At 28.8% G+C, this 101895-nt stretch carries 102 protein-coding genes, 1 other RNA gene, 1 pseudogene and 1 other annotated feature (1 of these 105 cut by a window edge); of the genes and pseudogenes, 7 read left to right on the top strand and 97 right to left on the bottom strand.

The genetic code is table 11. The features are described 5' to 3' along the window. The 41 genes and pseudogenes from ABDZ60_RS18010 to ABDZ60_RS17810 all read right to left on the bottom strand — a co-directional run. Positions 1 to 1440: pseudogene (locus ABDZ60_RS18010) on the bottom strand (hypothetical protein); the annotation flags it as partial. 184 nt (positions 1441 to 1624) lie between these two features. Continuing rightward, the gene (locus ABDZ60_RS18005) at positions 1625 to 1999 is read right to left on the bottom strand and encodes a hypothetical protein (protein WP_343780076.1); all 375 of its coding nucleotides are present in this window, start codon (positions 1997 to 1999) and stop codon (positions 1625 to 1627) included. Between the two features lie 14 nt (positions 2000 to 2013). Beyond that, a complete protein-coding gene (locus ABDZ60_RS18000) occupies positions 2014 to 2358 on the bottom strand; it encodes a DUF6711 family protein (RefSeq protein ID WP_425544870.1) in 345 nt (114 codons plus the stop codon). Between the two features lie 13 nt (positions 2359 to 2371). Further along, complete coding sequence (locus ABDZ60_RS17995) at positions 2372 to 4711, bottom strand: phage tail protein (protein WP_343780072.1); 2340 nt, start codon at positions 4709 to 4711, stop codon at positions 2372 to 2374. Continuing rightward, positions 4701 to 4958: a hypothetical protein gene (locus ABDZ60_RS17990; protein ID WP_343780070.1), complete on the bottom strand. Its 258-nt coding sequence runs from the start codon at positions 4956 to 4958 to the stop codon at positions 4701 to 4703. Before ABDZ60_RS17990 ends, ABDZ60_RS17995 begins: the two co-directional genes overlap by 11 nt. A 68-nt stretch (positions 4959 to 5026) precedes the next feature. After that, positions 5027 to 5320, bottom strand: a complete 294-nt coding sequence (locus tag ABDZ60_RS17985; protein ID WP_343780068.1) for a hypothetical protein — start codon at positions 5318 to 5320, stop codon at positions 5027 to 5029. 10 nt (positions 5321 to 5330) lie between these two features. Then, positions 5331 to 5756, bottom strand: coding sequence for a phage tail tube protein (locus ABDZ60_RS17980; protein ID WP_343780066.1), 426 nt, complete (start codon positions 5754 to 5756; stop codon positions 5331 to 5333). A gap of 3 nt (positions 5757 to 5759) precedes the next feature. Further along, positions 5760 to 6128 carry a hypothetical protein gene (locus ABDZ60_RS17975; protein ID WP_343780064.1) on the bottom strand — a complete coding sequence of 123 codons (369 nt, stop codon included), beginning with the start codon at positions 6126 to 6128 and terminating at the stop codon, positions 5760 to 5762. After that, positions 6125 to 6568, bottom strand: coding sequence for an HK97-gp10 family putative phage morphogenesis protein (locus ABDZ60_RS17970; protein WP_343780063.1), 444 nt, complete (start codon positions 6566 to 6568; stop codon positions 6125 to 6127). Before ABDZ60_RS17970 ends, ABDZ60_RS17975 begins: the two co-directional genes overlap by 4 nt. Further along, positions 6558 to 6902 (bottom strand): phage head closure protein, encoded by a 345-nt coding sequence (locus tag ABDZ60_RS17965; RefSeq protein WP_343780061.1) that lies wholly within the window; start codon positions 6900 to 6902, stop codon positions 6558 to 6560. The genes ABDZ60_RS17970 and ABDZ60_RS17965 overlap by 11 nt, the downstream gene beginning before the upstream one ends. A gap of 8 nt (positions 6903 to 6910) precedes the next feature. Then, entirely contained in the window at positions 6911 to 7195 is a 285-nt protein-coding gene (locus ABDZ60_RS17960) for a head-tail connector protein (protein ID WP_343780059.1), read from the bottom strand. After that, positions 7185 to 7349, bottom strand: a complete 165-nt coding sequence (locus ABDZ60_RS17955; protein ID WP_343780057.1) for a hypothetical protein — start codon at positions 7347 to 7349, stop codon at positions 7185 to 7187. The genes ABDZ60_RS17960 and ABDZ60_RS17955 overlap by 11 nt, the downstream gene beginning before the upstream one ends. A 10-nt stretch (positions 7350 to 7359) precedes the next feature. Then, the gene (locus ABDZ60_RS17950) at positions 7360 to 8532 is read right to left on the bottom strand and encodes a phage major capsid protein (RefSeq protein ID WP_343780055.1); all 1173 of its coding nucleotides are present in this window, start codon (positions 8530 to 8532) and stop codon (positions 7360 to 7362) included. Between the two features lie 47 nt (positions 8533 to 8579). Further along, complete coding sequence (locus tag ABDZ60_RS17945) at positions 8580 to 9182, bottom strand: HK97 family phage prohead protease (protein ID WP_343780054.1); 603 nt, start codon at positions 9180 to 9182, stop codon at positions 8580 to 8582. Then, positions 9160 to 10407: a phage portal protein gene (locus tag ABDZ60_RS17940; RefSeq protein ID WP_343780052.1), complete on the bottom strand. Its 1248-nt coding sequence runs from the start codon at positions 10405 to 10407 to the stop codon at positions 9160 to 9162. The genes ABDZ60_RS17945 and ABDZ60_RS17940 overlap by 23 nt, the downstream gene beginning before the upstream one ends. A gap of 39 nt (positions 10408 to 10446) precedes the next feature. Continuing rightward, positions 10447 to 12138: a terminase TerL endonuclease subunit gene (locus tag ABDZ60_RS17935; protein ID WP_343780050.1), complete on the bottom strand. Its 1692-nt coding sequence runs from the start codon at positions 12136 to 12138 to the stop codon at positions 10447 to 10449. Next, positions 12128 to 12706 carry a hypothetical protein gene (locus ABDZ60_RS17930; protein ID WP_343780048.1) on the bottom strand — a complete coding sequence of 193 codons (579 nt, stop codon included), beginning with the start codon at positions 12704 to 12706 and terminating at the stop codon, positions 12128 to 12130. The genes ABDZ60_RS17935 and ABDZ60_RS17930 overlap by 11 nt, the downstream gene beginning before the upstream one ends. Positions 12707 to 12830: 124 nt before the next feature. Next, positions 12831 to 13202 (bottom strand): HNH endonuclease, encoded by a 372-nt coding sequence (locus tag ABDZ60_RS17925; RefSeq protein WP_343780046.1) that lies wholly within the window; start codon positions 13200 to 13202, stop codon positions 12831 to 12833. Then, a complete protein-coding gene (locus tag ABDZ60_RS17920; RefSeq protein WP_343780044.1) occupies positions 13196 to 13390 on the bottom strand; it encodes a hypothetical protein in 195 nt (64 codons plus the stop codon). The genes ABDZ60_RS17925 and ABDZ60_RS17920 overlap by 7 nt, the downstream gene beginning before the upstream one ends. Positions 13391 to 13440: 50 nt before the next feature. Further along, entirely contained in the window at positions 13441 to 13950 is a 510-nt protein-coding gene (locus ABDZ60_RS17915) for a TM2 domain-containing protein (RefSeq protein WP_343780042.1), read from the bottom strand. A 106-nt stretch (positions 13951 to 14056) separates the two neighbouring features. After that, entirely contained in the window at positions 14057 to 14302 is a 246-nt protein-coding gene (locus ABDZ60_RS17910; protein ID WP_343780040.1) for a hypothetical protein, read from the bottom strand. A 143-nt stretch (positions 14303 to 14445) separates the two neighbouring features. Further along, positions 14446 to 14661 carry a hypothetical protein gene (locus ABDZ60_RS17905; protein WP_343780038.1) on the bottom strand — a complete coding sequence of 72 codons (216 nt, stop codon included), beginning with the start codon at positions 14659 to 14661 and terminating at the stop codon, positions 14446 to 14448. Positions 14662 to 14807: 146 nt separating this feature from the next. Continuing rightward, on the bottom strand, positions 14808 to 15242 hold the full coding sequence (locus ABDZ60_RS17900; RefSeq protein ID WP_343780036.1) for an RNA polymerase subunit sigma-24: 435 nt from the start codon (positions 15240 to 15242) through the stop codon (positions 14808 to 14810). A gap of 10 nt (positions 15243 to 15252) precedes the next feature. Further along, entirely contained in the window at positions 15253 to 15600 is a 348-nt protein-coding gene (locus tag ABDZ60_RS17895; RefSeq protein WP_343780034.1) for a hypothetical protein, read from the bottom strand. 67 nt (positions 15601 to 15667) lie between these two features. Further along, the gene (locus ABDZ60_RS17890; protein WP_343780032.1) at positions 15668 to 17029 is read right to left on the bottom strand and encodes an SNF2-related protein; all 1362 of its coding nucleotides are present in this window, start codon (positions 17027 to 17029) and stop codon (positions 15668 to 15670) included. 12 nt (positions 17030 to 17041) lie between these two features. Beyond that, positions 17042 to 17329, bottom strand: coding sequence for a PDDEXK family nuclease (locus ABDZ60_RS17885; protein WP_343780029.1), 288 nt, complete (start codon positions 17327 to 17329; stop codon positions 17042 to 17044). Between the two features lie 265 nt (positions 17330 to 17594). Next, the gene (locus ABDZ60_RS17880; RefSeq protein ID WP_343780027.1) at positions 17595 to 20021 is read right to left on the bottom strand and encodes a virulence-associated E family protein; all 2427 of its coding nucleotides are present in this window, start codon (positions 20019 to 20021) and stop codon (positions 17595 to 17597) included. A gap of 16 nt (positions 20022 to 20037) precedes the next feature. After that, entirely contained in the window at positions 20038 to 20196 is a 159-nt protein-coding gene (locus tag ABDZ60_RS17875) for a hypothetical protein (protein ID WP_343780024.1), read from the bottom strand. A gap of 396 nt (positions 20197 to 20592) precedes the next feature. Continuing rightward, entirely contained in the window at positions 20593 to 20808 is a 216-nt protein-coding gene (locus ABDZ60_RS17870) for a hypothetical protein (protein WP_343780022.1), read from the bottom strand. Positions 20809 to 20879: 71 nt separating this feature from the next. Continuing rightward, positions 20880 to 22841 (bottom strand): DNA polymerase, encoded by a 1962-nt coding sequence (locus ABDZ60_RS17865; RefSeq protein WP_343780020.1) that lies wholly within the window; start codon positions 22839 to 22841, stop codon positions 20880 to 20882. A 9-nt stretch (positions 22842 to 22850) separates the two neighbouring features. Next, positions 22851 to 23408: a DUF2815 family protein gene (locus ABDZ60_RS17860; RefSeq protein ID WP_343780018.1), complete on the bottom strand. Its 558-nt coding sequence runs from the start codon at positions 23406 to 23408 to the stop codon at positions 22851 to 22853. Positions 23409 to 23540: 132 nt separating this feature from the next. Next, complete coding sequence (locus ABDZ60_RS17855; RefSeq protein ID WP_343780228.1) at positions 23541 to 24689, bottom strand: DUF2800 domain-containing protein; 1149 nt, start codon at positions 24687 to 24689, stop codon at positions 23541 to 23543. Next, entirely contained in the window at positions 24686 to 25117 is a 432-nt protein-coding gene (locus tag ABDZ60_RS17850; RefSeq protein ID WP_343780016.1) for a hypothetical protein, read from the bottom strand. The genes ABDZ60_RS17855 and ABDZ60_RS17850 overlap by 4 nt, the downstream gene beginning before the upstream one ends. Continuing rightward, positions 25114 to 25266 (bottom strand): hypothetical protein, encoded by a 153-nt coding sequence (locus ABDZ60_RS17845; RefSeq protein ID WP_343780014.1) that lies wholly within the window; start codon positions 25264 to 25266, stop codon positions 25114 to 25116. The genes ABDZ60_RS17850 and ABDZ60_RS17845 overlap by 4 nt, the downstream gene beginning before the upstream one ends. Continuing rightward, positions 25263 to 25511: a hypothetical protein gene (locus ABDZ60_RS17840; RefSeq protein ID WP_343780012.1), complete on the bottom strand. Its 249-nt coding sequence runs from the start codon at positions 25509 to 25511 to the stop codon at positions 25263 to 25265. Before ABDZ60_RS17840 ends, ABDZ60_RS17845 begins: the two co-directional genes overlap by 4 nt. Continuing rightward, the gene (locus ABDZ60_RS17835) at positions 25511 to 26038 is read right to left on the bottom strand and encodes a hypothetical protein (RefSeq protein WP_343780010.1); all 528 of its coding nucleotides are present in this window, start codon (positions 26036 to 26038) and stop codon (positions 25511 to 25513) included. Before ABDZ60_RS17835 ends, ABDZ60_RS17840 begins: the two co-directional genes overlap by 1 nt. Positions 26039 to 26286: 248 nt before the next feature. Beyond that, positions 26287 to 26496: a hypothetical protein gene (locus ABDZ60_RS17830; RefSeq protein WP_343780008.1), complete on the bottom strand. Its 210-nt coding sequence runs from the start codon at positions 26494 to 26496 to the stop codon at positions 26287 to 26289. Positions 26497 to 26529: 33 nt separating this feature from the next. Then, positions 26530 to 26808, bottom strand: a complete 279-nt coding sequence (locus tag ABDZ60_RS17825) for a hypothetical protein (RefSeq protein WP_343780006.1) — start codon at positions 26806 to 26808, stop codon at positions 26530 to 26532. A gap of 1 nt (position 26809) precedes the next feature. Next, positions 26810 to 26986 carry a hypothetical protein gene (locus ABDZ60_RS17820; RefSeq protein ID WP_343780003.1) on the bottom strand — a complete coding sequence of 59 codons (177 nt, stop codon included), beginning with the start codon at positions 26984 to 26986 and terminating at the stop codon, positions 26810 to 26812. Between the two features lie 46 nt (positions 26987 to 27032). Beyond that, complete coding sequence (locus tag ABDZ60_RS17815) at positions 27033 to 27239, bottom strand: helix-turn-helix domain-containing protein (RefSeq protein WP_425544869.1); 207 nt, start codon at positions 27237 to 27239, stop codon at positions 27033 to 27035. 1 nt (position 27240) lies between these two features. Continuing rightward, entirely contained in the window at positions 27241 to 27471 is a 231-nt protein-coding gene (locus tag ABDZ60_RS17810) for a helix-turn-helix domain-containing protein (protein WP_287598527.1), read from the bottom strand. Positions 27472 to 27712: 241 nt separating this feature from the next. On the opposite strand from ABDZ60_RS17810, the gene ABDZ60_RS17805 reads away from it, so the two are divergent. The 3 genes from ABDZ60_RS17805 (at position 27713) to ABDZ60_RS17795 (ending at position 29827) form a co-directional block, all read left to right on the top strand. Further along, the gene (locus tag ABDZ60_RS17805; RefSeq protein ID WP_287598524.1) at positions 27713 to 28138 is read left to right on the top strand and encodes a helix-turn-helix domain-containing protein; all 426 of its coding nucleotides are present in this window, start codon (positions 27713 to 27715) and stop codon (positions 28136 to 28138) included. Positions 28139 to 28151: 13 nt separating this feature from the next. Further along, complete coding sequence (locus tag ABDZ60_RS17800) at positions 28152 to 28601, top strand: ImmA/IrrE family metallo-endopeptidase (protein ID WP_343779998.1); 450 nt, start codon at positions 28152 to 28154, stop codon at positions 28599 to 28601. 62 nt (positions 28602 to 28663) lie between these two features. Continuing rightward, on the top strand, positions 28664 to 29827 hold the full coding sequence (locus ABDZ60_RS17795) for a tyrosine-type recombinase/integrase (RefSeq protein WP_287598515.1): 1164 nt from the start codon (positions 28664 to 28666) through the stop codon (positions 29825 to 29827). 66 nt (positions 29828 to 29893) lie between these two features. Here the strand turns inward: ABDZ60_RS17795 and rnpB are convergent. The 7 genes from rnpB to ABDZ60_RS17760 all read right to left on the bottom strand — a co-directional run bounded on the left by rnpB (position 29894) and on the right by ABDZ60_RS17760 (position 36409). After that, positions 29894 to 30306: RNase P RNA component class A (gene rnpB / locus ABDZ60_RS17790), an RNA gene on the bottom strand. Between the two features lie 54 nt (positions 30307 to 30360). Continuing rightward, a complete protein-coding gene (locus ABDZ60_RS17785) occupies positions 30361 to 30609 on the bottom strand; it encodes a hypothetical protein (RefSeq protein WP_016207148.1) in 249 nt (82 codons plus the stop codon). A 155-nt stretch (positions 30610 to 30764) separates the two neighbouring features. Beyond that, a complete protein-coding gene (locus ABDZ60_RS17780; protein ID WP_343779993.1) occupies positions 30765 to 31556 on the bottom strand; it encodes a Nif3-like dinuclear metal center hexameric protein in 792 nt (263 codons plus the stop codon). An 11-nt stretch (positions 31557 to 31567) separates the two neighbouring features. After that, positions 31568 to 32260 carry a tRNA (adenine(22)-N(1))-methyltransferase gene (locus tag ABDZ60_RS17775; protein ID WP_343779991.1) on the bottom strand — a complete coding sequence of 231 codons (693 nt, stop codon included), beginning with the start codon at positions 32258 to 32260 and terminating at the stop codon, positions 31568 to 31570. 42 nt (positions 32261 to 32302) lie between these two features. After that, positions 32303 to 33415 (bottom strand): RNA polymerase sigma factor RpoD, encoded by a 1113-nt coding sequence (gene rpoD, locus ABDZ60_RS17770; RefSeq protein ID WP_047000369.1) that lies wholly within the window; start codon positions 33413 to 33415, stop codon positions 32303 to 32305. A 30-nt stretch (positions 33416 to 33445) separates the two neighbouring features. Then, complete coding sequence (gene dnaG / locus ABDZ60_RS17765) at positions 33446 to 35224, bottom strand: DNA primase (protein WP_047000368.1); 1779 nt, start codon at positions 35222 to 35224, stop codon at positions 33446 to 33448. A gap of 156 nt (positions 35225 to 35380) precedes the next feature. Then, positions 35381 to 36409, bottom strand: coding sequence for a deoxyguanosinetriphosphate triphosphohydrolase (locus tag ABDZ60_RS17760; RefSeq protein WP_016207153.1), 1029 nt, complete (start codon positions 36407 to 36409; stop codon positions 35381 to 35383). A 145-nt stretch (positions 36410 to 36554) separates the two neighbouring features. Between ABDZ60_RS17760 and ABDZ60_RS17755 the strand changes: the two genes are divergently transcribed. Beyond that, the gene (locus ABDZ60_RS17755; RefSeq protein WP_016207154.1) at positions 36555 to 37616 is read left to right on the top strand and encodes a CotS family spore coat protein; all 1062 of its coding nucleotides are present in this window, start codon (positions 36555 to 36557) and stop codon (positions 37614 to 37616) included. A 31-nt stretch (positions 37617 to 37647) separates the two neighbouring features. On the opposite strand, the gene ppdK is transcribed toward ABDZ60_RS17755, so the two are convergent. The 24 genes from ppdK to ABDZ60_RS17635 form a co-directional block, all read right to left on the bottom strand. Next, positions 37648 to 40278, bottom strand: a complete 2631-nt coding sequence (gene ppdK, locus ABDZ60_RS17750) for a pyruvate, phosphate dikinase (RefSeq protein ID WP_343779985.1) — start codon at positions 40276 to 40278, stop codon at positions 37648 to 37650. Positions 40279 to 40372: 94 nt separating this feature from the next. Then, on the bottom strand, positions 40373 to 41011 hold the full coding sequence (gene ccpN / locus ABDZ60_RS17745) for a transcriptional regulator CcpN (RefSeq protein ID WP_047000364.1): 639 nt from the start codon (positions 41009 to 41011) through the stop codon (positions 40373 to 40375). A 185-nt stretch (positions 41012 to 41196) separates the two neighbouring features. Continuing rightward, positions 41197 to 41841 carry a DUF4342 domain-containing protein gene (locus ABDZ60_RS17740; RefSeq protein WP_016207157.1) on the bottom strand — a complete coding sequence of 215 codons (645 nt, stop codon included), beginning with the start codon at positions 41839 to 41841 and terminating at the stop codon, positions 41197 to 41199. 6 nt (positions 41842 to 41847) lie between these two features. Then, entirely contained in the window at positions 41848 to 42597 is a 750-nt protein-coding gene (recO, locus tag ABDZ60_RS17735) for a DNA repair protein RecO (RefSeq protein ID WP_343779982.1), read from the bottom strand. Positions 42598 to 42606: 9 nt separating this feature from the next. After that, a complete protein-coding gene (era, locus tag ABDZ60_RS17730) occupies positions 42607 to 43497 on the bottom strand; it encodes a GTPase Era (RefSeq protein WP_016207159.1) in 891 nt (296 codons plus the stop codon). 106 nt (positions 43498 to 43603) lie between these two features. Beyond that, positions 43604 to 44305, bottom strand: a complete 702-nt coding sequence (locus ABDZ60_RS17725) for a diacylglycerol kinase (RefSeq protein ID WP_016207160.1) — start codon at positions 44303 to 44305, stop codon at positions 43604 to 43606. 23 nt (positions 44306 to 44328) lie between these two features. Next, entirely contained in the window at positions 44329 to 44829 is a 501-nt protein-coding gene (ybeY, locus tag ABDZ60_RS17720; protein WP_343779977.1) for an rRNA maturation RNase YbeY, read from the bottom strand. A gap of 80 nt (positions 44830 to 44909) precedes the next feature. Then, positions 44910 to 46976, bottom strand: a complete 2067-nt coding sequence (locus ABDZ60_RS17715) for an HD family phosphohydrolase (RefSeq protein WP_343779974.1) — start codon at positions 46974 to 46976, stop codon at positions 44910 to 44912. Between the two features lie 24 nt (positions 46977 to 47000). Next, positions 47001 to 48140: a sporulation protein YqfD gene (gene yqfD / locus ABDZ60_RS17710; RefSeq protein WP_343779972.1), complete on the bottom strand. Its 1140-nt coding sequence runs from the start codon at positions 48138 to 48140 to the stop codon at positions 47001 to 47003. A gap of 1 nt (position 48141) precedes the next feature. Then, a complete protein-coding gene (gene yqfC, locus ABDZ60_RS17705; RefSeq protein WP_343779970.1) occupies positions 48142 to 48420 on the bottom strand; it encodes a sporulation protein YqfC in 279 nt (92 codons plus the stop codon). Between the two features lie 629 nt (positions 48421 to 49049). Then, positions 49050 to 49226: a 30S ribosomal protein S21 gene (gene rpsU, locus ABDZ60_RS17700; protein WP_003441547.1), complete on the bottom strand. Its 177-nt coding sequence runs from the start codon at positions 49224 to 49226 to the stop codon at positions 49050 to 49052. 117 nt (positions 49227 to 49343) lie between these two features. Next, positions 49344 to 49685, bottom strand: a complete 342-nt coding sequence (locus ABDZ60_RS17695) for a histidine triad nucleotide-binding protein (protein ID WP_047000362.1) — start codon at positions 49683 to 49685, stop codon at positions 49344 to 49346. A gap of 185 nt (positions 49686 to 49870) precedes the next feature. Continuing rightward, on the bottom strand, positions 49871 to 51175 hold the full coding sequence (gene mtaB, locus ABDZ60_RS17690; protein WP_343779966.1) for a tRNA (N(6)-L-threonylcarbamoyladenosine(37)-C(2))-methylthiotransferase MtaB: 1305 nt from the start codon (positions 51173 to 51175) through the stop codon (positions 49871 to 49873). 2 nt (positions 51176 to 51177) lie between these two features. Beyond that, positions 51178 to 51930 carry an RsmE family RNA methyltransferase gene (locus tag ABDZ60_RS17685; RefSeq protein ID WP_343779964.1) on the bottom strand — a complete coding sequence of 251 codons (753 nt, stop codon included), beginning with the start codon at positions 51928 to 51930 and terminating at the stop codon, positions 51178 to 51180. Positions 51931 to 51949: 19 nt separating this feature from the next. Continuing rightward, the gene (prmA, locus tag ABDZ60_RS17680) at positions 51950 to 52891 is read right to left on the bottom strand and encodes a 50S ribosomal protein L11 methyltransferase (protein ID WP_016207168.1); all 942 of its coding nucleotides are present in this window, start codon (positions 52889 to 52891) and stop codon (positions 51950 to 51952) included. Between the two features lie 277 nt (positions 52892 to 53168). Further along, positions 53169 to 59711, bottom strand: coding sequence for a glycoside hydrolase family 2 TIM barrel-domain containing protein (locus ABDZ60_RS17675; protein WP_343779960.1), 6543 nt, complete (start codon positions 59709 to 59711; stop codon positions 53169 to 53171). A 310-nt stretch (positions 59712 to 60021) separates the two neighbouring features. Next, on the bottom strand, positions 60022 to 60519 hold the full coding sequence (tpx, locus tag ABDZ60_RS17670; protein WP_047000353.1) for a thiol peroxidase: 498 nt from the start codon (positions 60517 to 60519) through the stop codon (positions 60022 to 60024). 282 nt (positions 60520 to 60801) lie between these two features. Beyond that, the gene (locus ABDZ60_RS17665; protein WP_343779957.1) at positions 60802 to 62352 is read right to left on the bottom strand and encodes a nitrite/sulfite reductase; all 1551 of its coding nucleotides are present in this window, start codon (positions 62350 to 62352) and stop codon (positions 60802 to 60804) included. A 642-nt stretch (positions 62353 to 62994) separates the two neighbouring features. Continuing rightward, positions 62995 to 64119, bottom strand: coding sequence for a molecular chaperone DnaJ (gene dnaJ / locus ABDZ60_RS17660; protein ID WP_343779955.1), 1125 nt, complete (start codon positions 64117 to 64119; stop codon positions 62995 to 62997). Between the two features lie 110 nt (positions 64120 to 64229). Further along, on the bottom strand, positions 64230 to 66086 hold the full coding sequence (dnaK, locus tag ABDZ60_RS17655; protein ID WP_016207173.1) for a molecular chaperone DnaK: 1857 nt from the start codon (positions 66084 to 66086) through the stop codon (positions 64230 to 64232). A 56-nt stretch (positions 66087 to 66142) separates the two neighbouring features. Continuing rightward, positions 66143 to 66757 carry a nucleotide exchange factor GrpE gene (gene grpE, locus ABDZ60_RS17650; RefSeq protein WP_016207174.1) on the bottom strand — a complete coding sequence of 205 codons (615 nt, stop codon included), beginning with the start codon at positions 66755 to 66757 and terminating at the stop codon, positions 66143 to 66145. A gap of 18 nt (positions 66758 to 66775) precedes the next feature. Continuing rightward, positions 66776 to 67807: a heat-inducible transcriptional repressor HrcA gene (gene hrcA / locus ABDZ60_RS17645; RefSeq protein WP_016207175.1), complete on the bottom strand. Its 1032-nt coding sequence runs from the start codon at positions 67805 to 67807 to the stop codon at positions 66776 to 66778. A gap of 189 nt (positions 67808 to 67996) precedes the next feature. Next, positions 67997 to 69121 (bottom strand): radical SAM family heme chaperone HemW, encoded by a 1125-nt coding sequence (hemW, locus tag ABDZ60_RS17640; RefSeq protein WP_047000348.1) that lies wholly within the window; start codon positions 69119 to 69121, stop codon positions 67997 to 67999. A 224-nt stretch (positions 69122 to 69345) separates the two neighbouring features. Next, entirely contained in the window at positions 69346 to 69615 is a 270-nt protein-coding gene (locus ABDZ60_RS17635; protein ID WP_016207177.1) for a hypothetical protein, read from the bottom strand. A 153-nt stretch (positions 69616 to 69768) separates the two neighbouring features. On the opposite strand from ABDZ60_RS17635, the gene ABDZ60_RS17630 reads away from it, so the two are divergent. Beyond that, positions 69769 to 70680, top strand: a complete 912-nt coding sequence (locus ABDZ60_RS17630; RefSeq protein ID WP_047000347.1) for a patatin-like phospholipase family protein — start codon at positions 69769 to 69771, stop codon at positions 70678 to 70680. 123 nt (positions 70681 to 70803) lie between these two features. Here the strand turns inward: ABDZ60_RS17630 and lepA are convergent, their stop codons facing one another. The 4 genes from lepA to gpr form a co-directional block, all read right to left on the bottom strand. Beyond that, positions 70804 to 72612, bottom strand: coding sequence for a translation elongation factor 4 (lepA, locus tag ABDZ60_RS17625; protein WP_047000346.1), 1809 nt, complete (start codon positions 72610 to 72612; stop codon positions 70804 to 70806). A gap of 179 nt (positions 72613 to 72791) precedes the next feature. After that, entirely contained in the window at positions 72792 to 73322 is a 531-nt protein-coding gene (locus ABDZ60_RS17620) for a hypothetical protein (protein WP_343779948.1), read from the bottom strand. A gap of 63 nt (positions 73323 to 73385) precedes the next feature. Continuing rightward, the gene (locus tag ABDZ60_RS17615) at positions 73386 to 74501 is read right to left on the bottom strand and encodes a stage II sporulation protein P (RefSeq protein WP_343779946.1); all 1116 of its coding nucleotides are present in this window, start codon (positions 74499 to 74501) and stop codon (positions 73386 to 73388) included. A 77-nt stretch (positions 74502 to 74578) separates the two neighbouring features. Beyond that, positions 74579 to 75553 carry a GPR endopeptidase gene (gene gpr, locus ABDZ60_RS17610; RefSeq protein WP_016207182.1) on the bottom strand — a complete coding sequence of 325 codons (975 nt, stop codon included), beginning with the start codon at positions 75551 to 75553 and terminating at the stop codon, positions 74579 to 74581. 175 nt (positions 75554 to 75728) lie between these two features. Here gpr and rpsT point away from each other — a divergent pair, with 175 nt between their 5' ends. Continuing rightward, positions 75729 to 75992, top strand: coding sequence for a 30S ribosomal protein S20 (gene rpsT / locus ABDZ60_RS17605; protein ID WP_343779944.1), 264 nt, complete (start codon positions 75729 to 75731; stop codon positions 75990 to 75992). A 31-nt stretch (positions 75993 to 76023) separates the two neighbouring features. On the opposite strand, the gene holA is transcribed toward rpsT, so the two are convergent. From holA to helD, 12 genes are all read right to left on the bottom strand, one after another. Further along, entirely contained in the window at positions 76024 to 77055 is a 1032-nt protein-coding gene (gene holA, locus ABDZ60_RS17600; RefSeq protein ID WP_343779942.1) for a DNA polymerase III subunit delta, read from the bottom strand. A gap of 16 nt (positions 77056 to 77071) precedes the next feature. Further along, complete coding sequence (locus ABDZ60_RS17595; RefSeq protein WP_343779939.1) at positions 77072 to 78760, bottom strand: ComEC/Rec2 family competence protein; 1689 nt, start codon at positions 78758 to 78760, stop codon at positions 77072 to 77074. Positions 78761 to 78784: 24 nt separating this feature from the next. After that, positions 78785 to 81280, bottom strand: coding sequence for a P-type ATPase actuator domain-containing protein (locus ABDZ60_RS17590; protein WP_343779936.1), 2496 nt, complete (start codon positions 81278 to 81280; stop codon positions 78785 to 78787). Between the two features lie 170 nt (positions 81281 to 81450). Then, the gene (gene spoVAE, locus ABDZ60_RS17585; RefSeq protein ID WP_016207673.1) at positions 81451 to 81807 is read right to left on the bottom strand and encodes a stage V sporulation protein AE; all 357 of its coding nucleotides are present in this window, start codon (positions 81805 to 81807) and stop codon (positions 81451 to 81453) included. A gap of 16 nt (positions 81808 to 81823) precedes the next feature. Then, complete coding sequence (gene spoVAD, locus ABDZ60_RS17580; protein ID WP_016207674.1) at positions 81824 to 82858, bottom strand: stage V sporulation protein AD; 1035 nt, start codon at positions 82856 to 82858, stop codon at positions 81824 to 81826. Between the two features lie 15 nt (positions 82859 to 82873). Then, complete coding sequence (gene spoVAC, locus ABDZ60_RS17575; RefSeq protein ID WP_016207675.1) at positions 82874 to 83344, bottom strand: stage V sporulation protein AC; 471 nt, start codon at positions 83342 to 83344, stop codon at positions 82874 to 82876. 231 nt (positions 83345 to 83575) lie between these two features. After that, on the bottom strand, positions 83576 to 84331 hold the full coding sequence (sigF, locus tag ABDZ60_RS17570) for an RNA polymerase sporulation sigma factor SigF (protein ID WP_016207676.1): 756 nt from the start codon (positions 84329 to 84331) through the stop codon (positions 83576 to 83578). A gap of 9 nt (positions 84332 to 84340) precedes the next feature. Continuing rightward, positions 84341 to 84772 carry an anti-sigma F factor gene (gene spoIIAB, locus ABDZ60_RS17565; RefSeq protein WP_016207677.1) on the bottom strand — a complete coding sequence of 144 codons (432 nt, stop codon included), beginning with the start codon at positions 84770 to 84772 and terminating at the stop codon, positions 84341 to 84343. 14 nt (positions 84773 to 84786) lie between these two features. Next, entirely contained in the window at positions 84787 to 85122 is a 336-nt protein-coding gene (gene spoIIAA, locus ABDZ60_RS17560; RefSeq protein WP_016207678.1) for an anti-sigma F factor antagonist, read from the bottom strand. Positions 85123 to 85714: 592 nt separating this feature from the next. After that, the gene (locus ABDZ60_RS17555) at positions 85715 to 88024 is read right to left on the bottom strand and encodes an AAA family ATPase (RefSeq protein WP_040436783.1); all 2310 of its coding nucleotides are present in this window, start codon (positions 88022 to 88024) and stop codon (positions 85715 to 85717) included. A 236-nt stretch (positions 88025 to 88260) separates the two neighbouring features. Continuing rightward, the gene (locus tag ABDZ60_RS17550) at positions 88261 to 89433 is read right to left on the bottom strand and encodes an FprA family A-type flavoprotein (protein ID WP_343779931.1); all 1173 of its coding nucleotides are present in this window, start codon (positions 89431 to 89433) and stop codon (positions 88261 to 88263) included. Between the two features lie 140 nt (positions 89434 to 89573). Next, positions 89574 to 91856 carry an RNA polymerase recycling motor HelD gene (gene helD / locus ABDZ60_RS17545; protein ID WP_343779928.1) on the bottom strand — a complete coding sequence of 761 codons (2283 nt, stop codon included), beginning with the start codon at positions 91854 to 91856 and terminating at the stop codon, positions 89574 to 89576. 255 nt (positions 91857 to 92111) lie between these two features. Between helD and ABDZ60_RS17540 the strand changes: the two genes are divergently transcribed. Beyond that, positions 92112 to 92753, top strand: coding sequence for a GntR family transcriptional regulator (locus tag ABDZ60_RS17540; protein WP_047000340.1), 642 nt, complete (start codon positions 92112 to 92114; stop codon positions 92751 to 92753). A gap of 24 nt (positions 92754 to 92777) precedes the next feature. Here the strand turns inward: ABDZ60_RS17540 and ABDZ60_RS17535 are convergent, their stop codons facing one another. The 9 genes from ABDZ60_RS17535 to ABDZ60_RS17495 form a co-directional block, all read right to left on the bottom strand. Further along, positions 92778 to 94013 (bottom strand): hypothetical protein, encoded by a 1236-nt coding sequence (locus tag ABDZ60_RS17535; protein WP_343779925.1) that lies wholly within the window; start codon positions 94011 to 94013, stop codon positions 92778 to 92780. A 21-nt stretch (positions 94014 to 94034) separates the two neighbouring features. After that, positions 94035 to 94790: a flavodoxin family protein gene (locus tag ABDZ60_RS17530; protein ID WP_343779923.1), complete on the bottom strand. Its 756-nt coding sequence runs from the start codon at positions 94788 to 94790 to the stop codon at positions 94035 to 94037. 100 nt (positions 94791 to 94890) lie between these two features. Further along, on the bottom strand, positions 94891 to 95736 hold the full coding sequence (locus tag ABDZ60_RS17525; RefSeq protein ID WP_343779921.1) for a protein phosphatase 2C domain-containing protein: 846 nt from the start codon (positions 95734 to 95736) through the stop codon (positions 94891 to 94893). Positions 95737 to 95939: 203 nt separating this feature from the next. Beyond that, on the bottom strand, positions 95940 to 97295 hold the full coding sequence (locus ABDZ60_RS17520; protein WP_343779918.1) for a PFL family protein: 1356 nt from the start codon (positions 97293 to 97295) through the stop codon (positions 95940 to 95942). 13 nt (positions 97296 to 97308) lie between these two features. After that, positions 97309 to 97578: an ACT domain-containing protein gene (locus ABDZ60_RS17515; RefSeq protein ID WP_016207686.1), complete on the bottom strand. Its 270-nt coding sequence runs from the start codon at positions 97576 to 97578 to the stop codon at positions 97309 to 97311. A 393-nt stretch (positions 97579 to 97971) separates the two neighbouring features. Continuing rightward, on the bottom strand, positions 97972 to 98640 hold the full coding sequence (locus tag ABDZ60_RS17510; RefSeq protein WP_016207687.1) for a Crp/Fnr family transcriptional regulator: 669 nt from the start codon (positions 98638 to 98640) through the stop codon (positions 97972 to 97974). Between the two features lie 72 nt (positions 98641 to 98712). Then, positions 98713 to 99165: a hypothetical protein gene (locus ABDZ60_RS17505; RefSeq protein WP_016207688.1), complete on the bottom strand. Its 453-nt coding sequence runs from the start codon at positions 99163 to 99165 to the stop codon at positions 98713 to 98715. A gap of 187 nt (positions 99166 to 99352) precedes the next feature. Continuing rightward, on the bottom strand, positions 99353 to 101011 hold the full coding sequence (gene metG / locus ABDZ60_RS17500) for a methionine--tRNA ligase (RefSeq protein WP_047000337.1): 1659 nt from the start codon (positions 101009 to 101011) through the stop codon (positions 99353 to 99355). 66 nt (positions 101012 to 101077) lie between these two features. Continuing rightward, positions 101078 to 101340: a binding site (T-box leader), on the bottom strand. A gap of 199 nt (positions 101341 to 101539) precedes the next feature. Then, positions 101540 to 101895: the 3' portion of an ATPase gene (locus ABDZ60_RS17495; protein WP_343779911.1), read on the bottom strand. It continues 208 nt past the right edge of the window; the window shows 356 of its 564 coding nt (coding positions 209–564); the start codon falls outside the window, past its right edge; its stop codon occupies positions 101540 to 101542.

The raw sequence follows: 101895 nt of genomic DNA, 5'->3' as shown, positions 1-101895 counted from the left end.
AGCTTTAATTAAGCTTGTATTAGTATCTTTATTTAATCCAGTAATAAGAGAACTATAATTTATTTGCTTTTCACCTATTGCATCTGCTGCAACCATATTTGATTTTATTAAATCATCAGCAATAGCTTCTTCTTTAATTCCATATCCATCTATTAAAGTAGTAGTTCCATCTGCTGCTCTTAGTATAAAATTAAAATCTCCTGCAGTATCCTGTCCTAACTGTAACCTTATTCTATTAGTTTTATCTTTGAATTGCATTGTTGGTCCTACAATAGAAAGTCCGCCATCTGCCGAAGCTAAATTAATAGTATTAGTGTTAATTGTTCCTGCCTTAAGTTTATTTAAGCTAACATTCTCTATCATTGCATCTTTAATAACTGCATTGTCTATTACTACATTACTAGATGTAAGATTTAAATATTGTCCATTCTCGCCGCTAACAAATTTTACTAATAAAGATTGTAAATCTAATGTTCCTCCACTTGCAGTATCAAATTTAATATTATTAGCCGTTAAATCTCCTATATAAGCTACATCTATTAAGGCTTTGTTTATTAAAGCAAGTTCCATTACAACTCTTTCTACTTTCTTTGCTGTACTTCCAGAACTAGAGAACTCATTTTTGTTTTTATTTTCTCCTTTAGCAGATATTTCAGAAGTTAGTCCACCTGTATAAGTGAACTTTTGAGATAATATAGGATGTTTTCTTACTACTCCTTTTTTATCTGTTATAGTAACTATATCACCTACATCTAAAGATAAATCACCTTGCCATTTCATGCTATAGCCTAAGTATTCAAAGCCATTTAACTTATTATAAATATCAGTAAGAATAGTAGCATTAATCCAAGGATTTTCAAATTGAAGTTCCATAGAATCAGTTCCTAAACTCCCTTTACTTAAAACTTCTTCTCCAGCTTGACAAGATACTTTACCTATTTTATATTTAGTTTCTTCTCTCTTGTAATCAATATAATTAGCTGTTCCTATGCTGTAGGAATTATCTTTAGGAGTTACTATAGTAAATTTGCCATCACGAGTTATAACTGCATTTCCACCACATAAACTTGCTACATATCCTAAAATTTCTCTACAAGTAAAACCCTCCAACTTTTTAACATTATAAGCTGGAAGGCTTCCTACAAATTGTACTCCTGTTTTACTTGATAATTCATTAACTACTTGCTGTAATGTAGGTGTATCTCCTAAAGTACTAAAATAAGGAGTTTCAAATTTTATCATGTTGTCAAAGGCTGTTATTTTGATTGTATAGTCAGTTTTTTCTATATCATCTATATTGTATATACCAATAGGAATATATTCTATTATAGAACCTATTTTTAACCCTATTTCTACTTTTATAGTGCTAGTACCATAAACCATATCACCTTTATTTATCAAGGTTAAATCAAGTGATTGGCTAGTTGTAGCACCTATCATAAATCCATCGGAAGGTTGGATGTTCCCATCTATAATAATATCTACAATATCCTCATTTTTATAGACTTTATCTAATATTGTAACCTTACACTCAAATGCCCTTGAAGCTTCTTTTATTGCTGTTTTATATGCTGTACTTGTTGTATAAATTTTATATCCCTCCTTTCTTATATTTTAGAAGGATCTACTTGAACATATAATCAATAACTATTAACTCACCTGGAGTAATCTTTATATCTTCATTTACAGAATCTAAATCAATAACATGAATATCTATATCTGTTTCTATTTCTAATATTTCTTTTATATCTTTATTAAAGTTATCAACATCTAATATATTTATATTTCCATCCTCTTTTACTTTTAACTTTCCTTCTTCATCTTTTTCTCCATACTTTTCTATTAGTCTTTGTCTTTCTTTATTGTAAACCTCTAATTCTCTATCTATTTTAGTTATATTCTTAGAAAAAGCATAACTAAGCTTAATTGGCAACTCCATATTAATTAACTTACTTAATACATTAATACTATTTGCTAATTTCTCATTACTTAATTTCATTAATTAATCGCTCCTTACTTTTCTATAAAATTCATTTTAAGGCCTTGCCATTTTACTTGCCCATCTTTATATTGATATGCCGGGGAGATTCTGTCCCCTACATACATTGTTTTAGTTATCATTCCTGATTGAGGATCTGGAAAAGTAACTGTAAAAAAAACTCCTGATACTGCATTTAGTATCGGAGCTATCTCTGCTTGGGTTAATGGTCCCCATTCTAGATTTAATTTTCTTTTTACTGCTATTCTATCTCTTATAAGTTCACCAGCTGCATTACGATTAGTTTCTCCATCTAAATCAGTTACTGTTGCTTCATAAGACTTAGGAGTAGCAATATCTACTCCATTAATCTTTATCAATATTACCACTCCTTTACATTGGAAATAATGTTATATTTCCTTGTCTTTGCATTTTTCTAAGTTGCTTTAATGCTACTTTTCCTATTACGCTTCCATCTATTTGTACGATTAAATCTCCGCTAATATTATCCCCACTACCTTGTGGCATTCTAGTTACTACTTTTTCTGCTAAATCTGTTATCCATCCAGTATTATTTTCCAATGGCATAACAGCTTCTTTTCCAGCTTCACCAACCATTGCAATAGTTGGACTCTCTATAATCCCTCCTTTTGCTAACTTTGGTATTTGAGGAACTGTAGATATATTAACTCCAGGTACTTTATTTATAGTTCTTATCATAGAATTGATACCGGATATAGCACTATTTATCATATCTATTATTACGTTTAATGGCCATCTAATAATTCCTATCAAGCCATCAAATATTCCTCCAAATATATTAACTACTCCTTGCCATGCTCTAGACCAATTTCCTGAAAATACTCCAGATATAAAATCTATTAATCCGCTAAATGTTCTTAATAAAGCTTTTATAATATCTGATATTACAGATATTGCGGTTCCTAATGAATTTACAATTAAATTGAATGTGCTTATAAAAATAGGTGATAATATATCAACCAAAAATCTTACTATTGGACTTATGAATTTATTCCATAACTCAAGTGCAAAATTAATAGCTTTCATTACAAACTCCCCCAATTCTTCAACTAATCCTTTTAGATGTTTCTCCCATAACCATGTAAGCATTTCTAAAGCATTAGTTATAATTGGTTTTATTACACCTTCCCAAACATTAATTATTATCTTTTGTATGCTTAACATAAAACCTTTTAGATTATCTATTAATGTTTGTCCATATTGTTGCCATAGGCTAGTTAATATAGTTCCTATATCCGTTATAACTGTATTAATAAATTCCTTCAAGCCATTCCATACCTCTATAACCGAATCTCTGAAACTTTCGTTAGTTTGCCATAAATATACTATGTTACCTACTAAAAGTCCTATTAATGCCGAAATGGCTACTATAGGCAAGCTTATTCCACCTATTGCATATCCCAAAGCATAAAATGCAAGCTGTATTCCTTCTATAATTTTGCTCCAATTAGATATTAATAAAAAGCTTCCAAATGCTGATGCAATTCCTGCAATTGAAGATATTATTATTTCTTTATTGCCTACTATAAAATCTTTCATACTTTTAAATGTAGATTTTATTTTATCTGCTAATTTTTGAATCTTCTCACTAACCTCTATAACGCTAGAAAGGAACCCTTCATTTCCCATATCTAACCCATTTAAAGAATTATCTATGCCCCCAGTACCTCCACCAGAGCCGCCACTTGTATCAGTTCCTTGATTTAATGCATTTATTTCATCAATTCCAGCTAACGATTTAAGAGCTTTTTTAGCCTTATCTGCACTTCCTGTTGTATCATCTAAACTATCTCCTAATCCGCCAACTGCAGAAGCTTGATTATTTATAGATTGTGTTTGTTGTGATACTGCCTTTGGTTTTCCAAATAATGCTGTTGTGAATTGTGCTATTACAGATATAGCTTTACTTAATGCATTAATAAAGATTGTTAGTGGTGGTAGTATAGCATTGTATATTGGTAAAAATGCTTGCCCTAACGTAAGCTGGACATTCTTTAAACTTGCTATAAATTGATTATGCCTAGTTTGAGTTGTATCTGCTAATGTAGTTCCATACCTCGCATAAGTTTGCTCTAATATAGCTGCCAATCTTATTTGCTGTTGAGTTTGAAAATTTAATTGTTGCCAAGTCTTTCCGTCTGCTAGCTTTTTAAAGGCTTCTGTACTTTCCAACATAGAAACTTGAGTATAAACCCCTAAATCTTCAATAGCTTCTGTAGAACCAAGCATACCTGATCTAATTCTTTCTGCTGTATCTTCAAACGTTCTTCCTGTTTTACTGGCTATAATGCCTGTAACTTTCATTAATTCTTGTGTTTCATCTGCTAGATTTTTAGTATTTGTTTCAAAACTAGATATAAGATTACTATAAGTAGAACCATATTTGTATGCTTCTTGAATACTTATACCATAGCCTTGTGATTGCGTTTTTACCCAATCTCCAAATGTCTTAGCATAATTCTGCATAGTTCTATTAATATTATCTATAGAACTTTCTACGCTCATAGCAGATTGTGTACTTTCTTTTATCAAAGCTCCTATACCGATAGCCCCTAGAGTAAATTTTATTTTGCTCATTATCCCATTTACATTTTTTTGAAAGTTACTAATGTCTTTTTGAGTTTTATTTAGTGCATTTTTTACCCCGCTAAAATTTGCTCCACCTCTAATTAAGAGATTTTTAACTGCCAACTACCTCACCTCCCATCAAATTATTTAATAATTTAACTTGATTCAACATTTCTTTATCTGCCATTTCCTTTTTCTTTTTGTTTAATACCTTATCTAATTTAGGTTTATTCTTTCCTAAGAATTGAACCGTCCATGCTGCATTAATATAAGCTAGGGTAATTTTTTCTTTTGCTTCTTCTTCTCTTTTTTGCGAATAGCTATTTATCATTAAAGAAAATTCAAAAGGTGTTAATTCCCAAAAATCCAACGGAGATATACCACAAAGGGTAGCAAGTTTTAAACTTTCTATTATAGAAAATTCTCCCTCACTACCCTCTAATTGTTTTTTGCTTCTCCACCACTAAAAGATTCTCCAAAAGCCTTAGCCATTGCTTCTAAAACTTCTTGTAAATTTCCCTTCTCATCTATTAAATCCATAACTCTTGATGGTGTTAAATTAGAATCTTCATGAACTAACCCGCCACAAACAATAGTTGCTGTTTGCTCCATAGTTAATTCCTCTAAATTTATTTTTCCTATTGGTTTTTTTAATTTCTTTTCAATATAATCTATAGCTTTCATTCCATATCTAAAATTTCTTGTTTTATCTAATTCTATTGGTGTATACATATAAATCCTCCTATTGTCCTGTTATTAATGTTAATTTTGGTTTTCCTGATACCTTTATAGTAGCTTCAAAACTAATTAAGTCCTCTAAACTTGCACTAGTAGAAAAGCCTGTTACTACTCCTTTAAATTCCCATTTTGCTTTTGCTGATTCAGGGAATTCTATCGCAAATTCTTCTACTTCTCCGGACTCAAAGGCATCATACATTTTCTTTTGCCCATTAGCTTCTTCTATATCTAAATAACCACTTAAACTCACCTCTCCTGCATCCTTAAATCCACCAACAAACTCTCTATATCCGCCATCACTATCTAAAGTAGTGGTATCTAACGTATCAGCACTTAGTTCTATTCCTCCTATTTCTGTTAATCCTCCTACTGATACAGCAGAAGCAGTTTCACCAATTTTTAATACTGTTCCTAATGCTCTATTTGCCATTTGCTATTCCTCCTTAAAATAAATTGTTACAGGGATTATTCCTCTATAAACATTTAATTGATTTTCATATATTATATCTGTTTCTTCTAAAGAAATTTCTTGTATTAAAAAAGCACCTAACTTCACATATATTAAGCACTTTAGCATTTGTGTTAATGTTTCTTTTTTACTGTTCGCTTCACTAAATGTTTTTGTAAATACATTTAAGACTATATTAGCTGTATATAATCCATCATATCCATCTAATGTTTTATTTTCTATTTCTCTATAGAAATAGACTAGATAAGGAGTTTGTTCTCCTTCCGGAGCATTTGTAGGATATACCTTATTATTAAAAATTTTATCTAACTCTTTTATTAATTCAGCTATCACCGTCCCAGCTCCTTATCTATTTTTCTTTGCATTTCTTCTATAATTGTTTTTTCTATCTTTTTAGATTTCTTTTCTAAAGCCTTCTTTAAAAAATGATATCCTGGTATATATCTACCATTTTTAGCAAAGAATCCATACTCCATACTTGCTGGATAATATCCTGTTACTTTCCCTTCCTTATTTTTCTTTTGAAACACATCATTTTTAGCTCTATCGAAAACTATTTGATATACTTTTTTCCCTTTAATCCTAGACTTTTCACCAACCATTTTTATACCACTTTTAAGTTCTCCTGTTTCTATTGGTGAATTACTTTTAGCATCTTTAAAAGCAATATTCATTCCTTTTTTAACCGAAGATGTTACGTGTTTTTGTGGTACTTCTCCAAGTTTTTTAAGTGATCTATTTAATTCTTTCATTCCTTCAATTTTAACTTTCATAGTATCTCTCCTTACACATTATTTGTAATAAGATATTTCTTTCCTGAAAGTTTATTGGCGGTGCTGTTATTTCGAAAAATCTATTTCCAAACTTTATTCTCATCGCTGATGTTATACCTTCAATATATCTAATATTAATTTTATGAGTTACCTCGCTATTAACAGTTTCGGCTGCAAAAAAATCTTTACCACTTAAAGGATATATAGCTGCTCTTATCCCTAAGAAATCTACCCAGGTATCTATTAATTCTCCGTATTCATTTCTAACTTTATCTAGTTGTTGAATTATTATATGGTGCTTAAATTCTCCAGAATTAATTCTATATCTACTCATAAAATCACCTACAATAAATTAATACAATGCATGTCTAAAATAGAATTAACAACTTTATTAGCTTTATCATTATCTACTGTATAAACTCTATTGTCATACATTTCATTACAAAGGATCATTAAAGCTATAGTTAAATCTTCTTTATCATCAAGTTGTTCTAAAGTTAATCCAGTATAACTTTTAATATATGATTTACAGGCAGCTAAAATATTACTAAAAAGTTTATCATCTAAATTATGACTAACTACTGCATACTCTTTTAAATCTCCAATAGTAACTTCACTAATCTTCATTAGCTACACCCTCTTTTTTCTTGTCAATTGTAACTTTTTCTATATAACCAGCTTTAAGAAGGTCTTGGAGTATAGCTTTATCGCCACACTCCTTAATTTCACCAGATATCATAGAGAAAGTTCCCGCAAAACTCACTTTCGCTTTTACTTTCATATCTATCCTCCTAAGCTGATTTTTGAACTAATGCTGCTATTTTCTTTTTATCAGTTATTTTCCCATCATATTCACCATAACCAACAACTCCAATCATATACTTAGTAGCATACTTTTCAATTAATACTTGTACTTCTACTGACTTAGTTGCCTTAATTGTATATCCTGATAAATCCGCAAATACAATAGATTTGTTACCTGCCGCTATTTCAGGCATTGAATCAGATTCTATAACCTTATTACCTAGAATCATATATTCATCTTCTTTAAAATATGGTTGTCCATTTCCATCTTTTAATTTACAAATGGCTGTATATGTTGTAGGATTCATTATCCATACTCCTTTAGATCTGAACCTTTGCTTTAGTGAGTGCTTTAAGCTTACAAGTTCATCATAAGTTATCGCTGTAGCAGCTGCAGTTTCTACTGTTTTTGTAGTAGATGTTATCCCGGTAATCTTGCTGGAAGTACCTATAACAAATTCTTTTTCTAATTTTTCCGCTAAAGCTTCTGCTATTTTCCTAACAACAAAAGATACTATATCAAAATCTGTATTTGTAATAAGTTTCTTTGACACTAAAGATAATGCACCTATAACATATCCTGATAAGTCAACTGATGTAAATTTGCCTATATTATCTGTTAGATCTTCCCCTTCATCCACATAATCAGCGTTAATATAGTTAGTTGCATCTTCTCCATAAACAGGAACGCTTACTTTACCATTTGTAGTTATAACATCTGATAATTGCAAGAAAGGAACCATGTCTCTTACTTCTTCAATGATTCTTTTTGCTATAGAAGTAGGTATAATTACACCATTATTCCCTTGGGTTAATTGTATTTCTCCTGCTCTTAATTCTTCTTGCTTATCTCTTAAGAAATTTTCAAATGTTCTTTCTTCTAATTCTTCTTGAGATGCTTCCTCTTCCTTATTTTTATTTATTTTTTTAGGCTGCATCCTTTGTTCTTCTTCTATAGCTGCTAAAGTTGTATCTATTTTCTTAATTTCCTTTTTTATTTCCTCAAACCTTGTTTCTTCTTGATCTGTTAATGTTCTTGTTTCAGTCTTAGCTCCTTGAATAATTTGATTCATTTCAAGAATTAAATCTGTTCTTTTTTCCTCTAATCCCTTCTCATTAGTAGGTAATGTTCTATATTCTGCAATTCTCTTTTTTATCATAATTTTTATTCCTCCTTAAATTTAAATAAAATAAAAAAGCCCTATATCTAAGACTTTTTAAGATTTTCTATTTCATTTTCATATTTACTATAATCAATATCTGTTCTTTCCTCTTTTTCCTTAGATTCATCTACTGTTATAGCTTTAAATTCAGTTAATCTATTTTCATTTAAGATTTCTTTATCATCTCTCATTTCAATAGATGTTGCTATATAAGCTGGTGCTCTAGTATTATCTACTATAGTAACTTCAAATAAATCTAGTTGCTCTACAACTCTTTTTTCATATCCATTTTCTTGTTGTTCCCAATGGTCTTTTTCAGCATAAAATCCAAAACTCCAACCTCTAAGTTCTTTGTTTTTAGCCTTTTCTATAACTTCCGGATCTGTTACAGTACATATTGCTCTTAGCCCTATATTATCTTCAAATAACTCAAGGTTTCCCTCAGAAGTTGAACCTAACTTTCTGTTTTTATTATGATTTAATAATAAATCTACATTATCTCTTCTTTCTAAACTTCTTTGAAATGCTCCTGGTTGTATTTTTTCTACGAACTTTCCTCTTACGGAAGGAATCGGCTTACTTTCTCTATCTACTGCATTTACATAACCATCTAAAAGTACACTATCATTCCTTATTTCTATTCTCATCTATCTCACCTCCCTTCATATCTGATGTTTTATTAGTATTTGGTGTATAAACTGTTCCTTTTTTAACATTATAAAGCACATCATTTAATCCTAATAATATGGTGTCTACAAATAATGGGTTTGGTTCTAAATCTTCTTTGTATCTAACTTCATTAACTCCCATTATTTTATTTTTTATTGCTATTTCATATGCTTTAAATCTTTTTTCAATATCTCCTTTTAGTAACTCATTAGTATCTACTCCAAAATAAAAAGACTCCTTCTCTTTTTCTAGAAGTAAGTCTCTATTTATACTTGCTATTAAATCATTTAGTATCGGCAATATAGCCATTTTAAACATTTTATCGAAATCACCTTCATTAGCCTTACCATCACCACTTATAATACTAGGAGGTATATTTAATATTTTGCATATTTCATCACCATTAGTAACTTTATTTTGATTCATTTGCATCTCCATAGGAGTTGCTTGTGCATCCTTAAAAGTTAAACCTTTATTTAAAACTACACAGTTTTCAGAATTACCGGAATACATATTTTTCCATTGTTCTTTTAATACACCTATAGCTTCTTTGTCTAACTTTCCCTCTGATTCAATAAACCCCTTTTTATTACCTCCAGTTTTACTTAATATATTTTCATATTTAAGGGAGTTATAAGCAACACTTAACAATATTGGATTTTCTTCTATAATTCCATAACCATCTGAACCATTATCAGTATGCCTTAATAACTTTATAAAATTATATGGCTTATAAAAATTACCCTGTACTATAACATCATAATTTTTAAAGATAGGATCTATCGAAGCATTAATAAATACCTCATCTTCTTTTACATAATGTAAACTTAGAATTTTCCCTCTATCTTTGTTAATATAGATATACCCATTACCCATTAGTAAGTAATCAATAATCAAAGCTTTTTTCATTTGATATGCCGTTAACATATCTCCTGTTTCTTCATTTAATAATTTTAATCTACCATCTACTTTTACTTCTTCTACCTTACCATTTTCCTCTTTATATAACTTTATAGGAATACTGGCAACTAAAGATGATATTAATTCTACACATCCAGCTAAAGTTGGTATATTCAAAGCTTGTACCCTTGTTATGTTATCAGTTATTAATCCTGCTGCTAAAAGTAAATCTCTCAATCCAATATCATCTGATTCTGAACTTACTCTTTCTTCCTTTTTTCTTTTCCAAAACCTTAAATCCATCTATTCACCTCCTCTCAAAGAATTTATTTATACACTCCGCTATATAACTTGGATAGTACAATCTACTGTATTTAATTGCTCTTGTTGTAACAAGTAAATAGCATTTATTAAAGCTACTACCATATCAACTTTACCTTCTGACTTCTTTTTATTTACATACTTATTTTTGTTAGTATCTTCTGTAACTCTAGCATTTTGAAAGTTTATTTCTAAAAGTCTGTTTTCTTCATACTTAAACTTTTTACTTAAAATAGTTTCTTTTAATAATTTTGTTGGAGGGTGTAATACACTACTATGTTGTTTTATTTCAACCATTTCATACCCTGCAGCTTCTAATTTTTGAGCTGAACTTAAAGCATTCCACCTATCATATCCTATTTGTAAAATCTCCACTCCATAATTTTCTTCTATATCAAGTATAAATTTTTCTACAAATCCATAGTCTATAACTTCATCACCACAAGCAAAACAAACTTTATCTCTTATTAATTGCCTATAGTTTACATTCTCCTTTTTACTCTTAAGTTCCACTTTATCAGCAGGAATAAATCCCCAAACCATAGCATATAAAACTCCTTTATATTCAGTTATCATGGCAACTGCAGTATTATCTCCACTTTGTGATAAGTCAAAGGCTAAATATACTTTTTTACCCTTCCAAAATTCTAAATTATTCTCTATCTTACATTCTCTAACCTTAGTTATATCTACAAATCCTTCTACTCCTAAGCCTTTATATTTAATATTATTATGCTTACATAAATAGTTTTCTCTTTTATTTTCATAAAGAATAGCCATTGTCCTCATGTCTTTAATAGCTTCAAATACATAATCGTTACTTACTGCTACTGGATTACTTTGATATATAACTAAATCTTCTGTTTGCCATTTATCTTCTGTTAAAAATTCATCATTAGGCTCATATAGTAAAGAAAATCTTCTTTTATTATCCATAAGGCCATCTAATACTTTCTTAGATATATCAATTTCATCTATCATAGCATTATTATCATTAGGATATTGAGTGCTTATTATAATCCCTAACTTGTTAAATAAAGTTATTTGTGAAGATCTCATAGCTTCAATAGGATAGCTATCCATAGCTCCAGCTTCATCAGCTAGAAAAGCATTTGCTAACTTACCATCCATTTTATCTTCACTATAAGCTAGTGGAATATATTCACTATCAGTAAGCAAACATCTTATTTCACTTCTTAAAACTTTAAAAACATCATCTTCAGCTAACAATGGACTAACTTTTATTATTTTTCTTATTGCTATTTTCAACTCACTAGACAATTTCAAATCTGGCGCAACTGAAAAAAACCTTGAAAAAGGTTTATCAGTTAGCAATAAAAGTATAAAAATAACTGCACTATTGAAAGTCTTAAAGTTCTTACGACTTATCTCCAATAATGCAGTTATATAATATCTTATGTCTTTATCATCATTATTTTTTAACTTAGTGCATAGAGTTGCTACTATTAATAACCAGGCATAGTCCTCTAACCCTTCATCCATAGGACACATTAAATCGGGATGGACCATTAATTTTAATATCTTAACTATCTTATTTAATTCTTTTTCATCTACATATGCTTCTTCATCTAATCCATCTGCTTTATTTAACCAATCCTTAGCCTGTAATTTAACATACCTTGGTACTTTTTTATTAGGCTCTATTACACACCATTGAGCGTATTTATAGGCTTTAGATTCTTTAATCTCCATTTCCACTCAACACCTTTAATATAGTTTCCTTAGCACTATCATTTTCAGGCTTTTTAGGAATAACTCTAAGAGCAGAAGCAATAGTCATTATATTTTCTTTTTCTATATCCAAAAGCATTTTTCTTTTTTGTTGAACTTGTCTATCTATTTCTATCATGGACTTAGTTAAATCTGAAATAGAACTAGCAAACTTTCTTGTTTCTTTTGCAAGTTCTTCATCTTCTAAATATTCTTTAGAATTTTCAAACTGTTCTTTTAGATCCTCTATAAGATCATACATACTTTCCCTTTTATCTTCTAAATCAATGCATTCAGCATATAAGATGCAGTACCTATTTATAACAGCTTCATATATTGCATCGTTCTTTTCTATTGAAGAAAGAAGCTCATTAATACGCTTAAACTCTTTATGTGCTACTTTATTTTTCTTAACTTCTCTTCTTTCTCTTAAAACTGTCCCTGTAGAAAGGGCCTTTTCTCCTTGCTCTCTCATTTTTAATTCTTTTTTAGTCCTATGTGATTTCCCTTCACTTTTTAAAACTGAAAATGGTTTTGTTGGTGTAGGCATACTATCAACTCCTTTCTATTTTAATTTTGAAAAGCTGATGTGGGAATAAATTACTTACAGATATGGACACGTGGTGTCACTAAACACCTCTCTGAAAGTCATACCCCTAGGGGGGATATATATTTTATTCTTTTATTATGCTTTTTAATAGCTCCCTAGGTATTTCTCCTCTCTCTGCTAGCTCATGATGATACTTACATAAGCATATCAAATTATCCTCTTCTAGTCTTAACTCATAAGCTTCTCTTAGTGATGTAATATGATGTACTTCTATATCTGTATAGTTATATTGCTTTATAGTATTATATAACTTCCTCATACATATCTGGCACAATCCTTTATCTCTATCCTTTATATGATCTCTTTTCCTTTGCCACGCCTTAGTATTCCTAAACTTATCTTCTTCTGTTTTCTTATAACTCTTTCGTATAGGCTTATTAGGACATATGTATTTACTATCATGTATTCTTCCACAATACTTACAACTCTTTAACATGCTTCCTTTACAACCTTATATATAATCACACATAGTATTACTACTATTCCTAACCCTATGTTAATCCATATAGGTGATAATACCCATATCCAACTCCAAGTTATAATTCCTAATAGTTTCAATGTTATAAATACTATAGTTAGTAAACCGATAAATCCTATTCCTCCACCGCTCTTTTCCTTTGACATATTATACCTCCTAATTTTAAACATAATAAAAGCACCTACATTCGTAAGTGCTATCTTCCTGGTTTAAATTGCTTTCCACATTTCAAGCATGTAACTATTATTTTGTTTTTACCTATCATCCCTGTAGCTACTCCACCTATCGGATTTATAAGTGCTGCTCCTACAAGTCCTTTGCCTAAGCTCCAACCTTTCTTATTAGCTGTTAGGCTTGTGCTTCCACATCTAGGACAACATGCTTCTTTACTGTTTTTTCTTTCCTCTCTAGCTTGTACGTATTCATTATAAGTTATTTTTCTTTCTTTTTGTTTTATTAGTTGTTTCTCTTGATTTATTATTTCCTTCTCTTTTATAGCTTCTTCTCTTTCTTTTAAACTTGCTTCATTTGTTAAAAAAGCTAATCCAAATAAAACTATACAATCATATATCCACCCAAAACAAAAAAGTCCAGCAGTAAAAAAATACAATATTCCTTTTCCTATTTTCTTTTCATAAAATTTATGAGCTCCAAAAAAACCAATAAATAAACAAAGAAAGAACTCTACTTTATAATTATTTTTCATTTCATACCTCCATATTTTGTTATTAATATAATTATATAACAAAATATTTATTAGGAGAAGTTTTATTATATGTTAAAAAGAGCCCTATTTCTAAGGCTCTTTAATTTTATAAGTGTGCAATTTGTTTAGCTAACACCTCTGCATTTAATGATAATATGTTTCCACACTCTAAACATGTAAATTCTAATGAAGGACATATAGTTCCTTCACATTGATTATTCCTTCTATCAATAGGAACCTTTATTGTTATATTATGATTTGCTACAAATCGACTAGATTGACATACTGGACACTTTAATGTTTTAAGTGCTTTATTTATAATTTTCTTTAATCCTACTGGATCACTTAACATAATCTCCCACCCCCACTTCCAATTTTATACTTATTTACAAAATATGTAAAGCACTTAACCATTTTAGTTAAGTGCTTTACTATAAAAGGGTATTGAGAATTTATAAATAAAAAAGAACCCTATTTCTAGAGTTCTAACTTTTATTATTTAATAGATTTTATAATTTTATCTTTTATTGTTATTTCCCCCTCTTCTTCTAGTGTTTTTAAGTCACTATCAAAGCAGGCGTTACTTGCTGAAATTATGCCTGGTGGATCTGGTGTTATATAGATCCTTTTTAACTCATTATAACTTATTGTTTTATGCTCCTTTATAATCCTAAGTAAGCTACAATTCATAGCTTTTGTTACTCTAAACATAATTCTCACCCCCTTTAATTTACAATTCTACATATAATTATAAATCCCTTCAAAAAGGCACCTAGCTAGTATTTATTTTGCTAAGTGCCATAATTATAGGAGGTCATCCACAATGAAAAATCCTGTCGATATTTTCCATAATACTATTATATATCTTTTAAAGTGCTAATGGGTGCTAGACTTTTTACAAAGTTATCATGTTTCATTCTTATTGTGCTTGTAGCAAAATTCATCTTATCACCTATCTCTTTCCAGGTTAGTCCATCCATATATCTATATATAAATATTTGCCTTATTTCAGAATCTTCTATGTTATAAATAAATTCTATTAAACTATCCTTTTCTTCCACTAATTCATTCATCTTACTTACTATTCTTTTATTAAGTCTTGCTACTTTCTTTCTATATGATTCTAAATCATAACCCTCAATATGCATCTTATGCTGTGTGTATGGAAATTCAGTATCTGATCCATTTACTGAATCCATAACAAACTCTGGTTCTATCTTTTCTAATTGTCTTTTTAATAGTTCTAATTCTGATAATAATCTTCTATATCTCTTTAGTTTCTCCTTATCCATACTACCACTCCTATTCTTTTATATCTATCTCAATTCCAGTTTCAATAATCCATTGTCTTTCTGATAATTTATTTTTATGTTCTATATTTATATCTTTTAATAGATTGGATTCATCAAAATCTAAGGCTTGTCTGTGACATCTCCATAGAATTAAGATACACATCTGCACTAAATCAAATGTTTCTCTCATTATCTCTTTTAAGTTGCTTAATGTTTTATCCTTATTGTAGTTTAATAAAGCTGTCACAACTTCTCTAAATTCTTCTTCAAGTTTTATCAGAATAGCTGCAGTCCCTATAGTTCTATTATCTATATTTAATTTTTTATTTTCTTTTAACACATGCATTAATAATTTCAATCCATATCAGCTCCTTTAAAAAATAATAATATTAAAGCTATAGCTACGAAGTAAATTATGATATATTTCATACTTCCTCCAATCTTGCTTTTACTGCTTCTAAAAGCATATCTTGATTTATTTCCTTATTGGCCAATGCATTCATAACATCTTCATCAACTGTTCCTTTAGCTACTAGATGATGTATTACTACAGTTTCAGTTTGTCCTTGTCTATGAAGCCTTGCATTAGCTTGTTGATATAATTCTAAACTCCAAGTAAGTCCAAACCATACAATAATATTTCCTCCATACTGAAGGTTTAATCCATGTCCTGCACTTGCCGGATGTAATAAAGCTACCTGTATTTTTCCATCATTCCAATTCTTAATATCTTCTGAAGTATTTAAAGTTTGATAAGTTGTTTTTTTCTTAGTTAACATTTCTGATATTCTGTTATAGTCATGTTTGAAATTATAAAAAACTAATACTGATTTTCCATTTGATGTATCAATAATTTCTTCAAGCTTTTCTATCTTTTCATCATGGATCTTAACAACTTCTTTTGTCTCACTATATATTGCACCATTGGCCATTTGTAATAATTTATTTGTTAGTACTGCTGCATTAGCTGCTGTTATATCTTCTTCTCCTAATTCAATGACTAAATCTTTTTCTAACTTCTTATAAATTTCCATAGATTTTTTAGATAGATTTATTTCAACTTTATTATCTATCCTTTCAGGAAGATCTAAATAATCATCTGCCTTCATGGAAATACAAATATCAGATATTTTATTTTGAATAGCTGCTTCTGATCCTTCTTTAAGCTCCCAGTTATAAACTACATAACCATTTCTTCTTCCTGGGTTGAAATATCTATCTTTGAATCCTGTTATAGTTTTCCCTAATCTTAATCCCCCATCTAATAAATAAACTTGTGGCCAAAGATCTATTAAACTATTTGGTGCTGGTGTTCCTGTAAGTCCTACTATTCTTTTAAAATATGGCCTTACTTTCTTTAATGCTCTAAATCTTTTTGCCTTACTTGACTTAAAAGAACTAAGTTCATCTATAATAACCATATCCCATATCCAACTATCAAAACATTCAGTAACTAACCAATCTACATTCTCCCTATTGGTTACATAAATATCTGCATCTTTATTTAAAGCTTCTTCTCTTTGTTTCTTAGTCCCTAGAATTTTAGATATTCTTAAATGTTTTAGATGGTCCCATTTATCAACTTCTGTACTCCATGTATCTTCTGCTACTCTAAGTGGTGCTATAACTAAAACTTTATTTACTTCACCTAGGAATATTAAATTATCTATTGCTGTTAATGTACTAACTGTTTTACCCATCCCCATATCAAGGAATAGACCTGAAGCCTTATGATCTATAATGTGATTTATAGAATATTGTTGATAATTCCAAGGTTTGAACTGCATTACACCACCCCCTTAATAATCCATATCTTCTATATAATAAATTAAATCTTTTATATCCTTATAACTATCTATTTTCCAGATTTTAAATCCTAACATATCGAATTCTTTTTTTCTAAATAACTGTATTGGGCTTAAATTTTTACCTGGTGCTTTAAGTTCTACAAAAATAATCTTACCTCCTGGTAATAAAACAATCCTATCAGGCACTCCCGACATTCCAGGACTTACAAACTTTAAAGCTTTACCGCCTATCAACTCAATTTCTTTTTTAAGTCGTCTTTCAATTTTTTGTTCTTCCAATTTATCACCTTCTTTTAGGTGTTACCGTGTTACCAAAATTTCTATATATATATAAATGTGTATATTAGGCGTATATGTATATATACGTATATGCCTAATTATATAAATAATACTTATAAATAATATTTTGGTAACATTGGTAACATTAATTCTATATAGATTGATTTATAAGGCTTTAGGGTGTTACCATATGGCGTTACCAATATTAAGTTTATGGTAACATTGGTAACATTGATAAATTTCATTAATATTTATTTTGGTAACACTAGTTTTTTCTAATATACGCCCTTTGTACCCCATAAACTTTTCCGAATCTTAATTTACTATTGTATTTTGACCATCCTTTAATTCCTGTTAAAATATCATTTATTTCTCTTGATTGCATAGGTGTTAATTGCTTAGGATCCCCATTAAATAATTCAACCCATATCTCCATAACGCAAGTTTTATCTCTTCTCAAAGTTCCTTCTTTTGATTCTCCAAATTCAGTTCCTTGTATGAAATTCCTTTTTTCAGGAATACTTAGTTCATACCAATCTTCAGGTAATAATCTATTTAAATATTCTTCTATAAGTCCAGCTTTAGCACTTTCCTCACTATGTTCTTCTTGTTGTTTTTTAGCTTCTTTTTCTTCTTCTCCAGTTAGATATAACTTTTCTCCTGCTCTCCATAGTTCAACTGCTTCAGCCCAAACTTGATCTATTTCATATTGATTTAAATCATCAAATACACTTTTACTATTATTTTGTACACCTACATCTATTGGCCAAAATCTTCTGTTACCAGTCTTATCTCTTAAAAATTCCCTATCATTAGTAGTTCCTATAAACACACATTGTCTTGGAAATCGACTTGTCCTTCTGCCATAAGCAACTCTATAAATATCTTCTGTCTTACTTAAGAAATGTTTTGTTGCTTCAATATCAGCTTTTTTTGTGGCCATCATTTCACCCATTTCTAGGATCCATACACCCTGTAATTGTTCATAAGCTTCTTTACCACTAACTGTAGTTAATGAATCACTATACCACTGTTGACCAAGCTTTTTAATTATTGTACTTTTCCCCATACCTTGTGGGCCTGCAAGTACTGGCATATTATCAAATTTAATACCAGGTATAAAAACTCTTGCTACTGCTGCAACTATTATTTTTCTTGCTACTGTTCTTACATAACTGTTATCTTCCGCCCCTAGGTAGTCTATGAATAAAGTATTTACTCTTTCTTTCTTATCCCATATAAGGCTTTCTAAATAATCTTTTATAGGATGAAAAGAATGCTTTTCAAAACTTAAAGCTAAGGCATCAGCACATTTTGCAGTAGAACTTATTCCATAATACTTTTCAATAAATTCCCTAAGTCCGCTATCATCAGTATCATTCCAATCACCCATATTGCCTTTTTTCCTCCAAGGAAGTTGGCCAATAACTACAGCTCTATTAGAAAATTCATTGTAAGCTATCTTCCCTTTAAGTAATGGTTCATTTTCTATTATTAAACTAAAGTTACTTATAGTACTTCTTAACTTTCCTTGTTCTGTATATTCTAACTTATTAAGCCATTGTGTATTTATTTCATCTTCTTCAACTTGGTCAAAATCTTCTTGAGCGGCTAACATTTTCTCCTTGCCTAGAGTTTCCATTACTTTTTTATTACTTGATGCAAACTCACTCATTTTAGTGAAGCTAGGTAATCTATTAACTGGAGTTCCTTCTTTAGCTTCTTCATCTAATTCACAAAACTTATGGATTCTAACTAAATCGAAGGCATTACATAAAGTATTTGAAGCTGGATCCGTACCATGGTGACTATAACTAAATTTATCATCATATATAACTACACCACCAGTTGTACTTCCTTCTGAATAAGTGTATCTAGTATTATCTGCACCAGGTACATATACATCAGATAAAAACTCTCCTATAGCTTCAGTAATAGTATAAGTCCTACAAAAAGCACCTATAATTCCTTTTTTAGTTAATGGATCTTCTTGCTTACTTAATGCCTTATTTAACTTTGCCCTAGCTCTTGAACTTTCTGGCCAATAACTAACATCTTGCCATCCAAATGGATATCTTTCTAAGACTTCATCGGGATTAAGCCAAGATAAATCTTGATATTTAAATACATAATCTCCATCACATGAAGTTGATGGCCAATACATTAATCTTTCTGGATCATATGTTGTATCATCAAATTGATCTATACCTAAATCATCTGCAACCATTCTAGCTATAGCTTGATATTCATCTGGAAGTACTGGCCTTGATAATGGTATTACCAGTCTTAATCTTTGATTATCAGCTGTATGCGTATGAGTTGAATACATAACAACTGAAAAGTCATATAGTAGCTCTATACTGGCCCATATATCACCTTCAACATAATCTAAGTCTAAAGTTAATAATGTTCTATTAGCTACATTAGCTTTTAATCTTCTACCATTTTTTAAAGTACCGCCTACAAATCCACCAACATCTTTTATCCTATCCCTATCAGCTTTAGCTATCTTCTTATATTCTGCTGCTGTTTCAGGTGTCCTCGTAGTATGACTTAACTTTTTAACTAACTCTGACCATTCCATGGTCTTATTCTTCCAATGTGTTTCCTTCTTGCTTTTTCCTGTTGCTAAGGCTATGGAACCATCATATTTAATTTTTAATTCTATATCCTTTTTAGTATTAACATCCATAGCTCACACTCCTTGTTTAACCTTTAAATTTTATATATTCTTTCTTCCAAGCTTTATAAATTTCTTCTGCTACTTTACTATCTAAACTGAACTTCTTTATTAACTTCTTGATGATATCTTGTTTAGTCTTACAAGCATTTTCTTCAAGAAATTCATATATTTTCTCAATATTCATGTATTGAAATTCATCTCCTTTAATCACATTTTATTTTTATTTAGAATATAAATAGACTAATAGCAATTAGATATGGAGCGAACCTTAATGAGTAAAATGCGAAAATTTATACTAGATGTTCTATACTCTATAATAATAATTTTAATTATGGTTTATTTAATTAGGGCTACTTAGAATTCCACTTACTGATAAGGTAGTGAGAACTATCTTATCAGGACTTCTAAATAGTAATAATAATTACAATAATAAATTAAAATTAATTAAATGGAGAGATCTCATTAAAGGTTCGCTATGCTTATAGAAGAGCTGCAAGTACTTGTAGCTCTTTCCTTAATTTTAATAATTAATTAAAATCATTAGATTTCGTAATAGTATTCCTTATGTTTGAATTGCGAATTAGTAAATAAATTCATCTTCCTCTAAAAACTTAATTAATCCATAAGGATCATTGCCAACCTCTATACTATCAATTAAATAATTTATAACCATGTCATTATCTCCTAACCCTTGATTATCCAACCAATCTCTAACTTTTTCATTTTCATTATCTGCTATTGCTCGATGTTTTCCACTTTTAATAATGCTGTCTTTAATATATTTTGGTACTTTCATAAAATTCCTCCCATCTACTTCGTAATAGTTACAAATAACAAACTAATATTTTCAAAAATTAATTAAAAAATCTAATCTTTCATATAGTAATTACATTCATAGCCATCTGCCTTTAATGGAAGTCCAGGAGCCCATAAAATATCTTGTCCAAATATATTATTAACTTCTTCCACACTACCAAAGCCAATAGGTACATCCATAATAATTTCATCATGTACATGCATTACAGTTTTATATCCGGCTTTATCAACATTAAATAAAGCCTCAGCCAAACAATCCCTTGCAGTAGCTTGTACTATATTCTCCACTAACTTTGGCCCATAAGTTTCTTGTCTAGTCCATTGCTTAGAAGTTTGTTCCATGCCCTCATAACTTATAATGTCACTTCCATAACTTCCTTCTTCAATCTTAGGTCTTACATAACTTAATCTTCTACCTGAAGGTAATTCTATAAATAAAACTCCTGGATCATAAATAAACTTAAGTCCATATTGCATTGTTACTGTAGTTCTTTCATTGATAGCTTTCTTAGCTGCTTTATCACAATCCCACCAAAACTTAGTTATATTAGGATTGGCATTTCTCCAACTTCTAACTAATCCAGGTAATTCTTCTTCTGGAATACTTCCCGACTTATCCATAGACTTTATAGCCCCTACACTGCCCCCATATCCTAGGGCCAATTCTGCTATTTTACCTTTTTGTCTTAAGTCACTACCTTTTTTAATACTTTCTATAGGTACATGGAACATTTGAGCTGCTGAAGCTTCATATATCTTTCCATGAGTTTTAAAAACTTCTAATCTCCATTTCTCTGATGCATACCAAGCGATAACTCTTGCTTCTATGGCCGAGAAGTCAGCAACTATAAATCTATTACCTTCACTTGGGATAAATGCTGTTCTTATTAGTTGGCTTAAAGTATCTGGTACACTATCAAATAAAAACTCTATTTCATCAAAATTACCTTCTCTAACTAGTTGTCTTGCATAGTCTAAATCAGGTAAATGGTTTTGAGGTAGGTTTTGTACTTGTACTAATCTTCCAGCCCATCTACCAGTACGATTAGCTCCATAAAACTGTAGTAGCCCTCTTACTCTTCCATCATCACATCTAGCGTTTTCCATAGCTTGATATTTCTTTATAGAAGTCTTGGACATAAGTTGCCTTAGTTCTAAAATTCTTTTTATATTATCATCTTCAGCTGCTTCTAATAATTTAGGAATACTATCTTTAGTTAAGCTTGTAACTTCATATCCTACTTTCTCACTAAGCCACTTTTTTAATTGAGTAGGTGAATTAGGATTACTTAGTTCTGTAAGCTTTATTGCTTCTTTAGTTAATCTATCTTTAAACTGTTCATCACATTTTATTGCTTGTTCTGCTAGTGTTAAATCTAAGTTTATTCCTCTATCATTAATTTCCTGATCCAAATTCCATAATAAATTTTCTTTATCAATAGTTTTATATTTATTAAGTTTTTTTCTTATTGACCTTTCAACCTCAACGTCTTGTTTACAATATTCTTTAAATAGTTCCCACTTTTCAGGATCATGTTCCGGAAGGTTTCTTGTTCTTCCCCCATTTGTCTTTGTGGGTTTACAAGGCTTACAGAAGTACTGTATTAATGCTTTACCTTCTTTCATCTTTTGCTTATCTTCTTCAAAATTTAATGCTTTACCAACCATATCAAGACTACTTGGTAAACCCATTCTCAAAGCTTGTATCATAGTACAATCCCATTGAACTGGATTCATACAATTCTTATAACTATTAAAGTTATTCTTAATAGAGTTTCTTTCAAAGTTTGCATTAAATGCAGTTTTTAAAATTAATGGATTTACTAAGTCTGTTCTTATATAGTGTGGTAAAGTTTCACCATTCTTAAAATCTATTATTTGAACTGGTTCATCATCATATGCATACGCGAATAACATTATTTCAAAAGATGGGTGCTCACAATATCTATAAGCACCCACATTTTTAATGTCTAACTCGCAATATGTCTCAACATCTATTGCAAGTGTTCTCATAACCTACTCCTAATCTAAGAAGCTATCTTCAGCTGATTCTATTGCTTCAAAATCATCTTCTGCTCTAGTGAATCCTCCAAGTGGTTCCCCATCTTCTAATTTTTGAACATTACCTAATCCTGCTGCTATTCCTTTATTACCATTTGCATTGTAAGCATAGAAGTTAAGAGTTAATCTACCATAGCAACCTGAATAAACTTCTGTTGCATCTAATACTGGTTGTACATTTATATCAACTACTCCTGGTTTATTTTTAGAATTAGCATTTAGAAAGTAGCAGCCTGCATAAGCTTCATCACCTTCTCTTTCTACATCACCATCTCTTAAAGGTGTTTTAATATTAGCTGGTATTTTACCATTCCATTTACCTTTTCCCTGTTCCTTAGCTTCTGCTACTGCTTCCTTGATAGCTTGTAAAGTTTCCTTATCACTCTTAGGTATAATTACTGATACTGAATATTTAGGCTCATTTCCTTCTATTGCATGAGGTTCAAATAAGTGTGCATAACTTAATCTCACCTTTCCTGTAGTTACCTTTGTTCCTGTTCTTTTTGCTTTTACTTTCATCCTTTTTTCCTCACTTTCATATACTTTATTAAAATCAAATATTGGATCATTTAAATCAATATAATAATTAGCTTTGTATTCTTTAAAAGCTAATTACTCGCAATAATCATCTGCTAAACTCATAATCTACACCTACTCTAAAAAATCTGATTTAGCTGGATTATATGGTTCCCTTTTATCTGCTACAGGTACTAGCGTAGGTTTTCCAACTGGTTTAATAATGTAATCTCCTAGTAGTCTTTGAACTTCCTTCTTTCCTATAGCACTCTCCATATTAGTTATTCCTGTAAGCTTTTTAGTATAAATTATATTCTCTAAGAATCCTTGTCCTATTAACACTTTTGCTACATCATCTTCACTAGACCATTTTCTATTACTTCTACCTTCAACAACTTTATAACCTTCAAACTCTTCACCTTTTAAAGCTTCTTCAAGAGCATATTCTTTTACATCACTCGCCCAGCTAACAAGTTCATCAACTTTACTTAAGACATAAGCTATATCGTTATTATCCATTGTAGTAGGCTTTTCAAATTCATACTTAGCTAGTTCGAGATTCTTTTCTGCTCTTGCTCTACAAACTGCTTTAGCTCTACAGAATTTGCAGTGATCTCCTGCACAAAACTCACCTTCACCTTTTATAGCAAGTTCTGCTTTTGGTTTTACGTATTCCTCTGCCCACTTAAGCAGGTCCTCAACAGTTACTTCAAATGTTGATATGTTATCTAGCCTTGGTTGAATTATAGTCATTCTTACTTTTTCAATATCATATAAGAAACTAAACTCTGATATAGCTCCTAATGCATACAACATCATTTGCTTATTGTTATTCGCACTAACAGGTACTCCCTTGCCATACTTTAAATCGCATACTTCCATAGTTCCATCTGCTATAATTACAAAGTCACCTGTTCCAAATCCTTCAGGAACCCACTCACTAAAATCTAACCTTTGTTCTATTTTAAATAATGCATCTGGTGTAGTTGCTTTAGCTTCACTAACTCTTTCTAAACAGGTTTCAACATACATATCCACATAATCTGGCATGTCAGCTGTGTATAACTTATTTTCTTGTATTTTCTTAACTTTGGAGTTAAAACTTCTCGTTGATAGTCCTTCTAATTCTTTTCTTAGTTTTAATTCTCCAAGCTCATGGGCCAATGTTCCTTCTGCTGCATAATCAGAAGTTTTATTTTCAAATTGTTGCTCTAACCTAGCAGATGGAGTGCAAGCCATCCACCTACTAGCTCCTGAAGCACTAAGCATTGCATGTGCCATTATAATAAACCCTCCGCATCTTTTAATATTGCTGCATAATCTTCTTCTTTAACTTCACTAATCTTACTAGCACCATATTTAGTTGTAAGCTCCTTAGCTTCTTTTGCCTTTCCAGCTTTAATTATCTTAGAAAATATTGCCCTTACTTCTTCTTTAGTAACCTTAACGTCTTCTGTTTCTTCTGCTTCCTTAACATCAGTAACCTCGTCAGCTTGTCCTAATTGTTCAGTTTCAACTACTGGAATATTATCTTTTGTTTCACCCTTTTTAGGTTGTACCTTTACTTGTTCTTTCTTTTCTGGAGCAACTTTCTTTTCTTCACTCTTAGAACCTACCTTAGCCCCTTCAAATTGAATAGCTGCCTTAGTACCAAAAGTACCTATGAAGCTTAATAATTCTTCTGTTGAGTTAAATTCTGCTGTTATTTTCATTTTTTCTTCCTCCTAAATTCATTTACTTTTATAGTGTTTTCTATTGCATGTGCAGATGCACTTTTAAGCTTTTCTTTTTCTAATCTTTGCTTGTTATATAAGTCATTTATAACCTTATGCATAAACTCTTTTTTACTTAATGGCTTCATTCTAGTTCACCTAAAAAGAGTTTAGTTTCAAATTCTTCTACATCTACTTTTTGAACTATCCACTTTGTAGCTTGTTCAACTCTACTTTTCGTAGATGAATATCTTTGAAATATTGCTATTGAATATGAGTTGTTAGCTTGTACTACTAAAACATCATCTTTCTTTAGATCTTCTATATCTGTTTTATATGAATACTCTTGGTCAAAACTTCCCCTAGTAAATTTAACTAATGCTACTTTGTCCATTAGTGATTTTCTCCGCATACGAATAATTTAGATTTATCTATATCAGCAACTAATGCGTTCATTTCATCTTCCTTAATACTAGATAAGTCAAATCCTAAACCTTCTAAGTATCCAGCTATTTTTTTAGCATTACTCATATTTTTAGATACTATATAAACCTTTTTATAATTGACTTTAACTTCTTCTATTTCTTTATTTCTTTGGTCTTTTAATTTTTGAACTTCCCCTTGAAAGGAACATCCTTCTTCAACTCTACCTTTTATATATTTTAGATAATTTAAACCATCTCTGATTTTCCAATCCCCGTTGTAGCATACTTGCATATCCTCTTTCATATCTGTAAGAAGATTAGTTAAATTAGTTGAAAACCTATTGAATGTATCTTGAAGCATATCTAATTTATCTTCATATTTAGTTAAGGCTTCCTTCTTCTTAGCTTCTATTTCCTTACTGAATCTTTTTTCCACACTAGTAATTGCCTTTTGTTCAACTCTTTCTATGAACTCTAATAAATCCTTTTTAACCAATTTAAATTCCTCCTAATGATAAAATCTTTTCTCTTTGTCTTTTGGGAAGCTTTTTAAGTTCCTCATAATCACATACCACAAAGCCTGTATCCCATTGCGTGATAAACCATGCCTTTGGAATAACTTCATCTAGTGGTGGCTCTGGTGCAACTTTTTCCTCTTGATTTTTACTTAACCATTTATTAATCCAACTTTCTTTTCTCTTTTGAATTACTTCTTCTTTAGCTTTCTGAATTTCTAAATCGAATTTACCTATGGCTCACACCTTCTTTCTGTGTTATAATGTCATTGAATGTTTTGTTACGCTCATAACTTTTACTTTGGTCGGTTAAGTTACGAGCTTTTTCTTTATAAATTTCTTTAGCTTTTCTTATTGCTGCACTAAGCTCTAAATTATTTTCCATAACCTGATATTCAACTTCTTTTGCTATCTCCAAATTAATATTGATTTTATCCATATATACCCCTTTTCTAGCCTTATAGCATTGCTATTAATAAGTAACAGCCTGTTCATCTTTACACCTCCCTAAAAGCTTTCTATGACGTTTTGATTTATCACCTTCTTTCATTAGTCCTTTCTTACGTAATTTAAAAACTTTATCTCTCACAGTTGCTTCAGTTCTTCCTAAAGCTAGTGACATTTCTTCATAACCGATTATCTCTAACCAATGTATTAGATAATCTACGTCTTCATCTACCCATGTTTTTCCTTGGTTAAAATGTAACTCCGGATTATATTTCATTCTTCCATAGGCATCATATTCAATCATTTTACCTTTCTAAAGCTCCCTTCAATATTTCACATATATTTATAAACTCTCTAGGGCTTGTCCTTTTTCCAAATGAAATTCTATTAACTTTAATATCTCTTTCAATATCTATAATAAAATCCTTAAAATCAGATTCTGATAGACTATTCTTAAGTTCTGTTAAGTAATCTAATAACATCTTAAAATCTCATCCCCCATCTTATTTTTAAGCTTTTTCATATTTCTTAAACTGCTTTTAATTCAGTTACATTTTCTAAATCTGAATAATCTTTTCCAGAAGCAGATTCTATAAATCTAGCTAATTCCTTATCTGTAACTTTTAGTGCTCCAAGTTTAAGAGCCGTCATATGTCCAGATTTTATTAGATTATAGACTGTATTTTTATTAACTCTTAATTTAGCTGCCACTTCTTTAATAGTAAACAATTCCAAATCAATCACCCCTTGTATTTCCGTCATTTTTTAATAAATTTAAATCAATTTTTAAAGTATTGGCTAACAAAATCATTTTTTCTAAGCTTGGAATATATCGTCCACATTCTATATCAGAAACATAATTTCTAGATATCCCTACTCTTTCCGATAAATCTTGCTGAGTTAAAGATTCCTTTTCTCTTGCGTTTTTTACAATTTTACCTATTTCTTTAGCAACCGTTACTGTCATTTCTTTCACCTCCTTGCAACTTACAATCTAATTGTATTGTATTTCCGTCAATTATTCAACTTTAATTTACGCGTATTTCCGACAAAAATTAACCAAACAAGAGCATTAGGCTTGTATTTCTTTGTAATGCTCCTTTTTACTTGTATTTCCGTCATTTTATGTATTGTATTACCGACTTTCTGACATTATAATATAAATATAAGTCGGTATTACCGACTGTAAAAATTAGGAGGTTATTCTCGTGAGTATTGGTAAAAGAATTAAAAATTTACGTAAGTTAAATAAATTAACTCAGGTTGAACTTGCTAAAAAGGCAAATATTTCTCGTTCATACTTGGCTGATATTGAAAATGATAGGTATAATGCAAGTGTTGATACACTAAAAGCTATTGCTAATAATCTAAATGTGAATTTGAGTGACATTTTGGAGGAATCAAATAATTTAAGCGAACCAGATCTAAATGAAAAAGATAAAAAATCAATAACTAATGATTTAAAGGTACTTATGGAGGAGTTTAAAGCTGGCACAGATGGTACTGCGTATTATAATGGTCAAGAGTTAGGCGAAGAAGATTTGGAATTGATTGAATCTGCTATGAAAATAGCTTTAGAGCAAATAAAAATAAGAAATAAAGAAAAGTATACACCAAATAAATATAAAAAATAGGTGGGGATATGTCTTGAATGAATATATAAAAAGGGTTGTTGAGAATTTAAGAAAAAAATATAAAACTGAATGTCCATATGAATTAGCTAATTATTTAGATGTTTTAGTAGTAACTCAACCAATAGGTGAAACTTTAGGCATGTACAAATATATAAATAGAAATAAAGTTATTTTTTTAAATTCAAATTTAAATGAGAATGAAAAAAGATATGTTTTGGCTCACGAGATCGGACATGCCGTATTACACCCTAGATCATCTTGTTTTTTTACCAATACCAAAAACTTAAATAAGCTAAAAAAAGAATATGAAGCTAATTTATTTGCATCAGAATTTCTAATTAATTTTGATAATATAGATTATTTATATATTCAAGGCTATTCTGTAGGACAGCTTGCTTCATATTATATGGTACCTTCTGAATTAATAGAATTTAGATTTAAAGAAAATAAGAAGATGCAATAACTTGTTTCTTTTTTATTTTATAAATTTTTACAGAACATAAGTTCTTATTAGGGAGTGATTTTATGCCAAAAGGCTCAATTCGTCAACGGGGGAAGAAATGGTATTATCGTTTCTTTGAAGATGGAAAAGTTATAGAAAGATGTGGAGGTGATAAGAAAGAAGATGCACTAAAAGCTTTAAATGAAGAATTGAATAGAAAATATAAGGGTTATACAAGACCAGAAGAAACAAAACTTAAAGATTATCTTAATATGTGGCTTGAAAATTATATTTTGGATGAAAAATCTGAAAATACTTATGATAAATATAATAAGGTAATAACTAATAAAATAATTCCTAGTATTGGAGATATTAGGCTTTGTGATCTTAAGGCAATTCATGTTGATAAATTTCTAAGAGATTTAAAAAAGAGCAAAATAAAGAAAGGTAAAAATATCTGTCATTTATCTGGAACAACCATTCAAATGTATTATGGAATTCTTAACGCAGCTCTAAACAGAGCGGTAAAATTACAAATGATAATAGAGAATCCTTGTAAATATATTGATACTCCAAAAAGAAATAAATATAAAGCAAGTATTTTAACATTACAGGAGTTTAGACTTATTTATAATTCATTAAATGATACTCTCTTTGAAGATTATATATTTAAATTAGCATTAGATATCTCTATAGAAACTGGATTGAGACGTGGTGAACTGTGTGGATTAACATGGGATAGCATAAATTTTGAAGATAATTTTATTGATATTAATAAAGCTTTGATAAGAATAGAAAATCAATATAGCATATCTAAGTTAAAAACAGAAGGATCTTATAGGACTATTCCTATAAGCGATGAGTTGGCACAAAAACTAAAAAAACATAAAACTATTCAAAGCTCAAATAAATTGAAATACGGAGAATTTTATAAAAAAGTAATTTTCAATAAAATATCATATGATTTAATTTTTAGACACGAGAATGGAGATTATATAATTCCATCAACTTTTTTGCAAAGATTAAAAAGATTATGTAGATATAATAAAATAGATAAAAATATTCGTTGGCATGATTTAAGACATACGAATGCAACTTATCTAATAGAAAGTGGGGTAAATCTTAAAGTTGTCCAGGATAGATTAGGACATTCTTTAATGCAGACTACTGCTGATACTTATAGTCATGTAACAAAAAAAATGAATAGAGAAGCAACGACCAAATTAACCTCTCTAATTCATTCTTAAAAATATACTTGGGCAAATACTTGGGCAAATTTAAAATCATCCCAGGTAAAGCCTTATAAACACTTGGTTGCGAGATAAGCCGTAAGCGGAGTTCTGTATTAAGCAATCATCTATCTAGGCTTATTGTTACCAATAAGCTCAAGCGGTACACCCGGAAACGGAGCGGGCAACTCCAAAATGTTTCCCTATTCGACCTTGCTCCAAGTGGGGTTTACATAGCCATCATGTCACCATGATGCTGGTGAGCTCTTACCTCGCCTTTCCACCCTTACCTAAATAACACTCCAAATCTACGATTTGGTTAGTGGAACTTATACATTCTAATAAATTAGAAGTTATAAGTTTAAACTTTAGGCGGTATCTCTCTGTTGCACTTTCCTTCAAGTCGCCTTGACTGGACGTTATCCAGCACCCTGCCCTATGGAGCTCCGACTTTCCTCTCCTAGATCTAGTCTAGCAGCGATTGCATGTCTTACTCGCGAAGATTATGTTATCACAACTTAGTCAATAATGCAAATGATATTTTTTACATTTTAAACAAATTGTAGGATTATTACTAACATAATTAGAATTACCCAAGAATAAAATCCTATTCCCGAAAGTAATAATGTTAAGAGAATGAGTATAAATATACATAATCTAGCTGCAGGATTACAACAATTTCTAAAAAACGGTACTCCCTTACTTATGTTTTTACTTATTCCCTCACAAATATCTTTAAACCCATCTTGAAATGTTTTTCCCCAAGAATTGCTCTTCTTTCTATAATATGATTTTCCCATAATTAATCTCCCATATATTACTCTTATTATTATTAGTTTATGCTTTAAATTAATAAAAGTTGTTTATAAAAAGGTAACCATATGTAAGTTGCTTTATTTTAATTAAAAGCAACTTTATACATTTCCATTTGAAGAATTAAGTAAGAGAAAAACCCTTACACAAATGTGTAAGGGTCTTCACTTTTAGTAGATATTAAGATTTCTATGTCTTGTAATTTATCTGTTAATTTATTGATAACTTCTAAAAAAACAATCCATTCAGAAGAAAAATGCCCTGTATCTATTATTGATACTCCTAATTCTTTATAATCAGATGCATAATGATATGTTGTATCACCTGTTATTATACAATCTGCACCTTTTTTGTATGCTTTTTCAAAGAAATCACTGCCACTTCCATTAATGATCGCAATATTTTTAACTTTTTCACAACCCTTAACGACTTTCAATGATTTTACATTTAATTTTTCTTTAATATCTTCTATTAAGTCTTCTAATTTAATAAAATCTTCTAATCTAACAATTCTTCCTAATCCTTCATTATCATTTCTAGCCATTTTATTAACTTCTATAAGTTCATTAGTGCTGTAACCTAATAGATTTACTATAGTTTCATTTAAACCATTCTCTGCAGAATCTAAATTAGTATGACTTGAATATAAGCTTATGTCATTTTTAATTAATTCTATTATCTTTTTACCTATTAATGTATCTGTTGTTATACTGCTTGGCTTTCTAAATATAAGAGGATGATGAGTTATTATTAAATCTACTCTTTTTTCTTTTGCTTCTTGTATTACATCTAATGTGCAATCTAAAGCTAAAAGTATTTTCTTCACCTCTTTATTTCTATCTCCTACCATCAAACCTACATTATCAAAATCTTCTTTTAATGTTTTTGGAGCAAACTCCTCCATTATTCCAATAATATCTTTAATTTTTTTCATAAACATCTTCCTTATAGAAAATTAATCATATTTGTAATAACGTCTATCTTCTCTTGTATTGATTTTCTTCTTTCATTTGCATTAATAGTACTTTCTGTTATGAAACTATTAATTTTTTCATAGTTTTCAACTTTTGAAATTAAATACTCCTTCATTAAAGGATGTTTTTGCATTAAAAGTTTAGGGCTTACTTCATAGTATATTGGATCTAAGTTCGTAGCCTCTCCTTCTTTTCTCCTTACTTTAAAAAGTTCATAATATATATTTTCATCTAAACAAAGATCTTCATTTATTATTTCATAATTATTAGTGTAAAGATATTCTCTTAGAACTTCTGGATTTTGTGCTGGTTGTAGTATTAAATACTTCATAGAATTAACTTTTTCAATTTGTTCTTCCAGTATATCTCTAATTAAATTTCCACCCATACCAGCAATTACTGTGACTTCCACTTCATCTTTTTCTAAAACTTTAAGTCCATCACCTAATCTAAACTCTAATTCCTCTCCCATGCCTTCTAATATTGCATTTAACCTTGCTTTATCTAATGGTTCCTTATTTATATCTACAGCTATAGCTTTACTACAAATTCCACTTTTCAAAGCATGTAATGGAATATATCCATGATCTGTGCCTATGTCTGCTAGTACTGAGGTATTTTCAATGTTTTTAATTATAAAATTTAATCTTTCGCTTAGTTCCATATTTTTTTCTCCTTGCTAAATTAAAATTAGCACCTTTTGGTGCTAATCTAAATAATCCTTTAATTTTTTACTTCTTGAAGGGTGCCTTAATTTTCTTAAAGCCTTAGCTTCTATTTGTCTTATTCTTTCTCTAGTTACGTTAAATTCCTTACCAACTTCTTCTAAAGTTCTTGCTCTTCCATCATCTAATCCAAATCTTAGTCTTAATACTTTTTCTTCTCTTGGAGTTAAAGTATCTAGAACATTTATTAATTGCTCCTTAAGCATAGTAAATGCTGCCGCTTCTGCTGGTGCTAAAGCATCATCATCTGGAATAAAATCTCCAAGATGTGAATCTTCTTCTTCACCTATAGGAGTTTCTAAAGATACTGGTTCTTGAGCTATTTTTTGTATTTCTCTTACTTTATCTACTGGTAAGTCCATAACTTTTGAAATTTCTTCTGGAAAAGGATCTCTTCCTAGCTCTTGTAATAATTGTCTTTGTACTCTTATTAATTTATTTATAGTTTCTACCATATGGACAGGTATTCTTATAGTTCTTGCTTGGTCTGCAATAGCTCTAGTTATTGCCTGTCTTATCCACCATGTAGCATAGGTAGAAAATTTAAATCCTTTCCTATAGTCGAACTTTTCTACGGCTTTAATAAGTCCTAAATTTCCTTCTTGAATAAGGTCTAGAAATAACATTCCTCTTCCAACATATCTTTTAGCAATACTTACAACAAGTCTTAAATTTGCTTCTGCTAATTTCTTTTTAGCTCTTTGATCTCCTTGTTCTATTCTATTTGCTAATTCTATTTCTTCTTCTGAAGATAATAAAGGAACTTTTCCAATTTCTTTTAGGTACATTCTTACTGGGTCATCTATAGCTATGCCTTCTGGAATAGTTAAATCTAATTCTAATTCTTCTTCAACTACATCAATACCATTAGGATCACCTATAACCTCTATACCCATGGACTCTAACACTTCATATATTTTTTCTATTTGTTCTGGACTTAAGTCTATATGTTCAATTTCATCCATTATTTCTTTATATGTTAAAGTACCATTTTTCTTTCCTTTATCTAGTAGATTTTTAACTATATTCATTTTGCTAGTCTTATCCTCATTCTCTTTTTTACCTTGCTTAGCTTTTGTTTTTTCATCTACCATTTTGTTACCTCCTTCCGTTATTGCCAACTACTACTTTGCACCTCTCTTTAATTTCTCATTAACTTTTTTTAACTCAATTGCTATTTTTATAGATTCTTCAATTTTACCTTGTGCTTCTAACAGCTTTTGTTTTTTTATTAACTCATCTAACTGTTGGTTTAATTTATAATTATCTAATTGCTTGATAAAATCTTGTATTAATCTTTTATTATCTTTACCTATTAGAACATGTTGTTCTTTAATTTTTATTATTTCATCAATAGTTTTTAAATTAGTACATTTTGATTCTAAAAAAGTTATTATATTATTTATCTTTCCCTTTTTAGCTTCTTTAATAATAGAAAAAATCTCTTTATGTTCTGGAAGAATTAACTCATCTTGGCTTATTACTTGACTAATATAGTCAAAATATTCTTCTTCTAAACATAATTTCATTAAAGATCTCTCAGCTTTTAAAAAAGCTGGCTCTAAATATAATTTTGTTCCATTTTCTTCCTTATTATTCATAAAAGCATTTTCTTTTATACTTTTTGTCATTTTTTTTGATAATAAATCATATAATGTTTGTTCTCTTATACCAGTATTTTCTGATATCTTCTTTATATAGACATCTTTTTCTATAGAATTAACATTTGCTAAAATCTCTGTTACTCTTTTCCCATATTTAACTAAATCATTGCTATCCTTAAGGTTAATTCCTTCTTCTGCTTTTTTAATCCTATAGTCTATTAAACTTTCAGCATTATTAATTAATTTAATAAATGCTTCTTTTCCATTACTTCTTACGTATTCATCTGGATCTTTTCCTTGTGGAATACTTAACACCCTTACGTCAAATCCTGCATCTTTTAATATCTCTAGACCTCTCATAGTTGCTGCCTGACCAGCTATGTCAGCATCATATGATATTATAACTTTATCAGCATATCTCTTTAATAATCTAGCTTGATTTGTAGTTAAAGCTGTACCTAAGGATGCTACTACATTTGTAATTCCATATTGATGCAAAGTTATTAAGTCCATATATCCTTCTACCATAATGAAATATCTATCCTGCATCTTACTTTTTATAGCAAAATTTAATCCATATAGATTGGTTCCCTTTTGAAAAACCAAAGTTTCTGGAGAGTTTAGATATTTTGGTTTTGAATCATCTAAGACTCTTCCTCCAAAGCCTATTACCTTACCCCTATAATCAAATACTGGAAATATAACTCTGTTTCTAAACCTGTCATATTTATTTCCTGTTCTCTCTGAGGTCGAAACTAATCCTGCCTCAAGTAATAAGTCATCTCTAAATCCTAATTTTCTCAAATGTAATATTAAATTGTTCCAACTATCTTTTGCAAAGCCTAACCCAAATTTCTTTATTGTTTCTTCCTTTATGCCTCTGTTTAAAAAATATTCCTTTGCTTCTCTTGTGTTTTTTAAGTTTGAATAAAAGAACCTTGCTGCTTCTACATTTACTTTATAAAGTATTTCTCTCTTTTTTGCAGTTGGACTTATTCTCCCTTGCTCACTTTCTATTGTAATATTAGCTCTATCCGCTAAATATTTAACAGCTTCTACAAATGGCATATTTTTATTTTTCATAACAAAAGAAATTACATTTCCAGATTCTCCACACCCAAAACATTTATATATTTGCTTATCTTGCGATACTGAAAATGATGGTGTCTTTTCATTATGAAATGGACATAGTCCTGAAAAGTTTCTTCCAGATCGTTTAAGCCTAACTGATTCAGATATTACATCTACTATATCATTTTGTTCTTTTACCTTTTCTAGAATCTCTTCAGAAATCTGCAAGGAGATTCACCTCCTTACTCATAATTTTCGTCAACTTATATTTATTTCGACATTTTTTCTATATTTCCTTCTTTAAAATTAATTTTTATTAAATATTCTTTATTTATATTTTCTCTAATTTAAAATTTTAATCAAATTTATATTTTTTAATAGCTCTTAATATATAACTACTTTAGGAACAAAAAGAGAATTAAATTTATTTAAGCAATAATCATCGCTCATTCCAGCTATATAATCTGCTACTGCTCTTTTTAATCCTTCTTCTTTCGCTATGTTTTGATATATATTAGGTAATTCATTTTCATGTGTATAGTAATAATTTATCAAATTTTCTAGAATAAACTTTGCTTTATTTCTCTCTACTTTTAAAATATCCCCTAAGTAAACATTTTTAAACATAAATCTTCTTAGTTCAGTCATTGCTTCCCAAACTTCTTTACTAAGTTTAATATCTATATCATTATTATTTAATGCTTCTGTAGTATTTTTAATTACATCTAAAACTAAAGTTTCAATTCTTTTAGAATGAGTGTTACCTAATACTTTTATAATTTCTTTAGGTAATATATCTTCACTTAAAAGTCCTGCTCTTATAGAATCATCTATATCATGATTTAGATAGGCTATTTTATCACTTATTTTTACAACTCTGCCTTCTAGTGTCTTTGCCTTATTTTGACCATTTTCAAGACCGCTATGATGTAGTATTCCATCTATAACTTCTAAGGTTAAATTTAGTCCTAATCCATTCCTCTCAAGTTTTTCTACAACTCTCACACTTTGTTCATTATGTCTAAATCCACCCTCTAAAAATTTATTTAATACCTCTTCTCCATTGTGTGCAAAAGCCACATGCCCTAAATCATGTCCTAATGAAATAGCTTCTATTAGTGATTCATTTAATCCAACACCAATTCCTATTGTTCTTGCTATTTGAGATACTTCTAATGTATGAGTTAATCTTGTTCTATAATGATCTCCAAAAGTTTTTATATAAACCTGAGTTTTATGCTTTAATCTTCTAAAAGACTTACTATGAATTATTCTATCTCTATCAACCATAAAACAAGTTCTTATACTATCACTTTCTTCTTTTATTTTTCTTCCTAATGTTAAGGTGCTGAAAGTAGCTTGTGGAACTAATGTCAACCTTTCGAAACCCTCTATTTTTTCTCTTACATTCATATATCTCACCTCTATATTACATATTCTATATTTTTCTCTATTTTCCTCTATTTAAACATATTTTATAATAATATATTTAATACCAAGTATACTTTCTTTTTTTTACTAATATCTTAATAATGAGTAATTATATAAGGAGAGAACTATGGAAAACGTATTATCAGATTTAAAAGATGAGCTACTTCCTGTTGAGGAAATAAAATCTAATATCTTATCTTATTATAATCTTCAAAATGCATCTATAACTAGTATAAAATTTAAAGATACTGATAAGCAAAGAGCAGTATATAGGATAGATTCTGCTAGTAAAAGCTATTGTTTGAAAAAAGTTTATTATGATGAGGCAAATCTTTTATATGTTTACTCTGCAATGGAGTGGTGTCATAGAAATGGAATAAATGTTCCAAAACTTTTGCCAACTAATAATGGAAATAGATATGTGAAATATAATGATATGTTATTTATTTTAACTCCATGGCTTGATGGGGAAAAGTGTGATTTTGATAATTTAAATCATGTTTTACTTTCTTCAAAAACACTTGGAAAATTACATATAGCTTCTAAAAACTTTTCCTCAATAGTTGGTAGCAATCAAAGGGAAGGATTTGAAAATTATAATGAAACTATATCAAAACATTTTAATCAATTACTAATTAATATAAATAACGCTCATAAATACAATGATAGATTTTCAAAAATATTTCTTGAAAATCTAAGTGAAAACCTAGAACTTGCTAAGATTTCCTTTGAAGTATCATCTTCAATTATACCTGAGGAGCTTTCGAGGTCTCTTTGTCATGGTGATTATGTAAATAAAAATATATTAATAAATAATGATACTATTGCACTAATTGACTTTGATAAATGTAAAATGGATTATTGCTCTAGGGATATATCTTACTTTTTAAGGAGGCTATTAAAAAGAGAAAATACAAATTGGCAGATAAATTTAACTTTAGATGTTCTTGATAGATATATGGAAGAGAATACTCTTACGCAATCTGATTTTAAATATATATTAGCTTATATATCTTTTCCTCAAAAATTTTGGAAGTTATCTAGAGATTATTATAAAAATATTAAGAGATGTAATAAAAACTCCTTTATTCTTCTTCTAAATAAAGGATTAGACAGAGCAGAAAATCAACTTCAATTTACTTATGAACTTATGAATGCCTTTCGAAATCATTATGATGTAAAATTTTAAAGAGGAGGTTTAACACCTCCTCTTATATATATTATCTTTTATTTCTAACTTGTGCTTGTGCAGCTGCTAGTCTTGCTAATGGAACTCTAAATGGTGAGCAAGATACATAGTCTAATCCTATATTATGACAGAATTCTACTGATGATGGATCTCCACCATGTTCTCCACATATTCCAAGCTTAATTCCTGGTCTTGCAGCTCTTCCTTTTTCTACTGCAATCTTAACTAGTTCACCAACACCTGTTTGATCTATTTTAGCAAACGGATCTTGTTCATATATCTTTTTATCATAGTAATCCTTTAAGAATTTAGCAGCATCATCTCTTGAGAATCCAAATGTCATTTGAGTTAAGTCATTTGTTCCAAATGAGAAGAATTCAGCTTCTTTAGCTATTGCATCTGCAGTTAATGCAGCTCTTGGTATTTCAATCATTGTTCCTACCATATAATTTAGCTTAACACCTTTTTCTTCCATAACTCTCTCAGCTGTTTCAACAACTATATCCTTAACATATTTTAATTCCTTTATTTCTCCAACAAGAGGAATCATTATTTCAGGAACTATGTCATATCCCTTAGAATTTTTAACTTCTATTGCAGCTTCGATTACAGCTCTAGTTTGCATTTCAGCTATTTCTGGATAAGAAACTGCTAATCTACATCCTCTGTGACCCATCATTGGGTTAAATTCATGTAATTCTGCAACTGTTGCTTTTAATTCTTCAAATGTTAATCCCATTTCTTTAGCTAAGCCCATAATGTCTTCATCATTATGAGGTAAGAATTCATGTAGTGGTGGATCTAAGAATCTTATAGTTGCTGGCATTCCACCTAATGCTTCATATATTCCAATAAAATCTTCTCTTTGCATTGGAAGTAATTTTTCTAAAGCTTTTCTTCTTTGCTCTTCATTTTTAGCAACTATCATTTCTCTAACTGCCATAATTCTATCTTCAGCAAAGAACATATGCTCAGTTCTACATAAACCTATTCCTTCTGCTCCAAATTCAACAGCTTGCTTAGTATCTCTTGGGCTATCAGCATTAGTTCTAACCTTTAATTTTCTAATTTCATCTGCCCATGCCATAAATGTAGCAAAATGTCCTGATATTTCTGGTGTAACTGTCTTAACAGCTTCTCCATATATATTACCTGTTGAACCATCTATTGAAATAAAGTCATTATCTGTATAAACTTTTCCGCCAACTTCTAGTGTTTTTGCCTCTTCATTAACTTTTAAAGTTCCACATCCAGCAACACAGCAAGTTCCCATTCCTCTAGCAACAACTGCTGCGTGAGATGTCATACCACCTCTAACAGTTAAGATACCTTCTGCTGCTATCATTCCTTCTATATCTTCTGGTGAAGTTTCTAATCTAACTAAAACTACAGTTTCGCCTTTTTCTTTTCTTTCCTTAGCTTCTTCTGCAGTGAAAGCTATTTTACCACATGCAGCTCCTGGAGATGCAGGAAGACCTTTTGCAATTGGTGTAGCTTTCTTTAAATCTTCTGTATGGAAAGCTGGGTGAAGTAAAGAATCTAATTGATTTGGCTCAACCTTTAATATTGCTTGTTCTTTAGTTAACATTCCTTCTTCAACTAAATCAACAGCTATCTTTAAAGCTGCTTGAGCTGTTCTCTTACCGTTTCTAGTTTGTAGGAAATATAATTTTCCTTCTTCTATAGTGATTTCCATGTCTTGCATATCTCTATAGTGATTTTCTAATGTATGAACTATATCTGTAAATTCTTTGTATATTTCTGGATTTTGTTCTTCTAACTTAGCTATTGGAAGTGGTGTTCTTATACCTGCAACAACGTCTTCACCTTGTGCATTCATTAAGTATTCACCATATATTTTATTTTCTCCTGTAGCTGGATCTCTTGAGAATACAACTCCTGTACCTGAAGTTTCTCCCTTATTACCAAATACCATTTCTTGTACGTTAACTGCTGTACCCCATTCCCCTGGAATATCATTTAATCTTCTATAAACTATAGCTCTTGGATTATCCCATGATCTAAATACTGCTGTTATTGCCTCAATTAATTGAGTTTTTGGATCTTGTGGGAATTCTGTTCCTAATTCCTTTTTGTAAAGTTCTTTATATCTTCCAACTAATACTTTTAAGTCATCAGCTGTTAAATCAGTGTCAAATTCTACACCCTTTTCTTCTTTTAACTCATCTATTAAGTTTTCAAATAGTCTCTTTTCAACATTCATAACAACGTCTGAGAACATTTGAATAAATCTTCTATATGAATCATATGCAAATCTTGGATTTTGAGTTAAATCAGCCATAGCTACTACTGACTGATCATTTAAACCAAGGTTTAATACTGTATCCATCATACCTGGCATTGATACTCTAGCACCTGATCTTACAGACACTAATAAAGGTTTTGTTAAACTTCCAAATTCTTTTCCTGTTAGTTTTTCTAAATCTGAAATTTTTTGGTGAATTTCTTCGATAACGTCCTCTGAGATTACTTTTCCATCCTCGTAATATTTATTACAAGCCTCTGTTGTAACTGTGAATCCTTGTGGTACTGGAATTCCTAGTAAAATCATTTCTGATAAATTTGCTCCTTTACCTCCTAGAAGGTTCTTCATAGATCCATTGCCTTCACTGAAAAGGTAAACGTACTTCTTTTTCTCCATCTCAATACTCCTCCGTTCAATCAAATTGAATATATATACTAACAGTACTTCTGCACTGTAGTTACCCTAAAACATTTAATCCATAGTCCTTACTCTAATTGCCTTCTCCAAGCTTTACAAAAAGTTTAGTTATGTTAGTCTTTGATATTTTACCAATTATTTTAAATTGATTTTTTTCATTAGTAGAATTTTCTACCTTTTCTACTATTGGTATACTATCAATTTCATGTTCTATAATTTTTTTTGCTAAGCTATATGCACTATCTTCTGCGTATCCACATATGATATTTGGCATTCTAGTCATTATAACTCCCACTGGAACCTTATGTATATCGGTTCCCCCTATAGCATTTTTCAAAAAATCTTTTCTTGAAACTGCTCCAACTAATATACCATTACTTTCTATAAATAATGTCCCTACATCATTTAAAAACAAGAATACGATTGCATCATATACTGTTGTTTCTTCTGTAACTGTAACTGGTTTAGACATTATTTCACCAACTAGAACCTTAGATATATTCTCTAAAATTCTAGTATTATGAGCTTTTCCTAAATATACATAACCAACCTTAGGTCTAGCATCTAACATGCCTATCATCGTTAGAATGGCTAAATCAGCTCTTAACGCAGCCCTAGTTACTCCTAGTTTTTCAGCTAAAGCTTCACTAGTTACTGGCTGTCCCTCTTTTACTATCTTTACTATTTGCTCTTGCCTTGGTGATAATTGCAAATTTATCCCTCTTTCTACATTTGCAAGGAATATTCAGATAATTTTGATTTGTTTGATATTTACATACTAATTATAACATTTTATAAAAGTTTGACTATACTTAATTTTCTGAAAAATTAGTCATATTAGCTGAATATTCCTTTTCTGTTTATTTTATTCTACTGTATCTACTGTTTATCTTAATATTACTCCGATTTAGTATCATCTTCAAAATTCACAGTGTATGTAAATACATTTTCATCTATTTGTTCTTCTTTATCACTTTTCTTTTTACTGCTTTTATTGTCATTACCTTTAAATTTTTCATTTTTAACTTCATTTACTTTGTCTTTAACCATATAAGCTACATCAGTTGCTGCATCTTTTATGTCATCAACTGCTTTACTAATGTATTTGTTAACAACCTCTACACTACCATCAGCTTTAGTTATTTCTATTGTTATTTGTGTTACTACTGCTGCAATAACAACAAAAGCTAATACTGGAGGTATTATAACAGCTATTACTCCTGCTGCTATCCCTGCATTAACTGGTACATCTACAATTTCTTTTCCATCTTTGCTAATTCTAATTCTTGTAACATTTCCTTTATTTATTAAATCTTTTAGCCATCTTTTAAATTCATCTATTGTTTCATATTTATCTTTTGAGTCATTTTCTTTTGTATCATTTTCTTTTATATAATCTGGCTTTATTCCTTTAATCCCCTCAATGTATATTATTGCTTCCAATACGTCTCCATTACTTACTTCAAGAGCATACTTTGCTTCTGCATAGCTTACGCCTGTTCTTTCTTTTACTTTATCTACCTTTTCTAAAGTTATTCCCATATTCATTCACTCCTTTATATAATTTAGCATTTCTAAGCTTTTTGGTTTTTTAGAATAGTTTGACGAAATAATAAATGTTGTTATTTTACTTATATCTTTTTTTACTTCTTCATTTATATTTAGTTTATATATCTTATCCATAGGTGTTCTCATGAGAAATTTTATTGCATTATATGCAGGCTTAGATATATATGTCCCATGTTCTCTTCTACAATTTTCACATACGCCTCCATAATGCGATAAAGATATATAATTGGATACTGATATTTTTTCTCTGCACCTTACGCAGTTTTCTAAATTTAATCCATACCCAGTTGCTTTTAATAATTTTAATTCAAAGGATCTAGTAAGCATTTCATAATCTAATGCATTAGTATTAAGTAAATACATACAAGTTAAGAAATTTCTAAATAATTCTTCATTTGTTTCCCCTTCTTCTACACATATATCTATCAATTCACATATATACGATGAGTAGGTTAATTTGTCTAAACTATCTAATAATCCTTGAAAAGAATTAATTATCTTTCCTTCTTGTAAATTAAATAAACTTTTCCCTTTAAATAAAACATACTCTCCATAGCATAAAGGTAAAGTAAGAGATAGAAGTTTACTCTTACTTTTTCTAGATCCTTTTGCTATAGCTGTTATTTTCCCCAATTTATCTGTATATAACCATACTAATTTATCATTTTCTTTAAATTCCTTAGTTTTTATAACTATTGCATTTACCTTATGTAGTGACAGAAACACCATCCCCTTATTTTACTTAACCTTTTTATACCCCAATTCTTTTAATAGGTTTTGATTATCTCTCCACTCTTTTCTAACCTTTACCCAAATCTTTAGATTTACTTTATTTCTTAAAAATCTTTCTATTTCATATCTTGCTGTTTCTCCGATTTTTTTAAGACTTTGGCCATTTTTCCCTATTATTATTCCTTTATGAGAATCTTTTTCACAAAGCATATCAACTTCAATATGCCATGTTCCAATTGGGCTTTGTTTCATTTGTACTATATCTACTGCAATTCCATGAGGTATTTCTTCTCTTAATGTTCTCAACGCCTTTTCTCTAACTATTTCTGAAATAACAAATCTTTCCTGAACATCTGTAATCATGTCATCTGGATAATATTTAGGACCTTCTGGCATTGAATTTATCATTAATTCAACTAATTTATCTACATTTTTCCCCTTCAAAGCAGAAATAGGTATTATTTCTTTAAACTCCATTTCTGAGGAATACATTTGAAGAGTTTTAGCTACTCTTTCTTGAGTAAATTCATCAATTTTATTTACAACTAAAAACACAGGTGCTTTTTGATTCTTTAGTGTTTCTATTATAAATTTATCTCCTCTTCCTATTTCTTCTTCTGGATTAATCAAAAATAATACAAGATCTACTTCTTTCATAGATTCTTTAGCGGAATTAACCATATACTCTCCTAATTTATGCTTAGGTTTATGTATTCCTGGTGTATCTACAAAGATTAATTGATGATTTTCTCCAGTTAATATTGTCTGTATATTATTTCTAGTAGTCTGTGGTTTATTAGATACTATTGATAGTTTTTCTCCCATTATTTGATTTAATAACGTTGACTTTCCTACATTTGGCCTACCTACTATTGTTACGAATCCTGATTTAAACATCTTTCCTCCTAATTTCCTATAAAATTGTTGTGTCTTTTATTATATCATTACTTTCTTAAAATTAAAGTATTGTTATTAAGTTTTGTAAACTCAACTACTTGATACATTACAATTTAAATATAACAAATATAAGTAAAGTAAGTAATGTTCCAAATAAAGCTCCTACTATTACTTCCCATATAGAATGAACATTAGAATCCACTCTGCTTTGAGCTGTTATAAGAGCCATTAGATAACTTAGAATTATGCATATTGGTTCTTCTGTTATTAATGAAAGTGCTGTAGCAATTGAAAACGAAAGTGCACTATGCCCGCTAGGCATTCCACCTCTTAATGGTGTGCCTTCGCCAAATATAGCTTTAATTATTAAAGTTGCAATAGTAACAAATACTAGTGCTATAAATATCATATATGGTTCTGATTCTTTTACTTTATGTATTAAATCATAAGAAATATTAGATATCTTATCCCAAAATATTATATATCCTACAAGTAATGCATTTATTGCTGTTACTAATACAGCTCCTGCTGCTGCATTTTTAGCTATTTTGGCTAAAGGATGATAATAATTAGTTGATATATCAATAGTTGCTTCTATAGCTGTATTAATTATTTCAGCTACAAGAACTAATGTTATTGTAATTGCTAAAATAAGAAATTCTATTTTTGATACATCCAATAAAAAACATGCTAAGAGTACACATAATGCAGTAAACAAATGAATTTTCATATTTCTTTGTGTTCTAACAGTATCTAAAACGCCTGATATTGCATAATTAAAGCTCTCTACTAGCCTTTTTATTTTCATATAATACCCCCACACTTATAGTATTATCTTCTAATTCGTAATTTATTTAATATTTCTTCTTCTCTTTTTCTCATTATTTTTTTATCATCCTCATCTATATGATCATATCCTAATAAATGAAGTATTGAATGTACTACTAAATAGCTTACTTCTCTTTCATAAGAATGTCCATATTCTACACTCTGTTCCATAGCCTTTTCTAGTGATAATACCATATCTCCTAATACTAATTCATCTCCATCTTTATATGTTTCATCAAAAACATAATTTACGTACATATCCTTAAATACTTTTTTATAATCAAAATCCAACATTGGAAAGGATAATACATCTGTTTCTCTATCTATATTTCTTGTTTCTTTATTTATTTCCCTTATTTCATTATTATCAACAAATAACAGCGAAATTTGATATTCACACAACACTTCTTCTTCTTTTAATGCAAAATTACATACCTCTGTTATTTTATTTATAAATTGCTCTGTTACTTCTAATTTATTTTGTCTATTTTCTGTATATAACATTTTTTTCTCCTTTTTATTTATAAAAATAAAAGGAAAGGTTATATCCCCTTCCCTTTTTAAAGTCATTATAATTTTCCTAATTATTTTACTTTCTTTTCAGTAGGATATTCAATTCTATGATGATATATTCCATCTAAAGTTTTCAAAAAGCTTTTTCTTATAATTTCTATATCTTTTAAGGTTAAATCACAATTTACAAGTTGTCTTGAATTAAGTTTATCATTTATTATGTTATTCACCATTTCTTCTATTTTACCTTTTGTCGGTTCACCAATTGACCTTACTGATGCTTCTACACTATCTGCAAGCATTAATATTCCTGATTCCTTGCTTGATGGTATAGGCCCTGGATATCTAAAGTCTTCTTCCTTAATTTCTTCTGGTCTATCTGATGAATTCTTAAGTTTATAATAAAAATACTTAACCAAGGTTGTTCCATGATGCTGTTCTATTATATCTTGTATTACTTTAGGAATCTTGTGCTCCCTAGCCATTTCTAAGCCATCTTTAGTATGTGATAAAATTATTAATGTGCTTAGATTCGGAGTTATTTTATCATGTGGATTTTCTTTCCCCATTTGATTTTCTCCAAAGAAATACGGCCTTTTTGTTTTTCCTATATCATGATAATATGCACCTACTCTAGCTATAACTGGATTACCTCCAACAACTTCCGCAGCTGCTTCTGCCAAATTAGCAACCATCATACTATGATGATAAGTTCCCGGTGCCTCCATAAGTAACTTTTTCATTAATGGTTGGTTTGGGTTTGATAATTCTAGTAGCTTTATATTAGTAACTACATCAAATATTGATTCGAAGAATGGAAGTAGTCCCACTGCTAATATTCCAGAAAGTAAAATGCCTATTGCAGTATATCCTGTCTGTATTAATATTTCTTTTATATTATTTGATGAAATCATACCTAAAGTAAATGATAATAAAGCTAGTATTCCAGTTATATAAATGGTTGAATATATTATATCATTTCTTTGCTGAACTTTTTTAAGACCTGTTGATCCAAGAACAACACTTAATATTGATAACACAACTACTGATGGATTAAATCCAACTATTATAGCTATAAATATTATATTTAACAAATTTACAACTAAGGATATCTTATAATCGATTAATATTGTCATAAGCATAGCACTACAAACTAACGGTATTAAATATGGAGAAATTACATTTAACCCCATTGAAATCAATATTATTATAAGATTTATACTACTTATAAGTATGATCATTTTAGTGTCATTAAATACTTCAGGCTTTTCTTTAGATATATATCTATATTGAATAAATAATACTAAAGCAACTAATATTCCTAAAGAAATAAATGAGAATAAGTAACTCTTTGTTGTACCATTATTTAAAAGACCTAATTCTTTTAAAATTTCTATTTGTCTTTCAGTTACTGGCTCCCCTTCTTTTACTATTATTTGATTTTTCTTTATTATTTCTTTTGGAACACTTTTTTGAGCTTCTTTAACTGCTTCTTCCATTTTTGCATTATCAACAAATTTATTTGGATTAATTTGAATATGGCATATATTCTTTAAAACATCCTCTAAGTCTCTATCTATATTACTATTAGACAATTGACTATCTGCTATTGACTTAGCTTCTAATAAATCTTCATATTTATTTTCTTCTATTTCTTCCTTATAAACTGTTTCTAATACATTTACTACCAAATGTTGTATCTCAGATGTCTTTTCCTTTAACTCAACTAATATCTTATACTCAGCATCAGTTAAATTAAATTCTTCAATTTTTTTTATTTCAGCTATCTTATCTTTTTCTTCCTTATTAGAAGAATTTTCAGATACAATCTTATTAAATAATTTATTAACATTTTCAATTGCTTGAGCTTTTACCTCACTTTTAACTATATACTGCTTATCTTCTCTTGCTTTAGCCATAGCCTCTTCTTCTTTTTGCTTAGTTGCAATTTCATCTACAGTATCAATAGGAGCTTTTATATCTACAGTTGCTATATCTCCAACTGAAAGATTATGCCTCTTAGGTGCAATCACTGTTAATAAAAGTAAATATATTACTAAAAACACAGTTAGATAAGTAAATCCTCTTTTGTATTTTATATCATCTTTTTTCTTTTCTTTATTCCAAAACAAGTCCATCACCCTCTAATCCATATAGTTTTTCTAATAATCTATCGGCTCATTATTTACTATATTTTGTTCTACAACAAATACTACATTTACTATTATATTTCCATCCGAACTATCCTTTGTGCTTATTATTCTATCAACCACTTTAGCTTCTCTAGTTAAATTATTATAAAGAGATTCCTCTAATTCATTTACTGCACTATCAATCGCCTCTTCTTTTGTGTATGTAACTGGAATTTCTCTCTTTTCAAAATAATTAGCCTTCTTTATAATTTTTCCACTCTCTTCTATTTTATCATACTCTTCAAAATCTTTTATAGCTTTTTTCAGATAAATTTTTTTTCCGAATACTTCTACGTATATATCACTATCTTTCTCTCCACTTCTTTTTAGCTCTGTCCCTTCTACTTTAATAGTCATACTCTTTTCATAAAAAGTATTTGCCATAACTACCCCATCTGGTACCACTTGATAAGGATCTTCTTCCTTACCATTAATTCCTTCAATAACTACATCTCCTACCTTTACCATATCTCCAATATGAACTGAAGACCTTCCTGAAAAAGCATATACTCTACTAACTTCTCCATCCATTTTAGCAACTAAGTTTCCATATTTGCCTTCTTTAATTTCTGGTGGATTAACTTTTTCTTCAATAAATATCTTTAAGGTTGAGCCTTCTATTCTTGCCCTTAACCATAATATTTCTGAATTCATGTTTTCTAACTGTTTTTCAATATCTTTTACATCTATTTCATCTTTACTTATTCCTGGTTTTATACCTATACTATACAATTGCTGTCTTAACTCATATGGAGAGACATTCTTTTTAGTATTAATTTCTATGCTCCATACGTAGGTAGATAAATATAATAATATAGTTAAAAATACCATTCCTCCTATTGCTAAGAATAGTTTACTTTTTAGTTTTCCTACAATAAATAATATCCCTGTTTTAGAAACAATTTTACTTTTCCCATTTAGATTCCTAACGGCTTCTACTAGTATATCATAATCATTATAATCTATTGATATTCTTATTGTTGCTACATCAATTCTTTTTATATTTATAACATTTACATTTTCATTCCATAATATGTTTAAAAGTCTTTCCGGTTTTAATATGTTAACTTCTACTACTACTTTTCCACTTTCAAAAACTCCTGTTGCCATATTACACCTCATATGAAATTGATCTAAATTTTCCACTAATCGTTATTGTTGAATCTCCAATATACAATATTTCAAAGTTTTCTCCTTCAATATTAATAACTTTTACTTTAGTATTTACCTTTATACTATTTCTATCAAATAATACTATTCCTTTATGATTTTCTATTGTTATTTCATCATTTCCTATAATCGTTATTTTAGGAACGTTTAATACTATATCTTTAGGTAAGTCTAATTTTTCTGCTATAATCTCTCTACTTCTCTCTATCTTTCCTTGCATAATCTTTTCTCCTTATATTTTTTCTAAGGCACATGAAGATAAATAATAAACCAAAGATGTAACGAGTATTACGCAAAATAGGCTAACATACTGGTCTATTATTTGTTTGATTGTGCCTAATAGTAATTTATGATAAGAATCTTAAGAAAATTACACATAAATAATTGATGTTTAGTAAGACTATATTAATATTTTTATCAAATAAAATTTAAAAAGAAAAAAAGCAAAAGAAATTAAATTTCCTTTGCTTTTATTTATTAGTTAATATTCTTATTATAAATTGACTTTAACTGCCTATACTAAGCTTATTAAAGCCTAGATATATATCCAATGTTATTAACACCGATGGTGTAGCCGTTCATTTAACAATTTTATTTTTCTTTGTTTAACTGCTGAGGAAGGTACTTTAACAAGATCTATCTCTTCAGAAAATCCGATTAATTAAATCCTGTTTATTCCCCTTTAAATTCAAGTATAATAATACTTACACTTATTTTTGATAAAATATAAAACTATATTCCTCAACTAAATATATTATAAAATAATATATTTAAAGTATTGGATAAGTATATTCTCCAATAATAGCTTAAATAATTAAGTTCTATTGAAATTTTAAATCAAAATAGTTCCTACTTGAACTTTCTCTTTCTAGCAGCTTCTGATTTTTTCTTTCTCTTCACGCTTGGCTTTTCATAGTGTTCTCTCTTCCTAACTTCTGAAAGAACTCCAGCTCTAGCACATTTTCTCTTAAATCTTCTTAATGCACTTTCAAGTGTTTCATTTTCTCCAACTTTTATTTCTGACATCTATTATCCCTCCCTCCGCTAGCTCAAATTAATTAATTTAACTCAGCTACGGGCTTAATAACACACGCTATATTATACAATAGGCATACCTTAAAGTCAACATCTAGATAAAAAACTTTAACCTGGTGGCCATTTTAATTCCCTTTGCCCTAAGACATGAAAATGTATATGATTTACACTTTGCCCACCATCTTTTCCACAGTTATTCACTACTCTATATCCAGTTTTCTCAATATTTAACTCTCTTACTAGTTTATTAATAACTAAGAAAATATGTGAAATAATATTTGCATTTTCTTCACTTATTTCATTTACACTTTGTATATGATCCTTAGGTATAACTAGAAAATGAATAGGAGCTTCAGGACTAATATCATGAAACGCGATTACCTTTTCATCCTCATATATTTTTTTACTTGGTATTTCACCATTTGCTATTTTACAAAAAATACAATCCATAAATTCACCCCGTTCCTTTAATTGATAATAGTCATTAAGTAATAACTTTGTTTTTTTATTATCTTACAATTATTTTTAAATATTATTAATATTTTATTATTATATAATATATCAAGTAATTAATATAGTATATTGTTTTATTTTTCAAAACAATATTTCTAGCTCACAGTGTACTGAATAGTTTTTTATAAAAGTTTTGCTATTCCATATTCATTTTCTACTTTAGTTATTTCTATATCAACTATTTTACCAGTAACGTCTGCACATGAACAAGGAACCTGAACCTTTATATAATTTCTTGTATACCCTTCATACATCCCCTCTTGTCCCTTAGCTTCCGTTTCTATAAGTACATCCATTTCTGTGCCTATAAATTTCTCTATAAATTCTTTTTCATTTTTATTGCTTAACTCAATTAATAACTTGCTTCTTTTTTCCTTTATACTTCCATCAATTTGATCTTGCATATCTGAAGCTTTAGTTCCTTTTCTTGGACTATATTTAAATACATGAGTTTTAGTAAGTTTAATATTTTTTAAGAACTCATATGTTTCATTAAACTCTTCTTCTGTCTCGCCTGGAAAACCTACTATAACATCTGTAGTTATAGAAACATCTGGCATAGTTTCTCTTAGCAATTCTACTGAATCAGCATATTCTTGTGCTGTATATCTTCTATTCATTCTCTTAAGTGTAGAGTCACACCCACTTTGTAATGATAAATGAAAATGTGGACATAACTTTTTAAATTTCTTTATTTTTTCTATAACTTCAGGAGTAAAGAATGCAGGTTCAATTGATCCTATTCTTATTCTTTCTATTCCTTCAACTTTTTCTATTTCTTCTATTATATCTATTAAATTAACATTTCCTTCTAAATCCAATCCATAAGAAGCAGTGTGTATTCCTGATAAAATTATTTCTTTAAAGCCATGTTCTGCTAATTTGTTAACTTCTTCCAATACCTTTTTAGGATCTTTTGAACATACTGATCCCCTTGAATATGGAATTATACAATATGTACAAAATCTATTACATCCATCTTGTATTTTTAAGAATGCTCTTGTCTTATCTTGGTACTCTTCTATGTTAAGTTCTTCAAACTTTTTATTCTTAAGTACTCCTTCAACATGAACTTGTGACTTTCCTTCGTCTTTAGCCTTATTTACATAGTACACAACATCACCTTTGTTTCTTGTACCAAGAACTACATCTACTCCCGGTATTTCTGAAACTTCTTTTGGTGCTATTTGCGAATAACAACCAACAACTGCTATTATAGAATTTTCATTTAATCTTCTTGCTCTACTTATAATTTGTCTTGATTTTTTGTCACCCATATTAGTAACAGTACAAGTATTTATCACATATACATCAGCTGCCTCACTAGCATCTACAACTTCATAACCTTCTCTTATGAACTTTTCAGCCATTGCTTCTGATTCATATACATTAACTCTACATCCTAATGTAGAAAATGCAACTTTCATTATTAATTTCCTCCTAAATCTCCTAGCTCATACTGAACTAAAGAAGTAGCTACAAAACCTGCTGTCTCTGTTCTAAGTATTCTACTTCCCAAAGTTACTATATAAGCTCCATTTTCTTGTAGTTTATTTATTTCATCTAATTCAAAACCGCCTTCTGGCCCAACTAGTATCCCCACAGTTTTAATTTTAGATTTATCAATATCAGTATTACTAAATAAAGTTTTAATTCCAAAATTTTCTGCATTTTCATATGGAACTATAACTATATCTAAACTCTTCATTTTATTTATAGCATCATCAAAACTCATTGGATCTACTACATTTGGTATTAAGCTTCTCTTGCTTTGTTTAGCTGCTTCTAAAGCTATTCTATTAAGCCTATCTAGCTTTTTAAAATCACCTTTTAACTTTATATCAACTCTATCTGTTAGGGTTGGTATAAACTCAGTAATTCCAAGTTCAGTACCTTTTTGCACTATTAAATCCATCTTTTGTGCTTTCGGTAATCCTTGAAACAAATATATCTTCACATTACTTTCATTGTTTACTTGAAGTTTTTCTATTATATCAACAATGACTTCTTGTTTAGTTATTATTGATATAACACCTGTGAATTCTTCTCCATCACAATTATTTAAAACTATTTTATCCCCTTCATTTAGCCTTAGTACTTTATATAAATGTTTTACATCATCACCTAATATTTTTGCTTTATTTTCTATAAAATTTTCTTTAGGAGTAAAAAATTTATGCATTGTTCATTCTCCTTAAAACTTATCTTACTTTTGCAACTATACAGTTCCATTCCCCATCTTTATTTATTTCGATTACTTCAAAACCAGTTTCTTCAAGCTTTTTAGTAACCATCTCTACTCTGTCATGTATTATTCCTGAAGTAATAAAGTATCCATTATCTTTTAAAACTCTTTTTACATCTTCTGTTAAAATGCATATAACTTCTGCTATTATATTAGCAACTACTATATCTGCTTTTCCATCAATTACTTCTACTAAATTACCATAAAGTATTTGTATATTATCTAAATTGTTATATCCAACATTTTCTTTTGCAGACTCAACAGCAACCGGATCTAAATCAACCCCTACTGCCATTTTAGCTCCAAGTTTAGCTGCAGCTATAGCAAGTATCCCTGAGCCACATCCAACGTCAAAAACAGTGCTATCAGCTTTTACATATTCTTCTAATGATTGAATGCACATTCTTGTTGTTTCATGTGTCCCTGTTCCAAATGCCATACCCGGATCAAGTTCTATTACTTTTTCGTCTCCTTGCTCTTGGTATTCTTCCCATATAGGTTTCACAACTATTTTTTCCCCTACTTTAGTTGGTTTATAATACTTTTTCCAGTTATTAGCCCAATCTTCTTCAAACATTTTTTCACTTTCTACTTTAGCTAATCCTGTATCAATTCCAAGCTCTTTAAGTTCATCCATTTTTTCATTTATGTACGTTAATATTTCATTTATATTATCTTCCTCTGAAAAATAAGCTTTAACAACTGCTACTTTACCTTTATGCTCTAATACGTTTATATCTGCAAAATCCCAAGTTAATGGACCTTGTTCTCTTTCTAATATGTCATTTGGGTCTTCAATTGCAACCCCCTTGCAATCTAATCCATAAAATATTCCTGAAACAGGTTCTAGTGCTTCACTTTTAGTTATAACTCTAACTTCTATCCAAGTTCCTTGCATTTAAATTCAGTCCTTTCTAACATACTTTGACTAATTTATTATTTTACACGTCTTCACTACAATAGTAAATATTTTATTTAATCAAAATCTATTTATCTTTGCATATATTTATATTATTTTCGATTGTACAAATTATAAATATAGAATTTATAATAAATAGCCATTATATCTATAATATAATAAATTCAAATATATTTCTATTTTTAAATTTACATACCTTATTAGCGAATTCAAAAAAGAAGAAGCCTTTCGGCTTCTCCTTAAATATTATATGCTCTTAATTATTGGTTGCATCTTTCTTTCTCTTATTTGTAAGGATACCTCCAGCTATCATTATACTTATAGCTAGTATTATTACATATGAAGAGTTTGTTCCTCCGGTTTCAGGTAAATCATCACCTTTTCCATTTTGATTATTGCTTCCATTGTTATTATTTTGATTGTTACTTCCGCCATTGTTATTATTTCCACCATTATTATTGTTTCCACCATTATTGTTTGTATTATCTTCATCAGTTTTTGTGATTAAACCTTTAATTGCATTGTTTAAAGAAACTAATGCTTCATCAACAGTTTTTTGATCTGCATCTTGATTATCCACTACATCTTTTGCATTAACTAAAGATTGTGATAATACATTCCAACTAGAAGTTGTGTATTTTTCTTTATCTAAATTCTCTGCTGAAACTATTTTTGCATTTAATTCTGTTTTATCTCCCTTCAATACTAATTTATTTATTGCTAAATTAATATTAACTTGTAATTCATCTACCTTTGATTGTTCAATATTTTCGTCTTTTAATATTTCATCTGACTTCTCTAGTAAATCAATTAATTCCTTAGAACTTGCTTTTGTATAAATTGTTAAGTCTGTTTGCTCTAATTTATTTATTACATTTATTAGATTTTCTTTATTAGCTTTTATAGATACCTTAGAAACTGCATCTAATAAGGTTTTAGTTATTCTATCAACTTCCTGTTGATTAGCATCATCTTTCTCAATTATTAGTTGAGCTTCCTTAACTATAGCTTCTAGACCCTCAACTGTTATAGGCTTATATGACCCAATATTAGAAAGGACTTTATTTGCTACACCTAAAACTGTTTCTAAAGATGTTTTATTTGCTCTAAATACTAAATTCACCATAGCTTCTCCAAGCTCATCCTTAGCCTTACTTATATCATTTTCTGTAGCATCTCCGTTTTCTGCAATTAATTTTGCATTATTTAAAGCTACTATAAATTTATCCCATGATGAACTAGTATATTTATCTTTATATTTTATTAAAGCTTCTCCTGTATTTATAATGCTTACTAATGATGAATTATCAGCTCTATCAACTAGGTTTATCATTGCTTCAAGTAATTCTTCAACCATACTATTAACATCTTCTTGAGTAGCTTCGTTATTATTTAGGATTCCCTCTGCTTTTTCAATTGCCCTTTTCAAACTTTCTACTGATGCAGGTGTGAAGCTATCTTGGTTTTGTAATTTCTCTTTTGCAATCTCTATTGTTCCTGCTAAAGTTTCCTTGTCAACCGCATATTCTAACATACTTGCTGCTAGGGTTAATTTATTAAATGCTTCGTCAACTTCCCTTTGTTGTACATACTTATTATCAAGTATAGCTTTTGCCTCAGTAAGCGCCTCAGTAAAGTTATTCCAACTTTCTTCTGTATAGTCCTCTTTTGTCTTATTCTTTAAATCATTATATAAATTAGTTAATAATGATTTATTAGCTTCTTCAGAATTTATTCCTGGAACCACTAAGTCCTTCATATCCAACCACATAACAACTGAATTATCTTCTGGATTAATTGCATATTCATTTTCTTTATTTTCAAATGCATTTTTTTGTGCTTTTACTTCTTCTTCTGTCAACGCTTTAGAGTAAACTCTGGAACTTGCAAATTTGTAATCACTTGTTCTATTTGTTTCTGGACAATATCCAAGCCATAAGGATTGATCATTTTGTACAACACCATTTGCTGAAACTGGAGCTGTTCCAAGTAAATTTCCATCAAGATATACTGATAATATATTACCATCATAACTTCCTACCACTTGATGCCAATTTCCTATCCAATTTGACGGAACATCAATAATAGCTTCTTTTGTGTACCATTTATTATCTGTAGATTTGACAAAAATATCTACAGATATTTTTCCTGAACTACCATCCCTGGTCCTTAAACCAAAACTACTATCTCCTTTGCCTATAATCATATTGTAGTCTTTACCACTACCAGTAGGCATTACCCATGTTTCAGTTGTAAATGCTTGTTTACCTTTAAATATTGAGTCAAATATATCTTCTTCATTTTCTCCCTTATTATTAGCAAGCTCTAATCTTCCATTTAGCTTAATACCGCTAATATCATCTGTGACTAAAGTAGCACTTTTCATAATAATAGGATTTATTTTATTTTTACTCTTGTCTTCTATATATGCTGGAGCTTTTCCATTAATTGCTTCTACATCTTCTACTGCTCTTACAAGCTTATTTTTAAGATCTTCTCCAACTATTTGTTTTTGTTCTTCGCTTAAATTATCATATTTAAATTTAAGGCCCATTATATCATCATATTGAGAATATGAATATACTACTAAATCCTTAATTTCTTTTGATATTTCTTTTTCGTCAAAGCCTTTAACATCTCTCCATCCTTTACTTAATTCCATTGGTGACTTATCTGTTGTATATGGAACAATTGTATATTCATAATTATATGCTTTATCATTATTTACTCTGTATTGTGGTAGTGTATCTGGTCCACAACTCTTATTTCCATTACCTTGTGATACATAATCTACTGATAATATTGTTTCTTTTCTTGGAGACCCTAATTCATATGGATGTCTTGTATTACTTAAGTCTTGAGCTGTAAAATGTAACGCACTGGCTTCAAGTAATTCCTTGCTAGTTACTAATAATGCATTATTAGTATTTGAATTCTTTAAGCTAATCCATTTAACTCCTGTCAAGTTTCCTGAATCCTGAGTTTTCAAAAATGGATAGAAGAAATTTGATACAGTATTTTCATAAACTCCCACAATTGAAGAAGTGTTTCTATCTTGATAAGATTCTATTGGTCCATTTCCATACCAAGTTACATCTTCATAATTTTCTGGTAAAGTCATTGTTGATCCTACTTTCAAATATCTTCCCATACTTGTTTTGGTTGCATCTGTTGTAAGATTAACAGTTATTTCTCCAGTTCCATTTATAGTATATATAATTTTTTCTGTTGCTCCTTTTGCGTTATTTAATACTAAATCACTTGTAATTACAGTTCTTCCATCTTCAGACTTACCTACATTTATACTATTAACAGTTATATTTTGGTTTGCATTTTTCCAAGTGCCATCATAGTTACCATTATCGTTACTTATTGGAGATCTCCAGAAGTTTGGAGTAGGTCCTTCTTCAATTAATACTTCTCCATTATAAACATAGTTATTCATTAATCCTGTTGTCTTGTCTATATTAAAAGAGAAGTTTTCTCCTGATACTAAAAACTCTGATTCTTTTTCCTCTACATCAATATCTTTTTCTGAAATAACTGGAGCTGCCTTCGGCACATTAGCAGCTACTTCAAATTGCTCATGTGAAACTTCATGACCAGCTTTTCCCCATAAAGTATCTTCCTTTAATGTTACAAAAATATTTAAATAATATTCTGAACCTGCTTTAATTTGCTCTGGCATATTATATGGTATATTTATTGCCTTGCTTTCTTTAGGCGCAACATTTACATCAGCCATTACACCGCTATCAATTACTTGACCATCCTCTAATAATTGCCAATTAAGATTATATTCATTAAGATTTTTGAAATTGTTTTCATTGTAAACATTAATTTTTCTTGTAGCAACTTCATTCTCATTGGCTTTAAACCAGAAACTTTGATATTGATATTTTACTTCATATAACTCTGGTTGAACTGTTCTATCAGCTGATATTAATCCATTATTACAGAAGTCTCCATCGTTTGGAGTATCTCCCCAGTCTCCACCATAACCATAGAATTTTCCATTTGCTTCTTCATTATAAAAAGTTTGATATACATCAGATGATGCATAATAATCCCAAACGCCATCTGAACTTTCCTCTATATTTTTTGAATAATCTATCCATACTAATACTTTTGATGAATCTGGACTTATTTCAGGATTAATATTGTATTGTGCTTTTAGTTCATCTGCTGTTAATGCATCCTTGTATATACGTGCCATTGATATTTCACCATCAAAACTTCTACTTCTTACTGTATCATATCCAACAGCTACTGGGGCTTCTGTTGAATCAACAGTTACCTTATCTGCTCTAGAAGCAACTTGAACACCATCAATAAATATCTTTAAAGTACTACCATCATAAGTTCCTGCAACTTGATGCCAGTTTCCAACCCAATTTTCCGGGAAATTCGCAGTACAACTTTTCCAACTTCCATTAGTAACTACAAAAAATTCTAATCCACTTCCAGAGCTTTGTGTCTTTAAGGCAACTTGATTATCGCCTTTTGAAAGTAATACACTATTCATATTTGTAGATGCTGGTTTTACAATTGCTTCAAAAGTAAATGAAGCATTATCTCCTGATAGTTCACTATTATATAAATTATTATTTTGGGATTCAATTATAGTATATCCATCATATGCTTTACCTGTTATTGATTCTATTTCTGCATCTACTGCTACTCCACTTCCATAAACAGCTCCATTAGCAGAATTACTACTTTGATCCTTAATGCTATATCGCTTTGGTAGTTCAGCTAAACGTGACTGATCCACCCAGTCCCATACAAAGGCTCCTATCATATTTTCTGAGCTTCTTATAGCATCCCAATATTCTTTTAAATTACCTACCGCATTTCCCATAGCATGAGAATATTCACAAAGTACATACGGCATATTTGTTGATGCTGATGCTCTAGACCATGTAGTATCTACAGTTGGATACATATTACTATCTGTATCTACTCCCCCATTCGATCCTAAACCCTCACTATGAACAGGGCGCGTATTATCACGATCTTTAAAATACCATACCATTTCAGGATACAAATTATTTGCCCCATTTTTACTATAAGACATTTCATTTCCTATTGACCACATAACTATAGCTGTTTGATTCTTTAATGTTTGGAATGAAGTATTTGTTCTATCCATTGTAAGTGGTTTTAAATAAGTTCCTATTGCATTTTGATTATTCATTAAACTATGACATTCTGCATTAGTTTCACCCATCATATATAAGCCATATTTGTCCGCTAAGTAATATAAGTATTCATCATTTCCATAATGTGATGTACGAATTGCATTGATATTAAATTGTTTCATCAATTCAACATCTTTTTCTAAAACTTCTCTTGGAACATGCTTACCATACACTGGATCAGTATCATGACGATTTGTTCCTTTAAATAATAGCGGTTGACCATTTATTCTAATAGTATCATAAGATGAAGTTACTCTATTATAATCAGTTCTATTGTTTACGGCACTACTAGTAAATGTTATTTCTCTAAATCCAAGCTGTTGTGATAAACTTTCTAAATGGCTTCCTCTACTATCTTTCAATGTCATTACTAATGTATATAGATTTGGATTCTCTGCTGACCATAATTTAGGAGAAACGATAGTTTTAAGCCCTTTTACTTCTACTGTTTTATTAGATTCTATATTGGATATAGGAATAATCATTTCATCATCTTCTAATATATTAACTCCACTTTCATCAAAAAGTTTTACATCAACTTTATAATTAGAGGAAATTTCTGATGATAAATTTTTTAATTTTAAAGATAAGTCTAATTCTGCATTAATAAAATTTTCATCTAAATCAGTAACTACTGAATAATCATATATATGTGTACTAGGAGTTGATCTAAGATATACATCTCTAAATATCCCTCCATCATAAATCATATCTTGATCTTCCATCCAGGTACCATCACAAAACTTATGAACTTTTACAGCCAATAAATTTTCTTCCCCTTGAGGATTTAGATAATCTGTAATATCAAAATCATGTGGTCTATAACTATCTTCGCTATATCCAACTTCCTTACCATTTACATATACATAATAAGCTGATTCTACACCTTGAAATGATATATAAACTCTTCCATTATCTTGTATCATATTTTCATTTAACACAAAATTCTTACGATATAAACCAACAGGATTATAGTTCACTGGTGCTTTTGGAACGGTTACATTTTGATCATATTTGCTTTGCCAAGGCATTTGCACATTTGTATATATTGGAAAATCGAAGCCATAGCTTGTCCAGCTTGCTGGTAAAGAAACATTTTTCCACCCATCATTATTATCTAATTCATAATTAGAATTCATAAAACCATTGTCTAAGAACTTCTGTGCTTCACTGGCATTTTGCACTACTGTTAAATCCCAATCATTATTTTCACCTGTTAATAGCTGATAATAATTTGATCTTTCCTTTTCATAATTCAAAGCACCAAGACGAGCTGATTCTACATCATGATAAGCAACTGTTGAAGTAGATGATTCCTCTCTATTTATTCCAAACACATCTACCGCCCTAACTGTTTTACCTTTGAGATCAGTATAATCTATTCCCATATATTCCTTGTGAGTAAATTTTTTATCATTTGGTCCAAGTTTTGTTTCTGCCTGTATTAATTCTGGCCATTTTTCCCCCTTCCATGGTGTAATTTCTCGATTTACTGTTTCTATTGCTGCTGCATCTATTGGAATTGATTGTCCTAAGATAGATAAAACTAACGTGACTAAAACACTTAGAGATATTATTCTCTTCTTTTTACGATACATATTTTACCTCCCTAAATTATTGTAAATTATCAAATCAAACACACCTTAGTAAACATTTAATTAAATCTAACTTCTATATTTATAAAATAAATCTCCTTGGTAAACGTTTAATATTGGGGTTTTACTATCCCAGTACAAAATAAGGCATGTTTGTTAAGGTAATTTCCTACTTAATTATAATACCTTTTTCCAATATTTTACATATGATATTATTAGTTAAATCTTCAAAATTATTAACTTTTTTTACTATTTTAATATTCTCATTATAAATATAAAAAGTATTTGGATTTCCAAATACTTTTTACTAATGTTATTTTGCTTCTTTAGCAGCTTCAAAAATTTTATCATAACTTGGTTCACTTGTAATTTCATCTAAATACTCAACAAATGTCACTGTATTATTTGAATCTACTACAAAGGATGCTCTTGTTAATAATCCTAACTCTTTTGCATAAGTCCCAGTTGCTTGTGAAAAACTTTTATTTTTATAATCTGATAATGTTTTAACTTTTTCTACTCCTTCTAATCCACACCATCTTGCTTGTGCAAAGGGTAAGTCCATTGAAATTGTATAACAAGTTACTCCGTTTAAGCTATCAACTTCTTTATTAAATCTTTTTACTTCCATATCACAAACCGGTGTATCAATTGATGGTACTGTAAGAAATACTCTTATACCTTTTGTATCTTTTAATCTAAATTCACCTAAATCATTTGTTGTTACTGTAAAATCTGTCAACTTATCTCCAACATTTAATGTATTGCCTTCTAAAGTTATAGGGGATCCTTTAAATTTTACTTGTTTCATTTTATCTTTCTCCTTACTTTAAGATTTCTATTTTATGTTTTCCAAAAATCTTATAAATTATATGTGATAATTATATTTATCATCATTCTAATTTTTCTTGTAAGTGAAAGCTTATAAAAAAAGGTCATATGTAAGTTTTCTTATTCCGTCGTTCCACTCCAAGTCAACGCAAGCTTACATATGACCTTTTGCCAACTGAAGGAAGAAATCATAATTTTTTATTCTACATTATGAATTTTTTATAATTTCTTAAAGAGTAAAAAAGTAGACCTATGTAAATTTCTATACTGTATATTTACTCACTATTTCTCTAAATTCTTGTTCTTTATCTAATAAATATTTATTAAAATTTAATTTACTGCTTTCAATTTTTGTAGAAAGTTCATATAATAGTTCAGGAATTTTATTTTCTGGAATATCTCCATATGAATTACCTAATTTAGTTTTTCCTATTCCAAGTTCTCCACCTATAAACAAAGTAAAGCATTCTTCTATTTTCTCTCCTACCCTCTTCTTTTTACCAGTAAATCCTATAGATCCAATTTGATGTACTCCACAAGAATTTCCACATCCTGATATATAAATTTTTGGTAATATATCTAAGCTATACTCCTTTTCTTTAAAGTAATTTATAATTGATTTTAAAGTTCCTTGGCTATTACATATTCCAATTTGACATGTTGGTACTCCAATACATGACACACTTTGCTCTAACTCAGTCTTTGCACTCATATTTTCTGTTAACTCTAGTAACTCTATTGCCTCATTACCATTTAAATTTCTAAAATAAATTCCTTCAGTCATTGCTAGCCTAACTTCTATATCTTTATAGTCTTTAACTTTATCTAAAATCTTTTTTAAGTCATCAACTGCAAGTTGACCACCAATTGGGTGAACATAAACACTATACAATCCTTTTTGTTTTTGTTTAAATATCCTTTTATTATTAATATCTATTTCTATACCCTCTTTAGAATACACCTTATTAGTAACTTGTATATCTAAACTTTCATTTTCCTTAACTTCTTTTAGGTGTTTTTTGTAGCATTCTAAGAAAGCTTCTTCACCCATACGTTCAACAATATATCTAATACGAGCCTTATTTCTATTTTCATAATTCCCTTCAGTCATAAATAATCTTACTAACGCTTCTACATAATAAATTACCTCTTTTGGCTCAATCATCTCTGTATATTTAACTGCCTTTTTAGGATTTTGACCTAATCCTCCACCTAAGTATAATTCAAAATATTCTTTTCCATCCTTTTCAGTTGCAGCAAATCCTAAATCTTGAATTGTGCAATGTGCTGAATCACTTTCAGTATTTGAAAAGGAAACCTTAATTTTCCTAGGTAATTTATAAGTATATATTCTCTCTAAAAAATAATTTCCAACTGCTAATGCATATGAAGTTACATCAAAAGCCTCACTTGAATCAACTCCTGATAATGGTGATATAGCTACGTTTCTTGGATAATCTCCTCCTGCGCCCCTTGTATATATATCATTATCTAGAGCTTCAATCATTAAATCACAAATTTCATCTATATTTAATCCATGTAATTGAATTGCTTGACGAGTTGTAAAATGTATATTACTTAGTTTATACTTTTCTGCGAATTCATACACCTTATACATTTCATTTACATTAGTTACTCCAGAAGGAATTCTAAGCCTTATCATAAACTCCTTTCCTCCCTTATGAGCATACACTCCAAAGCCTCCAGAAACATGCTTAAATTGCATAATATTTAGCTCTCCATTAAAGAACTTATGTCCAGTTTCCCTGAAACTCTCTATTTCTCCATATAAAACTTCTTTTAACTTATTCATATATCGACACCTCTTTAATAAATTTACACAATATTAATTATATCACTAAATATAATATATATTTAATATTTGTAATAAAATGCGAAGCATTTTTCAGTTCACAGTTCACAAGGAACAGTGCACAGTTGTTTTTATTTTTTTAGGTAACAGGGAACAGGTATCAGGTAACAAGTACTAAATGTAAACTTTAGATTTATTTTGCGAAGCAAGCTTCTTAGGTAAAATGTATCAGATATCAGGGAACAAACTCAATTATAGTCGGCTACACTTAACTAAATTTTAAGGTCACTCACCAATTATTTTTACCGATAACTTAATTTATTATTAATTTAAATTCTTAATATAAGTTGGCGAAGGTAAATAGACGGTGAAATAAGCATATAGCGAGAAACTAGAAGTATTTGGTGAAGGAAGAACTACTATGCCTTAGTGTTGTTGGTTTGTCTGAGCGCAGCGAGTTTAACCAAAACTCTTGGCATAGTAGTTCTCCGAGCCTAGTACTTCTTTTCGTAGCTATTTAGCTTATGAAACATATCTATTTATCGTAGCCTTTATATTCGCAATTTAAATCTAATTAGTATTATAATAATATACCAATATAATCCTTTAAAATAAAAAGAATTAGCAAAATGCTAATTCTTTTTACTTAAATAAATCTTTAAGCCCTTTTTTATGAGGTGTTCCTTCCCCAACATTTTCTCCACAAGCTTCCATAAATGCCTTTAATGCATCTTTTTGCTTTTCATTTAGACTCTTAGGAATATCAACTATAACTTTAACGTATTGATCTCCTCTTCCAGATGAATTTACTTTTGGAACTCCCTTACCTTTTAATCTAAATAAAGTTCCTGATTGAGTTCCTGCTGGAATTGTATATTTTACATCTCCATCTACAGTAGCTACTGTTATTTCAGTACCTAAAGTTGCTTTCCCCATAGAAATATGAGTATCGATATAAATATCATTTCCTTTTCTTGTAAATTTCTTAGATGGAGCCACATTAATTCTAACATATAGATCCCCTGCTGGACCATTGTTTGCTCCATGATCTCCTTGGCCCCTTAGAGGCATTACATTTCCAGTATCAACTCCAGCTGGAATATCTACATTTATTTTTCTATTTTTTCTAACATTTCCCTTACCTTTACATGTAGTACATGGTTCTTCTATAACTTTACCACTACCACCACAAGTAGTACATGTTGAAGTACTTACGAAACTTCCTAAAGGTGTTTGTCTTTGTACTCTAACTTGCCCTTGACCATTACATGTTGGACAAGTTTTAGCTGATGTACCTGCTTTGGCTCCACTACCACTACATGAATCACAAGTTTCACTTCTATTTATAGAAATTTCCTTTTCCACTCCAAATACTGCTTCTTCAAAGGTTAAATTAATTGTATACTCTAAATCTGCACCTCTTTGTGGGCCATTTCTTCTTCTACTACCGCCACCACCAAAGAAACTGTCAAATATATCTCCAAAACCACCCATATCAGAAAAGTCAAAACCACCAAATCCACCTGAACCAAATCCACTTCCATCAAAATCGGCTGTTCCAAACTGATCATATCTTGCCTTTTTCTCAGGATCTGAAAGCACTTGATAAGCTTCATTTATTTCCTTAAACTTATCTTCTGCTTCTTTATTTCCTTGATTTTTGTCAGGATGATATTTTATAGCTAGCTTTCTAAAGGCCTTTTTTATTTCTTCGTCAGAAGCTCCCTTTTCCAATCCAAGGGATGCATAATAGTCTTTATTTGCCATCTATTTCACCACCATTTTTTACTTTATAAAAGGGAAGACGACTTATGCCTTCCCTCTATATATTATATATATTAGACTGATTAGTTGCAATTATTTATATATTAAAGATATTATTTATCATCTTTAACTTCAAAGTCTGCATCTACAACATTGTCATCATGTGGAGCCTCACTTGTACCTGCTCCTCCCATGTTGTTTGGATCAAATCCAGCACCTGCTGCACCATTTGCATTTGCATCAGCATATATCTTTGATGATACTGCATAGAATTCTTGGTTTAATTCATCCATAGCTTTCTTTATAGCTTCTAAATCTTCACCATCTTTTACTTTGTTTAATTCATCAAGCTTAGCTTGGATTTTAGCTTTATCATCAGCTGTTACCTTATCACCAAGTTCTTCTAAAGTTTTAGTTGTTTGATAAGCAACTTGGTCTGCATTATTTTTAACTTCTATTTTTTCTTTTCTCTTCTTATCTTCTTCAGCAAATCTTTCTGCTTCTTTTACTGCTGCTTCAACTTCTGATTCACTTAAGTTAGTTGAAGCTGTAATAGTTATATTAGCTTCTTTATTAGTTGCTTTATCAACTGCTGATACTTTAACTAATCCATTTGCATCTATATCAAATGTAACTTCAATTTGAGGAATTCCTCTTGGAGCTGGTGCAATACCTGATAATGTAAATCTACCTAATGTCTTATTATCAGCTGCCATTTGTCTTTCACCTTGAACTACGTGAATTTCAACTGATGTTTGACCATCTGCTGCAGTTGAGAATGTTTGACTCTTCTTAGCTGGAATTGTAGTATTTCTTTCAATAAGTGGTGTAGCAACTCCACCTAATGTTTCAATTCCTAATGTTAATGGAGTAACATCTAGTAATAATACATCCTTAACTTCCCCAGTTAATACACCTGCTTGAATTGCTGCTCCAACTGCAACACATTCGTCTGGATTTACTCCTTTTGAAGGTTCTTTGCCAGTAAAGTTTTTAACTGCTTCTACAACAGCTGGTATTCTTGTTGATCCACCAACTAATATTACTTTATTGATTTCACTTAATGAAAGGTTAGCATCTGATAAAGCTTTTTTCATTGGCTCAATTGATCTTTGAACTAAATCATGTGTAATTTCGTTGAATTTAGCTCTAGTTAAATTCATGTCTATATGCTTTGGACCTGTTGCATCAGCTGTTATAAATGGTAAGTTAATGTTTGTTTGCATTGATGATGATAATTCTATTTTAGCCTTTTCAGCTGCTTCTTTTAATCTTTGAAGAGCCATTTTATCATTTCTTAAATCTATGCCATTTTCTGCCTTAAATGTATCTGCAATATGATCCATTACTCTTTGGTCGAAGTCATCTCCACCTAGTTTAGTATCTCCGTTTGTTGATAAAACTTCAAATACACCATCACCAAGTTCTAGTATAGATACGTCAAATGTACCACCACCTAGGTCATAAACAAATATTTTTTGGTTAGTATCCATTTTGTCTAAACCATAAGCTAAAGCTGCTGCTGTAGGTTCATTGATTATTCTTAATACTTCTAATCCAGCTATTTTACCAGCGTCTTTAGTTGCTTGTCTTTCTGAATCATTAAAGTACGCAGGAACTGTAATAACTGCTTGTGTTACACTTTCACCTAAATAAGCTTCTGCATCAGCCTTAATTTTTTGAAGTACCATTGCTGATATTTCTTGTGGTGAATGATCTTTTCCATCTATATTAACTTTATAATTTGTTCCCATATGTCTCTTAATTGATATTATTGTTTTATCTGGGTTTGTAATTGCTTGTCTTTTAGCTACTTGCCCTACTAATCTTTCTCCATTTGCTTGGAATGAAACTACTGAAGGAGTAGTTCTTGAACCTTCTGAATTACTTATTACTACTGGTTCTCCACCTTCCATAACTGCTACGCAAGAGTTAGTTGTTCCTAAATCGATTCCTATTATTTTTCCCATAATTTATTTCCTCCTAAAAACTTCTTTTAAATTTATAAGTTTAGTTAATATCATTGCTAATTTACTACTTTTACCATTGTATATCTAATTATCTTATCGCCTCTTTTATATCCCTTCTGAAATACTTCAGTAACTAAATTATTTCCAAGAGATTCGTCTTGAATATGCATAACTGCTTGATGAAGGTTTGGATCAAATTCACCAGTTGCATCAATTTCTTCAACACCTAATTTTTCAAAGGAACTTTTAAAGCCTTTTATAGTCATATCTATTCCCTTTTTAAAATCTTCAACACTTCCATCAACAGCTACTGCTCTTTCTAGAGTGTCTAATACTGGAATCATTTCCTTTAATACATCTGTACATGCATCTGTATAAATTCCTTCTTTTTCTTTAGTTGTTCTTTTTCTATAGTTATCATATTCAGCTGATATTCTAAGTAATCTTTCTTTTAAAGCCTCTACTTCATTAGTTAATTTCTTATTTTCATCTTTTAATTTTCTCATAATATCGAGTTCATTTTCCTTCTCATTATTTTCTTCAACTATATCTTCTGAAGATTGATCTGTTTCTGACTCAGTACTAGAATTTATATCTTCATTATTTTCTGTTTCAATTGTTTCTGTTTCATCATTTTCTAATTCTTCTATTACTTCCTTGTTATCTTCCACAACAACACCTCATCTCTTTTATTCTATAATTTGGTTTCTTAAGCTTTTATTTAACTCTTTCATTACTTGCCCCATAATTGCTATTACTTTTGAATAATTTATTCTCTTTGGTCCAATTAAACCAATTTTTCCAATGGGTCTTCCATCTAGAGAATATTCAGCGGATATAATGGAGCAATCCTTTGCCTCTGGAAAATAATTTTCTTCACCTATTCTAATAGTTATTTCACTACTAGGCTCTATTAAATCTATTAAACTATCTTTATCACTTATTAGTGAAAGAATTTCTTTAGCCTTTTCAATATTATTATACTCAGGATAATTAAATATATTTGTTGTACCTTCAACAAATACTTCTGTGTTATTAGATTCCTTTAAGGTTTCATATAAAGCTGGTAATATTCCATTAAAGAGTTCGTCAAAGCCCTTTAATTCTAGCTTAAGATTATTTATTACCTCCAGATTTATTTCTTCAATAGTTAAATTCCTTAGTCTCATATTTAAGACTCCATTTATCATTTGAATAGTTTCAGGCTCTGGCATATTATTTACTCTTATCCTGTGATTTTTAATAACCCCACTGTCTGCTACTATTACTGAAACCAAATTATGACTATCAATAGCAAGTAATTGAATAGACTTTATATAACTACTTCTTACAGAAGGTGTCTGTACTACAGTAGTTAAATTAGTCAGCTCTGATAATAATGAGCAAGCTTGCTTCACTATCTTATCAACCTCATACATTGCGGAATTTATAATGTATTCTTTAATTTTCAGTTCTTCTTCTCGAGTTAATCTACCTGTTTCCATTAATTTATCTACATATAATCTATAACCCTTATTTGAAGGTATTCTTCCTGCAGAAGTATGTGGTTGCTCTAGATAACCCAATTCTTCTAAATCAGCCATTTCATTTCTTATTGTTGCTGATCCAACTCCTAAATCATATTTCTTAGCTATTGTTCTTGAACCAACTGGTTCACCTGTCATGATATAGTCATTAATGATAGCCTGAAGTATCTTTATTTTTCTTTCATCAATAGCCATTACATCACCTCTATCTGTTAGCACTCATTATTGTCGAGTGCTAATGACTACATTATCAATATATTCCTTATTAACTTTTTTGTCAATTCCATTAAAGTATAAATTAAATAATATACCTGAAATTCATAAAATTATATTATTTTTTCTTCATTTTTCTAATTTATACTTCATATTACTACCTAGTTTGTTTTATAATATAAAATCACTCATAACAGAATTGGATAATTCAATTCCTTTATCAGTTAATCTTAAATTTCCTTTATCTATAATAAGTAATTTTTTATTTATATTTTTCTCTATAATATTTTTATATATACTATTTATGTCCATATTAAATCTTTTTTCAAAATCCTTTATATTTATTCCATCATTCATTCTAAGTCCCATAAATATAAATTCTTCTATATTATCTTCTTTTGTATTATTTATTATTTCTTCGATAACACTTTCTTTACTATTGATTTTATCAATATATAGTTTTACATTTTCTATATTCTTTATTCTTTTCCCTTCAATAAATGAACTTGAAGCTGAACCTACACCTAAATAATCATTACATTTCCAATATATTTTATTATGATAACATTCATATCCTTCTATTGAATAATTAGATATTTCATATTGATTATATCCATATTTTTTTAATATTTTTTTAGTTATGGAATACATTTCTCTTTCTTCATCTTCTGTAGGTAATATTAATTTATTTCTTTCCCAAAGATTATAAAAAGCTGTATTTTCTTCTATAATTAAGCTATAGGCTGATATGTGCTCTGGTTTTAGCTTCGCTATTTCCTCTAATGATTCTACCCATTCCTCTACCTTTTGATTTGGCAACCCAAACATCAAATCTACATTTATGTTCTTAAACCCTACTTCTCTAGCTAAATTAAAATTATCTTTAAATTGATTAAAACTATGAATTCTTCCTATATCTTTTAGTAGTGAATTTTGTACGGCCTGAAGCCCCATACTAATTCTATTTACTCCTCCTATTAGCATTGTTTCTAATTTTTCCTTATTCAATGTTCCAGGATTACATTCCATTGTAAATTCCATATCTTTTGATACGTTAAGTTTATTTATACTTTTCATAAGTTTATCTATTTGATTCATTTCTAAATATGATGGAGTTCCTCCTCCTATGAATATACTCTTTATTTTATATTTTATTGCTTTATCCTCTATTTCTTTACATAATGCATCAACATAATCTTCTTTAAGATAATCTATTGAGGCATAAGATGGGAAATCACAATAAAAACACTTTTGCTTACAAAATGGTATATGTATATATAATGATATTTCTTTCATTTTAAATCTCTCTTTCTATAAACTATTATGTATATATTATACTTAATTTATATTATTCTGACCAACTATAATAAAGATATGTAAGTTCATTTATTAACGTCCTTAACTCCAAAACAATATAAATTTATATATTAATATAAAATTGAAAAAAGAAAATTATAAAATAATCTGTAACTTAACTACTATAAATAGATTATGTTACAGATTATTAAATAAAAACTATATTATACTTCTAATAAATCTATATTTATTACATTATGAAATATTACATCCTTTTGAACTCGATCTATTCTTGCATCTATTAGAGTACCTTGAAAATTTATCTTAATCTTTGATTTTAATCCATATCTTAAAAGATGTGTTTCTAACTTATGGCTAATCATTGATATTAAGCATAATTCTCCATTTCTTTTTTTGATAGTTCCAGTTACAAGCCCTGAATTTCTTAGAACCTTTCCCTTTTTTCTTATATCTCTTACCTTCGCCTCTAACATACTATACACCTCACATAATAATTTATTCAATTTAAATATATTTACATTTCCATAATTTAATTACAAATAATTATAAATTGCGAAACAAAATATAACCATTTCTGTTGTTTTGAATATATTAATTGTATATTTCTATATAAGGAGATATCAATTTTGAAAACTTTTAAGATACTTGCTTTTGATGGTGGAGGGGTTAAAGGTGCTCTGAGTGTTGAAATTTTAAGTAGAATCTGTGATAAATACCCAAACTTTTTAGATGATGTAGATTTGTTTACCGGAACTTCTACTGGCTCTATAATAGCTTCACTTTTAGCTAATAAGGTCTCTGTTAAGGAACTAAGCTATTTATATAGCGTTCCTGTTGCTAAAAAAATTTTTTCTCATTCACACTTTAATTTATTTCGCCCCAAGTTTAATAATAATAATTTAAAAAATGTTATTTCTAATTATTTTCCTGATGATTTTAAGATAGGAGATCTAAAAAAATACATTTTTATTCCTTCTTTTAATATCAAGGGAATTACAAGAGATTCTTGGGAACCTATCTTCTTTAATAATTTATCTAACAACCTTACTACAGATTTTAGTGTTAAAGATGCAATATTATCAAGTTCAGCTGCTCCTACATACTTTCCATCATATAAAGGCTTTATAGATGGAGGAGTCATTGCTAATTCTCCTACTGCTATATCATTGTTGTACACTTTATCAAAATTTAATCATTCCTATGATTTAAAGCAAATAAAATTATTATCTATAGGTACTGGTGATAGCCCTGAAAGAATCACTAAAAAAACAGATAATTGGGGTGTTTTTCAATGGTCATTTCATCCATTATCTAAAATGAAATCACCACTGCTATCTCTTTTAATGGATGGAATGACTGATTTAGAAAATATTTATTGTACAGAACTTTTAAAATCCAATTATTTCAGAGTTAATCCAAAGGTTTCTAAATTTATCGAAATGGATTCTTATAAACTAATTCCTTATCTTAAGTTAATAGCAGGAACTTATGATTTGTCTTTATTATATAGTTATATAGAAAATATTTACCTTAAATAATCTTTTATTATATGAACAATCTTACCCAACATAAAATATAATAAAGTATTACCACCTTACTCTTATAATTATCTATAAAAAAGGCTAAGCATCCTTTTGGAGCTTAGCCTTTTTTTATCTAAATTATTTATCTACTTTAAGAACAGCCATGAACGCTTCTTGTGGTATTTCAACAGATCCCACTTGTCTCATTCTCTTCTTTCCTTCTTTTTGCTTTTCTAATAGTTTTTTCTTTCTTGATATATCTCCGCCATAGCATTTTGCTAAAACGTCTTTTCTCATAGCCTTAACAGTTTCTCTTGCTATTATCTTAGATCCAACTGCAGCTTGAATTGGAACTTCGAACATTTGTCTTGGTATTATTTCTTTTAACTTTTCAGCTATTCCTCTTCCTTTTTCATATGCTTTTTCTCTTGGTACTATCATAGATAGAGCATCTACAACATCACCATTTAACATTATATCAAGCTTAACTAATTCAGTTTGTTTGTATCCTTTAAATTCATAATCTAAAGATGCATAACCTCTAGTTCTTGATTTTAATGTATCAAAGAAATCATATACTATTTCATTTAATGGAATATCATAATTAATAGAAACTCTTGTTTCTTCTAAGTATTGCATGTCAATAAAAGTTCCTCTTCTTTCTTGACACAATTCCATTACAGCTCCTACATAATCAGAAGGGGCTATTATACTTGCTTTTACTATAGGTTCTTCCATATATTCTATTTCTGTAGCTTCTGGAAGATTCGTTGGATTTGTAAGTTCAATTATTTCTCCATTAGTTCTTATTACTTTATATATAACTGATGGAGCAGTTGTAATAATATCTAAATTAAACTCTCTTTCGATTCTTTCTTGAATTATTTCCATATGCAATAATCCTAAGAATCCACATCTAAAACCAAAACCTAAAGCAATAGATGTTTCTGGTTCAAAGTTTAAAGCTGCATCATTTATTTGAAGTTTTTCTAATGCATCTTTAAGTTCCTGATACTTTGCTCCATCCACAGGGTATATTCCTGAGTAAACCATAGGCACAGCTGGCTTATATCCTGGTAATGATTCTTTTACAGGTCTATCAGCTTCTGTTATAGTATCCCCAACTCTTGCATCTCTTACATTTTTTATCGAAGCTGCAATATAACCTACATCTCCAGCTCTTAATTCATTTATTGGTAAAGTTTTTGGAGTAAACACTCCAACTTCAGTTACTTCATATATCTTGTTAGTAGCCATTAATTTAATTTTAGTTCCTGGTTTAACTACACCATCAAAAATTCTAACATATGAAACAACACCTTTATAACTATCATAATATGAGTCAAATATTAATGCTTTAAGAGGTGCTTCTTCATCTCCATTTGGAGCTGGTACCTTTGCTACTACTGTTTCTAATACATCTACAATATTTAAGCCTGTTTTTGCAGATATCATTGGTGCATCCTGGGCTTCTATTCCTATTATATCTTCTATTTCTTGTTTAACTTCTTCTGGTCTTGCAGATTGTAAATCTACTTTATTTATTACTGGAGCTATTTCTAAGTCGTTATTTAATGCTAAATAACAATTAGCTAATGTTTGTGCTTGAACACCTTGTGTGGCATCTACAACTAAAACTGCTCCTTCGCATGCAGCTAAACTTCTTGAAACTTCATATGTAAAATCTACATGTCCTGGAGTATCTATTAAGTTTAATATGTATTCTTCTCCATTTTCTCTTCTATAGATAAGTCTTGCTGCTTGTGACTTTATTGTTATTCCTCTTTCTCTTTCTATTTCCATATTATCAAGGATTTGCTCTTCCATCTCTCTTTGAGTAAGCGTTCCTGTGGCTTCTAATAATCTATCAGCTAGGGTTGACTTCCCATGATCTATATGGGCAACTATTGAAAAATTTCTAATATGCTCTTGTCTATTACTACTCATATATAAAACTACAACCGTGTTCTTGGTTAATAGTCACTTCACCCCCATTATAATTAAATCAAGGTAAATTATATCATAATATCTACGATATGTGTCAATATAAATGTACAGCAATTAAAAATTAACAATTACCAACTGATAATTAATAATTTCTAGTTAATTTTGGATTTAACTAGAAATTAATTAGATTTTTCTAAGAAATCATCTACTATTTTATCTAATTTATCATTATTAGTATTGATACTTTCTTCTTTTCCTTCAACCTCTGTATTATTTACATCTTCTTTATTACCTTCATCTGTTGATTTTATTTCTTCATTTATTGGGTTTGTTTCTTCATTTTTATTATCATTTTTTATTTTTCCATTAATTTTATTCTTTATACTGTTAAACCCACTATATATTTTACTTCCTACCATATATATTTTTTCTGTTACTACATTATCGGTATTTACTTTAAATTCCTTATCTTCTATCTTTATAATAGTACTATCATCTTCTAACTGTGAAGTATATATTTTAACCTCAGCATCATCCCTTATGAATTCTTCAAAGTCTTCTCCAAATTCTTCTTTAACTAGTTCATAGTTATCTTCACCATTCCCAACTGGTGATAAGGCTTTAGTGTTTACTATATTTATTTGTATAGATCCTATAAACACCATTAATGAAAAAATTATTGTTCCTATTAAAACTTTTTTATTAAACAAAAAAGCACCCCCTAGTTTTTTTATTATCTAAAGGATGCTCATAAATTCCAAATTTTATTCAATTTATCTGTTTATGTGTTCTGCCAAAATTCTTGCTATATATTTTGCTGTTAATTTTGCTTCTTGAGAAGTGTTTACATTTGAACCTACTTCTATAAGAATAAAGTTATCACTTAAGCTATAATTAATACCTGTAGCAGCTGGATCAATTTCATGAATATCTCTTATTAAACCCGGAAATAATTCAGTTCCAATATTGTATAAGTTTTCTACAAAGGATTTATTTGCAGGATATCTACTACTATTTGGGGCAGTAACAAACATCATTTTAGCTAAATTTTGATCATTTAAATTTATAGTATAAATACTTTTTAATTGGTCAGCTTTTGCATTATCTATTCCATCTCTGTGAAGATCTATTATTACTTTAAAATCACCATATTGATTTAAAATACTTTTTAAAGTTTCATTTGATCTTTTATAAGCATCATTGTAAGAAACACTATGATTAGTTTTATCATGAACTACTGATATACCATATCCTTCTTCAAGTTCCTTTGTTAAAACATCCCCTACACCAACAACATTAAAATCACTTTCTGTAGTGTCCTTTTCTGTTTCAACATAATTTTCCATAGTATGAGTATGGAAGATAAGAATTTCTGGTTTGGAGCTATCTAAAGTTTTCTTTAAACTTGGATCATATGCTGCACTTACTTTATTTAATTCTGCTATTTCTTCTGGCGTCATCTTTGCTATGCTATCATTTTTTAATGAAAATGGAGTTAATTTTTTAATTGACTCTTGTATTATAGAATTTGCATCACTACTATTAAATAAACTTATTTCTCTTCCAATTATCTCATAAATATTTATTCCTCTTAGTCCTATTGCTTCTAGTGCTACATTTTTTATTGAAAGATTGTTATCTGCATAATTTCCTTCATCATACACCTGAGTTTTTACTACTGGCATAGTGAAATTCAGCATTTGAACATATGCATATCCACCTCTTTCATTATATTTATTTATCACACTAATGGATCTTATAAAAAACATAACAACTGCAAATATAATTATTACATATCCAACTCCAAAATTTCCCTTACTGGAAGATGGACTTCCTCTAAGTCTCTTAGATTTTTGTTTATTAGGCATAGCTTGTCTTAATGAATACAACCGCAACTCCCCCTTCTCTATAATATTTATATTAGGGGAGTTACATAATTATTAATACTTTTTCCAAAATTCTTATATTAATTCATAAATTTATTTATGTCTTCCATATCTAGATTAGGTTGCACTGCCATATTTATTCCATTTGCTATTATTTTTGCAAGAGATTCTATGACTGCATCAACGTCTTTAGGCGTTACCATTAAATCTCCAAAGAAAGGATCTAATATTTCTTTTATTAAATTACTTTTTTCAACTTTATCTACTGACTTTAACATGTTATAAAAATCTTTGCCACTTTCTGCTTTACTTATAAGTTCATCTAAAAGCAAATCTATAGTATCATTTGCTATTGTTGATGCATGAACTACAGTTGGAACTCCTATTGCAACTACTTTTACACCTAATACTTCTTCATTTATTTTCATTCTATGATTTCCAACTCCAGCTCCTGGAGAAATACCAGTATCACTTATTTGTATTGTTCTGTTTACTCTTTCTAATTTTCTTGACCCCAATGCATCTATACATATAACTAAATCAGGTTTTATTTTATCTACTAAGGATTTTATTATTTCTCCTGTTTCTATTCCAGTAACACCTAAAACACCAGGTGCTATGCAGCAGACCGGTCTTACGGAATCATCAATTGCATCAGGCATGACTTGTTTTAAATGCCTAGTTACCATAATTTTTTCTGTTACCTTTGGTCCAAGTGCATCTGGTGTTACCCTCCAATTTCCAAGCCCTACAACCAATGCTGTTTTTTCATCAGAAATGTCTACTAATCTCTTTAAAACATTATCAACAACATTTGATACCTTATCCATAGATTCTCCATCATAATGTGTGAATTCTGGAAAATCTATTGTAATATAATTTCCTTTTGGTTTTCCAAGTTCTTTTCCGGCTTCATCACTTTCTATAGTTACTGTAGTTATTTTTATATCATCTTCATTTTCCTCTTCTACAATAACTCCGTCTAATTCCCTTTTATTTTCCTTTGTGTACATATCTCGTGCTTCAATTGCTAAATCTGTTCTTACATTTATCATAAAAATACCTCCAAAAATTCTTATATCCCTTTTATTTTTCCTTATTGTTATAATTTAATACTTGAACTTATAAACTTTCAATGATATAATCTAGTATGTTAAAAACGAACTCGAACGCAGATTTCCCCAAAGCTGCAAAGAGACCCTATAAAATTATTAAGGGGGTGAATTTAGAATGGCAAATATTAAATCAGCAAAAAAGAGAATTAAAGTTACAGAAGCTAAAACTGCTCAAAACAGAATGATTAAATCAGCTTTAAAGACTGCTATAAAGAAGTTTGAAACTGCTGTTGCTGCAAGTAATGCAGAAGAAGCTAACGTTCTTTTCCCTAAGGCTGTTAAAGCTTTAGACATGGCAGCTCAAAAAGGAGTATGTCACAAGAACATGGTAGCTAGAAAGAAATCAAGATTAGCTGCAAAGTTAAACGCTATGGCGTAATCAAATAAGAAGCCGGTCATTAGACCGGCTATTATTTTACCATAAATATATTAAAAAGCATTAATTCCATCTCCATAGTTTTATCTACACCAGATGTTTTTAGTTTATTTTCAGTTTCTAAACAAATTTCCATTAACTTTTGTAATTGCTTCACATTAAATTTATTACATTGATTAACTAATTTTTCACATATAAAGGTTGGTAGTTTATATTTACTTGCAATATCATTTATATTAAGTCCATTTTGACTAAGTATCTTAATTTCATATAATCTTTTGAAATTATTTTCTATATTGCTTATTATTAGCATATGTTGATCACTTTTAAATAACAATTCATCTAATAAATCAATTGCTTTTTCTGCTTTTCTTTGAGATATTAAATCAATTAAATCGAATATATCATCTTCACTGGAATTAGCTATAAGCTTATCTATATCTTTTTTAGTTATTTGCTTACCATTTGTATAAGCTATGATCTTATCTGCTTCTCTTTTAATTATATCAAAATTATTTTGTACTTTTTCAGCAAAATATTTTGCTTCTATTTTTCCAATTTCTTTTCCGTTAGATTTAAATACTTCTTCTACCTTTTTATAATATCTATCTTTCTTAAGTCTATCAAAATAAACTACTTTAGAAACTTTATCTAAGGATTTTATTTTATTATTTTTTTTAGGATTATCTCTTTTATCATTAAATAAAAAATACATTATTAAGATTGTATATGGCGGTAAATCTTTTAAGTACTTTAATACTTCATTATAAATATTGGTATTAGAACTGTCTGTTTTATCTTTTAAAAATGCTGCCCTATATATTACTACAGCCTTCTTATCCCCCATAAAAGGCATAGTTTCACAAGCATTCATAATATCATCAAAGCTTGTAGTTAATCCATCTAATCTTATATAGTTTAAATCCATTAAAGATTTATCTATAGTATTATTTATGATTAAATCTACCCCCTCTTTTATAAGTTCTTCATCTAAACCACAAAATATGTAGGAGTTTTCTATTTTATTTTTTTTTACTTCACCCTCTAGTACATCAAAATCTATCAATTTAATCTACCTTTCTTTAATTAAATACTAAAGCTTTATTATCAATCAAAATTATTTTTCCATAATTCTCTGATTTAAAATCTATTATATCATAATTAGAGCTATTTTTCCCTTTGGATAACTTAATTAAATAACTATTATCTCTTCCCTTTAATATAATATCTTTATTATTTTTTTCTATATTGAAATTCTTATTTATTTTTATATTATTAAAATCCTTATAAGTATTTTGGGATAATGTTATCACCTTAAATTTCTCTAAATCCACATCTTTTTTTAATGCACATATTGCTCTTTCCCCTCTAAAGCTTACTGCTATTATACCTTCTTTAAAATATTCTATCTTAGGAAGTGGACTGTAAATTAGCATGTAAAAATACATAATTATTACAGTCGGAAAATATAATGCTTTTTTATAACCTTCTTTATAAAAATATATAGTTATTAAAATAATTATATAGCTTATATTAATTAATTCATTTAAATATATTGGATTAGGTGTTATATTTAGTAACCACTTTGTTCCTATATCTATAAACATGGTAATATAATAAGCTAAAAAAGCTATATAGTTAAAAATCATTTCAAAATTAATAACTAGAGCCAATAAATTTCCAAGTATAACTACTATATTCATTAATGGTACTAAAATAAGATTTCCAAGTAGGAATCCAAATGAAAATTCTTTAAAATAGCAAACTAAAACTGGAAAAGTAAATATTTGTGATGATAAACATATGGAGATACCTTCCCTAAAGAATTTGGGAAACTTATATAATCTTTTATTTATACTTTTATTAAAAATTATTATCCCAAGAGTTGCTAAGAAACTTAATTGGAATCCTACTTCAAAAATGCTATAGGGTTTAAATATCATTAAAATTATTCCTGACATTGACAATGCTGCAATAGGATTATAGTTCCTTCTTAGAGGCAATGAAAAATTCATGCACACCATCATAATGTAAGCTCTTATTGTTGATAATGCTGCACCTGAAAATATTACATATACTGCTGAAATTATAGGAGCAACTTTTTCTCCAAATATTCTTTTTAATATAGAGTAAACTAACACCATATGAAGACCAGATACCGAAATAGCATGAAGTATCCCTAAGCTTTTCATATCTTCCTTATCATCTCTATCTAAAAACTCTGTATATCCAAAAGCTATAGATGTTACTATTGCAGCTCTCCTATACCCTAATTTTTCTTTTAATCTACTAAATATATATTCCCTTAATTTATATATTCTTTCTTTTAAATCCCTATCTAATTTTTCAATCCCCTCAACTTTAAACTCTCCTATTATCCCTTTTTCTCTATTTACATCCCTAGTAAATTCACCCTTTATTATAAATTTTTCTCCTAATTTAACATTCTTTATATTTCCATTCATATATACTTTTCTTTTTGCTATTTCTCCTATAGCACCATATGAATTAATTGATATTATTCTAACTTCTTCCTTATTACTAATAAATATATTGTTATAATGGAAATTATTGATTAGTGGTACTATAAAAAAAGCTATAAGAATCATTGATATCTTAAGTTTTACTTTAAAAATAAGTATGATAAAAAAACAGCCAGCAATTATTATTGCCAGCCATTTATTTTTATATAAAAGCACATATATATAACTCGATAATATAAAAACCATAAATATATATGGTAATATATTTATTTTTTCTTCATACTTCAAATGGCAACACCTCATTAATAAGTTTTACCATTTTTTTATAATTATATCTCCTAATAAGAAAATAAAAATTAACCATGTTACTACTATTACTAATAATATAGAATAAGTAAAATTAGTTAATAACATTAATAACACTATTGATAATACATAAATCAAAATAGATAGCAGTACAAGCTTTAAAGCATTATATTTTCCTCTTGTAAATATCTTACTATTAATCATTGTATCAATAATAGCCATTCCACCTATTAAAATAAATCCTACTATATCATAATTATCCTTTATAAAATAGATAGCTACTACTGGTATAATACAAAATAAAAATCCTTTTAAAATATATTTTTTATTTTTATATTGAGAATTTCCATAAAGCATATTTATAAGTATTAAAGGAGAAAGAAGTAGAAAATTCATTAATATTATAAAATATTCTTCTATAAAAGCTCCATCTGTTAAAAAATATTTAAAATTCATTAATATAATTTCTGATAATACAACGTATAAATATGTATTTATTCCTCTTTTTAATCCTTCTTCAACCTCAGAGTATTTTTCTTTTAATTTAAAATAAGCTTTTATACTACTTATGTTGGTGTATATATCTCCTATTTTTTTTAGAAGCATAGATAATTTACCTTTTACAACACCAATTTGCGCTAAACTAATAAGTGAAATATCTCCAAGAGTTTCTCCTTCAATGGAAAACTTATATCCATCATTATAATATAAAGATATAATCTTATTCTTTTGTTCTGGATTAAGGTTGCAAAAAATTCGTGTTTTTGATACCACTTTAAGTATTTCTTTTTCATCTAATGCATCTAGTTCGTCGCTTTCTGTAACTTGCTCTAGCGATGATATAAGTCCTAATCTTTTTCCTAATAGTTCTGATGAAATTTTATTATCTTCAGTAAATATAATTGGTAGAACTCCATTATCCATTACTTTCTCAATATCATCAACAATATCATCAATTAAAGGATTTTCTAAAGCTATAAGCCCAACAAAAACTAAATTACTTTCTATATTTTCATGTTCTGAAGGTTGATAATTAAAACTTCTATATGCAAAAGCTTCTGTTAAAAGTCCTTCCTTTGAAAATTCTAAATTAGCTAATCGTATTTTCATTATATCTTGTGAATATATTTCTCTTTCTATTCCATTTATAATAATATGAGTACAACAATTTAGTACTGACTCTAAATCGCCTCTACAATTCGCTCTATATCCCTTTCTATTTTTGTTTACAGTAGTCACCATATTTTTTTTGTTATCTCTAGAAATTTCAAATTTTCTTTTATTATCATTTTCTAGTTTCCCCTTAAAAATAGAGTTTTCTACTCCAAATTTTACATAAGCAACTTCATACATATCTCCCTTTGACCAGTTATTATCATTATTATATTTGGCATTATTACAAAGTATTGATATATCAAGAAGCCTTTTAATATTTATGTCCATTGTTTCTATTGAATTAGATTTATATACTTGTTCATTGGTATATAATTTATCTAAATATAACTCTTTTTTTGTTATAGTCCCTAATTTATCTAAAAAAAGTATTTTTACATCATTAATTAAATTTAACGCTGAAAAATTAATTAGTTCTATTTCATCTTCTTCTAGAATTTTTCTTTTTATATGTTTACTATAATATAATATTATAAATGGTATAAATATGCATATTATAGCAAATATCCCTTGAGCAAATATTTGTTTTTTATATACTAATTTCCCAGGAAATATAGATACTAAAATAGCTTGTACAAGCATTAAGCATAATCCTATATTAAATATAATTTTTTCAATATTTTTTATAGCTATATCTTTTTTATCCTTTGACTTGTTCATTATTTTTATTAATTTCCCCAATTGAGTATTATTTCCCACTTCTACAACAATGCCTTTTCCTGAACCTTCTTTCACTATTGATCCCCTAAAAAGCATGTTGTTAATTTCTCCAATTGAAGATACTTCATTTTCTATTTTCATTGAGTACTTCTCTTTTAAAAATTTATCTCCAGTTACACTTCTTTCATCAACCTTTAAGTTTTCACTTTCTATAATTCTAATATCCGCTGCTATTAAAGATTTTTTTCTGAAGTACACTATATCGCCTTTTACTAATTCCTCAGCTTCTATTAGTCTTTCTATTCCTTCTCTCAGAACTAGTACTTGTGATACATTAAGATTCTGTAAAATTTCTAGTTCTTTTTCTTTTGATATTTCATGATATAATTTACTTCCTAAATTTAATACTAATAAAAATATTGTTACTAACCCAACTATATTAAATTTGTTTAATAAAAAAAATATTATAATTACTAAAAATATATATAAATATTTTTGTTTTAAAATATCTAAAATTGACTTAAATATACCTTTGGAATATGGAAGCTCTATTTTATTATCACCAGCTTCTTGTCTTATATTGCAATCATATTCATAAAGTCCTTTGTTTATATTACTTCCTAATAAATCTACAACTTTCATCCAGCTATTACTATAATAATTTTTCATTTTCCTCCTCCTACCTTTAAAATTCGCCAGCTATTTCTATTATTTTTGTCTTTTATTTTAATTATATCATTTTTTATATTTAAATGGAAAATTCAAATAGCCTAACACTTATTATAAGTTGTTAGGCTATTTTTTTAAAGTATTAATTTGTAATATTTTCTATAAATTTATTAAGATTTTGTTTTTGGATTAAATATTAGAGCCATTAAATACCCAAAAAATATAGCTGCAGTAATACCTGCTGCTGTTCCCTTTATTCCTCCTATAAATGCTCCTATTAATCCTTGTTCATCAACAGCTTTCATTGCTCCCTTTGCAAGGGAGTTTCCAAAACCAGGTAAAGGTACAGTAGCTCCAGCGCCTCCTATTTCTACTAGCTTATCATATATACCGAAAGAACCTAAAATAGCTCCTAGTGTTACAAAAATTACCAATATCCTTGCTGGTGTCAATTTAGTTGTATCCATTAGTATTTGACCTATTACACATATTATTCCACCAACTATAAAGGCATATAAATATTCCATAATAGCCTCCTTTTTTTTATTTTTCCTTAAATTCTATTGCTACAGCATGAGCAATTCCTGGTATGGTTTCTCCTTGTAAAGAAGAAGTTGTACTCATTAATGCTCCTGTAGACACTAATAATAAATTCTTTATTTCTTTTCTCATTAACTTCTTATAAAAATATCCTGAAGATACTACTGCAGAACATCCGCATCCACTTCCACCTGAATCTGTCTTTTGAACTACATCATCAAATATTATGTCACCACAGTCCATATAATTTTCTCTTATATCATATCCATATTCTAATAACAATTTACAAGTAATTTCTTTTCCTACTTTACCTAAGTCTCCAGTTGCAATTACATCATAAAACTTTGGATCTCTTCCTGTGTCTTTAAAATGTCTTGCTATGGTATCCACAGCTGCTGGGGCCATAGCTGCTCCCATATTATTAGGATCCTTTATTCCATAATCTTTTACTATTCCTGTTGTTACATATGTTACTTCTGGAAAATTCCCCTCTTTACCTAATACCATTGCACCTGATCCTGTAACGGTCCATTGTGCTAATGGGCTTCGTTGAGAACCATATTCTAATGGAAATCTAAATTGTCTTTCTGCTGAGCTAAAATGTGAGGATGTTGATGCTATAACATAATTAGCATAACCTCCATCCATCATCATTGATGCTATGCTTAAAGATTCTGACATAGTTGAGCAAGCTCCATATAATCCAAAAAAAGGAATGTTAAGCTTTCTTGCCGCAAAAGATGATGATGTTATTTGGTTTAATAAATCTCCCGCAAATAAATAATCAATGTCTTCTTCTTTCAAATCAGCTCTATTCATAGCTGCTGTAATTGCTGTGTACATCATTTCGCTTTCTGCTTTTTCATAACTTTCTTTTCCATACATATCATCATTTAATATTTCATCAAAGTAACTACTTAAAGGTCCCTCGCCTTCTTTAGGTCCAACAATAGAATAAGTTGCTATTATTTTAGGAGGGTTTTGAAGTTTTACTGTTTGAGTTCCTAACTTTTTTATCTTTAATTCATTATTACTCATATTTATTCACCTTTCTTATGTTAGTAGTTGAATAAAGTAATAAACAATACCTATTATTACTGAACTACCTATACCATAAACCAATACTGGCCCTGCTATAGTAAACATTTTTGCTGCTACTCCAAATACAAATCCTTCTTTTTTGAACTCTATAGCTGGTGCAACAATTGCATTGGAAAAGCCTGTAATTGGCACTACGGTTCCTGCTCCTCCAAATGAGGCAATTTTATCATATATACCTACTCCAGTTAATAAAGCTCCTAAAAATATCATTATTATTGGTACTAACATCTTAACTTCTTCTTCTGAAAAATTATATTTAATTAAAAGATTTTGAAATATTTGACCAATCATACAAATAGCCCCTCCTACTAAAAAGGCTCTTGCACAATTTCTAACTATTTTAGGTTTTATAGTAGCTTCATTAGTAATAGTTTGAAATTTATTAACTATCTGCTGTTCATTTGGTAGCTTCTTTTTAGCCATAGTGATTCTCCTTTCTAAATTTGTATAATTATATTATTCCACTTCTTATAATTATAACTCTGGAATATTTTTCAATTCCAAATCTATATGTGTAAACATGCTTATTACATTAATTTAAATCAACTAAAATTTATATATTAAAAAACAAAAAAATCCTTTGATTTTCTCTCAAAAGATTTTTTAGTAATCACTATTCATTTTTATTTCCTTCTAATTATCCTTAGTATTTTTTTATTCCTGTAACTTTTGTTTCATTAAAACCAGTACTTTTTTTTCTATTCTAGATACTTGAACTTGGCTTATACCAAGCATCTTAGCAACTTGTACTTGAGTCTTATCTTTGAAATATCTAAGCATTATTATTTGCCTTGCTTTACTATCAAGACTTCTTAATGCTTCTTTTAATGCAATTCTATTTATCATTTCACTGTCATCTTGACCCTTTTCACTTAGTTTGTCTATAAGTAATACTGGTGCTCCATCATCTTGATGAATAGTATCATATAGATATTGCATACTGGCTGAAGATTCAATAGCAAATAATATTTCTTCTTTATCTATACCAGAAAACTCTGATAATTCTTCAATAGTAGGATCCCTATCTAGCTTTTTAGTTAGTTGTTCTTTATCAAAATGTAATTTTCTAGCTAAAGTTTTTACATTTCTACTAACTTTAATTATACCATCATCTCTTATAAATCTCTTTATTTCTCCTATTATCATAGGAACTGCATAAGTAGAAAACTTAACATTAAAACTGTCGTCAAAATTGTTTATAGCTTTTACTAACCCTATTGACCCTATTTGAAAAATATCTTCATAATCATATCCTCTATTAAGAAACTTTTTGCTAATGGATGATACAAGAGGTAAATTCATTTCAATTACTTTATTCATAGCATCTTGATTACCTGCTTTAGCTAGAGGTATTAATTGTGAATTTTCTTCATAATTATAGGCCTCTTTTCTTACACTTCCATTTTCCATATACTTCACCTAACTTACTGTGTTGAATTTCTTCTTCATTACAACTTTAGTTCCTTTACCATCTTCACTTTTTACTTCTAAGCTGTCCATAAATGTTTCCATTACTGTAAAACCCATTCCTGATCTTTCTAGCTCTGGTTTTGAAGTGTATAATGGTTCCATCGCTTGCTCTACATCTTTTATTCCTTTACCGGAATCTTCAATACTTATAGTTATTTCATTACCAGTTATACTTGCCTCTATTTTGATTATACCCTCTTTTTTATTTTCATAACCATGTATTATAGAATTTGTTACTGCTTCTGATACTGCTGTTTTTACATCTGTTAATTCTTCCACAGTTGGATCTAGTTGAGATATAAATGCAGCTACTGCAACTCTTGCAAACCCTTCATTTTGGGATTTACTCATTAATTCTATACTTATTTTATTATCCACCATCTTAAATCCCCCCATTAAATACTTATCATTGCTTCATCTATATTTTTATAGACATCAATGATTTTAAACATACCTGAAATTTCAAAAACTTTATTTACAGTTCTATTAGCTTCTGCTACACAAATCTTTCCATCTCTATTTTGCATTTTCTTATATCTTCCTATAACTACACCTATTCCAGAACTATCCATAAATGTAACTCCACTGAAATTTAATATAACTTTTCTTATGTTATCTCTATCTATTCTATCATCTATTTTAACCCTTACTTCTTCGGCACTATGATGATCTAATTCGCCCATTAGACTAACAATAAGTTTGTCTTCTTTTTTATCAAATTTTAGATACATATAAACTAGGAACTGTCGCAAATACGAACAAGATAAAAATTAATAATTAATTTTCACCGTGCGCCAGATTCCATCCACCTCCTTAATAGTATTTTGTTAATTTCCTTCTTTTTCCATAATTTTAACATATTAGTTTATTCATAGTCAAATAAAATAATGACTTTCTGTAATAATTTTGATTTATTTAGTTTAAGCAATTCAAGCATATAAAACAAATACTTGTTTTAAGTATAATTTATTTTACACTTTATGGAACTGTAATACAGAAATAATGTATAATAAGAAAATTAAGTATAATATAGCTTTAATATATAAAATGAATATCATTTATTAAATCATTATGGTATAACTTATAGAATTATTAAAAGAGGTTAATTTATGAAAAATAATCAAAAGACCTTTTAATTTATAAAAAAGGAGCTATACACTAATTTCAGTGCAAAAGCTCCATTTTTACTTTCCTTAATTTTACATGCTACTTGTTACCTTATAAAGTAACTGTGACCTGTGCGCTGTGAACTAAAATAACCCCTGTTACCTGACACCTAAACCCAACTGTGAACTGTGCACCCTGCACTGTGAACTAAATAAGCTATTCTTCTTTCTTTTCCTTACTTCCTTTATATTTCTTAACTTCTTCTTGTAAGTCTGAATAAAAATCTTCTATATTTTCATCATCATTTAAAATTAAAGTTTTTATTGCATCTTCTAATGTATCCATAACATATATATGGAATTTTCCTTCCTCCATAGCCTGCTCAATTTCAGGTATCAATATTAGCTCATCTTTGTTTGAAGAAGGTATCAACACTCCTTTATTTTCTACATTATCTAAGAAATCACATACTCTAAAAAATCCTTCCACCTTTTCATTTACTCCACCTATAGCTTGAACTTCTCCTAATTGATTTATAGATCCAGTTACTGCAATAGTTTGCCTTATTGGTTTCTTGCTTAAAGCTGATAATATACAAATAATTTCTGCTACAGAAGCACTATCACCATCTATTAATCCATAAGTTTGTTCAAAACTTAAATAAAAATCTACAGGAATATCTTTATATGGATCTATTATATTATTTAAAAGTCCCTTTAGTATATTTATAGATTTTTCATGTACCTTACCACTTAATCTGCTTTCCTTATGAATATCTATAATTCTTCCGGTTCCTTTATGAGCAATACACGTTATTCTCATTGGTTTTCCAAAAGAATGATATCCAGTATCTAAAACAGCTAACGCATTTATTACACCATTTTTTTTACCCGTTACTGATATTAAAATCTTATTATCTTTATAAAGCTTATCATACTCATCTTCAATTTTTTCCTTTGCATAAGCAATGTCTATTATATCTTTAGAATCTATTACTAATGATTTTCTATTTTTAGCATTATCATTAGATAATATCATTAATTTTTCTATCTCTGTAGTGTCTATATTGACTTTTGTTCTACTATTTGCAGTTCTAGATAAGAATTTAATAACCTCATTTATTCCTTCTTCTGTAATAGGCATAAGTGAATTTTCTTTGATTTTATTATTTATTTCTTTATTTATATAAGCACTAACATTTTCATTTACCTCAACTATAGGGTCAAATTCAGCTCTTAACGGAAATAACTTCCCAAAGTCTTCATCTAAGCTATATAATGCATCATAAGTTTCGTGATCACCAATTAGAATAATCTTAACATTTATAGGTATTGGCTGAGGCTTTAATCCATTAATTGATATTACCTCTACATATGACTTTGAAATATCATATGTTATCTTATTAGTCATTAACGCTTTTTTAAGGTGATAATATGAATATACATTGCTAGCAAGGGAGTTTACTCTAATAATTAAGCAGCCTTCGTTTGCTTTTAATAAACTTCCTGGATTTATTAAAGATATATCAGTTGTATATACTCCATTATGATTTTCATACTCTATAAATCCCATTAAATTATTTAAATTAGGATCTTCTTCATATATTACAGGAGGAATAGTTCTTAAGCTATTATCAACTAATAAGTGTATATCATATTTATTTATAACTTGATAAAGTTGTTCTTCATCTTCATCTATATCCATGGTATAGCAATTTATTATTTCTTTTTCCATTGATATAAATAACTTTTCTAAATACTCATATGAATTATCATCATCTATAAACTCAAGTAAAGCTTCATCTTTATACGCTTCCATCTCATTTGCTAAAAAATCACTATATATTTCTTTAAGCTTCTTTATGGATTTTGTTTCTATCTCTTTTAACTTACCTAAAACTATTTCAGCCTTTTTCTTTAAAATAGATGCTTTTGCTACAATAGCTTCTTTTCTATTCTTTTCTAAATTATCATACTCTCTTTCACTTATTGATTTACCATTAACTAATGGTATAAAGGCTACACCCTTGTTAGTAACCTTAACTTCAAAATCTTCTTTTTTAGCCATATCCATTAATTCACTTATATAATCATTTCTCTTACTTTGTATTTCTTCTATAAGCTTATCTTTTTCATCTTCTGAAGAAGCATTATAAAACTCTTCTACTATTTCTATATAATTATTCTTTATTTCTTCAACAGCGTCTTTTAATTTTTTACCATTCCCATTATTAATAAATAATACTTCTGGTTTCTTATTATCTTCTAATGTAACATAACAAATATCCTTTGGAGGTTCTAGATATTTATACTGCTCCTGTATATATAATTGTAGCTTATTTAATTTTTCTTTAGAGAATGAATCTATTAAATAAAGATTATATCCTTCCTTATTTATCTTAATAGCTCTCCCAATCTTTTCATACTCACTATCTATTTCAGGAATTTTCGTTACACTGCCTTTCAACTTACTTTTTTTAAAGTTAAAATCAAATTTTACCTCTTTTAAAGTTAATTCTTTTCTCATATATTTCCTACTTTGCAAATTGCATTTAGCAATCATTAAGAAGCAGTTTCCCCCCTTTTTTTAGTATTTATTATATAGATATTCTTAAGGGGCTTGTTTAGGGAACAATTTTTTATAAATTTAATTTATATTTTTTATAGTAATATTTCTTAAAATACCTAAACTACTTAAATATTTGTTTTAATATCCTGTATATGAATAAGAGACCTAGAACTTTAATTCTAGGTCTCTTATAATTACATTAATTCTATAAACTTGTTTACTGCTTCTTCTGCATTTTTATAATCTTCTTCAGATGGAACAAAACAGAATGACAATCCCGGTTCCACAACTTTAAGTTTTAAGTCCTTTAGTCTTGATGTAAGCATTTTTACACCTTCTCCACTCCATCCATATGAGCCAAAGGCTAATGCTGCTTTTCCTCTGTTTATTATCGGATTAACTAATGATAATAAATCCCAAGAAGGTTTCACTGCATCTTGATTTATTGTTGGAGATCCTATCATAACGCCTTTAGCTTTTTCTATTTTGGAGATACTTTCTTCTATAGAAATAGATGTTATTTCTGTTACATCTGCTTCAAAACCCTTTTCTACTAATTTTTCTTTCATAAAATTAGCCATACCTTCTGTATTTCCATAAGCTGAAATATAAAAAATTTCTACTTTTTTATTGTTTACAGCTTCTTCTGTAGCCCACTCTCTGTATAAGTTTAAAATTTTATCTATATTAGAAACGTGAACTGGTCCATGACTTGGTGCAATACATTCTATATTTAAATCTTTTATTTTTTGTAGTCCCATTAAAACAAACTTCTTAAATGGTCCCATTATACAATTAAAATAATATTCCATTTCTACGAAATAATCTTCATTTAAACTTTCTGTAATTCCACCACTTGGACAATAATGTGAACCTGTAAAATCACAAGTAAATAATAAATTTCGCTCTTTCACATATGTGAAAATTGTATCTGGCCAGTGTAAATTAGGAGCACTTATAAATCTAAGAGTTGTTTCTCCAAGACAAATTTCATCTTTTGCTTCTATAGCATTAAATTCTCTATTTAATATATTTTTCAAATAATTTAATGCAGCTTTAGATCCTACTACTTTTATTTCAGGATAATCCTCAATTAGTTTTATTAATGATCCGCTGTGATCTAATTCTGTATGCTGAACTATTACATAATCTACTGTTTTTTCTCCAATTACTTCTTTTAAATTCTTTTTAAATTCATCATAAAAACCTGTTTTTACTGTGTCAACTATAGCTATTTTTTCATCATTTACTACGTAAGAGTTATAGGTTGTTCCTTTTTTTGTTTCCATTATTATATCGAATACTTTTAAATCTGGATCCTTAACACCTATCCAATAAATATTATCCTTTAACTTCTCCTGTAACATATCCCTACCTCCAACTTTAACTTTTATTCTTCTTCCTATATATCAGTAATATTTTACCATAAAATTATCTGCCAAACAATTATAAAATTCGACATTTTCTACATAACTATTATACTTAATTAGATTTTTCTATGGAAGTATTATTTTTTTATCATTTCTGTTAAATCATCTATTTCTATTATATATTCATAATGCAGAGCTCTTGTTAAGGATACATATAACAATCTCTCATCTAACAAAGTTTCTTTATAATTGTTAGAACTTGGATTATAAATAATAGTTGCATCAAATTCTAATCCCTTTGTAAGGTAAGATGGAATTATTATAATATTATTATCATGATCTTTCTCATTTCCTTTTATTAAAGATACTTTTAGCTTTGAATGTTTTTTTATAAGTTTTTCTAATATCTTTCCTTCATCTGCTCCTTTTGTAATTATAGCTATGCTGCTTTTACCCTTTTGAATAATATTAGAAACTATCTCATTTATCTTATTAACAACATCTTTATCACTATTACATTTAATAACCTCCGGGATATCTCCATGTCTTAGCACTGGTTTTGCTCTTTTTAAGTCTAAATTTTGTGCTTCTAAAGCTAAATTAGCAAAATCTATTATTTCCACAGTAGATCTATAACTCTGAGTTAACTGCATAAAAGTTGCCTTACCATCAAATACCTTTTCTACTATGTCACTCCAATTTTTTATTCCTTTATAATAGTATATACCTTGTGCTATATCTCCTACTAAGGTTAGAGAATTTCCCTTAGTTAATTTATTTATTAAATAAATTTGAAATGGATTATAATCTTGAGCTTCATCAACTACTATATGAATAAACTTTTCTTTTTCCTCTACCCCCTCTAAAAGCATGTTAATATATAAAAGTGGTGCTAAATCATCTTCGTCTATAATTCCTTTGCTATAATTTTCAATAATTTCATTTTTCATAAATTCTGATAGTTCACTTGGAATTTTATTCAAAGATGCAATTTGGAAAAATTCTTCATTCTTAAATAAATTCACGTATATATCTTTTGAAGTTATTCCTCTCCAATTTTTGAAGTATTCATTCATTTCTTTTTTAGCATTATTCTTTATATTATTTTTTATTTCATCTCTTTTAGAATATATTTCAATTAGTTTTTTTCTTCGCTCATCTCCATCTTCTAATTCTCTTTTTATCTCTTTAATTTTTATATCCCATTCAAGATCAATTTGAATACATAAAATTTCAATCTTCTCTTTAAGTTTCAAATTTAGATACCGTTTTATTTCATCTTTTCTTTTATTTATAGGATAACTTTTTAAATCCTTTAAATACAATCTCATTATTTCTCTCTTATTAAATAATATATAGTCCTCTATAGTTATATCTGTTATGTCAACAGCATCACCCTCTAAAAGAGCTATGTATCTATCTATAATAGTTTTAAAAGTTAAAGTTCCTTTTATCTTAGATGCATTAGTTATAAATTTGCACCTTTGAGCATCTTCTGATTCAATCAATTCTTTTAGTTTTTCGTCTTTCCCCTTAACTTTAGATTTAATTTTTAAATATTTTAATACTAAATCTTGAAATGTTGTTTGTTTTACTTCATCAACTCCTAAGTTAGGAAGTATATCTGAAATATAATCTAAAAATAGCTTATTAGGTGCCAAAACTAATATATCTTTTCCTTTTACCGTTTCTGAATATCTATATATTAAATAAGCTAATCTATGTAAGGCTATTGTTGTTTTTCCTGAGCCTGCAGAACCTTGAACAATTATAGGTAAGTTTTTAGGCCATCTTATAATTTCATTTTGTTCTTTCTGAATAGTTGCAACTACTTCTTTTAGCTTTTTACCTCTACTCTCTTCTAGGTTTATCTTTAAAAACTCATCAACTAAATCATTTCCTTCATCACTGGTTTTTAGCATTATTTCATTTATTCCCTCATCGAAAATTTCTTCTAACTCTTCCTCTTTAAACAAAAATTTTCTTTTTACCGATAAATTGCCTTCTACTATACCTGATGGTGCTTTATAGTATGCGTATCCTCCAGTTCCACTATAATATAAATCCGCTACTGGTGTTCTCCAATCAACAATAATTTCTTCTCCATCTAATGCTGAACTTACTGATTGTTTTCCAATATAGATACTCTCATCTTCACCTCTTAATTCTCTGAAATCAACTCTGCCAAAATAAGGAACCTTTAAAGCTTCCTCATAATTTTTTATATCCTTTTTTAATACAGAATATATTTTTTCTGTAGTCTCTTTCTCTTCATTATAACTGCCTTTTGATTCTTTTGTTAAAAGTTTTAATTTATTTTCTATAATTTCATAATTTTTTCTTTTTTCTAAAAGTTCACTAGTTATTTTTTTTCTTTTTTCTTCTAATATCTCTTTTTCGAGTTTTAAATTTTCATCCATACCATTACCTCTACTTTTAACTAATGCCTTAATTATAGGATAATTAGATTTTAAATTCAATTATATAATATATAAAATAATAGTCTATGCTAACATTTACCCATAATATCTAGATATATTCCAATTATTAACTATAATTTATATAATTATTCCGTTACTTCTTTATATTTTTATTACTTTCATTATTATAGATATAATAAGTATTTTACTTTCCATAATTGTATGTTAGAATCTTTACGTAAAGGAGATGTTCGTATGTCTAAGCAAACTAAAACACCTAACTATATAAAAATAGCTATAGATATAGCACATAGAATAATTAATAATGAATTTTTAGAGGGAAGTAAAATAACTGGTAGAACTACTTTAGTTAGTATATATAATGTTTCACCAGAAACTATTAGAAGATCTTTGGCTTTATTAAAAGATATGAATGTTGTTACTATAAATGAGAAAAGTGGAATTATAATAAATGATAAACAATCCGCTAAGGATTTTTTAAATAAATTTAAAACCAAATCTGATTTTACTCACTTAAATAGTGAAACATTTGATTTAATAAAACAAAGAAAAGAAATTGATACTAAGCTTGAAAAAAACATTAATTCTATAATTGAATTTGCTACTCAACTAAGAAATGTAGGATCAATAATCCCTTTTGAAAGTATTGTTGAAAAAGATAGTATTGCTGTTGATAAAAGTATAGGTGAATTAAATTTTTGGCACAATACAAAAGCTACTATAATAGCAGTAAAAAGAAATGGCGATTTATTCTTATCACCTGGACCTTATTTTAAAATTAACGCTCAAGATGTAATAGTTTATGTTGGTGAAGATTCTGTTTTAGAAACAGTAAAGAATTATATATCTTTACCAAGTAATATACATACAAAATAACAGCTAAAGATTTTACTTTAGCTGTTATTTTATATCTAGAATATAATTAAGTGCATCTTCAAATTTTAATTTTCTTACTTTTTTTCTAAGCTTGTATTTTATTTTTTCAATATATTTTATTGAAAATGGTAAATATTCCTCTATAGATTTTATATATTCAATTGAAAAAAATTCCTTGCTTAATATTACTGAAAATAATATAAGCATTATACAGTTTATTTTTATAAGCTCTTTTAACTCCATTATATTTCGTCCTTTAAAACAAGTAGAATCATTTAATACTGTTAACGTAAAATTAATTAATTTATTTGCTATTGTATCTAATTTATATCTTGATGCCAATTGTGACATTATTGTTGTATGATTATTAGCTATATCTATTTTTACATCTTGAAGATCATCAGCAAGTTGAAGTAAAAAACCATAAAATATACAAAATGATATTTCATCTTTATTTAACTTTCCCTTTGTTAAAAATCCATCTACTAATACTGATGATCCACCCTTTTCTATTGAAATCTCTAAAATATTATTTTCATAAGGGACACTTATATATTCTTGTTGATTTAAACTTTTTATTTGCCCTTCATGAATTAATAATAAAGCTTCATATAATTTATTATACTTATTTCTTTCAAATGTTTTTTCTATATATTCCACTAACTTATAAACTAGTTTTTCATATTCATTCTTACTTTCTATGACCTCACCTTTTAATTTTTTCTTTAGATTATGATTAAAATCTTTCTTTTCATTTATATCTATTTTTATATCATCTAAATAATTATCTGTATATGGATATAACATACTATATCCAAAAATAGCTTTTGAAAATTCTACCTTCTCACCAAAAGATGCTTGGAGAAGATTTATAATCCAAACATTCCTCATCGCCTGGCCTATATCTACATAATTTAGATTTTTATCAAATTCTTTTGCTTTCCTTATAAATGTTTTTGTGCTATCAAAGAAATTCTCTTTAAATTCTTCATTTAATATTCCAAGTTTAAATGTATCTTTCTCACTATAAATAAAATCATCTATTATTTTATTAATTTCTGCTTTCCATAAAATTCTTTCATCATCTTCTTTAGGAAAATTTTTAACTTTTTCTATTATTAAATCTATATAATTATCTAATCTATTTTCTTTTATTTTTTTCTCTTCAGCTGTATATTTTTTTATATCTAAATTTAATTTTTTATCACTTTTCCACCATAATTCACTACATTCTAAATTTATCCTTTTTGTTTCCTCCATATATTTATCCTCCAAATTCTACTACTTCTTATCTCCCATTCCTACAATATTGTAAGCTGCTTTTCCTACTAACCCTCTCCATACTCCAATATTTATATCTGGATGATAAACATGTTTTGAAAGCCCTGAATTCTTCCAATATCTATGATCTGCATCTCCATACTCTAAAGGTTCCTCTCCAAATCTTCTCCATAAATTATACATAAATATATATTTTATCTTAGGTTTATTAAGTTTTTCAGATAATATATTTTTACTGAATCTACTAGATATATCTTTTATTTTTTCTACATTTTTATTACTTAATACCATGGCTCTATATGCTATTGGCATTATTTCTACGAAGTTAAATCCCCAATAATACAAAATATCTCTAATATATTTTGAAGAAGCTTTATGTCCTGCTCCTGCAGTAGTAGTAATTACCAAAGCCTTCTTCTTAAAGAACTTTGGTCTATGAAAATTATAAGACATATGATCTATAAATGTTTTTAAAAGTCCACTAACTTGCATTGAATAAGTAGGTGAAGTTATTATAATAAAATCCGAATCCTCAATTTCTTTAACTATATAATTTATCTTCTCTTTATGTGGACACTTATCTTCCCCTTTATAAATACATAAAAAACATCCATTACAATGGGGTATATTTTCTTTACCTAATTCAATATCTTTAAACTCAAATTCTCCATACTTTCTCATCTCATCTTTAGCTATATTTAATACTTCCCAAGTATTTCCCCTCCTTGGGCTACCATGTATAACAGTACATCTCATATTTCCCTCCAAAATAAAAGAGAAAGCATTATATTCTGCCTTCTCCTTTGCTAATCATTTCCATTAAATTATACAGTATATTTATCTAATTTGTAAACTTTTATAAATTAAAATAAACTATACTTGCATCATCTCTTTTCTTTAATCTTGGATAACTATTACAGCTACTATCTTTCTCTTGTTCCTCATATAAAGTATTAAATATATTTTCTATATTCTTTTCCTTTACTTCGCTTATAAACTCTTTATAATCTCTTGATAAATTAAATGTATCATAATATTGTGAAAATCCATCTGAAGTAATACAGATACTAGTTTCATTACTTATAGAAATTTTATTATACAAACCTTTGTCAACTGCGCCTTCATCTAGTTCTAATATCCAATATCCATTTGGCTTATTCTTTAATTTTCTTACACTAATAACCTCATCATTGCAAAGTTTTCTTGAATCTAATATAGAAATATTATTTAGTTTACTTACTTCTCTCATTTTTTTCAAAATCTTTTCCTCTAAAGCTATTAGTCTCTTATCAACAATTTCTTTTATTGATTTATTTTCTTGTGAGTATATTAATGTACAATCACCAATTACATAATACTCTAGTTCTTTACTACTAAATTTTACTAAAGATAAAGCTGCACAAGGGTAATCAATTTCTTCTAGAGCATTAAATCCATCATATTTAGAATATTTCTCTTTAACCTCTTTAACTGCATTTTTTATTATTTCTTTAATAGGTTTTGAACTATTTATATGCTTTCTTAAATAATTATCTAATGATTCAACATACCATAATGCATCAGTTTCTTTCTCAGTAATTCTTTTTCCAGTTAATCCTGTTGCTCCATCTAATACCCATGCTGCGCCATCAATTATAGTAACTTTATCTTCATTTGGCTTAACATCAGATCCCTGCCTTGATAGAAATTTTATATTTTTCATATAATTAATCCCTCCAGTTATAAATTGCTAAGCAATTTATTCAGTTCACAGCTCTCAATTCACAGTTCACAGTTTATGATAAAACTACTTCTTAGTTTCCAAAATTCAAGCTATATCAACTCTTTGATTGTTGATATAATAATTTCTTAATTCATAAAAGATAAATTATTTCCATAACTTGCATTGTAAACTGCAAAATTTTACTAATTCTTAAATGAATGAATTGGTGCTGGTATTCTTCCACCCCTTTGAATGAATAGTGAAGATGAATATTTGTTCACTGGCATTACTGGAGCAGTTCCTAGTAATCCTCCAAATTCAACTAAGTCTCCCACTTTGCATCCTGGAGCTGGTATAACTCTTACTGCTGTAGTTTTATTATTAATCATCCCTATTGCTGATTCATCTGCAATCATAGCTGCTATTGTTTCTGCTGGTGTATCGCCAGGTACAGCTATCATGTCTAATCCTACTGAACATATAGCAGTCATAGCCTCTAACTTTTCTAAGTTTAATGATCCATTTAATACAGCATCAATCATACCAGCATCTTCTGAAACTGGTATAAATGCTCCACTTAATCCACCTACATGACTACATGCCATAACTCCACCTTTTTTAACAGCATCATTTAATAATGCAAGAGACGCTGTTGTGCCATGAGTTCCAACTACTTCAAGACCCATTTCTTCTAATATGTGTGCAACTGAATCTCCTACTGCTGGCGTTGGAGCTAATGATAAATCTACAATTCCAAATGGAACTCCTAATCTCTCAGAAGCTTCTTTTGCAACTAATTGACCAACTCTAGTTATTTTAAATGCAGTTTTCTTTATAGTTTCTGAAACTACATCAAATGACTCTCCCTTAACCTTTTCTAGCGCTCTTTGAACAACTCCAGGTCCGCTTACCCCAACACTTATAACCTTGTCAGCTTCTCCAACACCATGAAAGGCTCCTGCCATAAAAGGATTATCCTCAACAGCATTACAGAACACTACAAGTTTGGCACAGCCAAATCCCTTTGTCTCCTTTGTGTACTCAGCAGTCTTTTTAATTACTTCGCCCATTTCTCTAACTGCATCCATATTTATTCCACATCTTGTTGAACCAACATTTACAGATGAACATACTTTGTTAGTTTTAGCTAATGCTTCTGGTATAGAATCTATTAATATTTTATCTCCCTTTGTATATCCCTTTTGTACTAAAGCTGAAAATCCCCCTATAAAATCTACGCCTAAAGTTTCTGCTGCTTTATCTAAAGTTTGTGCAAACTTAACATAATCTGTTTCGTCTGTAGCTCCAGCAATTATTGATATAGGCGTTACAGATATTCTTTTATTTACTATAGGAATTCCAAATTCATTTTCAATCTCTCTTCCTACTTTAACTAAATCCTTGGCACTATTAACTATTTTATTATATATCTTTTCTCTTGCCTTATCTCCATCTGAATCTATACAATCTAGTAACGAAATTCCCATAGTTATAGTTCTTATATCAAGTTTTTCTTCTTCTATCATCTTTATGGTCTCTAATATATTATTACTATTCATTTTTTACCTCCAATTATAAAGTGTGCATTGAATTAAATATTTCTTCTCTTTGAATTTTAACATCTACTCCAAGTTCTTCACCTTTTGCTACTAATGCACTCTTAATATCCTCAAAGGTAGAATTAGATTCTTTTAAATCTAACATCATTATCATGGTAAAATATTTATCCATTATTGTTTGATTAACATCTAATATGTTTATGTTTAATCTTAATAATTCATTGCTAACCCCTGCAATTATTCCCACTTTATCTTTTCCTATTACTGTTAAAATAGCTTTCATTATCCCCAACTCCTAATTTTAAATTTATAACATTTATATATATTCTAAAAAAGTTATTATAATTTTATCCTTACTACGTAAGTTTGTCAATTTGAAATATATATCATTCGTAAATTTAAACTTATTAATTTTCATTTATATTATTATGTGATGAACATTAATAAGTGTCTAATATTTAATTAAAATATATAAATAGTTAACCTCTATATAAGTATTATACAAATTTTATTGCTTTTTTTAGGCTTTTTCACTATTTTTTCTAAATTGTATTTAATTAATTAACCTTTTCTATTATAATATAGTTATTGCACGGGTTAATTTAGTTATCCCTTTACAATTTATATATACCAAATAATTAGGCAGACTTCTATTATAGAGTCTGCCTAGTTATTTTCACATAAAAAATTCATCTTCTAAGGATTCAAGATCAATAATTTTAATTTCTTTTAAGTTAAAATCTATTAATCCCATATCCTTCATTTTAATTAATTCTCTTGAAAGAGATGGCCTTGGTATTCCAAGTTCTTCCGCAAAGTCCTTTTTAGAAGATATCTTAAAAGAAAATGTATTATTTCTTTTATAGTTATCTAATAAAACCTTACATATTTTCCTTCTTATAGAATCTAATTCTATTAGGTTTATTTTTTTATTTAATATAACTATTTTTTGTGATAACAATTCTAATATATTTTCTGTAAATTGAGTATTCTTTTGAATTATTCCTAAGACACTTTTTTTAGGGAAAGATAATACCTTACAATCCTCAATAGCCATTACTGTTGCTGGATATTCTCTTGCTTTAGAAAATAATAATGCCTCTGCAAATACATCACTAACATCAAAGGTTGCTAAAGTCAGTACTTTTCCATTTTCATATATAGTCTGAATAACAGCCTTACCTTCAACTATTACTGATAAACTATTACATTTTTCACCTTGATTTGCTATTACTTCACCCTTCTTATATGCCTTTAAAAGATATACTTCCGACTTAAGTATTTCTTCGATTTCATTATTTGATATTCCCTTAAAAAAGCAAGTATTTTTTAAAACATCTATCATAAATAAATTTCCTTTCCAAGTATTTTCGCATTGCAAAAATACTTCAGTTTACATTTCACACCTTAAGATTAGTTAATTATTTAGTAAGAATCTCCACTTTAAATGAGATGCAATTACATATGTATCCATTGGTTCATTTAATATATCTCTTATTCCTTCTTCCTTAGGATTAAAGCCTTCATTATCTGCCCAAACAATTAAGTTATCATCTCTGCCACTTATTAAATCATTATGTATATCTAAATAGCAATCGAAGATATCACAACTATAATGTTCTTGCCAACCAACTATATGAAACTTTTTCACATTTGTAAAACATAATTCTAATACCTTTTTGGCACATTGGCTTTGAAAAATCATATGAAGTTTTCTATCCTCCGGCATTCCAAAACCCATGTTTCCTTCATTATCTACAGATGTACCACTTTTATAATTTAATTCCACTAAGCAAGAATCATGAAAGCCACAATACTCTTTAATCAAATATTCTATATCTTCTCTATTGTTAATTTCATTCCATTCCATATAGCAAACGCTCCTTAAATATGCCTATACTTATATTTAAATTTATTGACTATTCACATTAAACTTATTTATTGTTTTTATTATAACATATTTTGTAAATATGTATAACTTTTAATAATGTAGATACTTTAAGATATAAAAATAGCCTTAGACAAGTCCACTTAATGGTCTAAGGCTTAAAGATTACTTATAAGGAAACTCGACTCACATACGTTCGCTGAGTAAGTTCCACCAACCTATTTTTCTCTTCTTCTATTATCTTCTTATTAAGTCTTTCAAATAATATTGTAACTTCCTCAATTGATACTCCATACTTCGGCACAATTATTTCCCACCTATCCTCATTAATAGCTAACCATACTTTTATTTTACCTGAAGATTCTGGCAAAAATGGTGATAATAAATTTGCTAAATTTGCTATTGAATAAATACAATTATATATTGTGTTACCACAAACTTCCAAATCATCTTTTACAGTAATCCATGGTGCGTTTTCATCAAAATATTTATTGATACTTCTTATAAATTCAAAAACTTTCTCAAGTGCAATTTTAAAATTTCCTTGTTCTATAAGGTTTCCTATAATATTATATAAAATATCTATTTTTTCTTTTATATTGATATCCACTTCTCCATTAGGAATTTTATTATTAAAATATTTTTTAGCAAAAACTAAAGTTCTATTAACTAAATTACCATATGCCCCTAATAATTCACCATTATTACTATTCACAAATTCTCTCCAAGAAAAGTCAGTATCTCTTTTTTCTGGTGCATTAATTAAGAAAAAGTATCTTAATGTATCTGAGTTATAACGCTCTATTATATCTGGTACCCATACTGCCCAGTTACTACTTGTTGATATTTTTTTACCCTCTAATGTTAAATATTCACTAGATATTATCCTATCTGGTAACTTATTATATCCTATACCCTTTATTAATGCTGGTAAAATTATGGAGTGAAATGGTATATTATCTTTACCATGTACATAATATGAAGTAGCATTTTCTTCCCAAAACTCTTTATATGATTTTTTATTTTCTAATGCCCATTTTTTACTCATTGTAAGATATCCAAGTACTGCATCTATCCACACATAAACCTTTTTATCTCTAAATTGTTGTATGGGTATATCTACTCCTAATGATAAGTCTCTTGATATAGCCCTATCACATAACCCTTCATTTAGGTATCTTTTTGTATTATTTACTGCATTAACTCTCCAATTACTTTGAGTTTTATCTAGGTTTTCTTTAATAGTGTTTTGAAATTTAGATAAAGCGAAATATAACTGTTTTGTATTCTTTACTATTGGTGTATTATTACATAACTTACATTTTCTTTCTGAAAGTTCTAATGGTTCTAGTAAAGTACCACAATTATCACATTGGTCTCCTCTTGCAATTGAATTACATTTTGGACACACTCCTTCAACATATCTATCTGGTAAAAACTGCTTACAATGTTGACAGTATATTTGCTCTACTTCCTTTTCATAAATTAATCCTTTATTGTATAGTAAAACTATAGCTTCTTGTACATCCTTCTTATGAAATTCATCATCTGTTCTACCATAATAATCATATGAAAAATTTAACCTTTCAAAACACTTTTTGAATTCTGCATGATATTTATCTGCTATATCCTTTGGCGATACACCTTCTTTCTTTGCTCTTATTGATATAGGAGTTCCATGACAATCACTCCCTGAAACATATAATACATTGCATCCCTTCATCCTATAATATCTTGCTAATACATCTCCTGGTAATAATGCAGCTATATGGCCAATATGTATTGACCCATTAGCATATGGCCAAGCCCCTCCAATAAAAATATTCATTTTCTAAATCCTCCTTATTAATAATAAAACTTAAATATAAAAAAGCTCCCGTTCTAAGAAATTAATCTTAGGAACGAGAGCTAAACTTCGTGTTACCATCCTATTTCATGCATACCTTACAATATGCACCTCATCAAGTACGTCATATATAATATGATTATACTCTATCACTATAACGGGTGAATCCGTTGCAGCCTTAATTTTTATAACAAAAATCTCGGTACACCGCTCCAAGGCCATTTTCACTTTAATATCCTTTGCTTCCTCTCACCAATGGAAACTCTCTGTATAAGTATTCTTAAAGTTACTTTCCTCTTCATTGCATTTGTAATTATTATACTCTTCTTAATTACATTGTCAATATACAAATTTAGTAAAATTCTACGTCATTTGTGGTACGATTCACCGCACCGTAAGTAAAAAAGTTTAGACTTGCCCGTATACAATATAATTAATATAATTTCAAATTCAAGTTTCAACTATGTTTTTATAAAAAAATAAGTAGCAAAACCACCTAGATTCTACTACTTATTTCAAATTAATATTTAACCAATTTGGTGTTTTCTTATCTTTCCAAACAACTTCACCATCTTTAATAACCATAACTAATTTAAACATTTCTGAATTATCGTATATATTAATTTTGTCACATATATTAATGACTTTACTCAAATTTGCTAAAGAATCGAAGTATCTTCTTTCTATAGCCTCATCTGGTATTCCATGACCACCTTTTCTTACTCGTATTGCAACTCTTTCTTTCGCAATATCGACACTTTTTACCCCTATATAATTCATAGTAACATAAAATCCTTTTTCTTTTGCCAATTTTATATTACTAATAATACTTTTTCCTGATAAAGTAGTTTCTTGATTAAATGATA

Source organism: Clostridium sartagoforme (genome assembly GCF_039521405.1).
GTDB classification, from domain to species: Bacteria; Bacillota; Clostridia; order Clostridiales; family Clostridiaceae; genus Clostridium; species Clostridium sartagoforme.
This window is presented reverse-complemented; position numbering and strand designations above follow the sequence as displayed.

Coding starts and splice junctions, on each gene's coding strand:
- ABDZ60_RS18005 (WP_343780076.1), bottom strand. CDS start 1,999: ATGAAATTAAGTAATGAGAAATTAGCAAATAGTATTAATGTATTAAGT.
- ABDZ60_RS17985 (WP_343780068.1), bottom strand. CDS start 5,320: ATGTATACACCAATAGAATTAGATAAAACAAGAAATTTTAGATATGGA.
- ABDZ60_RS17980 (WP_343780066.1), bottom strand. CDS start 5,756: ATGGCAAATAGAGCATTAGGAACAGTATTAAAAATTGGTGAAACTGCT.
- ABDZ60_RS17970 (WP_343780063.1), bottom strand. CDS start 6,568: ATGAAAGTTAAAATTGAAGGAATGAAAGAATTAAATAGATCACTTAAA.
- ABDZ60_RS17965 (WP_343780061.1), bottom strand. CDS start 6,902: ATGAGTAGATATAGAATTAATTCTGGAGAATTTAAGCACCATATAATA.
- ABDZ60_RS17960 (WP_343780059.1), bottom strand. CDS start 7,195: ATGAAGATTAGTGAAGTTACTATTGGAGATTTAAAAGAGTATGCAGTA.
- ABDZ60_RS17955 (WP_343780057.1), bottom strand. CDS start 7,349: ATGAAAGTAAAAGCGAAAGTGAGTTTTGCGGGAACTTTCTCTATGATA.
- ABDZ60_RS17950 (WP_343780055.1), bottom strand. CDS start 8,532: ATGATAAAAAAGAGAATTGCAGAATATAGAACATTACCTACTAATGAG.
- ABDZ60_RS17945 (WP_343780054.1), bottom strand. CDS start 9,182: ATGAGAATAGAAATAAGGAATGATAGTGTACTTTTAGATGGTTATGTA.
- ABDZ60_RS17940 (WP_343780052.1), bottom strand. CDS start 10,407: ATGGATTTAAGGTTTTGGAAAAGAAAAAAGGAAGAAAGAGTAAGTTCA.
- ABDZ60_RS17935 (WP_343780050.1), bottom strand. CDS start 12,138: ATGGAGATTAAAGAATCTAAAGCCTATAAATACGCTCAATGGTGTGTA.
- ABDZ60_RS17930 (WP_343780048.1), bottom strand. CDS start 12,706: ATGCCTACACCAACAAAACCATTTTCAGTTTTAAAAAGTGAAGGGAAA.
- ABDZ60_RS17925 (WP_343780046.1), bottom strand. CDS start 13,202: ATGTTAAAGAGTTGTAAGTATTGTGGAAGAATACATGATAGTAAATAC.
- ABDZ60_RS17920 (WP_343780044.1), bottom strand. CDS start 13,390: ATGTCAAAGGAAAAGAGCGGTGGAGGAATAGGATTTATCGGTTTACTA.
- ABDZ60_RS17915 (WP_343780042.1), bottom strand. CDS start 13,950: ATGAAAAATAATTATAAAGTAGAGTTCTTTCTTTGTTTATTTATTGGT.
- ABDZ60_RS17910 (WP_343780040.1), bottom strand. CDS start 14,302: ATGTTAAGTGATCCAGTAGGATTAAAGAAAATTATAAATAAAGCACTT.
- ABDZ60_RS17905 (WP_343780038.1), bottom strand. CDS start 14,661: ATGTTTAGAGTAACAAAAGCTATGAATTGTAGCTTACTTAGGATTATA.
- ABDZ60_RS17900 (WP_343780036.1), bottom strand. CDS start 15,242: ATGGATAAGGAGAAACTAAAGAGATATAGAAGATTATTATCAGAATTA.
- ABDZ60_RS17890 (WP_343780032.1), bottom strand. CDS start 17,029: ATGCAGTTCAAACCTTGGAATTATCAACAATATTCTATAAATCACATT.
- ABDZ60_RS17880 (WP_343780027.1), bottom strand. CDS start 20,021: ATGGATGTTAATACTAAAAAGGATATAGAATTAAAAATTAAATATGAT.
- ABDZ60_RS17875 (WP_343780024.1), bottom strand. CDS start 20,196: ATGAATATTGAGAAAATATATGAATTTCTTGAAGAAAATGCTTGTAAG.
- ABDZ60_RS17870 (WP_343780022.1), bottom strand. CDS start 20,808: ATGAAAGTACCAAAATATATTAAAGACAGCATTATTAAAAGTGGAAAA.
- ABDZ60_RS17865 (WP_343780020.1), bottom strand. CDS start 22,841: ATGAGAACACTTGCAATAGATGTTGAGACATATTGCGAGTTAGACATT.
- ABDZ60_RS17860 (WP_343780018.1), bottom strand. CDS start 23,408: ATGAAAGTAAAAGCAAAAAGAACAGGAACAAAGGTAACTACAGGAAAG.
- ABDZ60_RS17850 (WP_343780016.1), bottom strand. CDS start 25,117: ATGAAAATAACAGCAGAATTTAACTCAACAGAAGAATTATTAAGCTTC.
- ABDZ60_RS17845 (WP_343780014.1), bottom strand. CDS start 25,266: ATGAAGCCATTAAGTAAAAAAGAGTTTATGCATAAGGTTATAAATGAC.
- ABDZ60_RS17840 (WP_343780012.1), bottom strand. CDS start 25,511: ATGGACAAAGTAGCATTAGTTAAATTTACTAGGGGAAGTTTTGACCAA.
- ABDZ60_RS17830 (WP_343780008.1), bottom strand. CDS start 26,496: ATGGATAAAATCAATATTAATTTGGAGATAGCAAAAGAAGTTGAATAT.
- ABDZ60_RS17825 (WP_343780006.1), bottom strand. CDS start 26,808: ATGATTGAATATGATGCCTATGGAAGAATGAAATATAATCCGGAGTTA.
- ABDZ60_RS17820 (WP_343780003.1), bottom strand. CDS start 26,986: ATGTTATTAGATTACTTAACAGAACTTAAGAATAGTCTATCAGAATCT.
- ABDZ60_RS17810 (WP_287598527.1), bottom strand. CDS start 27,471: ATGACAGTAACGGTTGCTAAAGAAATAGGTAAAATTGTAAAAAACGCA.
- ABDZ60_RS17795 (WP_287598515.1), top strand. CDS start 28,664: ATGCCAAAAGGCTCAATTCGTCAACGGGGGAAGAAATGGTATTATCGT.
- ABDZ60_RS17785 (WP_016207148.1), bottom strand. CDS start 30,609: ATGGGAAAATCATATTATAGAAAGAAGAGCAATTCTTGGGGAAAAACA.
- ABDZ60_RS17780 (WP_343779993.1), bottom strand. CDS start 31,556: ATGAAAAAAATTAAAGATATTATTGGAATAATGGAGGAGTTTGCTCCA.
- ABDZ60_RS17775 (WP_343779991.1), bottom strand. CDS start 32,260: ATGGAACTAAGCGAAAGATTAAATTTTATAATTAAAAACATTGAAAAT.
- rpoD (WP_047000369.1), bottom strand. CDS start 33,415: ATGGTAGATGAAAAAACAAAAGCTAAGCAAGGTAAAAAAGAGAATGAG.
- ABDZ60_RS17760 (WP_016207153.1), bottom strand. CDS start 36,409: ATGAATGTAAGAGAAAAAATAGAGGGTTTCGAAAGGTTGACATTAGTT.
- ABDZ60_RS17755 (WP_016207154.1), top strand. CDS start 36,555: ATGGAAAACGTATTATCAGATTTAAAAGATGAGCTACTTCCTGTTGAG.
- ppdK (WP_343779985.1), bottom strand. CDS start 40,278: ATGGAGAAAAAGAAGTACGTTTACCTTTTCAGTGAAGGCAATGGATCT.
- ABDZ60_RS17740 (WP_016207157.1), bottom strand. CDS start 41,841: ATGGGAATAACTTTAGAAAAGGTAGATAAAGTAAAAGAAAGAACAGGC.
- recO (WP_343779982.1), bottom strand. CDS start 42,597: ATGGTGTTTCTGTCACTACATAAGGTAAATGCAATAGTTATAAAAACT.
- era (WP_016207159.1), bottom strand. CDS start 43,497: ATGTTTAAATCAGGATTCGTAACAATAGTAGGTAGGCCAAATGTAGGA.
- ABDZ60_RS17725 (WP_016207160.1), bottom strand. CDS start 44,305: ATGAAAATAAAAAGGCTAGTAGAGAGCTTTAATTATGCAATATCAGGC.
- ybeY (WP_343779977.1), bottom strand. CDS start 44,829: ATGTTATATACAGAAAATAGACAAAATAAATTAGAAGTAACAGAGCAA.
- ABDZ60_RS17715 (WP_343779974.1), bottom strand. CDS start 46,976: ATGGACTTGTTTTGGAATAAAGAAAAGAAAAAAGATGATATAAAATAC.
- yqfD (WP_343779972.1), bottom strand. CDS start 48,140: ATGGCAACAGGAGTTTTTGAAAGTGGAAAAGTAGTAGTAGAAGTTAAC.
- yqfC (WP_343779970.1), bottom strand. CDS start 48,420: ATGCAAGGAAAGATAGAGAGAAGTAGAGAGATTATAGCAGAAAAATTA.
- rpsU (WP_003441547.1), bottom strand. CDS start 49,226: ATGTCAGAAATAAAAGTTGGAGAAAATGAAACACTTGAAAGTGCATTA.
- ABDZ60_RS17695 (WP_047000362.1), bottom strand. CDS start 49,685: ATGGATTGTATTTTTTGTAAAATAGCAAATGGTGAAATACCAAGTAAA.
- mtaB (WP_343779966.1), bottom strand. CDS start 51,175: ATGAAAGTTGCATTTTCTACATTAGGATGTAGAGTTAATGTATATGAA.
- ABDZ60_RS17685 (WP_343779964.1), bottom strand. CDS start 51,930: ATGCATAAATTTTTTACTCCTAAAGAAAATTTTATAGAAAATAAAGCA.
- prmA (WP_016207168.1), bottom strand. CDS start 52,891: ATGCAAGGAACTTGGATAGAAGTTAGAGTTATAACTAAAAGTGAAGCA.
- ABDZ60_RS17675 (WP_343779960.1), bottom strand. CDS start 59,711: ATGTATCGTAAAAAGAAGAGAATAATATCTCTAAGTGTTTTAGTCACG.
- tpx (WP_047000353.1), bottom strand. CDS start 60,519: ATGAAACAAGTAAAATTTAAAGGATCCCCTATAACTTTAGAAGGCAAT.
- ABDZ60_RS17665 (WP_343779957.1), bottom strand. CDS start 62,352: ATGAATAAGTTAAAAGAAGTTTTATATGGAGAAATAGAGAGTTTCAGG.
- dnaJ (WP_343779955.1), bottom strand. CDS start 64,119: ATGGCAAATAAAGACTATTATGCATCCCTTGGATTGGAAAAGGGAGCT.
- dnaK (WP_016207173.1), bottom strand. CDS start 66,086: ATGGGAAAAATAATAGGAATCGATTTAGGAACAACTAACTCTTGCGTA.
- hrcA (WP_016207175.1), bottom strand. CDS start 67,807: ATGGCTATTGATGAAAGAAAAATAAAGATACTTCAGGCTATCATTAAT.
- hemW (WP_047000348.1), bottom strand. CDS start 69,121: ATGAAAGAAATATCATTATATATACATATACCATTTTGTAAGCAAAAG.
- ABDZ60_RS17635 (WP_016207177.1), bottom strand. CDS start 69,615: ATGTTAGAGGCGAAGGTAAGAGATATAAGAAAAAAGGGAAAGGTTCTA.
- lepA (WP_047000346.1), bottom strand. CDS start 72,612: ATGAGTAGTAATAGACAAGAGCATATTAGAAATTTTTCAATAGTTGCC.
- gpr (WP_016207182.1), bottom strand. CDS start 75,553: ATGATAAATGTAAGAACAGATTTAGCAATTGAAGCACGAGATATGTAC.
- rpsT (WP_343779944.1), top strand. CDS start 75,729: ATGGCAAATATTAAATCAGCAAAAAAGAGAATTAAAGTTACAGAAGCT.
- ABDZ60_RS17590 (WP_343779936.1), bottom strand. CDS start 81,280: ATGAAAAATTATTATAGTAATAGCTGGATGAAAGTTGTAGATTTATTA.
- spoVAE (WP_016207673.1), bottom strand. CDS start 81,807: ATGGAATATTTATATGCCTTTATAGTTGGTGGAATAATATGTGTAATA.
- spoVAD (WP_016207674.1), bottom strand. CDS start 82,858: ATGAGTAATAATGAATTAAAGATAAAAAAGTTAGGAACTCAAACAGTA.
- spoVAC (WP_016207675.1), bottom strand. CDS start 83,344: ATGGCTAAAAAGAAGCTACCAAATGAACAGCAGATAGTTAATAAATTT.
- sigF (WP_016207676.1), bottom strand. CDS start 84,331: ATGGAAAATGGAAGTGTAAGAAAAGAGGCCTATAATTATGAAGAAAAT.
- spoIIAB (WP_016207677.1), bottom strand. CDS start 84,772: ATGGTGGATAATAAAATAAGTATAGAATTAATGAGTAAATCCCAAAAT.
- spoIIAA (WP_016207678.1), bottom strand. CDS start 85,122: ATGTATCTAAAATTTGATAAAAAAGAAGACAAACTTATTGTTAGTCTA.
- ABDZ60_RS17555 (WP_040436783.1), bottom strand. CDS start 88,024: ATGAGAAAAGAATTAACTTTAAAAGAGGTAAAATTTGATTTTAACTTT.
- ABDZ60_RS17550 (WP_343779931.1), bottom strand. CDS start 89,433: ATGTTACAGGAGAAGTTAAAGGATAATATTTATTGGATAGGTGTTAAG.
- helD (WP_343779928.1), bottom strand. CDS start 91,856: ATGGATGAAAATTTAAAACTCGAAAAAGAGATATTAGAAGAAAAAAGA.
- ABDZ60_RS17540 (WP_047000340.1), top strand. CDS start 92,112: ATGTCTAAGCAAACTAAAACACCTAACTATATAAAAATAGCTATAGAT.
- ABDZ60_RS17535 (WP_343779925.1), bottom strand. CDS start 94,013: ATGGAGGAAACAAAAAGGATAAATTTAGAATGTAGTGAATTATGGTGG.
- ABDZ60_RS17530 (WP_343779923.1), bottom strand. CDS start 94,790: ATGAGATGTACTGTTATACATGGTAGCCCAAGGAGGGGAAATACTTGG.
- ABDZ60_RS17525 (WP_343779921.1), bottom strand. CDS start 95,736: ATGAAAAATATAAAATTTCTATCAAGGCAGGGATCTGATGTTAAGCCA.
- ABDZ60_RS17520 (WP_343779918.1), bottom strand. CDS start 97,295: ATGAATAGTAATAATATATTAGAGACCATAAAGATGATAGAAGAAGAA.
- ABDZ60_RS17515 (WP_016207686.1), bottom strand. CDS start 97,578: ATGAAAGCTATTTTAACAGTAATAGGAAAAGATAAAGTGGGAATAATT.
- ABDZ60_RS17510 (WP_016207687.1), bottom strand. CDS start 98,640: ATGATAGATGTTTTAAAAAATACTTGCTTTTTTAAGGGAATATCAAAT.
- ABDZ60_RS17505 (WP_016207688.1), bottom strand. CDS start 99,165: ATGGAATGGAATGAAATTAACAATAGAGAAGATATAGAATATTTGATT.
- metG (WP_047000337.1), bottom strand. CDS start 101,011: ATGAATATTTTTATTGGAGGGGCTTGGCCATATGCTAATGGGTCAATA.